Genomic DNA, 107,873 nt, shown 5'->3' with positions numbered 1-107,873 from the left:
GTTGCCCAGCCCAGCCATGCCGCCGCCGGGTCCACCCTTGCCGAGCATGCCCAGCATGCCCTTCAGGCCGCCCATCTTGCGCAGCTTCTTCATGGCGGTCTGCATCTCGAGATGCATCTTGAGCAGCTTGTTTACGTCCTGAACCGTGGTGCCGCTGCCCTTGGCGATGCGGATCTTGCGCTTGGCGTTGATCAGCTCGGGCTTGCCGCGCTCCTTCACCGTCATCGACGTGATCATCGCGTCCATGCGCAGCAGGATCTTCTCGTCCATCGCGCCGCCGGCCATCGCCGCCTGGGCCTTCTTCATGCCCGGGATCATGCCGGCCAGCGCGCCCAGCCCGCCCATGTTGCGCATCTGCTGCAACTGGCTGCGCAGGTCGTTCATGTCGAACTGGCCCTTGGCGAGCCGGTTCGCCATGCGCTCGGCGTCTTCCTGCTGGATCGACTCCGCGGCACGCTCCACCAGGCTGACGACGTCGCCCATGCCCAGGATGCGCCCGGCCACCCGCTTGGGATGGAACGGCTCGATCTGGTCCAGCTTCTCGCCCATGCCGGCAAACTTGATCGGCTTGCCGGTGACCGCACGCATCGACAGCGCAGCACCACCGCGCGCATCGCCGTCCATGCGGGTCAGCACCACGCCGGTCAGCGCCACCTGCTCGGAGAAGCTCGACGCGACGTTCACCGCGTCCTGGCCGGTCAGGCTGTCGACGACCAGCAGCGTTTCCTGCGGACGAGCGATGTCGGCGACCGCCTTCATCTCGTCCATCAGCGCCTGATCGACGTGCAGGCGGCCCGCAGTGTCGAGCATCACCACGTCGAAGCCCTGGAGCTTCGCGGATTGCAGCGCACGCCGCCCGATATCCACCGGCTGCTGGCCCGCTACGATCGGCAGCGTCACCACCTCAATCTGGGTGCCAAGCACCGCCAGCTGCTCCTGCGCGGCCGGGCGATTGACGTCCAGCGACGCCATCATGACCTTTTTGCCCTGCTTCTTGAGCAGGCGCGCGATCTTGGCCGTGGTGGTGGTCTTACCCGACCCCTGCAGACCCACCATCATGATGACTGCGGGCGGAGTGACGTCGATCTCCAGCTCGGCGGTATCCGAACCCAGCATGTCGATCAGCCCGTCATGGACGATCTTCACGACCTGCTGGCCCGGCGTCACCGAACGCAGCACGTTCTGGCCGATCGCCTGTTCGGTGATCTTCTCGACAAAGCTGCGGGCCACCGGCAGCGCCACATCGGCTTCCAACAGCGCGACGCGCACTTCGCGCATGGCGGTACGCACATCGGCCTCGGTAAGCGCACCGCGCCCCCGCAACCGGTCGAATACACCGCCAAGCCGATCGCTCAGACTGTCGAACATGGGCCCAACCACTCCAAAAACATCGCCGGACCCGCTAAACGCAAAACACGCCGGCGAACGAAACCTCGTTGGCCGGCGTCACCCCTCGGGGCGTTGATGTCTCGCGTCCCACGGGAACGGTCGGGCGCCGTTTACCCCAGCCAAGTCGATTTTGCAACCAACCGCTTACCGGACGCTGAAGCGCGATCGGGCGCCCTCGCTTAACCCGATCTACACTTCCCGCGTGGAAGAACCGCCGACATCATTCGGGAGGACAGGCCGGCAATGTCGGTGCGCTATGACGAGGACATGCAGGAACCGCCCGCCGCGCCGCGAGGGCACCTGCTGACTGGCGCGATAAGCGTCGCCGCCATTCTCCTCTTTGTAGGCACGGGCAGCTCGGTTCTCTCCCAAACGGTTGAATATTATTTCCACAACGGCAGGCCCGCCGATCAGCAGCTGGTGATCGCGCTGCTGCTCAACGTCGCGCTGATCCTGTTCGGCTGGCGGCGTCACAGCGCGCTCAGCCAGGAAGTGCAGGTCCGCACCGCCGCTGAGGAACGGGCCCAGCAACTCGCCAAGCGCGATCCGCTCACCGGCTTCCTCAATCGCCGCAGCCTGGCCGAAGAAGGCGCGGCGATGTTCGCCCGGGCCGAGCGCCGCCGCCGCGCAATGGCGCTGATCATGCTCGACCTCGATCATTTCAAATCGATCAACGACATGCACGGCCACGCCGTGGGCGACGCGCTGTTGCGCACGGTCGCGCGGGACATGGCCGAAGTTCTCCCGCCGATGTCGCTCACTGCGCGGCTGGGCGGCGACGAGTTCGCGTGCGGCTTCCTGTTCGATCCAGGCGATCCGAGCATGGTCGAGCGGATCGCTGAAAAGCTGGTGAGCCGGATGGCACAGCCCTTCGATGCGGAGGGTTTTCAGCTCCATGTCAGTTGTTCGCTCGGCGTGGCACGCTCCGATTTCGACTGCGCCAGCATCGATGCGCTGATGCGCTCGGCCGACATCGCGATGTACCAGGCCAAAAAGGCGGGGCGGAACCGCTTTGCCTGGTTCGATCAGTCGATGGAGCGCGACCTTCAGGTCCGCAACGAACTCGAATCCGGCCTGCGCCTCGCCATTCCCCGCCAGGAAGTGGTGCCCTATTTCGAGCAGCAGATCGATCTCACCACCGGCCGGCTCCATGGCTTCGAAGTGCTCGCCCGCTGGGAACACCCCACCCGCGGCATGATCAGCCCGGAACAGTTCATCCCGATCGCCGAGGAAACCGGAATGATCGCCGAGCTGTCGCTGTCGATCATGCGCCAGGCGTTCCAGGCGGCGCGCGACTGGGACTCGTCCCTTACTCTGTCGATCAACATCTCGCCCTGGCAGCTGCGCGATGCCTGGCTCGCGCAAAAGGTCATCAAGACGCTGACCGAGACCGGCTTCCCCGCCAACCGCCTCGAAGTCGAGATCACCGAAAGCTCTCTGTTCGACAATCTCCCGCTCGCCCAGTCGATCGTCGGCAGCCTCAAGAACCAGGGCGTGCGCCTCGCCCTGGACGATTTCGGCACGGGCTATTCGTCGCTCGCCCATTTGCGCGCGCTGCCCTTTGATCGCATCAAGATCGACAAGAGCTTCGTGATGTCGCTGAACGAAAGCGCGGACTCCGTCGCGATCGTGAACGCGATCGTGTCGCTTGGCGAAAGCCTCCATTTGCCGATCACCGCTGAGGGCGTAGAGGACGCCGCGATCGAGGAGCGGCTGCGCGCAATGGGCTGTGCCAAGGCGCAGGGCTGGCATTACGGCCGCCCCCTGCCTCAGGCGGGCGTCCGCCGCCTGCTCGCCGAACGCCGCCTGCTTCAGCAGCCGAATTTTCCCGTTGAGCCCGCCGCCGATCCACGCCCGCTCCGTCGCGTCTCCTGATCCCCCGCTGACAGCGCGCGCGACCGATTTCACGTTCGCCGGATGTCGTCCCGCGCTGCGCTTTGCGTGGACTTCCGGCTACCGCGACCCTAGATCGCAGCCACATGCCCACCGCTCAGCCTCGCGTTATCAACATGGGTTGCCGTCTCAACCTGGCGGAGGGTGAATCCATCCGCGCGTTGCTGGCGGATCGCGACACGGTGGTGGTCAACAGCTGCGCCGTCACGAACGAGGCGGTGAAGCAGACGCGCCAGGCGATCCGCCGCGCTCGCCGCGATGCTCCCGACGCCGAACTGATCGTCACCGGCTGCGCGGCCCAGATCGATCCGGCCAGCTTCGCCGCCATGCCCGAAGTGAATCGAGTCATCGGCAATGTCGAAAAGCTCGATGCCGATGCCTGGGCCTCCACCGCGCCAGTCCTGGTCCAGGACATCATGGCCGTCCGCGAAACCGCGCCGCATCTCGCCGCCAGCTTCTCCACCCACGCCCGCGCCTTTGTCGAAGTGCAGAATGGCTGCGACCATCGCTGCACCTTCTGCGCAATCCCGCAAGGGCGCGGCAACAGCCGCTCGGTGCCCGCCGGTGCCATCATCGACCGCGTCGCGTCGCTCGCCGATCATCATGCCGAAGTGGTGCTGACCGGCGTCGATCTCACCAGCTACGGACCCGATCTTCCCGGTGCGCCCACGCTTGGCCGATTGGTCGAACGCATCCTCAATCATGTTCCCCACTTGCAGCGCCTGCGCCTCTCCTCGCTGGACGGCGTGGAGATCGACGACCGCCTGTTCGCGCTCCTCACGCAGGAAGGCCGCGTGATGCCGCACGTCCATCTCTCGCTTCAGGCCGGCGACGACATGGTGCTGAAGCGCATGAAGCGCCGCCATGGCCGCGCCGACAGCGTACGACTGATCGAGCGTTTCAAGCATGCCCGGCCCGACATCGCGATCGGTGCCGACCTCATCGCCGGCTTCCCGACCGAGACCGAGGCGATGTTTGCCAACACCCTCGCGCTTCTGGACGATTGCGACATCGTCCACCCGCACATCTTCCCGTATTCGCCGCGCGCCGGCACCCCTGCCGCGCGCATGCCGCACGTCGCGCCGGACGTGGTGAAGTCCCGCGCCGCCCGCCTGCGCGCCCGGGCGGCCGAGCGCCGTGGCGCCTGGCTGCGAAGCCTGGTCGGCACCACTCAGGCCGTGTTGACCGAACGTCCCGGGGATCGGGGCCATGCGGGCAACTTCGCCGAAGTCCGCATGCCGCCCGGCCCGGTAGGCGCGATCCGGCAGGCCAGGATCACGGGCGTGAGCGACACGGGGCTTGTCGCCAGCCTTTCCGCCGCCGATGGCACAGACATGAAGACAGAGATCCACGCATGAGCACCAATCCTTCCTGGCACGATCGCCTGCTCGGCGGCTTCCGCAAGACCTCGGACCGGCTGCTCGGCAACCTTGCCGGCCTCAGCCTCGCCCGGCTGGATGAGAGCACGCTGGACGAGATCGAGGAAGCGCTGATCGCCTCCGATCTCGGGCCGGAGACCGCCGCCCGCGTGCGCGCGCGCCTGGCCGAGGGGCAGTTCGAGCGGAACATGGAAGAGCTCGGCATCCGCTTGGTGGTTGCCGAGGAAGTCGAGAAGGTGCTGGCAAAGGTCGCCAAGCCGATCGAGATCGAAGCCTTTCCGCGTCCCCAGGTGATATTGGTGATCGGCGTCAACGGGTCGGGCAAGACCACCACCATCGCCAAGATGGCCAACCTGTTCCTGGAACAGGATTACAGCGTCATGGTCGCCGCCGGCGACACTTTCCGCGCCGCTGCCATCGGCCAGCTTCGCACCTGGGCGGACCGCATCGGCGTCCCGATCGTCTCGGGCGCAGAGGGCGGTGACGCCGCCGGCATCGTGTTCGAGGCGGTGAAGCAGGCGACGGAGCGCGGCACCGACATCCTGATCGTCGACACTGCAGGCCGGCTCCAAAACAAGCGGGAGCTGATGGACGAGCTTGCGAAGATCCGCCGCGTGCTCGGCCGTCTCAACCCCGCCTCCCCCCATGACGTGGTGCTGGTGCTCGACGCGACTACGGGCCAGAACGCGCTCAACCAGATTGAAGTGTTTAAGGAAGTGGCCGGCGTCACCGGGCTCGTCATGACCAAGCTCGACGGCACCGCCCGGGGCGGCGTGCTCGTCGCGGCGGCGGAAAAATACGGGCTGCCCATCCATGCCATCGGCGTGGGGGAGAAAGTCGACGATCTACGGCCCTTCAACGCCAGCGAAGTCGCGCGCATCATCTCCGGCGTCGAGGAACTGGTCCGTGGATAAAGTCAGAACGCCGCTTTCGCCGGGTATGCGGATGCTGATCGACCTCGGTCCGCTCGCCGTCTTCTTTCTGGTCAACAGCTATGCGCCGGGATTGCAGATCCAGCGCGTCATCTCCGCCACCGCCGCGTTCATGGTCGCCATGGTCGGTGCCATGGTGCTTTCCTGGTGGAAGGCGAAGCACATCTCGCCGATGCTGTGGATCACCGCGGCGCTGGTGCTGCCCTTTGGCGCGCTGACCATCTACTTCCACGACCAGACCTTTATTCAGATCAAGCCGACGATCGTGTACACGATGTTCGCGGTGATCCTCGGCTATGGCGTGATCGCGCGGAAGCCGCTGCTTCAGATGCTGCTCGAAACGGCTTATCCCGGGCTCTCGGCCAAGGGCTGGCGGCTTCTCACCATCAACTGGGCCGGGTTCTTCGTGGCGATGGCGGTGCTCAACGAAGTGATGCGCCACGTGCTCACCTGGGATCAGTGGGTGACGTTCAAGACCTGGACGGTGATCCCGCTGACATTGGTGTTCGCGATGATCAACATTCCCATGCTGATGCGCCACGGCTTGCAGCTAGAGAAGCCAGAGGACACCCCGATCCCGCCCGAGGGCTGAGCTGGAGAGCTTTGTGACGCGCCTGCTCCGATACGCCGCGCTTGCCCTACTCGCCGGCACCGCGCCCGTGCTGATGGCGGGCGATGCGCCACGCCAGTTCAGCAATCCGCTGCTGGATTCGGGCGCCGATCCCTGGATCGTCCGCGATGGCGACATCTATTACTACATGCACACGCTCGGCGACCGATTGGCGATCCGCGCCACCCGCGATCTCACCCGGCTCAAGGATGCACAGGAGGCCGTGGTCTGGCGCCCTGCCGCCAAGGGGCCGAACGCCCGCTCGATCTGGGCGCCCGAGCTGCACCGCATCGATGGCAAATGGTATCTCTACTACACCGCCGCCGATGCCGATCATGACGACGACGCGCATCGCGGCATCTTCGTGCTGGAGAATGCGAACGCCGATCCGCGCCAGGGGCAATGGACCGACCGTGGCCGGCTGAAGACCGCGCATACCGGCATCGACGGGACGACCTTCACTGATCGCGGCAAGCGATACTTCGTCTATTCGCCCTATGTGGGCAGCGACAGCCCGCTAGCGATCGTCGCCATGTCCAATCCCTGGACGCTGCAAGGGCCAGAGACGATCATCGCCCGCCCCGACCAGCCTTGGGAGCGGCAGGGCGGCCGTCAGATCCTCGAAGGTCCCGAATTCCTTCAGGGTCCAAAGGGTGACCTGTTTCTCAGCTATTCGGGCAGCGCCTGCTGGTCCGACGACTATGCCATCGGCCTTCTGCACGCACGCCCCGGCAGCGATCCGCTCGACGCCGCTGCCTGGACCAAGGCGCCGCAGCCGGTGATCGCCAAATCGCCTGCGGCGGGCGTCTATGCGCCCGGGCACAATGGCTTCTTCACCACGCCTGGCGGCGAACAATGGATCGTCTACCACGCCAATCCCGGCCCGGACATGAAGTGCACCGCCAAGCGCTCGCCGCGCATCCAGCGCGTGACCTTCGCCAGGAATGGCCACCCGGTGTTCGCCGCACCGGCAGGTTCAGCTACGCCGCTCGCCGCCCCGCGCTAAGCGCGCCCCGCCCTGCTCGCAGGGAGGGCCGGAGGTGGGCGCGCGCGTCTGCGCGCCCGAAAACAGAAACGGCCGAGGCAAAGCCCCGGCCGCTCCAAACCTGCCCTGCCGCACGAAGGCAGGGGCCAGGATCAATCTTTTCAGCCCTTGGCGGCTGCGTAGCGCTCGGACACCACGTCCCAGTTCACGACGTTCCACCACGCCTTCAGATAGCCGGGACGGTCGTTGCGATAGGTCACGTAATAAGCGTGCTCCCAGACGTCATTGCCCAGGATCGGCGTGCCCTTTACGGGTGCGACGTCCATCAGCGGGTTGTCCTGGTTCGGGGTGGAGGTGATCTCCAGCTCGCCCGATCCATTGACGATCAGCCATGCCCAGCCCGAACCGAACTGATTGGCGCCGGCCGTGTTGAACTGCTCCTTCAGCGCATCGAACGATCCGAACTTGGCGTCGATCGCCTCGGCCAGGGCGCCGGTCGGCGCGCCGCCCGCGTTCGGACCCATCGTCTTCCAGAAGAAGTCGTGGTTCCAGAAGCCGCCGCCATTGTTGCGCAGCTTGGCCGGGGCGTTCGACATCTGGCCCAGCAGTTGCTCGATGCTCTTGCCTTCCAGGCTCGCATCCTCGCTCACCGCTTCGTTGAGCTTGTTGGTGTAGGCGGCGTGATGCTTGTCGTGGTGGAGCGTCATCGTCTCCTTGTCGATGGTCGGTTCCAGCGCATCATAGGCGTAGGGCAGCGGCGGCAGTTCGAAGGCCATCTGAAGTCTCCTTTCAGGGGTTCACGCGAGCAACGCGATGGAGCGCATATGGCTCCCGCAAACTCGTTTCGCCAGCGTATCTCTCAATGAAATTCCAGCGCGGCTCAACCACTCGCCCCCAGCAGCCCATGCCGCTTCAAAGCGTGGCGCAACTGGTCATAGCTCAGCCCCAGCGCCTCGGCGGTGTTGCGCTGGTTGAAGCGATGCTCGGCAAGCGCGCGGGTAAGCAGCTGCCGCTCGAACCCAGCAACTCGCGACTTGAAGTCGCCCGCCGTGGCGACGGGCTCCGCCTCGCTTTTCCGCGTCGACAAGATAGTGTCCGCCGGCGCCTCAGTGGCCGGCGACACCGTCCTTGGCCGATAGGGGGACGCGAACGGATCGATCTGGATCGCATCCACGGGCCCTTCGCGCCCCCAGCGATACACCGCCCGCTCGGCGACGTTGCGCAACTCGCGGACATTGCCCGGCCAGTCGTGATGCAGCAGCATGTCGAGCGCGTTCGGTCCCCAGCCCGGCCATGCGTCCATACCGATTTCCGCCGCCATCCGCCGTCCGAAAAAGTCGGCAAGCACTTCGATGTCGCCGCGCCGCGCGCGCAACGGCGGCAGCGTCACCACTTCAAAGCACAGCCGGTCGAGAAGGTCGGCGCGGAACGTCCCCTTCTCGACACGCTCGGGCAGATGCTCGTTGGTTGCCGCGACGATGCGTACGTCGACGCGGATCGGCCTGGAGGCGCCAATGCGGGTGATCTCGCCATATTCCACTGCGCGCAGCAACCGGTCCTGCGCCGCCATCGACAGCGTGCCCAGTTCGTCGAGGAACAAGGTGCCGCCATCGGCTTCTTCGAAACGGCCGGCTCGCGATTTGGTCGCACCGGTAAAGGCGCCGGACTCATGGCCGAACAGCTCGGCTTCGATCAGCGTTTCCGGCAACGCGGCGCAGTTCATCACCACCAGCGGCCCGTCCCAGCGCGGACTTAGTCGGTGCAGCCGCTCGGCCACCAACTCCTTGCCGGTCCCGCGCTCGCCGATGACGAGCACCGGGCGATCAAGTGCCGCCGCCCGGCTGGCCAATTCCAGTGCGTCGAGAAAGGCTCCCGACTGACCAATCACCTGCGTTGCCCGCTCCATGACGAAATCTTGGGACAATTTCCCAATTCTTCGCAACCGCTAATTTGCATCTTCAGGCGGATAGCCGCCTAACCCTCCGATTTTCCGCGACTTTGCGGAACTGGCACGCTTCCTGCTGATGAAGTGGCAAGCCCGGCAAACGGGCGAATGAACACTAGGTTCAGGGAACGAGACAATGACCTACCAAGCCACCACCGTCCGCAGCGCCTTCGCCGCCGCCACCATCGCCCTTCTCGCCAGCGTCGTACTGATGGCCGGCGCGGTCGGCCCGGCGATCGCCTAAGGACGACCGTAATCCGCTCGCCAATGCCCCGGCGAGCGGACCCCGCCGGGAGGGTTCTCAAACCCTTCCGGCGGTTACCAAAACAAGGAGTATGTACATGGGTATCTTTTCGCGAACCCGCGACATCATCGCCGCCAACGTCACCGACCTGCTCGACAAGGCTGAAGACCCGGCCAAGATGATCCGCATGATCATCCTCGAAATGGAGGAAACGCTGGTCGAGGTTCGCGCCTCCGCCGCACGCACCATCGCCGACCAGAAGGAAATGCGCCGCCATATCGCCAAGCTGGAAAAGCTTCAGGAAAGCTGGACCGAGAAGGCCGAGCTGGCACTGAGCAAGGGCCGTGAGGACCTCGCCAAGGCCGCCTTGGTCGAAAAGCAGAAGGCAGGCGACATGTGCGGCCAGCTGAGCGCGGAGATCGCGGTGCTCGACGACGCGCTCAAGGCCGCCGAAGAGGACATCAACAAGCTGCAGAACAAGCTGCGCGAGGCCCGCACCCGTCAGAATTCGATCACCGCGCGACTGGAAAGCGCCAACAACCGCTTCCGCCTGCGCGAGATGACCAACGGCGCAAAGATGCAGGATGCTTTCTCCCGCTTCGACGTGCTCGAACGCCGGGTCGACATGGCCGAAGGCCGCGCCGATGCCGCGGGCCTGGGCGGCCAGCCCAAGACGCTGGACGAAGAGATTGCCGAGCTGCGTTCGTCGGAAAAGGTCGACGCCGAACTCGAAGCGCTCAAGGCGCGGATGAACCGGGGAGCCTGATCCATGGAAGACGTCTTCCTGCCCATCGTCATCGTGGGGATGCTCTTCATCGGGCTCCCCTGGGTGATCATGCACTACATCACCAAGTGGAAGCAGTCGGCCACGATCACCGGCGAGGACGAGAAGCTGCTCGACGAGCTCTTCTACACCGCCAAGCAGCTTGAGGAGCGCCTGCTCACCGTCGAACGCATCATCGCCGCCGACAATCCCGACTTCCGGCCGCTCTCCGCCCAACGCGATGCGAGCCCCTACGACATCTCGAGGAGGAACTGAAAATGTCCGCTCGTACCAAATTCTATCTCGACAAGCAGAACAGCAAATGGCTGGGCGTGTGTTCGGGCCTGGCGGAATATACCGGCATCGATGCCATCTGGCTCCGCGTCGGCTTCGTGATGCTCAGCTTCGCGATCTTCCCGATGAACATCGTCGCCTATGTGCTGATTGCCTGGATGGCGCCGAACAAGCCGGCCGGACTCTATCAGGGGCCCGAAGAAGCGAAGTTCTGGCAGGGCGTGCGCTCGAACCCGAGCCGCTCCACCGCCGAGGTCCGCTCCAAGTTCCGCGACATCGATCGCCGTCTGGCCGACATCGAAATGTTCTACACCAGCCGCAACACGCGCCTGGCGGACGAGATCGACAGCCTGCGCTGAGCCAATCGCCGGGGCGTCGTAACAGGGAGGAATAATCATGAGCTGGAGTGGACCAGGCTTCGTCATCGCCATCATCGCGATCTCGACCTTTGGCGTGGTGCTCAACAACTGGATCCGTGCCCGCCACGGCTACCCGGTGGAGAGCGATTGGAACGGGGTCAGCCACAAGGGCGACCCCGATGCCGAGCGGAAGATCGAACTGCTCTCGAGCGAGAATGGCCGCCTTACCGGCCAGATCAGCCGCCTCGAAGAGCGGATCGCGGTCCTCGAACGGATCGCCACGGATCCCGCCGAGCGGACCGCCCGCGAAATCGACGCACTGCGCTGAAGCCTCAAGATCGAAAGAAGCCACATGTTGCACGATGACCTAATCCCGCGCCTCTTCTGGATCATTTCCGGAGGCATCGTACTCGGCGGGTTCGGGATTGTTGGCTGGGTGCTCACCACCTGGCTGCGAATCAAGAATGGCTATCCGCTTAACGGCGCCTGGGGCCAGGCTATCTACCCCAAGGAGAACGACCAGGCGATGGAGCGGATCAAGCTGCTCAGCCAGGAGAACGCCCAGCTTCGCGCGGAACTCGGCTCGATCAAGGACCGCCTGGCCAATGTCGAACGCATCGTCACCGACAGCGCCGTGAGCCTCGACCGCGAGATCGAACAACTCCGCAAGACCAACTGAAAGGAAGCATTCGATGATCAGCCCCATCCTCGTCCCGATCCTCGGCATCAGCTGTGGGCTGCTCGCCATCTTCGGCGGCGTGTTCGTCCGCCCCTGGTTCAAGCTCAAGGAGCGCCAGATGGAACTCGAATCACAGATGGTCGCCGAAAAGGCCGCGCAATACGCCGCCCAGACCGAACGGCTCGAACAACGGGTTCGCGTTCTGGAACGCATCGTCACCGACCGCGGCATCGCTGTCGCCGATGAAATCGAGCGGCTGCGCGACGCGCCGCTCAACTAAGGACAAGCCACCATGATGATTGCCGTTTTCGCAGTGCTCACCGCACTGTGCGGGGGCGCTGTTGCCCTCGCCGAAGCCCGGGACCGCCCCGTTCGCCGCGCAATGCGCTTGGCGCGCGACCAGCAACAGGCCAAATGAAGCGGCTTGCACCAGACAGGGAGTATAGGGATGAACCCGTTCGAAATGGTAGTCGCGATCATCATCGTGGTCACCATCGGCAGCGTGATCAAGGCGCGGCACGGGATCGCGAAGGACCGGCACGGCAACGAGGTTTTCCACCGCCCCGATCCGGCGCTGGCGGCCGAGACCGCCCGGCTCCGTGACGAGATCCGTACGCTCAAGGACCGCGTGCAGGTGCTCGAACGCGTCATCACCGACAACGAGACCAGCAGCACCCGGCTCGACCGCGAGATCGAGGCGCTGCGTACCAAGAACAACGCCTGACTAGGGAGGCATGACGTGCCCCACGATCCCGAACTCTACATCACCTGTGCCGTATCGGGCCTCGCCGGCCTGGCCATGGTCACCGCCGCCGGGCTTTCGGGCTGGCGCGGTTGGCTGACGCTGAAGCAGCAGGAACTCGGCCGCGGCGCCCAGCCGCTCGACGCAGCCCCTGCCCAGCCCTCCGCTGGCGCTCGCATCGAAATGGCGGACCTCAAGGAACGCATCCGCAAGCTCGAGGCGATCGCCGCCGGCGTGGACCTCTGACTGCACCCGCTTGGCAAGGGTCCGGAGCCGTATCGCCGCTCGGCCAGTAATTTCCGGATCCCGCCTCGGCGGGGATGACGGCACGAAGCGAGGGCCGCTATAGCGCCGGCATGACCAGCCTCGCCGATCTTCAAGACGAATATGAATTCCTCGACGCGGACGACCGCTATCGCCTGCTGATCGATCTGGGCCGCGCACTGGAGCCGATGCCCGATCCGCTCAAGACGGACGCCACCCTTGTCCGCGGCTGTTCGGCATCGGTCTGGGTTTACCCGATGCGGCGCGAGGACGGCGCGCTCCATTTCCTCGCCGATTCGAACGCGGCGATCACCAAGGGGATCATCGCGCTCGTGCTGCTCGCCGTGCAGGATCGCGCACCAGGCGACATCCTGTCGACCGACATCGAAGCCGCGCTCGCCCCCTTCGATCTACGCAGCCAGCTCAGCTCGAACCGGACCCAGGGCATTCCCAACATGATCGCCCTGATCCGCGAAACCGCCACGCGCTACGCCGACTGATTGGGGCGACGACGAGTCATTCTCCCCCTTCGTCACCCTGGGCCCTGAGCCGGGGTGTCGGTTGCGGGCGCTGGTGGAGAAAGCGGGATTCTGGCTCGAGTCCGGGATGACGAAGGGGCCGCGCTAGGCCCCAAGCCCCAGATCCGTCGCCACCGCGTCCAGATCTGCGCCCTCAGGCACCAGCAGCCATTCGCGGCTCTGCGCGCCTTTCACCACCGTAACCGCCCCACGCGGGCACACGCCCAGGCACCTCACCTCGACGATGCCGGCTTCGGCGCGCCGGCCCTTCTTTAAATGCAGATGTTTGCGCAACGCCTTGCCGAGCGGCGTCTTGCCCTTGGGCCCGAACCCGCCGTCCAGCTTCTTGGAGCATTTGGCGCAGACCAGGATGGCATCCGACCAGTTCGAGCGAAGCGTCTTCAATCCGGCTTCCAAATCCGGCGCTCCTCGGCGGTCTTCAGCACTTCATAGGCCGCCTGGATCGCCTGGAACCGCTTTGCGGCCTCGGCGTCGTTCGGCTTCACGTCGGGATGATTGGACTTGGCCAGCCGCCGCCAGGCCATGCGGACCGCCTCGAACTCGGCGTCCACTTCCAGGCCGAGGACCTCGAGCGCCCGCATCTCGTCGCGCGAGCGGCTGCCGTCGCCGGGCCCAGCCCAGCCATTATGCCGCGATTCGGTGTAGCCGCTCGCGTCGCGCCGTTCATCGGCTTCGCGCCGGGCGGCTTCCTCCGCATCCAACCCTTCGAAATAATTCCAGTTGCGATTGTACTCTGCGGCGTGCGTCTCGCAGAAATACCAGCGCTCGGGATTGTTGGGCGACTTGGGCGCAGGCCGGTCGCCGGGTGCCTCGCAGCCATGCCGGTCGCACAGGCGCACCTTCACAGCCTCGCGTTCGGCACCATAAGGGCGCCAGCGCGGAAAGCCCCAGTCACTGGATCGGGTATGTCTTGCCATAGGTTTGAGGCAGATAGGAGCGCGAGCCCTGAAAGGCTAGGCGCCTCTCCTTCCGGACGGGAAGCTCCAGAAAGAAAAGCCAGAGGGTCTATAAGCCGGGTTCTGTCCACCCCCGAAGGGGCTGTGCGACCATTCCTCTAGGCGACGGATCGCTCCGCCGCTCCAGCAACCAACCCGGACGACGCGCCGGAACGAGGCGCATGTGCCGTCCCTATTCGGTCTTGCTCCCGGTGGGGTTTACCATGCCGCTTCCGTTACCGGTCGCGCGGTGCGCTTTTGCCGCACCCTTTCACCCTTACCCTTACCGTCTCCGGCAGTGGGCGGTCTGCTCTCTGTGGCACTTTCCCTGGGGTCGCCCCCGCCGGGCGTTACCCGGCACCGTTGTTCCGTGGAGCCCGGACTTTCCTCGGTGACACCTTGCGGTGCCAACGCGGCCGCCCAACCCTCTGACCGGAGCGCTGATAGCGGGAAGCACGAAGGATGGAAGCCTAAACCGCCACTCCGCGAAACAACGGCGTCATGCATTGCGTCCGGTCGGGGGCGCGTGGTCGCCACCAGCCGGCTGGGTATCCAGCATCTCGTGCATCTCCGAGACCGCCACGCCCCATGCCTGAACCTCGACCAAAGTCTCGACCGATAAAGGTCCGGTTGCCAATGCCGTTCGGCGATGATCCGAACTGACTTGTACGACGGCGTCCGCGCCGTTTACGCGCGCCGTCCGGTGCAGTGCAGCGGTGGCTTCGGCCACCGTGGGCGCGTTCACCGACGCGATATTGTGGTCGGACTCCCCCTTCACCACACCAGTAAGGCGCACGCGAACAGGGCCAAGGGTTACCGGCCGCCGCAGCCCTCCATTGTCCAACATGTCATTCTCCGCTTCCCTCAAACCTGGAGCGTGACAGCGATGGTACAGGCAGGACAATGCCGGAAGATGATTAAGGGGCGCGAAACCTTCTTCCCGAACGCTCAGTCGTCGCCTTGCGGCTTGGGCAACAGCAGCGCCAGCAACAGGCAGCGGCATTCCATGTCGATCTCGCCGTCGATCATCTCGGGGCGAAAGCGTCGCTGAAATGCGGTCACCGCCGCCGTGGCATCGCTCACATCATAGCCGAACCGCTCGAGCGCCAGCATGAACCCTGCGTCCGGCCAGCCCGGATCGACCAGATTCTTCGTCGGGCGCGGCAATGCCAGGCGCAATCGGGCCAGCGCATGCCAGTTGAACAGCTCGCCCGGGTCCTGTTTGCGGGCAGGGGCGATATCCGAATGGCCAACGACATTGCCGCGGGTGATCTGGTGTCGATCCTTTATGTCGGCAACCAGCGGGATGAGCGAGCTCATCTGCGCGTCGGTGAACGGGCGATAGCCGAATTCATGGCCCGGGTTGACGATCTCGATGCCGATTGAGGCCGAATTCACATCCTTGATCCCGCGCCAGTGCGATCGCCCGGCGTGCCAGGCGCGCTTGTCCTCGTCGACCATGCGCAGGATCGATCCGTCCTCCTCCACCAGATAATGGGCGGACACCTTGGCTTCGGGATCGCGCAGACGCGCGACTGCCGCAGCACCACTCTCCATGCCGGTATAGTGCAGCACGATCATCGTGACCGGCAGCAAACGCGCGTCGAAATTGGGCGACGGCGCCTCGTCGATGGGAAGACCGCTAAGCATGGCGCGATGGTAGAGCCGCCACGGGGCACGCCGCAAGCAAGGATCAGCGGGCAGTCGTCAAGGTGGGCGTCGCCCCATCCGCCGCGGCATAGAAGCCGCGGAACTGTTCGCTCGGGTTGAAATGCTCGGTAAGGTCGATCACCGTTTCCCCGGCGCCGAGCACCAGCAGGCCGCCCGGACGCACCGCGCTGGAGAGGATGTCGAACACCTGGCGCCGTACCGTCGGCGAGAAATACAGCATGACATTGCGGCACAGGATCAAGTCGAACCGGCCAGCGGGTGCGCAATCGCTTGTCAGATTGTGCTGGCGAAACTGGACGCGTCGCACCAATTCGGGCTTGGCGACCCAATCGCCTCCGATGCTCTCGAACCACGTCACCATGCGGCGGACTGGCAGTCCGCGCTGGATCTCGAACTGCGAATAACGTCCGGCGCGCGCGCGGTTCAGCGCGGCAGGCGATATGTCCGTCGCGACGATTTCCGGAGCAAGCGCGTCCTGCATCATGCCTTTCTCGGTCAGCAGCATAGCCAGGCTCAGCGGCTCCTGGCCCGTCGAGCACCCTGCCGACCATATCCGCACCCGGCGCTCTGGATTGGCTGCCTGGATCGCCCGTATCGCCTCCGAAACCGTGTCGAGGACCATCGCGTCACGGAAGAAGCTGGTCTCCTGGTTGAGCAGTGCGTCGACAACCTGGTCGCCCAGCTCACCGGTGCGCGATGCGCTCAACTGCGCCACCAGTTCGTCGAGCGTCTTTAATCCGCGCACCCGCAAGAGCGGCTTGAGCGCCGTCTCGATCCGCCAGGCCCGGTTGGCCGCTATCTGCTGTCCGGCACGTTGTTCGAGCAGCGCGGCGATCATGTTCATCGCGCTCGATGAACCGCTGGCGGAGGGAGTCAGCGTCGCTCTCATGCGCAATGCTCCCCGCGTGCGATCAATCGCCCGATTTCCTCGGGCGGCAACACTGCTGTGGCAAGCCCAGCCTTTGCGACGGCTCCGGGCATGCCCCACACCACCGACGTTTCACGATCCTGGACGAATATCCGGCTGCCGCTCTGGCTGAGCAGCTTCGCACCTTCGGATCCGTCGCGGCCCATGCCACTCAGGACCACGCCCAGCGCCCGCGCGCCGAACACCTCGGCTACCGTCTCGAACATCGGGTCGACCGAGGGCATGCAGCCACTGGGCGCCCTCTCGTTGGTCAGCCGGATCGCCACGCCGTCTCCCACGCGCGTCACGCGCATATGGGCATCGCCCGGCGCGATGACGATCCGCCCCGGGCGGACGCGCATCCGGTCCGTCGCCACATCGCAGGGGCGACCGCCAAGCACCGCCAGCTGCGCGGCGAAATAGCTCATGAACGATATCGGGAGGTGTTGGGTCACCAGGATGGGCACGCGGAAATCCTGCGGAATGCCACGCAAGAGCTGGCCGAGCGCATGAATGCCGCCAGTGGAAGCGCCGATCGCCACAATGTCGAAGCCGGCTGGCGTCGGCAATGGTCCGAAGCTGCGGCCGCCATGCGGGGCGAGATCGGCCTGTCCGCCCAGCAACCGAGTCAGCCGCTCGCTCAGCACTTCGGCAAAGCGCCCGCCGAACGCGCCGATACCCGGCTTCACCAGCGTGTCGGCAGCACCCAGCGCCAGCGCCTGCACCGAAGCTGCAGCGCCCTCGTCGGCGGAAGACGACACGATCAGCACCTTGGCGCTGCCACCTGCCTGTAGCATGTCGGGCAGCGCGGTCAGTCCGTCGATGCCGGGCATTTCTATGTCGAGCAGGATCACGTCGACGCGGTTCGCCTTGAGGAAATCCAGCGCGGCCGGAACATTGCTCAGCGCTGCGGCGACTTCGAACCGTCCGGTGCCCGCCACCATGCGGCCCAGCACCGAACGCGCCACCAGCGAATCGTCGACGATCAGCACCTGGGCAGGCCCCAGGGAACCGCCCGGCTTCTGCCCCTTGGCCAGGCGGGGACTGAACGCCACCTCAGGCTCGCTTCGGCCGGATCAGGCGACGCCGACGATCTGAAGCTTGCTTTCCAGCGTCTCGCGATCGAACGGCTTCATCACATATTCGTCGGCACCCGCTTCGATGGCGGCGCGGATATAGGCCATGCCGTTCTCGGTGGTGCAGAACACCACCTTGGGCCGCTGCGCGATGTCGGAGTCCTTGAGCGCGCGCAGAAAATCCATGCCGCTCATCACCGGCATGTTCCAGTCGAGCAGGATCACGTCGGGCGGCGTATCGAGGCACGCATCCAGCGCCTCGCGGCCGTCGCCGGCCTCGCGCACCTCGAAGTTCAGCGTCTCGAGGATGTGCCGCGCGACCTTGCGTATAACCTTGGAGTCATCGACGACGAGACAAGTCTTCATGTTTCCCTGTTCCCCGGTTTACAGGTGTATCATCTAATCATAGCGGCAGTGGCCGGGTAAGCGCCGGTTGCGCCGCAAAAAACTTCAGTGCGTGCTCGCCTGGCCGGGCACCAGCGCGGCAAGGTCGATCGCCAGGATCGGCTCCCCGTCGCGCTCGACGATGCCCCGGCCCGCAGCGCGCCACGCCGCGTCCAGCGCCACGCCGCCGCCAAGTGGCCGCAGCTCGAACGGCGCGACATCGTCCAGCTGGTCGACCAGCAGCGCGTAATGATGCCCCTCCACCTGCGTGATGACCGCCCGGCTTCCCGAGGATCGTTCCGCATGGCCCAGCGCCGACTGGGTATCGACCACCGTCACCACGCGGCTGCGCAGCGCCGCCAGCCCACGGACATGGCGCGACGCGCGCGGCACCGCAGTCACTTCGCCGATGTCCACCACCGATTCCACTTGGTCGGAATCGATCGCGACGACCCGCCCGGCGATATGGGCGATCAGGTACAGGTTCGACATCAGTTAAGCCTTCCGCCCGCCATGCGGGCCTCCATCGCGCAGAGCAGGCCGGCACGGTCGTACCGATAGACACTGTCGTCATTCGCTCCAGACGCCGCGCGGCGCCGGCGCAGCCGCACCAGCGGCGCCTTGGCTGTTTCTGCCGGCGCCCCCTCTTCGGGCGTCAATACCACCGCCGGCGCTTCGCCAGGCGCCAGCGCCGTGACGACGCGGTAGCCCGCCGTCTCCAGCAACGGCCGCACGAACGAGGTCATCCATCCGTCGCTATCCCCCGCGATCAGGCACAAGGGCGCGTCCGCCCCGTCATTCCCGCCACGATCGGCATGCTCGTCGAACACCCAGAGGATATCGAGCAGCTCGATCTGCTCGCCCTCGACCAGCGCCAGGCCCGCTACCGGCCCGGGCTCGCGTGCCGGCACCATGTCTTCAGGCAACAGGATGATATCCAGCGCCTCGTCGATGGCGTAGCTCACTTCGTTGTCGCCATCCTTGAGCCGCAGCACGCTCAGCCGCTCGCGGCCATCCAGTGCGCCTTGTGCGGCAAGCGGCAGTATTCGCCCGTCGATGGTCACCCGGAACCGGCCCGCGGCATAGCGCACCGCCATTCCGTCGACCTGCTCCACGCGGTCCACCGCCGCCAGCGGCACCGCGCGCCGGGCGCCGTCCAGGTCGACGAACAACAGCGCCGGCAATCCGCTCGGCTCCACCGCCTGCGCTTCTTCCTCGAACGCCTCGACGGCCTCGCGGCTGAAATCCAGTCCGGCGACGTGCGCCATGCCCGCGCAATCCAGCATCAGCATCGGCAGCCCGCTGTCGGGCAGCGTCTGCCCGGCATACACCCCGGTCGACATCACCGCGGGCGAGGCGGGCTTCACCACCAGTTCCTCATTGTCCAGCACCGTGTCGACGGCCAGCGCATAGCTGCCATCGCTCACGCTCACGATCGCCAGCATCCGCCCGCCATCGCTCTGCCCCTGCTCGATGCCCAGCAACCCGGAAAGATCGACCAGCGGCATCCGTCGGTCGCGCACGGTGGCAATGCGCGTGCTGCCCAGCGTGTCGATGCGGATCGCGTCGCTCCGCTCGGTCACGATCTCCTCGATCGCCTGGCGTGAGATCGCGAAGCGCTGGCTGCCCACGCCCACGACGATGGCCGAGATGATCGACAGCGTCAGTGGCACATGGATGGTGATGCGCAGCCCCTTGCCGGCAACGCTGTCCAGTTCGATGCGGCCGCCGATCTGCTCGATGGCCGCACGCACCACGTCCATGCCGACGCCGCGCCCCGATACCTCGGTGACTTCGTCCTTGCTCGACAGTCCCGGCTCGAAGATCAGCCCCAGCTTGGCGCGGTCGGACACGCGCCGCAGCTGCTGCTCGTCGCGTCCGCTCGCCACCAGCTTGGCAATCAGCTTTTCGGTGTCGATGCCCCGCCCGTCATCGGCGATCTCGACGATGATCTGGTTGCCCGATTGGCGCGCCGAGACGCTCAGCCGCCCGTTCTCGCGCTTGCCCGCGGCACGGCGCTGCTGCGGCGCCTCGATGCCGTGGTCGATCGAGTTGCGGATGATGTGGACCAGCGGGTCGCGCATCACTTCGATCATCTCGCGGTCGAGTTCGACGTCCGACCCGTCGATGTGCAGCATCACTGACTTGCTCAGCCCGGCCGCAGTGTCGCGCACCATGCGCGGCAGCGCGGAGAACAGCGCGTCGATCTTCTGCATGCGGGTGCGCGTGACCGTGTCCCGCATCTCGCCGACGGTCATCGACAGCCGCTCCAGCGCGGCCTCGATCGCGGGATCGATGTCACCGTTGCGCAGCCGGCGCGCGAGCTCGTTGCGCGCCAGCACCATGTCGGACATGCCCGACATCATCCGGTCGAGCAGGTCGACGTTCAGCCGTACACTACGCGCCGCGCTGCGCTGGGCAGCCGGACCGCTCGCCTGCGCCACTTCCTGCGTGCCCTCGGCAAGCGCCGCGATCAGCAATTCGTCGCCATTGGCCTCCAGGCTTGCGCCCGATTCGATCGCCTCGACCAGTTCGCCGATCCGGTCCACCACCGACAGCACGGCGTTCACCAGCGCGCGGTCGGGCGCGCGGTCACCTGCGCGGACCTGCGCCAGCACATCTTCGGCGGCATGGCTCAGCCGCCCCAGCCGCGGCAGGTCTAGAAAGCCGCAGCTCCCCTTCACCGTGTGGACGAAGCGGAAGATCGCATCCAACCGGGCGCTATCCTCCGGATGCGCCTCCCAGGCGACGATCTCACCCGACAACGCCTCCAGCGTTTCGCGCGTTTCGGCAATGAATTCCTGAAGCAGGTCGTCCATGGGGCCCCGGTGGCAAATTTGCACCGGCCCTCATGCGGGCTCGAGGGTTAATTCCGCGTTATCCGCGCGCCCGCTGTGATGCCTGGCCAAATGCGGGCCACCCGCGCTACTCGGTGCCGCCCGCCTTGATAAGCGGCCGCTGCTCGCCACAAGCCGGGCAGTTCGCCGGAACCCGTGTGAAGTCATTGGTCAGGCCAAGCACCGAAGTCACCTGGGACACGGCAGAGGTTGAGCTGCGCACCTCAACAGCTATGCAACTATCGCACAATGCATTGGGCTTTCGCCCCTCGATATAGTCGAAGATACGTTTGGCTAACATGCCAAAGCGGTATCATGCCTGGTCCACGCCGCGCGTCTATCTATGTTTATTCTTTCACGCGTCGCGCCATCGCTTCAGATCATGAACGCGGCGCCAATATCTCCAACAGCCTCGGGCGTGCGCCCTCGACCGGCTCCAGGTGCGGATAGCGATGTCCGCCCGTGTAGCGGATGTCGGCCTCGCGCTCCTGCTTGCCGGCACGAACGCGCAGCGACAGCCCCTCGCCACTCGCTGCTGCCGCAACCGCCCGCTTCAGCGCTTCGGCGGAATAGGCGTCTCCATTGACTGCCAGCAGCGTGGTGCCCGTGGTCAGTCCGGCGTCGAACGCCGGACCTTCCCACAACACTTCCTGCACATTGCCAGTCTCACTGGCGATCAGGCCCAGTGAGAACATCAGGTTCACGTTCTCGGCGACTTTCTCCGTGTTCGCCCAATAGGCGCTCGGGGCGCTGCGATAGGTCAGGCGGAATCCGCCGCGCTCGATGCCCGCAAGCGGCGCGCCCTCATGCTTGCCTTCAATCTTGTCCAGGAAGAACGCGCGCCAATCGAAGGGCGCCAGATCGTTCAAGCACGTGATGACTTCCTCGAAGTCATAGGTGTTGGTGGTCCAATCCCCCGCCTCTCCCGTTCCGAAGAAACGCTGCGCGAAATCGTCCAGCGAGCGTGCCTCGCCGGAAAGTTCGCGGATCCGCGTATCCACGTCCAGCCACACCAGCGACCCTTCGGCATAATAATCTTCGCTGCGCTGCCAACTCGCCCAGGGCAGCGCGGCGCGCGCGGCGATGATCGGGTCACGGGTCGTATCGCTCATCGGCCGCCACCGGCTTCCCGCACGAACCTCCTGCGTGGCGGCGGTCAGCGCGATGGCCTGCATCGCCTGTTCCGCCGTCCACAATCCGGACCGCGCGCAAAGCACTCGGTCCCAATATTGGGTCTGCCCTTCATACACCCACATCAGGCTGTTGCGGATCGGCTGGTCGAAACTGGGCGTCCAGGAATCGGCACCGCGGCGATATTTGCCGTTCCAGCTGTGCACGAATTCGTGCGGCACGGTGTCGCGCCGGGAAAAGGTCGCGTCCCAGTCGCTGAAATAGTTCTTCACCGTCACGGCCTCGCACGACCGGTGATGCTCCACGCCGATGCTGCCGATCTCTTCGCTGAGCGCGAGCAACACTTCATAGCGATCGAAGTGGCGGGTACCGAACAGCGCGTCGGTCTGCGCGATCAGCGCGCGGTGGGGCGCGATCTTGTCCGGCGTTACCGCCAGCAATTCGGGGCTGTCCGCGACGATGTTCAGGTGCACCTCGGCGCGCTCGTCCAGGGCGAGGCGTTGGAAATACCGGCCGGCGAACACCGGGGAGTCCACCAGGACGTCGAGCGGCACCGTTTCGAACGTGATCGTCGCCGCCTCCCGTGCGGCCTCCTTCAGCGCACAAGCCGCCTGCCATTCGTCCGGCAGGGTCAGCGTGGCTTCCACTGCGATCTGCCGCGCGAAATATCCCGCCGGATACAGCAGCACGGCGTTCCATTGCAGGCTCAACAGCGTGGGGCCGACGACCACGCGGCCCTGCGCCGGATCGGTGGGAGACAGGAACTGGAACTCGGCCTCGATCTCCCGCACGCCTTCAGGAACATCGACATAGAATGCATGCACCTGCGTCGGATGCCGCTTCCAGGCGAGATCGCGCCCCGCGCCCTGGATCTTCAGGCCGGCGAACAATTCGATCGGCGCCTGTGGCGCATGGTAGCCGGGCAGCCACTCGGGAAACAGCAACACCAGCTGTCCTGGCTGCTCGATTGGAATGATCTCGCGTACCTTGAAGATGCGGCGCAGCACATCGCGCGCATCGACATGCAGGCGAATGGTCCCGGGAAATGCCCGGTCTTCCGGAACTGGCGGCTCGGCGGGCTGCGATGCCGGCATGGGAGTGTGTCCTACTCCATCCTTCACGAGATTTGCCGTGCCACCTCGGCAAGCAGGATGCGCGCGACCGCCGATCCGCGCTCGTCGCGAATGTCCAGGCTGCCGTGCAACGCACAGGGCGCGCGGCGCACCTGCTTGTGGATCAGCGACCGGGCGGCGCGCTGAGCCTCGGCAAGTGCTGACCGGAGGTCGGGGAAATCACGTCCACTCCCCTGCATCAACTGAGTGGAGCGCGCGGTTTGCAGGTGAAAGGAATAGCTAGGCATATCAGACGAATGCCGCTGATAGCTTATAGTTGCCGATCTCGATTTAGATCAACACGGTTTCACGATCCGGCAGAAATCGGCTTGTCGACCGCACGCTCCCTGCGGCGCGCGCCGCTATCGGTTCGCACCGGCGGGACGGATCAGCTGACGCGGAAACTCGCGCCGAACAGCAGCACGTCGGACTCCGGAGGGCTCACTTGCAGCACGCCCTCGCCTTGCGTCACCAGCGCATGGGCAAGGTAGGCCGCGGCGGCGCGCGGCGTGATCGGCAGATCGGCACTGCCGCCGGCGAGCGCTGAGCGCAGTTCGGGATCGAGCACGATGCGCGGGCCGTCCGCGCGCACCACGATTTCCATATGGTCGTCGGCAATCTCGGCGCCGATATCCAGCTGCCCGCCGCGGATCAGCGCGTCGCCGCCGATCAGTGCCAGGTTCAGCAGCACCTTGATGGCGTGCTTGGGCAGCACCGGATCTTCGATCATCCAACCGATCTTGACGCGGTGATTGTCGCCGAACAGCCCTTCGATAGCCGCATGCGCCTCGCGCGTGTCGACGGTCTCGCCAAAGCCGCCCGCGGCGCCGAACGCCAGGCGAAAGAATTTCAGCTTGTTGGCCGACGCTTTCGCGCTTTCGCTGAGCAGTTCCAGGCAGCGCGCGCGCATCTCCGGATCATGCTCGTCGGCGAGCAGTTCCAGGCCGTTGTTGAGCGCGCCGACCGGGCTCAGCAGGTCGTGGCACAGCCTTGAGCAAAGCAGGCTGGCGAAATCGGTTGCGCTGATATTCAAAGGATTTCGGCTCCGGCTGTCCCCAGCGGCTTCTTTGGCCCAGCGAGGCCCAAGCTGCAAGCAGCGCGCACTGGGGACGCCATGGTCATGTTATACCGCGCGGCGGCCGGTGAAGAGCTGGATCAGGCCGACGATCAGCGCGACCACCAGCAGGATGTGGATCAGGCCGCTGGTGACGTGGAAAGCCAGAAAGCCCAGTGCCCAGAGCACGAGCAGGATGATCGCGAGAGTCCAAAGCATGGTAAAGCGCTCCATGTAGGGAAAGGAGCAATGCTAACGTGTTGCGGCTGCGGAACGTTCCAGCGGTTGCGGGGCGGTTCAGCCGATTTCGATGCCCACTTCCGCGAAGCGCCCGTGCAGTCCCGATGTGCCGGCGCGCCACAGCCGGAACTCGCCGCCCAGGATCAGCCACAGCTTGCCGTCGGGCGCCGCCATCGCCGCATCGGTTCGCGACGGTGTCGGATCGCCGCTCGGGTGCGAATGCCAATATCCAGCGAGTGGCTGGCCCCCTGCCCGCTCCGCGCGGATCGCCGCGAACAGCGCTGCCGGATCGATCTCGAACCGGCGCTCGGGCTCGGCCGCGACGTTGCGCGCGGGCGTCCAGCCAAGTATCGCGTCGGCGTCGCCGAACAGCAGCCCGCACCCTTCCTCAGGCGCAACGATCGCGGATTCCCGCCGGATTGCCTCCAGCACCGTTCTTGAAATCCAACACCGCATTACCATCTTGTTTACACAATGAACCGGGGGGTTTCCATCATCGAGGCGCGCATTTCAGAGGGCGCGCATGGCTGGCGGCTCGACCGCGCACTTGCCGAGGCGGTGCCGATCCTGTCGCGTGAACGGCTGAAGGTGCTGATCTCCTCGGGCGCGGTGACCGGCCCCGACGGCCTCGCCCGCGATCCGGCGCGCAAGGCTGCGGCAGGCGCGCTGTTCAGCGTTGCGGTGCCTGAGCCTGAGCCTGCGCACAACGAAGCGCAGGACATCGCCTTGAACGTGGTGTTCGAGGACGAACATCTCATCGTCATCGACAAGCAGGCCGGGCTGGTCGTCCACCCCGCCGCCGGCAATCTCGACGGTACGTTGGTCAACGCCCTGCTCCACCACTGTGCCGGGCAATTGTCGGGCATCGGCGGCGTCGCGCGGCCGGGCATTGTCCACCGCATCGACAAGGATACGTCGGGGCTGATGGTGGCGGCGAAGACCGACCGGGCGCATGAAGGTCTCGCGCGCCAGTTCAAGGTCCACTCGATCGACCGCCGCTACAAGGCCATCGTTGCGGGGCGTCCGTCAACTTCGGGCGGAACCGTCCACGCCAACCTCGCCCGCTCGTCGACAAACCGCAAGAAGATGGCCGTCGTCCCCTCGGGGCAAGGCAAGCACGCCACCACCCATTGGCGGCACCTTCACCAACTTCGGGAAGCAGCTCTGGTCGAATGCCGACTTGAGACCGGAAGAACCCATCAAGTGCGTGTGCACATGACTTCGATCGGCCATCCGCTGCTCGGCGATCCGGTTTATGGAAGCACCCGAACCGCGCATCGCGGCGTTCTGGCAACACTCGGTTTCCAGCGTCAGGCCTTGCACGCGGCGCTTCTGGGGTTCATCCACCCGGTGAAAAGCCACGCTTTGGCGTTCGAAAGCGAAATGCCTGCTGACATGCAGGAACTGTTCAACAAACTCATCGTATGAGTTTCTGGACCACCAGCTTTGAAAGCTGTTGGTCTGATTGAAGGGAGAATGTGATCATGGCTAGCGGCAGCAACGTCCCAGCGACGATCCCCGCTCTCGGCGGTGAGGCGAGCCTCAATCGCTACCTGGCCGAGATCAAGAAATTTCCGATCCTGAGCCCCGAAAAGGAGTACATGCTCGCCAAGCGCTTCCAGGAGCATGGCGACACCGACGCGGCGGCACAGTTGGTCACTTCGCACCTGCGGCTCGTGGCGAAGATCGCGATGGGCTATCGCGGCTATGGCCTGCCCGTGTCCGAGCTGATCTCGGAAGGCAATATCGGTCTGATGCAGGGCGTGAAGAAGTTCGAGCCCGATCGGGGCTTCCGCCTTGCCACCTATGCGATGTGGTGGATCCGCGCTTCGATCCAGGAATTCATCCTGCGCTCCTGGTCGCTCGTGAAGATGGGCACCACCGCCGCGCAGAAGAAGCTGTTCTTCAACCTACGCCGGATGAAGGCCAAGCTCGATGCGTTCGAGGATGGCGATCTCAGCCCCGAGCACCTTGCCAAGATCGCCACCGATCTGGGGGTGACCGAGGAAGAGGTCACGTCGATGAACCGCCGCATGGCAATGGGTGGCGACACGTCGCTCAACGTGCCGATGCGGGAGGACAGCGAAGGGCAGTGGCAGGATTGGCTTCAGGACGAGGGTCAGCTTCAGGACGAAGCGGTTGCCGAGGCGCAGGAAGCCGATGTCCGCCACACCATGCTTCAGGAAGCGCTCGACGATCTCAACGAACGCGAAAAGCACATCCTGACCGAGCGACGTCTCACCGACGACCCCAAAACACTCGAGGAATTGAGCCAGGTGTATGGCGTGTCGCGCGAACGTGTTCGCCAGATCGAGGTTCGCGCCTTCGAGAAGCTGCAAAAGGCGATGATGCGGCTCGCTGGTGAGAAGCGTCTGCTCGTCGCACACTGATCGCTTCACGGTCTTTGTGGACAGGTCTTGGCGGCCTGAATAAGGGTGCCCCTCGGTCTCAGCCGGGGGGCATTTTTATGTGGCGTTGGATCAAGATACCCAAGGCTGTTGCACTGCTGACATTCCTTTTGCCGTGGATGAGCGTCTCCTGCTCCAGCAACCGATTGGTGTCGGCGACCGGCTTCGGGCTGACCTTCGGCAGGTTCACTTCCGATCTTCCAAGCAGCAGGGTGCCCACGACGAGCGACTGGAATCTGTGGCTGGTGATCGCGCTGGCCATGGTCGCGGTCGGCCTGCTGGTGGTGTTCCTCCGCCGAAGCAAGATCACCGCCGCGCTGTCACTCGGTAGCAGTGCCGCCGCTCTGGCGTTTATCTGGCTGGGCACCTCGCGCTATTCCAAGGCGGCGTTGCTGGAGCAGGCGTCCAGGGGCCGAGGCGGTGAGGCCAGTGGCCTGGAACACACCGCGGCGGCGATGATCAGCGTGAACTGGCATTATGGTCTATGGCTGGCGGTCGGCGCGCTGATCGCGGCAGCGGCCATGGCGGCGCTGGTGTTCAGCGGCAAGGACGTCGAACTGGCCGGCCCCCCGCGCTAGACGAGCATATCGGACACGGCGAGATCGCGCCTGCGCCTTGTAGGATCTGCCCCGATGCGGCAAGCGTCCGGCATGACTGACCGGCGAAGCGACGCGAACAAAGGTGCAAGCACATCGCGCAAGGGTGCGAAGCGCCAAAAGACGCGTCGGCCCCTGCTTTTCCGCGTCGCCAAGATGCTGGCCATGCTGGCGCTGATCTTCCTGTTGGGCTCGCTGCTGCTGGTCGCGCTGTTCCGCTTCGTCAATCCGCCGATCACCCTGACGATGCTCGGCGATGTCGTCCAAGGCCACCGGGTCAACAAACGCTGGATGCCGATCGAACAGATCGACCGGACCATGCCGCGCGCAGTGATCGCTGCGGAGGATGCCCGCTTCTGCCAGCATCAGGGCTTCGACTTCGCTGCGATCCAGGCAGCCTATCGCCGCAACCAGAATGGCGGGCGGATCCGTGGAGGATCGACGATCAGCCAGCAGACGGCGAAGAACGTCTTCCTATGGCAGGGCGGTGGCTATGCCCGAAAGGGACTGGAAGCGTGGTTTACCTTCCTCATCGAGAACCTCTGGGGCAAGCGCCGGATCATGGAGGTGTATCTTAATGTCGCGGAAACGGGCATCGGAACCTATGGCGTGAATGCCGGCTCGCTGCGCTATTTCAAGCACGATGCTTCACGAATGAGTGCGCGCGAAGCCGCACAGATCGCCGCCGTACTGCCGCTCCCCAAGAAGCGCGCCGGCATTGCCCCCCGCGGTTATACCCGCCGCTACGGCAATGCCATCACCGCAAGGATCGGGGTCGTCCGCAATGACGGACTGGATGCCTGCGTGCGATGAGAGAAGCCCGCCGCAGCCGATAACGGGGACGGCGGGCTGATCATCAGTTCGGCTTGGTGGCGTCCTTGGCCGCGTCGCCGACATCCTTAGCGGCATCGCTGACGCTTTCGGCAGCACCGGTGATCGCATCGGTCTTCACCGCTTCACGGTTGTTCTGGTTGATCAGGTACAGCGCCCCGACCACCACCAGGATCAACACCGCGAGCCCGATCAGCAGACCTGCGCCGCTGCCGCGACGCTCGACCACCACGGTGCCGCCGGTGTTGGTTTCCGTTACCCGCTCCGCAGTGACGCCGTCGGTACGCTCAACGATACGATCAACCATGAACTTTCTCCTCTGTAACCTTGCAGGCGTGAACTGAGGAAAGAGGAGGATGGTTCCTGATGCAGATCAGAACGGCAGCTTGAAGCCCGGCGGCAGTGGAAGGCCGCTGGTCATCTTGCTCATCGCTTCATGTGACTGCGCGTCGGCCTTTGCACGTGCATCGTTGAAGGCTGCGGCAAGCAGATCCTCCAGCATGCCCTTCTCCGACGGGTTGAGCAGCGAATCATCAATGTGGATGCCGATGATGCGGCCCTTTGCCGATGCTCGAACCTTGACCAAGCCGCCGCCGGACGCACCTTCGACTTCGATCGTGTCCAGGTTCTCCTGCGCCTTGCTAAGCTCGGCCTGGACGTTTTGCGCCATGGCCATGATGTCTTCTAGGCTCTTCATCCGTAGGTACTCCGTTGATTGCTCCAGCCGACAAGCTCGGCTTCGGGAAAGGCTTCACGCGCAGCCCGGACCAGTGGCGAGTTCAGCACGGCATTGCGCTCGGCTTCCTCGTTCGCGGCCTGCTCTTCGCGCAGCGTCAAGGCAGTCACGCCTTCAACGCAGCGCAGCCGCCAATTGGTACCGGTCGTATCGCGCAACGCCGCACCAAGCTCCTTCAAGAAGTCGATCGGCAACGATCGCGCCGCGCCGAACTCGACGTCGGGACCGTCGAACTTCGACGGGCGCAGATAATCGCGCACTTGCTGCGCCAGCTGATAGCGCTTGTTCGCTTCAAGATGCGCGGCAAGCGCGGCCATGCTCGCCGGGAGAGCCGGGTCGGGGGCACTTGGCTGCGGGGCTACGGGCGCGGGCGCCGTGATCGCACCGGCAGCGATCTGCCGCGCGAGTTCGCCGGGATCAGGCATCTGCGAGGCATGGATCACGCGCAGGAGCGCCATTTCGCACGCTTCGATGGGCAGCGCCGCCTTGGCCACTTCGTCATGGCCACGCAGAAGCAATTGCCACAGGCGGTGCAAAGCCGGGAACGACAGGGCCCCGGCCCAGTCGTGCAGCGACCCCAGTTCCTCCGCTGACTGCGCCGCGGCGGGCGTGCTGTTGAGCTTGGCAAGCGTAACGCCGTGCACCGTCTCCAGCAGCGTCTTCAGCACCGCCTGCGGGTCGACGCCCAGATCATATTGGCCACGTAGCGCAGCCAATGCGCCGCGCGCGTCTCCTTCGAGCAGCAACCCGAACAATGCTCGCATCGCACCACGGTCGGAGAGGCCCAGCATCTGGCGCACCGCGTCGGTGCGTACGCCCTCCCCCTCCAGCCCCGCATGGGCGATCGCCTGGTCGAGGATCGACAACCCGTCACGCGCTGAACCCTCCGCCGCGCGCGCGATCAACGCCAGCGCTTCAGGCTCGGCCTCGACCTGCTCGGCGGCAACCACGCGCGAGAAGTGCTCGGCAAGCGTTTCGGCGGGGATGCGGCGCAAGTCGAAGCGTTGGCAACGCGACAGCACCGTGACCGGCACTTTGTTCACTTCGGTCGTCGCGAACAGGAACTTCACATGCGCGGGGGGCTCTTCGAGCGTCTTCAACAGGCCGTTGAACGCGGCCTTTGAAAGCATGTGCACTTCGTCGATGATGTAGATCTTGTAGCGCGCCGACACCGCCGAATATCGAGATGCCTCGATGATCTCGCGGATATCGTCGATGCCGGTGTGCGAGGCGGCGTCCATTTCGATCACGTCGATATGGCGGCCCTCGGCGATGGCGCGGCAGGGTTCGCACATGCCGCACGGGTCGATCGTCGGCCCACCTTGGCCGTCCGACCCGACGCAGTTCAGCCCCTTGGCGATCAGCCGCGCGGTTGAGGTCTTGCCGACCCCGCGGACGCCGGTCAGCAGGAACGCATGCGCCAGCCGGCCGCGCTTGATCGCATTGCCCAGAGTCTGGACCATCGCGTCCTGGCCGATGAGCTGGCTGAAGGTCTGCGGCCGGTATTTGCGCGCAAGAACGCGGTACGCCTCCTGGCGAGGCTGAGGCGGTTCGTCGAGGCCAAGAAGGGATTCGGACATTGCGGCCTATGTAGGCGTGGCAGTCCGGTTTGTCGAAGCATCAGCGCAGATGCAGCGATCAGACTGCGCATCCAATCGAGGCCGAATTAAAGGCGCTGAGGTGGGAGCCGGAACGACCCGGGACGAAATCGTTGCGGCTGCTTCCTTCCGGACCTGACCGGGTTGGCGACGGTACCGTCCGCCCGACTCCCGCGGCGCATATGGGCGAAGCTGGCGCGCCAGGCAAGGGGCTTCAGCGGCCCTGCATGTCGCGGTGGGCGCCCGGCATCTTGACGGTGAGGCCGTCCAACCCTGCGTTCAGCACGATTTGACAGGCAAGCCGACTAGTGCGGGCCGCGCCCATAGCTAGATCAAGCATGTCCTCCTCCTCTTCGCTGGCGGGAGCGAGGCGGGCGAAATCCTTAGGTGCGACGATCACGTGGCAGGTCGAACACGCCATCTGTCCTTCGCAGGTTCCCTCCAGCGGCTGTCCGGTATTCTGCGCCACGTCCAGCAGACGGTCGCCCTCGGCTGCCTGGGCGGTCTGGGTCCGACCGCCATCGGCGCTGACGAAATGAATCTGGATCATGCGGCGATCCGCTGCGCCCGAGCGGCGGCATCGATACGGGACAAAGCGGCCTCCAGTTCCTCGGCTGTGGTGTAGCGGCCGAAGCCCAAACGAATGCTGGAACGCGCCTCCGCATCCGAGAAGCCGATTCCCCGGAGCACATGGCTGGTGCGCCCCGATCCACTCGCGCAGGCAGACCCTGCGGAAAAGGCGATGTCCCGCAGGTCGGACATCAGGCGGGCGACATCCACGCCGGCCAGGCGCAGATTGAGGTTCCCCCGATAGCGCTGGTCCATGGCGCCGTTCAGCGTCCAGCCGGCCATCTGCTCGCGTGCAGCAGCAAACAACGCTTCGACATGCGCCCGGTCTGCATCCTGTCGGTCTGCAGCCGCCTTGGCCGCGGCGCCGAAGCCCGCACACAGCGCCGGCGAGAGCGTGCCTGATCGGCCTGCCGCTTCCTGGCCGCCGCCGTGCATCAGCGGCTCCAACGTCACGCCGTGACGCATCCACAGCGCGCCGACCCCCTTGGGGCCATGCACCTTGTGCGCCGAGATCGCGACAAGGTCGCAGGTGGCGGGAACCGCGACGCGGCCATAACCCTGGACGGCGTCGCACAGCATCAGCGCGCCAGCAGCATGCGCCAGGTAGGCTAACTCGGCGATCGGCTGAACGACGCCGATCTCGTTGTTCACCAGCATTGCGGCGACCAGCCCGGTTCCGGGTAGGATCGCGGCGCGGGCGGCGTCTAGGTCCACCAGGCCGTCGGGCTTCACCGGAAGCACGGTGACTTCCCGGCCACGGCGCGCCTCGGCGGCGACAGTGTCGAGCACGGCAGCATGTTCGGTCGCCAGCGTGACGATCGGGCCCATGCTACCTTTGATCGCCCAATTGAGCGCTTCGGTGGCGCCGCTGGTGAAGCTGAGTGTACCCTCGGCGGGCAACAGCGCCGCCACTTGCTGACGCGCGACCTCGATAGCGGCTCTCGCAGCACGGCCGGGTGCATGCGGCGAATGGGGGTTGGCGTGGCTCTTCTCCAGCCATGGAAGCATGGCGTGCAAAGCCTCGGGTGCCAGCGGCGTCGTCGCCTGGTAATCGAGATAGATCATGCGGCGCGCGCCCCCGCTTCGGCGGCGATTCCGCTCCACAGGTCGGCAAAGCGGTCCACCTCGATCGCATCGGTGGAGCGGCCAAAGCTTACTCGGATCACTTCGCGCAGCTCGGGCTCGGACCAGCCCATCGCGCTCAGCACATGGCTGGGGCGCATGCTCCCCGACGAGCAGGCGCTGCCAGCGGACACTGCGATTCCAGCCAAGTCGAAGCGGATCAACTGGGCGGCGGCGGAAACGCCGGGCATCCGATAGGCGCCGATCAGCGGGCTACGGGGACTTTTCGCCCCCACGATCTCGCCACCTTTCGAGAGAATCCGGTCTTCGAGCTGCCGCCGCAGGCCCGTAAGATGGGCAAGGTCTTCAGGAACCTCAAGCGCGGCGGCATAGCCGAGTGCTCCGGGCAAGTTTTCGGTGCCGGAACGATATCCCTTTTCTTGACCCCCGCTCGGCATCAGTGCCGCGAAGTCGCGCACCAGCAGCGCGCCAATACCCGGCGGCCCGCCGCGCTTGTGCGCCGAAACCGCGACCAGATCGGCGTGACGCAACACCGCGGCATCGGCGCGGGCCGGCATCTGCGCGGCGTCGACGAGCAGGAGCCCGCCGGCTTCGTGGACGATATGCGCCACGGCCTCGATCGGTTGGCGCACGCCGGTCTCGCTATTCGCCCACTGGATGCAAACAAGCGTTCTCCCGTCCCGGGCCAAAGCCGCGCGTAGCGCGTCCAGGCGGAGCAGACCGCCGGCATCGACCGGAAGCACGCCCGCCCCTTCAGAACAGCGCAGCACAGCATCATGCTCGACGGCGGTGATCAGGCGGCGCTCGGCAACCGATCGGGCGAGCGCCAGGTGGAGCGCCTCGCTGGCGCCGCTGGTGAGCACCAGTTCATGCGCCCAGCCATAGGCGGCGGCGATCCGGGAACGTGCACCCTCCAACTGGGCACGCGCTGCCCGGCCTGCCGCATGGGGGGAGGACGGGTTCGCCCAGGCCGCCATGCCGTCCTGTACGGCGGCGATCGCCTCCTGCAGCATCGGCGTGGTCGCGGCATGATCCAGATAGATGCGGTCGGACAAGTCTCGTTCCATTTGCGAAAAGGGGCGCGGCGCTTATATAGCGCGCAAATTCCCGCGCTCCACAGCGCGTCTCCAGATCAGAAGGGTCCTGCGTTGCCCGAAGTCATATTCCCCGGCCCTGAAGGTCGCCTCGAAGGCCGTTTCGCTCCTGCCCCGCGTCCGCGTGCGCCTGTGGCGATGATCCTCCACCCTCATCCCAATGCCGGCGGCACGATGAACAACCGCATCGTGCAGGAGCTGTACAAGACGTTTCAGCGCCGCGGCTTCGCGACACTTCGCTTCAATTTCCGCGGGGTAGGCAAGAGCCAGGGCACCTTCGATAACGGCATCGGCGAATTGTCGGATGCGGCAAGCGCGCTCGACTGGGTGCAGAGCTTCCATCCCGAAGCCCAGACGACCTGGGTCGCCGGCTTCGGCTTCGGCGCGTGGATCGGCATGCAGCTGCTGATGCGGCGGCCTGAGATTCGCGGCTTCATCTCGATCGCGCCGCCGGCCAACATGTTCGACTTCACCTTCCTTGCCCCCTGCCCGTCCTCAGGCATCATCATCCAGGGCGAGAATGACGAAGTCGTAACGCCCGGCGCGGTGCAGAAGCTGGTCGACAAGCTGCGTACCCAGAAGCACATCACCATCCATCACGACACCATCCCAGCCGCGAACCATTTCTTCGAACATGAGATGCCGCAGTTGATGGGCTCGGTGGACAAGTATCTCGACATGCGGCTCGACCCGAACTCGCCAATCAAGTGACGCGGCTGCGCCTCCCCTTTTAAGGGGAGGCTAGACCGACCAGATCAGCAGATTCCCCAGCAGCACCAGCGCGGCGACCAGCATCAGCACGCCGCGCTGGCGATCATTTCGTAGCGTGCGGATACCGCCCCATACCAAAGCGAACATGGCGATCACGGCGGCGCTCAGCAGCAACGGGTTCAGTTGCGGGTCCAGCATCAGATCAACCACCGCCACCAGATGAATACCCCAGCCACTACTGCGACGCATGCGAACAAGGTGATGAAACGCAGATCGCGCCGATAAATGGCGAACAGCAGTGCGTAGAGGAAATAGCCGAGCCCGCGCGTAAGCACGCTCATCACATTGGCCAGCACGGCGCCCATCGGAGTTGCTTTCATGGCCTGTCCCCTAGCACAGCCGCATAGGCTTCGGGATCGGCATTGCCCCCCGACAGGATCACCAGCAAGCCGGGCTGGACCTCGACCTTTCCCGCAAGCAGCGCGGCAAGTCCCACCGCTCCGCCGGGCTCCAACACGATCCGCAGCTTGGCCGCTGCCCAGCGCTGGGCATGGCGTATCTCGGCCTCACTGACGGCGATGCCCACGGCGCCGCGCCGGGCGAGAACATCGAAGGTCAGCGCCGAGACCAGCTTGGTCTGCAAGGCGTCGCAGGCAGTGTCCGGCGCGCTCTCGCCCACAGGTACGATGCGCCCCAGTTCCAAGCTCCGACCCATGTCGTCCCAGCCTTCAGGCTCGACCACCGTCACACTCGCATCCGACAGCGCCAGCGCGATCCCCGCAGCCAGGCCGCCGCCGCCACAGGGCACAACGACCCGCGTGGGCGCCGGTAACTTAGCGTCGCGCATCTGGCCGGCCGCTTCGACGCCAGCACTTCCCTGCCCTTCGATCACCCACGGATCGTCGAAACTCGGCACCAAGGTGGCGCCCCGCGCACTGGCAAGCTGCGCCGCGATCTCCTCACGGCTCTCGGTCACGCGGTCATAGCGGACAATTTCGGCGCCCAACGCCAGCGTCGCCTCAAGCTTCACCTTGGGCGCATCGGCCGGCATGACGATGATCGCTGGCATGTTCAGCTTCCACGCGGCCCAGGCGACGCCCTGCGCGTGATTGCCCGACGAGAACGCCACGACGCCGCTTCGCCGCGTATCTGCGTCGACAGCGGTAAGCCGATGCCACGCGCCACGGATCTTGAACGCGCCGGTCGGCTGCAGCGATTCGGCCTTAAACGCGACCGGCACTCCTTTGATTTTTTCAACAATAAGAGGTGTTTGTGGTAGGATAGCGGTTACTTTGGCGGCGGCGTCTCGCACCCCCGCCGACGTAGGCTGTCGCAAAATCGTCACATCTCACCCCCGCCGTACAAATCCGTATCTCGAATCACTTTACATGGGGGGACCTCGCCCCTAAATGCCGCCTTCCGCTGCCCCATGGGACTTCCAACCGCAAGGCAGCTGTTTCGTCAATGTTTGCCGCAAGGCATTTGGAGGTCCCTTGAATTGCACCAGCATCCTCGCGCGCTGGGGTTAGCGCCCCTCTCGACCGCCCGTTCCGCCATCCCCGGCGCGGGCATCGACATCGCCAAGCGACGTCCGGTTGATCCGGTCACGATCGTTCGTCCCCACGCTGCGGCGCGGGCTGCCCGCTTCTTTGTCGAGAAGTTTCCGGGTCGCTCAATGTACGCGGTGAAGGCGAATCCATCGCCCGATCTCCTCGGCATCCTTTGGGCCAACGGCATCACCCACTACGACACCGCCTCGATTGCCGAGGTGCGTCTCGTCAAGGCGACGCTGCCGGACGCGACCTGCTGCTTTATGCACCCGGTCAAGTCGGAAGAGGCGATCGCCGAAGCCTATTTCCAGCACGACGTGCGGACCTTCTCGCTCGACAGCCTGGAAGAGCTCGACAAGATCGTGCGCGCCACCGAAGGTGCGACCGACCTGACGCTGTGCGTGCGCCTGCGCGTCTCGTCCGAATATGCCAAGCTTAGCCTGGGTTCGAAGTTCGGCGTGAGCCACACCGAGGCCAAGGAGCTGCTCGTCGCGACCCGCCAGGTCGCCGATGCGCTCGGCATCTGCTTCCACGTTGGCAGCCAGACCATGTCGCCGGATGCCTATGCCAATGCGATGGAGCGCGTCCGCGCGGCGATTGTCGACGCGGCGGTTACCGTCGATGTGATCGATGTCGGCGGCGGCTTCCCCTCGGCATATCCGGGCATGACGCCGCCGCCGCTGGAGCGTTTCTTCGAAACGATCCACCGCGCGTTCGAGAGCCTGCCGATCAGCTATTCGGCCGAGCTCTGGGCAGAGCCGGGCCGTTCGCTTTGTGCGGAATATTCGTCGGTCGTGGTGCGTGTCGAGCGCCGCCGCGGCAACGAACTGTACATCAACGACGGCGCCTATGGCACGCTGTTCGATGCCGCACATATCGGCTGGAAGTATCCGGTGCAGCTGCTGCGCGAGCCGGATTCCGACGCGCGCGACATGGATTTCAGCTTCTGGGGTCCGACCTGCGACGATCTCGATTTCATGCAGGGTCCGTTCCCGCTTCCGGCGGACACGAGCACCGGCGATTATTTTGAGATCGGCATGCTCGGAGCCTATGGTGCGGCGATGCGTACCGCCTTCAACGGCTTCGGCTCGGGCGAGACGGTGGTCGCAGGCGACGAGCCGATGCTGTCGGTGTATCGCGAGCAGGACGATATGCAGGAACGCCGCTCGACGAACGTCGTAAAGCTGTAACGTCAAAGGCTTACACTATATAGGTTTCCTCCTCCCGCTTCGGCGGGAGGAGGTGCTACGGGTTTCCGCGTCCCCATATAACGACGGCGGGTTCTGGATAGCCAAAGGGCAACCATGACCGATACCCTCACCAAGACCGCCGCGGCAAATGCGCCGATCAACGACACCCGCAAGCAGGAACTGCTTTCGAAGGAAGTGAAGCACGTCGACATCAAGTCGTTCGACGCGCGCCCGATCATCGATGCGATGTCGGACATGAGCTTCACCAGCCGCGACCTGGGCCGCGCCACCGGCATCTACAACCAGATGCTCGCCGATCCCGACTGCACCGTCTGCCTGGTGATCGCCGGATCGACATCGGCGGGCGGCTGCATGGACCTTTATGCCGAGCTGGTGCGCAACAACATGGTCGACTGCATCGTCGCCACGGGCGCAACCATTGTCGACATGGATTTCTTCGAAGGGCTTGGCCACAAGCACTATCAGGCGCTTGAGATCCCCGATGACGACACGCTGCGCTCGCTCTACATCGATCGCATCTACGATACCTATATCGACGAGGAAGCGCTCCAGAACGTCGACCACACGATCTTCGAGATCGCCGAGTCGCTCGAGCCTAAGGCGTACAGCTCGCGCGCGTTCATTCGCGAGATGGGCAAGTACCTCGTGGAGCATGGCAAGAAGGAGAACAGCCTCGTCAAGCTCGCTTATGAACATGACGTGCCGATCTTCTGCCCCGCGTTCGTCGACAGCTCGGCGGGCTTCGGTCTCGTCAAGCACCAGGTCGACGCGGCCAAGGAAGGCCGTCCGTACCTGATGATCGACGCGGTCGCGGACTTCCGCGAGCTGACCCAGATCAAGATCGAAGCCGGCACCACCGGCCTCCTCATGATCGGCGGTGGCGTGCCGAAGAACTTCATCCAGGACACGGTGGTGTGCGCCGAGATCCTCGGCCACGACGATGTCGCCGTGCACAAGTATGCAGTGCAGATCACTGTTGCTGACGTGCGCGACGGCGCCTGCTCGTCTTCGACGCTGCAGGAGGCCGCGAGCTGGGGCAAGGTTAACACCGGGATCGAGCAGATGGTGTTCGCCGAAGCCGGTTCGGTCATGCCGCTGCTGGCGTCGGACGCCTATCACCGTGGTCACTGGAAGAACCGCGCCAAGCGCGGCTGGGCGAAGCTCTTCAAGTAAGCGCCTCTTCCATAAGGGACGCGGAAACGGCGGCGGGAGCGATCCTGCCGCCGTTTTCATTGCTCCTGCGAAGGGGCAGCGGGTTAAAGACGGGGCATGATCCCTGGAGAAACGAATGACGGTGTCGGCGAAAGCATGGAACGGGGAGCAGGTGCGGACCTGGCTCGCGCGGAGACTCGCCGCGTCGAAGCTCGACCAGGCGGCAGCCGACCGGCGCGGCTACGAAGCGCAGGATGACTATGACAAGGCGGCCGCGGAGGAATGGGCGTGCCGCGCGCTCACCGTGGCGGATTGCAGCGACGACCAGGCAGCATTCGCCAGGCGGATCAAAGAGCTGATCGCGCAGGAGGATTATCCAGTCACCGGCATCTATGACGATGTCCGGTTCGAACGCCATGTCCGCGGCCATCTGCGGAAGGTGGCGAAGATGACCAAGGCGAATGAGGGGTTCGAAAAGACCCTTCGCTATCAATGACCCCGCAGTGGGAAACCGATCCTGGCGGGCGGGTCAGCAGCCATCCGGAGACGACAACCCATCATAGCTTTTGGGGAGCGGCAGGCGAAGCTCCGTGAACAAGGCCATATGGGCGTTGCAGTAGCGGCGCTTGGAGTGAAGCTGCTTCGCCTGGACGAAATGGTACGGCGTGCCGATACCGTCCTCATTGGCCACCAGGGCATAGATGGTGATCGTCGTCGCCGCCGGATCGGGCACCGCCTCTTCTATTTTGCGGTCCGCCACCAGGGCGAAGGTGGTCGACTTGCCCGCATGTTTGCCCCGCGCGAAGCGCACTGCGCGGATGGCGTCTTCGCCGGTATGCGGCTGATCGGTGATGAAGTCCTTGTCCCCGATCGTGGCGATCGACCCGCCGACGCGCACCATGAAGATGTCATAGGCCCAGGCATTGCCATTCTCCCGCCAGTCCAGCGAAATGCTCCCGTTCTGCCCGTCACCTGCAATATCCTGCACCGGGTTCACGCCTGCCTGGAGGCGGATCGGCGTCAGGTCATAAGACACAGGTTCCGCCAGGATAGCCGCGGCGAACAAGGCGAGCATGCGAACGATCATGCGTGGCTCTTACGCCACCTCCAGCTGGTGCCGCCAGATGCTGGCGTTTCTGCTCGCCGCCTCCGGTCGTGCGAGCGCGGTTGCGCCGCAACCTCGCCGCGCCTTGCCCAGCCCGGTGCTTGGCGGCACAGTGATCTTAAAGTTCAGGAGAAAGCCTCGTGCTTAAGGTCTATGGCGATTCGATCTCCGGCAATTGCCTGAAGGTCAAATGGACCGCGGAGTATCTCGGGCTCGACTATGAATGGATCGAAACCGGGGTTCTCGACGGTGCGACCCGCTCTCCCGAGTTCCTAGCCATCAACCCGGCGGGTCAGGTGCCCGCGGTGATCCTTGCCGACGGCCGGACCCTGGCGCAATCCAACGCAATCATCTTGTATCTGGCCGACGGATCCTCCCTGATTCCCGATACGCCCTATGATCGCGCCAGGATGCTCGAATGGCTGTTTTGGGAGCAGTATAGTCACGAACCCTATGTCGCGGTCGCCCGGTTCCAGGTCAGATATCTTGGCAAGCCGGTTGCCGAGCTGGACCCGAAACTGGTCGACCGGGCACGCTCCGCGCTCCAACGGCTCGACAGGGCTGTCACGGGCTCCGACTTCCTGGTCGGAAGCCAAGTCACTCTGGCCGACCTTTCTCTGGTGGCGTATACGCGTATGGCGGACGAGGGCGGGCTCGATCTGGCCGCCTTTCCCGCGCTGGAACGCTGGATCGCGCGAGTGGAAACCGCCCTCGACATCGCCGATCGCGCGCCGATCCAAACCGGCAGCGCATATCCAACAGCCGCCTGAGCCTGACGCAGCAGCACGGTCGAGGATCGGAAGCGGTTACTGCCCCTCGCGCGCCTTGCGGGCGAACTCGTTGATCATCTCCAGCGCGGCATCGAACCGCCCTTCCCGCTCGGCGAAGCGCAGCCCTTGTACCCGCTCGACCAGAATCTCCGAAGGAGTCGGCTCCTGGGCGAACAGCGCCATCACTTCGTCGATGAACTCGCCGAGCGGCATGTAGCCTGGACGATTTTCCTGCCCCGGGGTCAGCTCGGTCTGAACGCCTGGGGGTGCTAGCTCGATCACTTCCACCTTGCCGTTCAGCGCGTCGCGGAGCGCCACGGTATAGGAATGGATCGCCGCCTTGGTCGCCGAATAGGTCGGCGTAGCCACCAGCGGCACGAAGGCCAGGCCGGACGTGACGGTGACGACCGCCGCATTCTGCGCCGCGACCAGGTGATCGATCAGCGCATTGGTCAGACGGATCGGCCCGAGAAGGTTGGTGGTGATCGTCGCCTCCGCATCAGCAAGGTCGCGCCGGGTATCGAGCACCTCGAACCGCATGATGCCTGCATTGTGGATCACGACGTTCAGATCAGGATGCTCGGCCAGCACGCCCCGGGCGAAATCCTCCACGCCCTCGGCGCTTTCGACATCGAGCTGCATCGCGTGGATGTCGTCTCGGCCCGCTGAAGCGTTTTCCAGCGCCTCCAGTCGCCGGCCGGCGATGATCACCTTGTTGCCCGCATCATGGAAGCGGTGCGCAAGCGCTTCGCCGATGCCGCTGCCACCGCCGGTGATCAGGATAGTATTGCCGCTGCGCTTCATCTGCCGTCTCCTGTGTGCAGGTTGATGGCAGCGGATATATTCCGCTACGATCGTCCGGTAAGAAGGCACCGGAAAGATTTATACGCACCTGCGGGAGAGTGATGTGACGGCGCAGTTGCCCACCAAGCCATGGCCGGACACCGATCCGCACGTGGACGCGCTGGTTACCGACGTGATCGGCCGGGTCGCTGACAAATGGACGATGCTGATCCTTGAGGTGCTGGCCGATCATGGCGAGCAGCGCTTCACGCGCATCGGCAAGCTGGTGCCCGGCATCAGCCAAAAGATGCTCACCCAAACGTTGCGCCAGATGGAGCGCGACGGGCTCGTGCAGCGTACCGTGCACCCCGTGATCCCACCGCGCGTCGAATACCGGCTGACCGAACTCGGCTACAGCCTCGGGGCGGCATTTTGCGGTGTTTGGACCTGGGCCGAACATAATCTGACGCGGATCGAGGCGGCACGCGCCGCCTTCGACACGCGCCAGCAGAACGACCGATAAAGGGGAAAGAGGATGGAGATCGACCGCCGGAGCCTGATCGGCGTTGCAGCGACCCTGCCGCTTGCAACCATGGCCACCGCGCAGCAGGCGGCTCCACCGCCAGTCGTCTGGCCGCCTGCGGAACACTTCCCACTCTGGCCGAACACCCCGCCCGGTGCGCCCTCCCGGCTTCCTACGCCGAGCAGCGAACGCAATGGCTATCAGGGCGCCGAGCTGTGGCTACGCGGCATCGACCGGCCCTATGTCGCGGTATACCGACCGAAAAAGCCCGATGGCCGCGCGGTGCTGTCGATCCCCGGCGGCGGCTATGGCTTTCTGTCGGTCAGCAACGAAGGCATCGATGTAGCCGCCGCGCTGAACCCACAGGGGATCACCGTCTTCGTGCTCGCCTATCGCCTCCCCCGTGAAGGCTGGAGAAACCATGCCGACGTGCCGCTGCAGGACGCGCAGCGAGCGATGCGGCTGATCCGAGCCAATGCCGCGAAGTACCGGATCGATCCCGCCAGGCTCGGCCTGCTCGGCTTTTCCGCGGGTGGGCATCTCGGCGCGATGCTGGCGGTGGGCCACGCCGACCGTGTCTATGCGCCGGTGGACGCAGCCGACACCCAGCCGGCGCGGCCCGCTTATGCCGGGCTGGTCTATCCCGTGGTATCCTTCGCCACTGCCGGCTTGAACAGCCGGTCGAGCGGCATGCTGCTCGGTGATAATCGCGACCCCGGCCTGCTCGCGCGCTACACCCCGCTCAACCGCATAACTGCCGACACACCCCCGATCTGGCTGCTCCACGCCATGGATGATGCGACGGTGCCGGTGGCGCAGAGCCTCGCGATGGTTGAGGCTTGCCAGCGCGTCCGGGTGCCGGTGGAAGCCCATCTGCTGGAGCGCGGCGGGCACGGCTTCGGCGCGCTGCATCTGCCGGCCCAGGCGCCGGGACGATCCTGGCCCGAGATCTTGGGCCGCTGGACGGCCACGCGATGAACGCGGATATCCTAAAGCCGGTGGTGGCGCTCGCCGCCTGGACGCTGGTGATGCTGGTCTGGGCGGTCGCCACGCGGCTGCCGGCGATGCGCGCGGCCGGGATCCGGATGCGGACGCTTGTCGGCACAACCGGGGCACATGCCGATCGTGGCCTGCCCGCCACGGTGCAGTGGAAGGCGCACAACTACAACCACCTGACCGAGCAGCCCACGGTGTTCTACGCCGTCGCGCTCGTGCTGGCGGTCAGCGGCCAGGGCAACGGCGTGAATGCCTGGATCGCCTGGGCCTATGTTGCCCTGCGAATCGCGCACAGCCTGTGGCAAGCGACGGTGAACCGCGTCCGCGTGCGTTTTTGGCTGTTCGGCCTTTCCACTCTGACCCTGATAGCGCTGACGCTGCACGCCGCGATGGCGGTGTTCCGCTGATCAGCCGAACAGCCGCATCAGGCTGCGCTCGAGCATCAACAACTGCCACAGCGTACGGCCATGCTCCGCCCTGCCCGCCTTGTGGTCGGCCGCGAGCTTCTCGATGGTCGCGGGTTCGAACCAACCGGTGCCGGCAAGCACCGGCGAGCGCGCCAGCCCCGCCGCTTGCTCGGCCAGCGCGGTGCGAAACCATGCGCTGACCGGCGTCACGAACCCCATCTTGGGCCGGTACAGGATGTCCTTGGGCAGCCAGGGCTCCAGGGCCTTCTTCATCAGCCACTTGCCCTGCCCCGCCCGGATGCGCAGCGACGGCGGCAGCGTGGCGGCGAACTCCACCAGCCGATGGTCGAGCAACGGCTCGCGCGCCTCCAGGCCCACCGCCATGCTGGTGCGGTCGACCTTGGTCAGGATGTCGCCGGGCAGCCAATGACGCATATCGGCATATTGCGCGCGATCGAGTCCATCGCGCGCCGGCGCTTGGCGCATCGCGTCAAGGTAGCGCCGCTCCGCGCTGTGCCCGGCCAGCAGGTGCTTGGCCGCGCTGGTATAGAGCGCGTCGCGTAGCGCTGGGGTGGTCACTCCCACTGCCTTGGCATAAGCGAACTCGCCCCCTTCGGCGAGCGCGAGCAAGGTGGTCTTGGCGCGCAGCGGCCGCGGTGCCCAGTCGGCTTTGGGATAAACCTGCCCCAGCCGGCCGAAAAGATTGGCGCGCAGCCCCTGCGGCAGCAGCGCGCGCACCCGCTCTTCGGCGGCGAAGAACCTGTAGCGGCGATAGCCGGCAAACGCCTCGTCCGCACCGTCCCCCGACAGCGCTACGGTGACGCTCTCGCGCGCTAATTGCGCCACGCGGTAGGTGGGCAGCGCCGAAGCGTCGGCAAAGGGTTCGTCGAACGCCGCCACCAGCGTATCGATCAGCACGAAATCGTCGGCGGCCACGGTGCGGCTACGGTGCGCGGTGGCGAAGCGGTCCGCCACCGCCTGGGCATACGCCCGCTCGTCATGATCCGCTTCGGCGAAACCGATCGTCGCGGTCTTCACCGCGGTCTTGCTCGCCTCGGCCATCAGCGCGACCACCGCGCTCGAATCCACGCCGCCGGACAGAAAGGCGCCAAGCGGCACATCGGCGATCATCCGCGAGCGCACGGCAGCGCGCATATGCTCGATCAGTTCGGCTTCCAGGTCCTTGACCTTGCCGGCAGTGCGCCGTGAGAAATCGATGTCCCACCACCGCACCGGCTCCGGCACCGGCTTGCCGCGCTGGAGCAGCAGGAAATGCCCGGCGGCAAGCTTGCGCACCCCCGCCACGATCGATGCGTCATCGGGCACATAGCCGAGCCCCAGATAATCCTCGACGGCCCGGAAGTCCGGCAGCCGCCGCAGCAGCGGATGCGCGAGCAGCCCCTTCAGCTCGGAGGCGAACGCCACCGCTCCGTCCGACAGCTGGGCAAAATGGAGCGGCTTCACGCCGAAACGGTCGCGCGCCAGGAACAGGCTCTGCCGCCGCACGTCATACAGCGCGAAGGCGAACATGCCGTTGAGCTTGGGCAGCATCGCCGGTCCCCAGGCGCGCCAGCCGTGCAGCAACACCTCGGTATCGCTGTCGGTCACAAAGCGCGCGCCCTTCGCTTCCAACTCTGCGCGCACTTCGCGAAAATTATAGATTTCGCCGTTGAACACGGTGACCAGATCGGCTTCAGGAGTCACCATCGGCTGCGCGCCGCACGCCAAGTCGATGATAGCCAGCCGGCGGTGCCCCAGCCCTACGCCGGGCGCAGTCCACACGCCCGATCCATCCGGCCCACGATGCGCCAGCGCGTCGGTCATGCCCATGATCCGGGCGGGATCGACCGGCTTGGCCAGGGCGGGGTAATATAGCCCCGCGATGCCGCACATCAGCGCGCGCCGGCGAGTTCGTCGGCCAACGCTTCCACGGGTCCGAGCGCTTGGAGAAAGTCCTGGATAACCGCGCCTGCATCGCCATTCCGCCCCTGCTCGGCCGAAATCAGCACCGCGCTCGCCGTCTCATCGCGCCCCAGCAACTTGGTCTTCAACGTCTCGATCTTCACGCGGTTGTCGCTCCCGGTCAGCGTGCCGCCGACCCGGTACCAACTAACCGTCTGGCGTTCCACCCGTTCGGGGTCGACCATGCGGATCGCGTGTCCGTCGGCCACGGGCGCGATATCCGCCACTCGCACCCAGCGGTCATTCTCGCGGATCGCGCCGATGCCAAAGCCGACCAGCTCCTTGCCCTCGGCCTGCCCGGCATAGAGCGCCACCGCCACGTCGACGGCGCGCCCCGCCCGATCGACATAGCGCGCCTGGAGGAAGCGATCGGCCTCCGGAAAGTTGGGCGACCATTCCGAAGTCGGCCCCTGCCGCTGCCAGCCGGCGATCTGCGGCAGCTCCATCGCGGCACCAAGCGGCGTCGCCCGCGCGGCGATGGCACCGGCCCAGCCGAAGAATAGCCCGGCGATGAGCACCGCCATGATAGCCGCGATCTGCGCGTCGATGCGCCCAGGCACCTGCGCCTGAAGCGCCGCAGGGTCGAACCAGGGTCCATCGGGATCGCGGTCGAACCACCGCCACCCGATCGCCAGCACCGTCCCCATCACAAAGGCGAAGAAGAACCAGCCATAGACGATGTGGTCCATGCCCGTCGCCTGCTCGACCGAGGTCCACCAGGCGACATAGATCGTTCCGAACGCGCGCAGCCCGTTGGCGATCACCGGCACCACCAGCGCCAGCGCCATGAAGGCGATCCGCCGCCGCCACGAACGATAGCAAACATTGGCGACCAGCACGCCATAGGCGATCATCGCGATCAGGAACTTGGCGCCCGAACACGCCTCGGCGACTTCGAAATAGCCGTTGGAGGTGGTGATCAGCACCCCGTCCACGCTCGCCGGCACCCCGAACAGATGCAACAGCGGCATCACCATGCCGATCGTCAGCTGCTGCAGCGGCGGCTCGAAAAACTCGCCGAACGGCACCAGGAAGAACATGTAGCAAAGTGGAAACAGCAGCGCCCGGGCGACGTTCGCCCCCAATACGCCGATGGCCGCGCCTTGCAGCATCACCACCAGGCCAAGGTGCCGGAACAGCGCCACGCCCGCCGCATCGCCGATCAGCCAGCACAAGCCGCCGCCCAGCACCAGCACGAGTCCCGGCCACCAGCCCTCGGGGCGCACCAGCGCCAGTTCGCGCCGCCGCTGCCACACCAGCCAGCCGACCACCGGCGCCACGAACAGGCAGTGGCCAAAGGTCGTGTTGGTCCAATAGATCGTTGCAAGGTCGGCCGTGTCACGGTGGAACAGCACCAGCAGCGCCGCCCAGGCACCCGTCAGCACCATTGCCGCGCGCATCCAGTTGTCGTGAAAGCGGATCGCGGGCGGCCGGAACTGACGCAGCGGCATGTGGATGGTCATGCCGCGCGCTCCTGCACCGGCGTGTCGAACAGCGGCGCCATGACCCGGTCCAACGCGCGCATCGCCGCGGGCCAGCCATAGCGCGCGGTAACTTGCTGCCGCGCGCTACTTCCCAGCGTGGTCGCTCGCGCCCGATCGGCCAGAAGCTGCACGATCGCCGCTGCCATTCCCGTGGCATGCGCGGCGACCGCGATAGTACCGCAATGATCGATGCCTTCTGCGGCTTGTGCGGACGCAACCACCGGCCGCGCCATCGCCATCCCTTCCAGCACCTTGTTCTGGATCCCGCGCGCCAACAGCAACGGCGCCACGACGACCGCAGCCTCGGCAAGCCAGCCGCGCGTATCGGCTACCGCTCCCGTTACGCGCACTCCCGGCGACCGGCCGAGTGCCTGCACCGCTTGAGTCGGATTGCGCCCGACGATCACGAACTCCGCGTCAGCCCGCGCCTCCCGGATGCGCGGCAAGACCGCTTGGGCGAACCAGGTCACGCCTTCGATATTGGGCCGGTAATCCATTTGGCCGGTGAACACGATCGAGACCGGGCCAAGTCCGGGCCGTTCGAACGGCGCGTCGGGCGCGAAGCCCGCAGTGTCGATGCCGTTCTCCACCACCTCGACCCGTGCGGCGCCCGTGTCCCGCTTGAACAACGCTGCTTCCGCGGCGCTGACGAACAGGCTGGCATGCGCGCGCGCAGCAACCTGCGCCTCGAAGGTCCTCAACAGCCGTGCCTCGCGCGCCAGCATCCACTGCATCGGGCCACGTCCGGCCTGGGCATAGCCAGCGAACTTGGCCGAATCCATGTCGACAAAGTCCATGATCAGCGGCGGGCCGCCATCCGGCACATGCTGTGCCATTTGTCCGGAAAAGACGAACACTGCGCCGATCGGCTCGCGCTTGATCACGCCCCGCACCGCGTCGCGCATCCGGCCATTGTCGAACGCGCACAGCGAAACCGGCCTGCCCGACAGTATTGCCTGCGCAGCCGCCACGGCATGCGGTTTCGCGCGGCGCACCACCGTCTGGCTGGCCGCAAAGCGGCCAAGCGCCGCGTCGTGCCCCAGATCATCCGGCCCTTCCGCAAAAGTCACCAGATGCACGCGGTGCCGCTCGGCAAGATGCTTCAACAGGTGGAAGCTGCGGATCTTGTCGCCACGATCGGGAGGATAGGGCACGCGGTGCGCCAGGAACAATATGTCGGCCATCACCCCAGCCCCTTGGCGATCCAGGGTCCCACGCGATTGGCCGCCCACAGGGGCATGCGTTTCCACGTGCGCACTTGCAGGCTGTACTTCGGGTCGAGCGGGTTGACGCTGCGCGGCGTGGATCCATCGGTGGTGCGCTTGAAATAGGTAAGCGGCACCGGCTCAAAGCCCCAATTCTTCTTGAACGCCGCCGCCCCCGTTCCCGCCTTGGACCGCCCAAAGTCGAACCGGTCGCATCCTCGGGCGCGAGCATGCCCCATCAGCGCAAAGTACATCCGGTCATTGGCGCGTAGACCGCGCGCCGCGGCGGTTCCGCCGCCCCAATAGGGATAGACCGTGCCGTTCCAATACAGGCTCAGCACGCTGGCCACGGCAACGCCCTGATGCCGCACGATCAATATATCGGCCGCCTCGCCGAACCGCGCCATCACTTCCGTGAACAGCCGTTTCGGGAAAACCGGCGTACCCAGATTGCGCACCGACTCCGCATAAATGGCGTAGTGCGCGCGGGCATGCTCGGCACCCCGGCCGGTCATCACCTCCAGCTGGTTGCCAAGCGCGCGGCGCACCTCCGCCCGCTGCTTGCGGGGGATCGCCAGCAACTCGGCGTCATCATCAACCGCGATCGGGCGCACAAAGCCCAGATAGGTCTCCGCGTCTTCCTGCCACTCCCCGCCCGGGCGCACACCGCCGCGCAGCTCCACGGTGGTACAATGCAGCCGCCGCGCCAGTGCCATCGCCCCGTCCGCAAGCTGCCGGGCGACGCCCGGTGCCGCTGCCAGCACGCCGCCGCCGACGCCGAACCCAGCCGAAGCCAGTGCCCGTCCGAAGAACGGCGAATGCAGTTCGGTTAGTGGCAGCACCCCGGCGAATGCACCGTTCGCCCGCTCGGCCACCAGATAATGGCTGCGCTGCCCACAACCGTGCGCCACTGCCATGCTCCAATGCGGTAGATGGAACGGCGTCGCCTCGGCCTGCGTCTGCACCCAGGCCTCTATCCGCGCGCGCTCGGCCGGGTCGCGCAGATCGGCGGTGCGCAGCGCCAACGCGCTCGGGAGGATCGGAACGTTCATGCCAGCCGCGCCGCCTCTTGCGCCGCGATCCGGTCCATCCGCCCCCAGCGATGCGTCGCGATCAGCCGCTCCAGCTTGCCATGCATCGCGCCCAGGCGCGAATAATGCCGGATCTTGGACTTGAGCGGTGCTGCCCGCACGCGCGGCTGCGCAGGGTCGATTTCCCAGGGGTGAAAATAGAAGATCGCCGGCGCTTGTTCCGCGTTGGCGGCGCGGATCGCGCGCGCGGTCACGCCGCTCGGCAACAGGCGGAAGAACCCGCCGCCAGTCGTCACCTCGCGTCCCCACACTCGGGCGATGGTGATTGGCATCTCGATCAGTTCGGCGCCCGGTACTGGGCGATAAGTCCGTCGCGGCGCGTCGGGCACGCCATAATGGTCGTGTTGGATCGGGGCGACGCTTGATGAATAATGATAGCCGGCTTCGGCCAGCACCGCATGCGCCCAGGGCACTCGGGCGTCGATAGAGAAGCTCGGCGCACGATAGCCAGTCACGGCCACGCCACCGGCATCCTCCAGCGCCGCCTTGGCTTGCGCCAGATCAGCCCGGAACGCATCCGCATCCATGGTGAACACCCGCGCATGATCCCAGCCATGGCTGGCGACCTCGTGCCCGGCTTCAACGACCCGCCGGATCAGCGCCGGGTGGCGATGCGCGACCCAGCCCAGCGTGAAGAACGTGCCTGTCACCCGGGCGGCCGCAAACAGGTCCAGCACACGGTCGGTATTCGCTTCCACGCGCGTGTCGAGATCGTCCCAACCGGCACGGTCGATCACCGTCTCGAACGCGCCGACCTGGAACCAGTCCTCGACATCCACGGTCAGCGCGTTGGTGACCATCGGCGTCAGGCGGCAGTGCCGTGCAGCGACGCGATATCGGGACGGCTCGGCGTCGCGCCGGTTTCCACCCAGTCGACCAGCAGCGTCAGCACCCGGCGCAGCGCCGCGTCCTGCTGTTGCAACTGCTGCTCCAGCTCGCCGATGCGCCGGTTTAGCGCCGCGTCGCCGATTCGGCGCTCAAGGCGCTCCGGTATCGTCGCCGCAGAAGGCGCAGGCTCGGGCGTTGCCCGCGGCAGATCGACCGCGACCGGTTTGGCCTCGCGCTCGGGGAAGCGCTCCTCGAACGCCCTAGTCGGCACTGCGCGCAACGGCGCGGTGTCGCTGTCCAGGTCCGCGATCACCGCCGCCACGTCATGGCCGCTGAAGGTGTCGATCCGCTCGATCGCACCGAACAGCATCACGCGGCTCGCCAGCTGATTCAGCCGGCGCGGAACGCCGCCCGACCAGCGGTGCATCGACGAGATCGCGTCGTTGGTGAAGCGCGGCTTGCCCCGCCAGCCGACGCACGACAGGCGGTGGATCAAATACGGCTCGACCTCATCGGTGTCGATCGGCGCCAGATGATGCATCGCGATCACGCGCTGGCGCAGCTGCTCGAGGCGCTGATCGGACAGCGTCTGCCGGAATTCGGGCTGGCCCATCAGGAATATTTGCAACAGCGGGTAACCGCCGGCCTGGAAGTTGGAGAGCATGCGCAGCTCCTCCAGGCTGTCGATCGGCAGCGCCTGCGCCTCATCGACGATCAGCAGCGTGCGCCGTCCCGAACGCGCGACGGTATGCAATCCGCGCTCGATCGCCGACAGCATCTCGGCCTTGCTCATGCCGACACTGTCGATGTCGAGGCCTGCGCACACCATCCGCAGAAGATCGTCGGCCGCAATCTGAGTCGACACCAGCTTGAGCACATTCAGCCGCTCGCGGTCGATCTCCGCCAGCAAATGCCCCATCAGCGTGGTCTTGCCCGTGCCCGGTTCGCCGGTGATGACCACAAAGCCCTCACCCTGGCTCAGGCCATAGCCGAGATACGCCATCGCCTTGCGGTGCGTAGCCGTGTCGAACCAGAAATCGGGATCCGGCGTCAGCTGGAACGGCCGCCCGCTCAGTCCATAATGATCGTCGTACATCATGCTTTCCCGACTTTTAGAAACCGTAGCGCAGGCCAAGCAACGCCTGCGCCGAAGCGCTGGAGTCACCGTCCCGCTCGAAACCGAACATGCCGAGCGATGCGGTCGCCCCAAGCCGTCCGAACTGATGGGTATAGGCCACGTTCGCGCCCCAGCCGAGGACACCGTCCTCACCCAGACTGCTGTTATAATAGCTGGCGAGCAGGCTGCCGCTCAGCTGGCCATTGGCACCGACATCGCTCGATCCGAACAGCTGCGCATAGAAGCTTTCGTCGAACGATCCGGCGATAAGCGCACTGCCACCTTCGGACGGCGCCAGGAACGAGCGCCGCGAATAGCCGCCGCCCAGGCCCAGCGTCTTGCCGCCACGGTTGCGCACCGCCACCGCGGTGATCCCGCGCGAGCGGAACGCCGACGTCACCGACGACGCGAACACGTTGTTCAGGCATCCGCCTGCAGCAGCCCCCGTGGTGCCATAGATGCAGCCGCTGAATTCGTTGCCGAATGGATCGGTGGTCGTGTTGAAGCTGGTCGGCAGCCGCGACAAGGTGCCGTTCAGCTGCTGACCAAAGGTCTGCACCGAGTCGTACACGCCCACCTGGATGCCGCTGCCGGCGGCCATCTCATAGCTGAACGACCCGGTGAAGCTGTCCGAGTCATAGCGCCGCCCATAGCGTGCTTCCAGGAAGGTCCGGCGGCTGGGGCGCCAGATCACGCCCGCGTCCCAGAACACCCCGTCCAGGTCATAGGCGATGCGCCGCGGCGAAGCTGGATCGGTCACGAACCGCCCGGCATTGTCGCGCACCGGCTGCCCGGCCGCATTGCGCAGCGCGTCGCGCTGGCTCACTTCGATCTGTTCGTAGCCGACGCCGGCGGTCAGCGCGACCGACGGCGCCACCGGCACCACCACGTCGCCGCGGCCATATTTGCCTTCGAACCGCTGGTCGAGCTGCCCGGCATCCTCGCGGGTGTACGACCCGCTCACCGTCACGCCGACCGGCAAGACCGTGCCCGCCTTCACGCCGACGCTGGCGGTCGCGACATGCACCTTGGAATCGTCATACAGGTCCAGCGGCGTAGCGCCCGCTGCGACGCCGGTGCCGTTCGGCGCCTCCACCTTGGTATAGCCGAAGCGGTACGCCGCGTTGGCGAACGCCGGCCCGATATGCGTCGCGACGCTGGGCCCAACATAGCCGGAAAAGACCTGGCTGACGTTGCGGATATTGCCCTGCTGCGTGTTGAGAGCGTCGCCGCGCACATCGGCGCGGGTGCGCGTGGCAATGGCGCCGCCCTCTATCGTGACGCCCGGCGCCACCACCACATTCGCGCGCGCCAGGCCGCTATGCATGTCGTCGTCGGCCAGATCCTTGTCATAGGCGAAGCGGCGCTCATACTGATAGCTCACCTGCACCTCGACTCGGCGCGTCTGCACCGATGCGTCGAACCCTACGCCCAGCGTCGAATAAGTCAGCACGTCGCCGCCATCGCCCAAATCGGCGGCAAGCACCTGGCTCGCCTCGATATAGGGCGAGATCTGCGCGCGCTGCGCCCATGCGGGGTGCGCCGCCGCACTCGCGGCCAGCGCCACCAGGATCAGCTGCCGGCTCATTCCACCGCCTCCCCATAATAGCTGCCGAACCGCCGTCCACCCGGCTGGAACGACACCGAATTGAGCACCAGCTGAATATGCTCGCAGGCGTCGAGCGTGTTCACCGCCTCGCGCAGGTCGCTCTCGGTGGTTTCGTCGGCACGCACCACCAGCATCGCCTGGCCGACATGGAAGGCCAGCACCGAAGCCGGCGATGCCGCCAGCGCCGGCGGCGAATCGAAAATCACGATGCGGCGCGGATTGGCCGAGGCGAGCCCATCCAGGATCGCCCGCGCCCGGTCGCTCGCCAGCAGCTCGGTATCGTTGTTGCTCAGCGCACCCGCTGGCAGCACCGACAGCTGCGGCACGTCGGTCGTGAGGATGCAGCTTTCCACATCCGCCACGGCCCCGCTCAGCGCGTCGAGCAGCCCCGGTCCACTCGCCAGTCCCAAGCGCTCCAGCACATCGGGCTTGGCGAAGTCGGCATCGACCAGCAGGATCTCCATATCCTTCTCGGCCGCCATCGACAGCGCCAGGTTGATCGCACAGAAGGTCTTGCCTTCATTCGGTCGCGCCGAACATACCAGGACCATCCGCGCCCGGTCACCCGCTTCCGCCGTGCCCTTTGCAGCGACGGCCCGCGCGGTGGTGAGCAACTGGCGCTTCACCATCCGGAATTCCTCGGCCAGCGGCGTGATCGCCGCCCCCGGCACGATCATGCCATGCTCGCGCAGCAGCGCGCGGTCGATCGCCGACGCCCCGGCTTGGGGGATGTCGGGTGCCAGCAAGGCAGCATCGAGCTCGAGCGCGTCACTCGCCGCTTCCGGCGCCGCCACCGCCACAACCTCAGCCGCCGGCACAAATTCAGGCACTAGCGTCGGCTCAGGCACGGGCGGCGCAAAAGCATCGTCGCTCAAGAACGGCGACACATGGGCCGGCTCCGGCGCGACCGCCGCAGCCACAGGCTCCGCTAGAGCCACAGGCTCCACCGCGCGCACGTCAGGCGTCGCCCGCGCGGCAGGGTGCAACGGCGGCAGCGGCGGCATGCCCGCATAGTCGAACCGTCCCGCAGCGCGTTCCAGCAGCGATCCGCGAAGCCGACGAGGGGTATGATCGTTCATGCTCAGGCCCCCATGCCGCGCTGGATGAATTCGACGCTGAGCAGCCCGACAAACGCCACCAGCAGCGCCGCGAACCCGCCGGCGAACAGCCGCAGCTTGCGGCGGCGCATCTCGATCTGGGCAGCCGTCAGCACTTCCCCGATCGATCCGATCACCGGCATGCCGCTCGCCTTTTCCAGCCGCGACGCCGTCGGGAAGGTCGTCTGGAGCTTGGCCAGCGCGAACGCCGCCGCCACGCCCGCGCCAACCCCGACGAACAGCACCGCGGCAAGCAGCAATGGCCGATTGGGCTTGGCCGGTGCGCGCGGCTGGGTTGGCGGATCGACGACGTTGAACTTCACGGCGTCGCTGATGTTCTGCGCCTGCGCAGAAATCTTCACTTGCTCGCGGTTGGCCAGCAGCTTCTCATACTGGTCTTTCAGCACCTGATATTCGCGTTCGATCTCGCCTTGTTCGGCGGCGACGCCAGGGTCCTGCTGCATCTTCGACTGAAGTTGGGCCAAGTCGCCTTCGATCTGATTCCGGCGCTCGTTAAGCGCCGCCACGGTCGACGCCTTGTCGGCCTGCATCGACTTGAGCCCCAGATAATAAGGGTTCGACGATCCCGCCGCGCCGCTTCGCGCCATCGGCTCTCCGCGCGCCGCGGCCTGCGCCGCCGCAAGCTGGCTGTTCAGCGCCACCACATCGGGATGCTGGTCGGTCCACCCCTTGGCGCGCGCGTCGGCCAACTGCCCCTGGATCGTCAGCAGCCGCGCCCGCGCCGGGCCGGTCACCGTCTCGCCGGCGGCGCCGGGCAGGTTGGCGGGCGTACCCGCCATCTGGCCATTCACCGCGCTCAGGCTGCTCTGCGCCGCCGCCAGGTCCGCTTGGATCTGCGCCAGCTGCGTGCGCGCCGCGCTCACGCGCTCCTGCAACGATCCGGTGCCCGGCAGCGCGCCCAGATAGCGCGACTGGAAGTCCGCCCGCTTCGCCTCGGCATCCTGCAATTGCTTCTGCCGCTCGTTGAGCTGCGCGTCGAGGAACTGGAGCGACTGGCTGGACTGGTCACGATTGTCGGCAAGGTTGTCCTCGACGAAAATGTCGATCAACTTCTGGGCGATCTGCTTGGCCAGCGCCCCGCTCGACGCCGTGACCGTGATTTCGAACAGATTGTCCTGCTGTGCGGTCAGCTTGATCGCCTGCTGCAATCCGGCAACCCGGTCGGCGATGTCACGCTCGTTCGACACAGTGCGCGACAGGTCGGTGCTGCGCACGACCTTGTCCAGATTGACGGCCGAGGTCAGCGTCTGGCGAACCCGGTCGATATCCTTTTGCTGCTGCGCGGCGGTCACGCCATCGGTTGGCAGGATCTGACGCATCTGCACGAAGATTCGCGCCCGCGACTCATAACTGTTGGGCATCTGCGATACGACGAGCCAGCCGAGCAGGCACACGCCCCAGGCAATGCCCAGCGCAATCCATCGGCGCATCCACACCGCATGCAGCGCCGCGCGCAGTTCGTCGTACAGGCTGCCCATGGTTAGAACATGCTCTGCGGGATGATCAGCACGTCGCCGGGCTCCAGCTTGACGTTCGCCGACACGTCGCCATTCTTCAGCAGGTCGCCCAGCCGCACACGATACTCGCGCTGCTTGCCAGTTTGTCGGTCATGGCGCACCAGCCGCGATCGGTTGCCCGACGCGAACTCGGAAAGTCCGCCGACGGCGATCATCGCGTCCAGCGCGGTCATATTGGCCCGGTACGGGATTGATGCCGGCTTCTCGGTAGCGCCGACGACGCGGATCTGCTGGCTATAGGTGCCGGAGAAATTCTCCACGATCACCGATACGATCGGGTCCTTGATGAACTCGCCCAGCGCGATCTTCATGTCGTCGGCCAGCATTGCCGGGGTCTTGCCCACTGCCGGCATGTCGCTGATCAGCGGCGTGGTGATGCGGCCATCGGGGCGCACTTGCACCTTCGCGCTTAACTCCGGATTGCGCCACACGAACACGTTCAGCTGGTCGAGGGGACCGATCACATATTCGTCGCTCGGCACTTCGCGAGTCGCGACAAAGGTCGCCGGCGGCAGCTCGGGTCCGCTGCCCGCTGCGCAACTCGACAGCACGGTCCCGATGACGCCAAGCGCCGCTGAAACCCTGCCCAACCGATACAACGCCATTGTCCGAGCTCCCTTCCATGCGGCTCGATCGCGGCCATTATGTCGGCCGCATTTCCGCGTGGATCAGCTCTGGCTATGCGCTCGATAGGTAAAAATACTGTTAGGTGTGCGGGATGCCGGCCAGCACTTCCCGAACCGGCGCATGTCCCAGAAACGCCGCCGGGCTCGCGGACGCGCCATAGGCGCCCGAAGCGAAGATCGCGATGACGTCACCCACCTCCGCGCGCGGCAACGCCACCTTGTCCGCCAGCCGGTCGAGCGGCGTACACAGCGGCCCTACCACGCTGACGATTTCTTCCGCCCCGTCCTGCATACGATGGGCCACCGCGACGGGATAATTGCGCCGCACGACCATGCCGAAATTGCCGGTCGCGGCCAGATGTTGGTGCAAGCCGCCGTCCACCACCAGGAACGTCTCGCCCTGGCTCTCCTTTCGGTCGATCACCCGCGTCAGATAGACGCCGGCCTCCCCGACCAGATAGCGGCCAAGCTCGACGGCGAACTGCGTGCCCGCAAAGGTCGCGGCGGCCTGCGCCAGCGCCGCGCCCACCGCCGCCACATCGACCGGCGTGTCACCCGCGAAGTAAGGAATTCCGAAACCGCCGCCCACGTTGACCAACGGCGGCACCGCGCCAGCCTCGTCGCTCAGCCGCCGCGCAAGCGCGATCGTCGCCGCCTGCGTCTCGATGATCGCAGCGGTGTCCAGCGACTGCGACCCAGCGAAGATATGGAACCCGCGCCAGTCCGCGCCCGCCGCGATCAGCCGCTTCACCAGCGTCGGCACGCGCGCCGCGTCGATGCCGAACGGCGAAGCCCGCCCGCCCATTCGCATGCCCGATCCGCGCAATTCGAAATCCGGATTGACTCGCACCGCCAGCTTAGGCGTGGCGCCAAGCCGCTCGCCCATCGCCAGCGCGCGCTCCGCTTCGCCCTCGGACTCGAGGTTCAGTGTCGCGCCGGCGGTGATCGCCGCTTCCAGTTCGAAGTCGCGCTTGCCGGGACCCGCAAAGCTGACCGCCTCGGCCGGCTTGTGCCCCAACGCGCGCGCCAGTTCCCCGGCCGACGCCACGTCCAGCCCATCGACCAGCGGCGCAATCCCGGCGAGCAGCGCCGGCAGCGGGTTGGCCTTGATCGCATAATGCAGCGCGACTTGGCTGGGCAGCGCTGCCCGCAATCCCGCGATCCGCGCCGCCACCACGCCGAAGTCATAGACATAGGCCGGGGTCACCTCGTCCAGCCACGGCAGCGCGGAAAAATGACGAAACTCCGGCGGGATCGGGCCAAAAGCCTTGGAGTTCATAACCCGCCTCTCTCCGTTCGGCCTGAGCTTGTCGCATGCCCGTCGGTTTCTTGCCCCTCGCCCGCAGTACCGGCCAGAGACACTTTCAAGGCAGCCCGATCCACTTTGCCGTTCGCGTTCCTCGGCAACGCCTCGCGCCATTCATATCGCGCCGGCTGCATGAAGCTCGGCAGCTCGCGCCGCAGTCGGGCACGTAGCGCGTCCTCGCTCGCGCCGTCGCCGCGCGCTACCACGACGATAGCGTGTCCCAGCCGCTCGTCGGCAATCCCGATCGCAACCGCCTCGTTGGTCTCGCCACCCGAGAGCACCGCTTCTTCCACTTCGGTCGGGCTGATGCGGTTACCCGCCGACTTGATCATCTCGTCGTCACGGCCGACGAAGCGCAGCAGCCCGTCTTCGCCCTTGACCACCGTGTCGCCCGACCACACTGCCATGCCGCTGCTCCGCGCGAAAGCCGGAGCCTGCCGAAAACGCTGCGCCGTTCGTTCGGCGTCTTGCCAATAGCCCTTCGCCACCAACGGGCCGGCATGGACCAGTTCGCCTGGCTCACCCGCAACTGCTTGGCTGCCGTCCGGCCGCACCACCAGGATCTCGGCAAAGGGGATCGCTCCCCCGATCGAATCCGGGTTCGCATCGACCAGATCGGGGTCGAGATACGTCGAACGAAAGGCCTCGGTCAGTCCGTACATCGGGTATAGATCGGCCTGCGGAAATCGTTCGCGCAGCCCGCGCACCATGCGCGGCGTCAGCGCGCCACCGGAATTGGTTATCCGGCGAAGCTTGGACGCAATCTCAACAGGCCACTCCGCCTCCAGCAGTTGCACCCACAAGGGCGGGACCCCGGCCAGTGTGGTGACGCCGTACCGCTCGACTGCCTTCACCACATCGCGCGCGGTCAGATAATCGAGCGGAGCGACCCGCCCACCCGCTGCCCAGGTCGAGAATAGCTGATTCTGCCCATAATCGAAGCTGAGCGGCAGCACCGCCAGCATGCTGTCCTCAGATTCGATCTTAAGGTAGTGCGCTACGCTGATGGCGCCGAGCCACAAATTGGCATGACTTAGCATCACACCCTTGGGCCGCCCGGTAGAACCAGAGGTGTAGAGGATTGCCGCCAGTGTTTCGGGGTCGGCGTCCGACGGCGGCAGCATGCCCGTGCCCGCGAGTTCACCCTCCACCAGAACCCGGCAGTCGGGCGGCAGATCACCAGCCTCGAGCGCCTCCAACCGCGCTGGCTGAGTCACCAGCGCCCGCGCGCCGCTATCGGCCAGGATATGTGCCACCTGCCCACGCTTCAGCACCGGGTTGACCGGAACATGCACCAGCCCCGCTCGCGCCGCCGCCAGCGGCATCACGCACGCCGCGCGGGTCTTGGGCAGCCACGTCGCCACCCGCTCACCGGCGCCCAGCCCAAGCTGCGACAGCGCGTGCGCCGTGCGCCCGACCTGTGCCTCCAACCAGGCATAATCGAGCGTGCCCGCGCGGTCCTGCAATGCCACGGCACCGGGCGCGCCACGTGCCGGCAGATGGTCGATCGGGCGGGGAACGGGATCCAGGGCGATCATCCCGCCACCCTTAGCCTTGGCAGCGCACCCGCCAACCCTTAGGGCAGCGAAAAATAGCACGCAGGGGAATGGCATTGCAGCGTGAAGGGTTTGCCGAGGTCGAAAAGGCAGTGCGCGGAGTCCTGCGCGATGTGCTGGGGCTCAGCGAGGCGCGGGTCGCTGCGTTCGACGAAAGCACACCGCTGTTCGGCGCCCTGCCCGAACTCGATTCACTTGCGGTCGCCGGCGTGCTTACCGAACTTGAGGATCGGTTAGCCATCCTGATCGAGGATGACGAAGTCGATGGCGACATGCTCGAAAGCTTCGGCGCCCTGACGCGCTTCGCCGCGGACAAGGCGCTGCGTTGATCGACTGGTACGACTGGTCCGGTGGCCGCGAAGCGATGCTTCGCTTCGGCCCCGCCACTGGCCCGGTCGTCCTCGTCGCGCTTCCCTTGTTCGAGGAAGCCAACCGCACCCGCACCTTCGCGGCCGCCCTTATGCGGCTGTTGGCGGGACGCGGCATCGCCTCTGCTCTGCCCGACCTTCCTGGCACCGGCGAAAGCCTGACTCAGATCGAAGAAACCACGCTTTCGGAAATGCGTGCCGCGATGGGGGCGGCGGTCGATCATCTCGGTGCCCGGCGAGTCCATGCCTGCGGCATTCGCAGCGGCGCGCTGCTCGACCCGCACGCCTTCGTCCGTGCGCGCTGGCACTTCTCCCCGGTCGAGGGCGAAGTCCTGATGACCGAACTGCTCCGCATCGCCCAGGCGGGCAAGTCCAGCCCGGCGAGCGACGACGCCCCCATGCTGGTCGGCGGCAACCTCCTGACCGCCGCCATGGTTGCCGAACTCAAGGCCGCTACCACCGACGCCGATCCCGGCCCGCTCCGCATCGTCCGCCTCGACAGCGATCCACGTCCCGCCGACCGCAAGGTCCCGGGCGTCCCCTTGTGGCGCCGCGCCGAACCCGGCCATGATCCAGCACTCGCCGCATTGCTCGCCGACGACATCGCTGCCTGGGTGCGCGCATGCGAAGGCTGATCGCCTTTCGCTGCAATGGCGCCACGCTGGTGGGCACGCTCGACGAGGCGCCAGGCCGCACCGGCCTGCTGATCGTCTCGGGCGGCAACGAACTGCGCATGGGCGCGCATCGCGGCATGGCCCGCCTCGCCCAGCGCTCGGCCGAGGCCGGGCACCCCGTGTTCCGCTTTGACCGCCGCGGCATCGGCGACTCGGAAGGTGAAAATGACGGCTTCGAAAGCAGCTGCCCCGACATCGCCCACGCCGCCGCTGCCTTCCGCAGGGCCGCGAAGCTCGACCGCCTGGTCGCCTTCGGCAATTGCGACGCCGCCACCGCACTCATCCTCTTCCACGACCGCGCCGCCATCGACGCGCTGGTCCTCGCCAATCCGTGGCTGGTCGAGCCGCGACAGGACGACCTTCCCGCACCCGCCGCTATCCGCGCGCACTACGCCGCCCGGCTGAAGAATCCGCGAGAATGGCTACGCCTGCTTAGAGGTGGCGTGGATCTCGCCAAGCTGTTGAGGGGCTTGCGAGCATCTGCTCCGATACAATCAGAGGATGATGGCTTAGCTGCCCGCGCGTCCCGCGCCCTGCGCACGGCTGTGCCGGCGCGCTTCCTGATCGCCAGCCGCGATCACACCGCTATCGCTTTCCTCCACGACTATCGCAGCAGCCGCTTCGACGCAGTACGTGGCCGCACTCCGATCGAACAGCGCGACACCGCCAGCCACAGCTTCGCCGGCGAAGGCGACAAGGACTGGCTATTCACTCAGCTCCTCGCCGCGCTCCAGCCCGGCTAGCGCCTCACTCCGCCGCTTCGGCGATCTGCTCGAAATCCGCTTCGGCCAGGAAGCGCTCGGCGTCCAGCGCCGCCATACAGCCGGTACCGGCCGCGGTGATCGCCTGGCGGTAATGCTTGTCCATCACGTCGCCGCACGCGAACACGCCGGGCACGCTGGTCCGGGTCGTGCCCTTTTCGACGGTGATATAGCCGTCATCGTCCAGCGCGATGTGCCCGCGGAACAGCTCGGTCGCCGGATGATGCCCGATCGCCACGAAGCCGCCATCGACCTCCAGCGTCGACAACTCGCCCGTCACCGTGTCCTTCAGCTCGATGCCGACCAACCCCTCAGGCATGCCGCCGCCGATGAAGCGCTCCACCTTCTTGTTCCACAGCGTGCTGATGCGGTCATTCGCGTGGAGCCGCTGCTGGAGGATCTTCTCGGCGCGCAGCGAATCGCGGCGGTGGATCAGCGTCACGTCATGGCTGTGGTTGGTCAGGTACAGCGCTTCCTCGACCGCGGTGTTGCCGCCGCCGATCACCGCCACCTTCTTGCCGCGGAAGAAGAAGCCGTCGCACGTCGCGCACGCGCTCACGCCCTTGCCCTTCAACAGCTCCTCGCTGTCCAGCCCCAGCCAGCGCGCCTGCGCACCAGTGGCGATCACCAGCACATCGCCCAGATAGATCGTGCCGCTGTCGCCCACCATGCGGAACGGCCGCTGGGACACGTCGACCTCGACGATCGTGTCCCACAGCATCTGCGCGCCGACATGCTCGGCCTGGGCCTGCATCTCCTGCATCAGCCACGGCCCCTGGATCACTTCGCGGAAGCCGGGGTAGTTCTCCACGTCGGTCGTGGTCATCAGCTGCCCGCCCGGCTGGATGCCCTGCACCACGATCGGCGCCAGCCCTGCGCGCGCGCCATAAATGGCGGCGGATAGCCCGGCGGGGCCCGAACCCAGGATCAGCATGCGCGTGGAGTGAGTGGCGGTCATCGTTTCTTCCGGAAAATGGTCTGGCGCCGCATCTACAGGGCGACACGTCCCGGACGCAACATGGGGGCTTGCCGCGCCCGCACAATGCTGTGGGCAAGCAGCATCGCTCGGCCCGCGCAAAGCCCAGCTTCGCCGCACTGCGGGAACGCTCTCGCGCGCGGCCCGTTCGCGCTCGGGAACCGGGAGCCGGCGATGCAAGACCTTGTTGCCCATCTACCCGACTGGCTGCAGCCGCTCGCCGTCATGCTCGTCTCGGTGATCGCCGCGCTGCTGCTGCACAAAACCGCAATGGTGGTCCTGCGCCGCGCCGCGCGCCGCATTCCCCTGCTCCGCTCGGCGGAGGTGGTGAAGCATCTCTGCCGCCCCTTGCGCTGGCTGTTCGTCGCCTTCGCCCTTGCAGCAAGCCAGCCGGCGCTGGGCCTCGACGCACACGGCACCGCCATCTGGCGGCAGGTCACCGGGCTGCTCTTCCCGGCATTGCTCGGCTGGCTGCTGATCGCGCTGATGACGATCAGCCTCGGCGTCATCACCTACCGCACGGACGTCTCCGTTGCCGACAATCTCGCCGCGCGCCGCCGCCGCACCCGCGCGGGCATTCTCCACCGCATCCTGGTGTTGCTCATCCTGCTCGCCACCTTCTGCCTGATGCTGATGAGCATTCCGGCGGTGCGCAGCATCGGCGTCACTCTGATCGCCTCGGCGGGCCTTGCTGGCCTCGCGGTCGGCGCCGCCGCCCAGCCCGCGCTCAAGAACCTGATCGCCGGCATCCAGATGGCCTTTACCGAGCCGATCCGCCTCGACGACGTCGTCATCCTGGACGGCGAATGGGGCCGCATCGAAGAGATCCGCCTGACCTTCGTGGTGGTAAAGATCTGGGACGAGCGCCGCCTGGTCGTCCCCGTCACTCGCTTTCTCGAAGGCAGTTTCGAGAACTGGACCCGCCAAACCAGCGAACTGCTCGGCACCGCGTTCCTCCGCGTCGATCCCACCGCCGACGTCCCGCGCCTGCGTGCCAGGCTCCAGGACGTGGTCCGCACCAACCCGAACTGGGATGGCCGTGTCGTCGGCCTCCAGGTGACCGAACTCGCGGCTGACCATATGGAGCTTCGCGCACTGGTGAGCGCGTCGGACGCCACCCGCGCCTTCGATTTGCGCTGCGACGTCCGCGAAGCGCTGATGGCCTTTATTCGCGACGAAATGCCCGAAGCGCTGGCGCGCCGCCGCAACGTCTTGGAAGCATCGCCTCACCCGCTATCGGACTAACCATCGTCATCCGGGCCTTGAGCCGGGATCCCGCTTCTTCTGCTCTAAAGGAGCCCGGGTGATGACGATAGGAACATCCACCCTACCCCTTGGGCGCAAACCCATGCGCCCGCCGGACGCGCAGCCCGATGAACAGCATCGTCGGCCAGAATACCGTGTTGAGCACATCGCTCAGCGTATCGGGCATCACCGCGCCGTGGACGAAATAGTCCATCACTTCGTTGGCCAACTCTGCCACGTACACGAACGATAGCGGCACCAGTGTCGCCAATGAGCGCCGGGTAACGATCCGCGCCAGGAACAGCACCGCCATGCCGGCATGGATATGCAGCACCGTGTCCGGTGCGCCGGTCCCGTCCCCGATCCACTGGATCAACTCGCCGTACAGCTTTGCGGGGTTCATGCTGCTTCCACCAAGGTCCTTGCTTCGCACCCTGCTGCAAGGTGCGGCATAACGCGAAAGCCACCAGTACAATCGTTGAAATGGTAGCGGAGGAGGGACTTGAACCCCCGACCCCAGGATTATGATTCCCGTGCTCTAACCAACTGAGCTACTCCGCCCCGCATGGCGCATTCGCTTATTGCGAAGGGCGCCGATCCAAGGTCCGCCGTGCAGCGGAGGGCGCCACATAGGCAGCGTATTCTTCGCGGTCAAGCGAACATGTGCCGCGAATGGGGTTCCCAGGGCCCGCCCCGATACCACCAGCTCGCCAGCCCGACGATCGTCAGCGGCTTGGGCGCGAAACCGGCGCGCAATCCCTCGAGCAACTGCTTGGTCTGCGGTCGGGCAACCTTGTTCTGCACCGTGACATGCGCCCGCCATCCCGCACGATCCTGCGGCACCAGCATCGGCGCGAAGGCATCGGCCAGATCGGCTCGGATGTCGGCAAGGTCATCCGATTCGATGCGGAACGCGACGCCCCCGCCTAGGTCGAGCACGCCGGCGATCTGGGCCACCGGCCGCGCTGCGCCGCGCGTAGCGGCACTCAGGCGCTGCTTCAGCTCGGGCGCAAGTTCGGGGGCCAGATGGTGGAACAGGGTGCAATGCGCGGGCACCACGTTGCGCTCGGGCGGAAAATGCGCCCGCCGCAGTCCGTCCAGCCAGGCGAAGTCCTCCGCCCCGAACAGCGCCGTCACGATGATCGGCGCGTTGCCCGGGGCCGCCTCGGCCATCAAATCTCGACCTGGCTGCCCAGCTCGACGACGCGGTTGGTCGGCAGGCGGAAGAACTCCATCGCGCTTTCCGCATTGCGCAGCATCCACGCGAACAGCTTCTCGCGCCAGATCATCATGCCGGGACGGGCCGAGGGCAGCAGCGTCTGGCGCGCCAGGAAGAAGCTGGTGTCCATCATCTTGAACTCCGCTCCGCACGCGCTGACCTGTTTGAGCGCCGCGGGCACATCGGCATCCTGCATGAAGCCGTACTTCATGATCATGCGGTGGAAGCCTTTGCCCAGATCCTCGATCTTCATCCGGCGATCATCGTCGACATAGGGTTCGTCGGCGATCTTGACCGTCAACAGGATGACGCGCTCATGCAGCACCTTGTTGTGCTTGAGGTTGTGCAGCAGCGCGTGCGGCACGCCATCGGGCGTTGACGTCATGAACACCGCCGTCCCCTGCACTCGCGTGGCAGTGTTGGCGGCCGATTCGATGAAGATCTTGATCGGCATCGCGCTTTCGCGCAGCCGCGCGATCATCAACTGCCGGCCCTTCGCCCAGGTGGTCAGCAGCGTGAAGGCGACCAGCCCGACCAACAGCGGAAACCAGCCGCCATCGGGGATCTTGGTCACATTCGATAGGAAATACGCTCCGTCGAAGACCAGGAACAGCGCTGTCAACGCCACCGCGACCGGCAGCGGCCAGTTCCACACCCGCCGCACCAGCACCGCCAGCATGCACGTCGTAATGAACATCGTACCGGTGACGGCGATGCCATAGGCGGCCGCCAGATTCGACGACTCGCCGAACATCAGGATCAGCACCAGCACCATGACCATCAGCGCCCAGTTCACGGCCGGCAGATAGATCTGCCCGAGCGCCGAAGCCGAGGTGTGATTGATCCGCAGCCGCGGCATCAGCCCAAGCTGGACCGCCTGCTGGCACACCGAGAACGCGCCGGTGATCACCGCCTGGCTGGCGATGATCGTCGCCAGCGTCGCCAGGATGACCAGCGGCAATCGCCAGCCTTCGCTCGCCAGCATGAAGAACGGATTCTCCGCCGCCGAGGGATTGCGCAGCATCAGCGCGCCTTGGCCCAAATAGTTGATCATCAGCGCCGGAAAGATCAGCCACACCCAAGCAACCTGGATCGGTTTGCGGCCGAAATGTCCCATATCGGCGTACAGCGCCTCGGCGCCGGTCAGCGCCAGCACTACCGAGCCCAGTGCAAGGAAAGCCAGCTTGGGATCGAGCACGAAGAAGTGGATGGCCCAGCTGGGATCGAAAGCCTTGAGAACGTCGGGCCGCTCGATGATGCTGAGCGTTCCCAGCACCGCGAGCGTGATGAAATAGACCAGCATCACCGGGCCGAAGAACTTGCCGATCGTGTCGGTGCCCCGCGCCTGGATGACGAACAGGCCGATCAGGATCGCCATCGCGATGGGCAGGACGAACGGCGCGAAGCCCTCCTGAACCACCGCTAGGCCTTCGACCGCGGACAGGACGGAGATCGCTGGAGTGATCATGCAATCCCCGAAAAACAGCGCGGTTGCCAGCACGCCCAGCATCACCAGGCTGCGGCTCCATCGCCCGGGGCCTGCACCGGTCCTGCGCTGGATCAGCGCCAGCAGCGCAAGGCTGCCGCCCTCGCCCTTGTTGTCGGCGCGCATCGTGAGGAAGATATATTTGCCGGTGACGATGATCAGCAGCGACCAGAAGATCAGGCTGACCACACCATAAATATGGGCCAGATCGACGGCCAGCTTGTGGTGCCCGACAAACGTCTCCTTCATCGCGTAGAGCGGAGAGGTGCCGATGTCGCCATACACCACACCAACTGCGCCCAACGCGAGGCCGGAGAGGCTGCCTTTCGGGTGATGCCCATGCCCGCCCTCGTCCACAAGAGACGTGGCGTCGGCCGCCGGGCCGGTTCCGCCGTTGGTCACAGCGATTGCCGGGCGGAAATGTAGATGAAGTGCCTAGTCATACGACCTTTGGATACTCGACTGGCTTCGGATCGCAGGCCGTTAGCACTTGCAACATGCGCTCGCAACGGGACCGGTCGGGGGCTGGATAGCCCATGGCTCCGCCAAGACGCGCGGCAGGTGCAAGCGGCTCCCCACTCACCGCGAGCCCGCGAACAGGGCGTCCGCCTCCCCACGTGTGGCGACCGATCGAAGCACGAAACTGGAATTGATGGTTACCACCCCCGGCAACCGCCCCAGATGCTCGCGGTGCAGCCGCTCATAATCGTCCAGGTCGCGTGCCAGGATCTTTAGCCGGTAATCCTGCCGCCCCGAAACCAGTGCGCATTCGACCACGCCGTCAATCTCGGCGACGGCGCGCTCGAATTTGGCAAGGTCCTCTTCGATCTGGGTACCAAGCGTGATGTCCACCAGCGCGGTGATGCGGAAACCCAGCCGCCGATGCCCCAGCCGCGCGCCATAGCCGGTCACGTGCCCGGACGATTCGAGCGCCTGGATGCGGCGCGTACAAGCGGACTGCGAAAGACCCACCTGAGTCGCGATCTGGCTTACCGAGGCCCGCGCATCGGATGCCAGCAGCTTTAATATCGCACCGTCAATCCTGTCGATCATGCATGATCCTGCTGTCGCGGGCCCTTCCTGCGCTGAAATCATGTATGAACGAACAACAGCGCTGCCAAGATTGCAGAGATTTGCCGCGCCGCTTTGGCGTAAATTCGCAGCAATAAAATCTCAGGAGAGCTTGCCATGCGCATCGGTGTGCCCAAGGAAATCAAGAACCACGAATATCGCGTCGGCCTGACCCCCGCCTCGGTCGCCGAACTGGTTGCCGCCGGCCACGAGGTGCTGGTCGAGACCAAGGCTGGCACCGGCATCGACTTCGCCGATGAGGCCTATACCAGGGTTGGCGCCACCATCGCGCCCGACGCCGCTGCGGTGTTCGCGGGCTCGGACATGATCGTGAAGGTCAAAGAGCCGCAGGCGCAGGAAATCGCCCTGCTCGAGTCGCGCCACACGCTCTTCACCTATCTCCACCTCGCCGCCGACAAGCCGCAGACCGAGGGCCTGATCCGCTCGGGCGCGACCTGCATCGCCTACGAGACGGTGACGTCGAACTCCGGCGCGCTGCCGCTCCTGAAGCCGATGTCCGAAGTCGCCGGCCGCATGTCGATCCAGGTCGGCGCACATTATCTGGAAAAGGAACAGGGCGGCCGTGGCGAACTGCTCGGCGGTGTCCCCGGCGTCGCGCCGTGCAAGGTGGCGATCCTTGGTGGCGGTGTCGCGGGCATCAACGCCGCGCAGATGGCGGTCGGCCAGCGCGCCGACGTCACTATCTACGACATCAATAACGAGCGCCTGGCTGAGCTCGACATGCATTTCGGCAGCCAGATCAAGACGGCGTACGCGTCCAAGGCTGCGATCGCCGAAGCCGTCAGCCGCTCGCAGCTGGTGATCGGTGCGGTGCTGGTGCCCGGCGCCGCCGCGCCCAAGCTCGTCACGCGCGACATGCTGAAGACCATGATGCGCGGCTCGGTGTTGGTCGACATCGCCATCGACCAGGGCGGCTGTTTCGAGACCAGCCACGCCACCACCCACGACGATCCGGTCTACGAAGTCGACAACGTCATCCACTATTGCGTCGCGAACATGCCCGGCGCGGTCGCACGCACCTCGGCCTTCGCGCTCAACAACGCGACTCTACCCTTTGTGCTGAAGATCGCGAACCTGGGCGCCGGCGCCGCAATGCGGGCCGACAAGCATTTAGCCAATGGTCTCAACGTCTCAGCCGGCAAGGTCCGTCACCAGGCCGTCGCCGAAGCCCTCGATCTCCCTTTCGAGGCCTGGGCGGCCGTCTAAGCCTAAGTCATTGTAGTGGTTGAAGTAACGGGCCGGAGCCGACGCTCTGGCCTGTTCGTTTCCGCGTCGACAAGATAGTGGAACGAACAAGGAACGCCGCACGTTCTTCTAGCAACACAGCCAAGAGGAACCGGCATGAGCAACCCGAAAACCGACCCCACCTCCAACGCCGTCAAGGATCCCGACGACTGGGTCACCGGCGAAGAAGCCATGACCGGCGCTCAAGCGAGCTACCTCAAGACGCTGAGCGAAGAAGCGCATGAGGACTTCCCCGACGACCTCACCAAAGCCGACGCGTCAAAGAAGATCGACGAGCTCCAGGAAAAGACCGGCCGCGGCCAATAAATCCCGCAGGGTCAGCGCTGCGGCGCTGACCCACCCTGCTGCGCTTCCAGAAACCGGTCGAGCAGAAACAATCGCGTGAGCAGTTCACCGCGATAGCTCGCATCTTTCGGCGTCAGGGCCACCGCCTTTGCCCAATACGGCCGCGCCTCCACCAGCTTGCCTTCGCGGATGTGCGCCAGCCCATAGAAAAAGGGCGGGCCAGGATGCTTGGGCGCCAGCGTCATCGCCCGATCGAACGCGAAGCGCGATGCCGGAGAAATCTGGTTTCCATCATTCTGCGCCAGCACCACGCCAGCCCAGGTCCACAGCCCCGCATTTTCCGGCGCCTTGCGTACCGCACCGATCATCACCTTTGCGGCAGCTTGCGAGGAGCCGGAACGCTCCATCGCGTCGGACGCCATGAAATATGCCGCGTCGAAGTTGAAGCGCCCGAAAAAGACTTCGCGCAGGGCAATCAGTTCGGGGTCGATGCTCCCCTGCTGCTTGGCGGCCTTCACCGAATGGCCGGCAAGCCCAGGCGCACCCTGCCACGCGTACCCCGCAGCACCCAGCATCACTGCCGTGGCGGGGATCGCCCATAGCCTCCGTGGGAAGCGACGCAGCCAGAGAAGCAGGCCGGCTGCAATCACCAGCCCCAGGAACAACAGCCAACCCATCAGCGCCTCGGCTTCGCAAAAGCGCGCCGGGCAAGCAGCGCACCGAACCCTAGAAGCACAAGCGGCGCAAGCCACAGCGGCGCGGTCGACCAACTGAGCGGCGGGTCATAGCTGACATAGTCGCCATAGCGCTGCACCATCCACCGGCGGATCTGCGCAGGTTGCTCGCCCGCCTTGATCCGTTGACGGACCAGCGCGCGCATGTCGCCTGCCATCTCCGCGTCGCTGTCGGCGATCGACTGACCCTGGCATACCACGCAACGCAGCGTCTCCATCAACGCCTTGGCACGCGCCTCCTGCACTGGGTCGCGCAGCTGGGTATACGCCAACGCCGACGGCGGCAGCTTGGAGTCCGCGCTGGCCGGTACTGCCGCGACCAGTACGAGCAGAGTGGCAAGCCGTCTCACTTCGCCTTTTCCAGCTGCGCCAGCAACTCGGGGATATGCTCTTCGCGAACGTCGCCGATATGCTGGTAGGTGATCCTGCCATGCGCATCGATCACGAAGGTTTCCGGCACACCGGACGAACCAAGCGCCAATTGCGCGGTGCTCGCTTTGTCATCTCCGATCCGCGCATAAGGGTCGCCATACTGCTGCAGAAACGCCTGCACACCATCGTGCGTATCTCGGATCGCGACAGCGTCGATCTCCACCCCTGCCTTGCGCAGCTTCATGAGCTGCGGCGCTTCTGCAATGCATGGTATGCACCAGCTGGCGAAGATGTTGAGCAAGCGCGGTTTGCCCCTGCCGAAATCGGCGGTGGCGATACCCGGTTTGTCGGACGTTATCGGCGGCAGGTTCAGCTGCGGCAAAGGCTTGCCAACCATTGCCGAATGGACCAGCCGGTCGCCCGGCTTGAGCAGCCCGCTGGCGACCACAGCGAAGACGATCGCGAATAACGCCAATGGCGTCCAGATCAGTAGGCGCCTCACGCGTACGTCTCCGCATCGGCTTGGCGGCGCTCGCGGCGAACCCTTCCGATCAGTGCCAGCAGTCCGCCCAGCGCGATGAGCCCGCCGCCCAGCCAGATCAGCGTCACGAACGGCTTCCACCAAAGCCGCAGCTGCCAGCGTCCTTGATCATCTCCTTGGCCGAGCACAGTGTAGAGTTGTCCGTCCACCATCGTGCGGATCGCGGCTTCGTTGGTGTTGGTCGGCGGGGTGCTGAAGAAGCGCTGTTGTGGGAACAGATCGAACGGCCTGCCGTCGCCACGCCGCACGCTGAGCCTGGCCTCCAGGCCGGACCAGTTCGGGCCGATGGTCGGCCGCACGTCGGCGAGGATGACGCGGTAGGGGCCGACGGTCACATCGTCCCCTACCTTTATCGCAGCGAGCCGCTCCAACGTGAAGGCGCTGTCCGCAGCCATGCCCGCCAGGCTGACTGCCATGCCGAGATGCGCGGCCACCATGCCCCAGATATGCAGCGGCGTCCGGAGCAGCTTACGCCGACCCAGCGGCAACACGCTCGCCACCGCAAGCCCTGCGGCAAAAGTCAGCCCGAGCACCGTCAACAAATGTGTCGCTCCGGTCATGACGAACATAACCGCAAAGGTGACGCCTGCCGCAGATGCGGGCCAAAGAAGTTTCCCCAGCAGCACATTGAGGTCATCACGACGCCAACGCAGCAGCGGCCCGACCGCAGTGGCGATCACAAGCACCAGCGCAACCGGCGCGATTGCCTTGTTGAAGAACGGCGCGCCGATCGAAAGCTGTACGCCCGCCGCCTGGGCCGCCAGCGGATATAGCGTGCCGATGAACACCACGCCCAGGATTACCGATAGCAGCAGATTATTGAGCACCAGCGCGCCTTCACGGCTCACCAGCTGAAAGGTCGAACCCTGCGTGACGGTTCCGGCGCGCGCGCCGAACAACGCCAGCGCGCCGCCGATATAAAGCCCGAGTAACCCCAGGATGAACGTGCCACGGGTAGGGTCCACGGCGAAGGCGTGGACACTGACCAGAATGCCAGAGCGAACCAGGAAGGTGCCGATCATCGACATGGAAAACGCGACCACCGCCAGCATCAACGTCCATGCGCGCAGACCATCGCGCGTAGCCAGCACCGTCACCGAGTGCAGCAGCGCAGTCGCCGCGAGCCACGGCATCAGCGATGCGTTCTCCACTGGGTCCCAGAACCACCAGCCGCCCCAGCCGAGCTCATAATAGGCCCAATAGCTGCCCGCGGTGATGCCGATTGTCAGGAAGATCCAGGCGGCCAGAACCCAAGGTCGCATCGCCTTTGCAAAGGCGGGCCCCACATCGCGCATCACCAGCGCACCGACCGCGAAGCTGAACGCAACCGACAGCCCAACATAGCCCAGGTACAACGTTGGCGGGTGAAAGGCGAGGCCGGGGTCCTGGAGCAGCGGGTTCAGGCCCTGCCCCTCCGTCACCGCGGGGTTCAGCCGCACAAACGGATTGGAGGCGAAGGCCAGAAACGCATAGAAGCCGAGCCCGATCGCCGCCTGGGCGCCAAGCGTCGCCGCCAAGGTGCCACTCGCCAACCGCCGCTCGAACAAGGCGACGCCCGCACCGGACATGGCCAGGATCGTGACCCAGAGCAGCATCGAGCCTTCATGATTGCCCCAGGCGCCGGCGACCTTGTACATCAACGGCTTCATGGAGTGGCTGTTCTCCGCCACCAGCACCACACTCATGTCCGACCGTATGAACAGGACGATCAGCAGCAGGAATGACAGCAGGGCCAGCAATCCTTGAACCAACGTGGTCAGCCGCAACGCGCGCATGAGCTCGACACCCGCGATCGCCGCCCGCTCTCCCGTCACCCGCGACGCTTTGGCCGCACCCCAAGCGAGCAGGACTTGCACCACGGCAAAGGCGGCGGCGAGCCACAGCGCCGCCAATCCAAGTTCAGCAATCATTGCTCGATGCTTTCGGACTTGTGCATCTTGCCCGCGACCTGGGGCGGCATGTAGCGTTCGTCATGCTTGGCCAGCAGGTTATCGGCGGCGAAGCTCCCGTCGCGGTTAAATCGGCCTTCCGCAACCACGCCCGAACCTTCTCGAAACAGGTCCGGGGTCACGCCCCGAAAGGTGACCGGTACCCGCGCTTTGCCGTCCGTGACGGCGAACTTTACCGACACGCCGTCCGCCTGACGCCGGAGCGACCCGGCTTCGACCATGCCTCCCAACCGCACCGCACGATCTAACGGCGGCGCGGCTGCAGCGACATCGCCTGGCGCATAGAAAAATGCCGCCTCGTCCTTGAGCGCCGACAGCGCGAGCAGCGCCGCGCCGGCGATCGCAGCAAGCGCAAGCAAGCCAAGCACGAGCCGTTGATGCTTTGCTCTCACCCGCGCTGCCTCAATGCCTCGGCGGCACGTTCGGCGCGGCGCATCGCGGCCCAACTTGCAAGCGCCAGTCCGCCAGCGCCAGCAGCCGTCACGGCATATGCGGCGACTACAAAAGCCCAGTGATTCATCACGCCGCCATCCGCTTCAGCCGAGCTTCCACTTTCTGTGCCGCCAGCGACGCCCGCATCCGCATCAATACGATGCCTGCGAACAGCAGCGTAAACCCGCTCATCGTGAAGAACAGCGGCCACAGCATCGAGCCGTCGATGGTGGAGCTCGTCAGGCCTATGCTCTGTCCCTGATGCAACGTGTTCCACCAAATGACCGAATAGCGGATAATCGGCAGCAGCACCGATCCGGCTACGCCGAACAGTGCGGGCACCCGACCGTCGCCGCCGCGCTCCGCGTCGGCTCGGGCCAGTGCGATGTAGGCGACGTAGATAAAGAACAGCAGCAACATGCTGGTCAGCCGCCCGTCCCACTCCCACCAAGTGCCCCAGGTTGGGCGACCCCAGATCGAACCGGTGGCAAGGCAGGTCGCAGCGAACACCGCTCCCACCGGTGCCATCGCGCGTGCAGCCAGGTTCGCCAAAGGGTGCCGCCAAATCAGGTACCCCAGGCTCGCGAGCGCCAGTCCGCTCCATCCCCCCATTCCCAGCCATGCGGCTGGCACATGGATGTAGAGGATCCGAACTGTCTCTTTTTGCAAATAATCCGCAGGCGTCTGGGTCAGCCCGGCCCATGCGCCGAACAGCGTCAGCGCCGCGCCCAGCCAGAACAGGATGGGCGTCAGCGGACGGGCGATCTTGAGGAATCGCGCAGGGTTGGCGAGTGCATGGAGTGCGGGCACGTCGCTGCGATAGCCGGGTTCCCGCGCCGAATCCATGGTCTATGCCAGCCCGGGAAGCCGGTCAGTCGCCGCAACCGCCTTGAACGTCATGCCGCAGCGGGATCAGTGCGCCGCGCTCCGATGTCGGCAGGCGAGTGCGCCACCGAAGTGCGGCGTGATGCGCGAAGTGCATCACCAAAAAGCCCGCCGATCCTAGGACCAGCGGGCTTTGTATATGGTGGGCGCGGCAAGGATTGAACTTGCGACCCCACCCGTGTGAAGGGTGTGCTCTACCACTGAGCTACGCGCCCCATGCCCTGGCGGGCGAATGGGAAGCGGGCCTTTAGAACCTGAGGATTACCCTGTCCAGCCCCCGACCCGCATTGTTTTTAAGGGTCAGATGTTCACCGAGTCCTTCAGGCCCTTGCCGGCCTTGAACTTTGGCTGATTCGACGCCTTGATCGTCATCTCCTCGCCCGTACGCGGGTTGCGCCCAGTGGAAGCCTTACGCTTGCTCACCGAGAAGGTACCGAAACCGACCAGACGAACCTCATCGCCCTTCTTCAGGGCGGCGTTGATGGACTCGAACACTGCTTCAACTGCCTTGTTGGCCTCACCCTTACCCAGGCCGGAGATGTCGGCGACCTGAGCGATCAGCTCCTGCTTGTTCATATTGACGGGATCCCCTGAGAAGTGCGTCCTAGGACGTTTGAATTGAATCGCGGCGGCAAGCCGGTGCCTCAGTCAGCACGCGACCGCCGCCGCTGTCAAAACCTTTCCGCCGCAGCTGCAGCGAAAAGTTACGCTGCCTCAATGATGAACGGCGTCTCCGACGGGAGCAACCCCAACCGGGGGTTGCGCCGCCAGTTCATCTGCATCGGTCCAGTCGATCGCCGTCAGGGGCGCGGTAAGCGCCAGGCGTAGCACTTCATCGACATGGGCGACTGGGATGATCTCCAGCCCCTCGCGGATATTCGCCGGGATTTCAGCCAAATCCTTCTCGTTCTCGATTGGGATCAGCACGGTCTTGATGCCGCCGCGCATAGCCGCCAGCAGCTTTTCCTTCAGACCACCAATCGGCAGAACGCGGCCACGCAGCGTCACTTCGCCAGTCATCGCGATGTCCTTGCGCACAGCGACACCTGTCAGCGTCGATACGATCGACGTCACCAAACCGATACCGGCGGAGGGACCATCCTTGGGCACGGCACCTTCGGGCAAATGGACGTGGATGTCCTTGCGCCCGAACAGGCTCGGCTTGATCCCATAGCTTGGGCTGCGCGCCTTGACGAAGCTGAACGCGGCCTCGACCGATTCCTTCATCACGTCGCCCAGCTTGCCGGTCGTCTTGATAGCGCCCTTGCCCGGCACGGTGACGCTTTCGATCGTCAGCAACTCGCCGCCCACTTCGGTCCAGGCTAGGCCAGTGACCGCGCCGATCTGGTGCTCCTCCTCGCCGACGCCGAACCGGTACTTCCGCACCCCGGCATATTCGTGGAGATTGTCCGGCGTGATCGTGACGCTGGTCTCCTTGCCCTCCAGGATTTTCCGGAGTGCCTTCCGATTAAGCTTCGCGATCTCGCGTTCGAGCGTACGCACGCCCGCTTCGCGAGTGTAATAGCGGATCAGATCGCGCAGGCCCTCGTTGGTGAGCGTGAACTCACCAGGCTTCAGCCCGTGCGCGTCGATCTGCTTCTCGACCAGATGCCGCTCGGCAATCTCGACCTTCTCGTCCTCGGTATAGCCCTCGAGCCGGATGATCTCCATGCGGTCGAGCAGTGGCTGTGGCAGGTCCAGCGAGTTCGCCGTGCACACGAACATCACGTCCGAAAGATCGATGTCGATCTCCAGATAATGGTCGTTGAACTTGTTGTTCTGCTCTGGATCGAGAACCTCGAGCAGCGCCGACGCCGGATCACCGCGAAAATCCTGGCCCAGCTTGTCGATCTCGTCGAGCAGGAACAACGGGTTCGACGCACCGGCCTTGCGGAGATTGGTCACGATCTTGCCCGGCAGCGAGCCGATATAGGTGCGCCGGTGGCCGCGAATCTCGGCCTCGTCGCGCACGCCGCCCAGCGACTGCCGGATGAACTCGCGCCCTGTCGCCTTGGCGATGCTCTTGCCAAGCGATGTCTTGCCGACGCCGGGAGGGCCGACCAGGCAGAGGATGGGTCCCTTCAGCTTGTTGGTGCGCGCCTGCACCGCGAGATACTCGACGATCCGGTCCTTGACCTTCTCCAGCGCATAATGGTCCTGGTCGAGCACGCCCTGCGCCTCGCCGATGTCCTTCTTCAGCTTGGACTTCTTGCCCCAGGGCAGGCCCAGCAGCACGTCGAGATAGTTGCGGACCACCGTCGCCTCGGCCGACATCGGCGCCATCGTCTTGAGCTTCTTGAGCTCCGACGTCGCCTTCGTGCGCGCTTCCTTAGACAGCTTCAGCGTGGCGATCTTCTGAGTCAGCTCGGCGACTTCATCGCCCTCGCCTTCCTCGCCCTCGTTGCCCAGCTCGCGCTGGATCGCCTTCAACTGCTCGTTGAGATAATATTCGCGCTGGGTCTTTTCCATCTGCCGCTTCACGCGGCTGCGGATCTTCTTCTCGACCTGCAGCACGCCCAGCTCGCCCTCCATGAAGGCGAAGACCATCTCCAGCCGCTTGGCAGGATCGCGCTCGACCAGCAGCGACTGCTTCTCGGCGACCTTCACTGCGATGTTCGCGGCCACCGCATCGGCGAGGCGCGACGCATCCTCGATTTCGCTCAGCTGCACCGCGGTCTCGGCAGGCAGCTTGCGGTTGAGCTTGGCATAATTCTCGAACTGCTCGACAACCGAGCGCATCAGCGCCTTCAGATCGGGGCTGAGCGGCTCTGGCGTGGCACCCTCGACCTTTGCTCCAAGCTCCTCACTCGCGGTTTCAAGCGCCGTGCCGGTTTCCTCGACCGCGCTCACCGTCGCCGTCAGGAACGGGCCGCTCTCGTCCACCGTTTCCAGCGTCCCGCGCTCTTTGCCCGCGACCAGAACGCGCACGGTTCCATCGGGCAGCTTCAACAGCTGGAGCACTTCGGCAGAAACGCCGGTGTCATACAAATCCTCGCGGCTCGGGTCGTCCTGAGCCGGGTCCAGCTGCGCCACGAGGAAAATTTCCTTGTCGTCTGCCATCGCTGCTTCCAGCGCCGCCACCGACTTGTCCCGGCCGACGAACAGCGGCACGATCATGTGCGGGAAGACGACGATGTCGCGAAGCGGCAGGACGGGGTAAGACTGCTTCATGAATACTCCTGGGCCCGAGCGGCCCTCATTCTTCACTATATATGGTGCCTCGGCCAGCGGCATCAATCATTGTGCATTGATTGGCTGTGGATGTGCACTCGTTCGCGCCAGCACCGCCCTTTTGCGCCGATCCCCCTTGGAGGCTTCCATCATTACACGCCTGCTGCTCGCCCCTTCGCTCCTCACGCTCGCCGCGCCTGCCGCCGCGCAGCACATCCGGCCCGGAGAGCCGCCAATTACTGCAACCACGCAAACCTCTGGCGGGCCCATTGAAGTTGAGCGCGGCGCGCTGCATCTGGAGCATGTCGATCTGGCGATCGAGGTGCATCCGGACACCCAGAGACTGCGAGGCGTCGGCACGCTTACGCTGCGCACATCGATCCCACAGAAACGCTTGTTGATCGATCTGGACAAGAACCTGCCGGTCAGCGCAATCAGCATCGATGGGGAGGCATTGCAGCCGACCGCCTGGTCCAATCCCGAAGGGAGGCTGGCGATCACGTTGCCGCGGCCGCTAACGGCTGGCGCGAAGGCGGTGGTGCGTATCGTGTATGGCGGGACGCCACATGTTGCGGTCAGGGCGCCCTGGGACGACGGCATCGTCTGGGCCAAGACGCCGCTCGACAAGAAGCCTTGGGTGGCGACCACCGCGGAAGGCTATGGCTGCGACCTGTTCTGGCCTTGCCTGGATTTCCCCAGAGGCGAGCCGGACAAGGCCGATATCCACATCACCGTTCCAGCGGGCTTGTCCGCACCGTCTAACGGCCTGCTGCAACAGGTTGAAACCCTGCCCGATGGCCGCACAACTTGGCATTGGAAGGCGCGCAGCCCGAACCCTTATTCCATCGCGCTAAACGTCGCGCCGTACAAGGAAGTGAGCGCGCCCTATCGCAGCCGCTTCGGCGGCACCATTCCGATGTCCTATTGGTACCTGCCCGGCCGCGAGCTCAAGGCGCAGGCGCTGTTTGCCGAATTCGCGCCTACCTTGGACTTTTTCGAAAATGTGCTCGGTCCCTACCCCTGGTTCGATGAAAAAGTGGGCGTGGTGGAAACGCCGCATCTCGGCATGGAACACCAGACGATCAACGCTTATGGCAACAATTACAAGAAAACGCCCGCTGGCTTTGATGAGATTTTCCAGCACGAACTCGCGCACGAATGGTTCGGCAACCAGATGTCCGCGGGAAATTGGGACGATTACTGGCTGCATGAAGGCTATGCCCAATATTTCCAGCCGCTTTACGGCCGCTGGCGCGAGGGCGAGGCGCGTTACGCCGCGATGATGGACGATTTCCGCAACCAGATCATGAACCTGGCGCCGATTGTCTCGGGCAGGATCATGACCGAGGAGGAAGTCTACGAGACTGAGAAGGGAGGTCCGGGCAGCGACATCTATGTGAAGGGTGCCTGGGTGCTCCACACGCTGCGCAACCTGATCGGCGACAATGACTTCTGGGAAGTTACCCGGCGCTTGGTTTATGGCCGAGCCGACCCCAAGCCCGGCGATTTCAATCCGCGCTTCGCCAGCACGTCCGAATATGTCGCCATCGTCGATCAGGTCACCGGCAAGGATCTTGGCTGGTTCTTCGACGTCTATCTCCGCCAAGCCGCGCTACCTGACTTGGTTCAGACCCGCGCCGGGGCGCAGTTGACGCTCCGCTGGCAGACCCCCGCCGGCAAGCCCTTCCCGCTGCCGGTGGAGGTGGAGGTCGACGGCAAGATCCAAACCGTGGCGATGCCCGGCGGCACCGCTACACTCACCGTCCCGGCCGGAGCCCATGTCGTGCTCGATCCCGCGTCGCGTGTCCTCAAGCGGTCGGCGGCGGTCGAGGCCCTCCAAGCCTATGCACAAGCCCGCAGCCAATGAGTTTCCGCCTCGCTCCCGCGCTGCTCACCGCAGCACTGCTGCTCCCGGGTGCCGCCGGCGCACAGACGCTGTACCAAGGCACCGTCGGCACCTCGCCCATTGTCCTCCAACTCGAGAAGGACGGAGAGGAGGCGTTCGGCCGGTATTTTTACCGCCGCACGCGCTTCGACAGCGATCTCAGCGGCGAGCGTGAGGGCGAAGATTTCAAGCTGGAGTCGCGGCTGACCGGGGATCGGCTGGTGCTGAAGCGCCAGGGCCGACGGCTCGCCGGCACCCTTACCACCAGCAAGGGCCGAACCCTGCCAGTCTCGCTCCAGGTCGCCACACCGCCTCCGCCGCCCGCCGGCGCGCCGAAGGACCTGGATGGCTATGCCCGCATGCAGCTCGCGGGACTCCGCTTCACGATGGGCGAGTCGGTACGGATCGGGACCCGCAGGATACGCTGGTATCAAGAGCCCGTATCGGGCACCCGCCTCTTCCGCCTGGAAGACGGCTACCCGACCGACCCGCTGCGCAAGATCAACGCAGCGTTGAGCGAGACGCAGTGGCGGCATGTCCAGAGCTGGTTCGATTGCCCCGGCTTTGGTGGCGGTGCCGGCATCGATACCGATGACGCCAGCACACCCTATCTCGACGATCGCTTCGTCAGCTATGCATGGCAGTCTGCCTGGAGCTGCTCCGGCGCGGCGCATCCGGACTTCGGCACGAGCGGCGTCACCTATGACGCGCGGACCGGAGCGATGCTCAAGCTCGAAGACCTTCTGCGGTTCGGCACTGCCGCGCCGCCTGCCGAAGAGTCCGACATCTGGTACAGCTATCGCGGCAAACAGTTCGCCCCCGGACTGGTCGCGCTCCTGAAGCGCTATCATCCTGACGAGATGGCGGACAAGGGCGCGGACCCGGAGGATGGCGACTGCAACTATGCCGATCCCGACGTGTGGGATTTTCCGTCCTGGTACCTGACCGCCGACGGTCTGTTCGTCGGTGCTTATTTCGCCCGGGTGGAGCGTGCCTGCGACGCACCCGATTGGGCGATTATCCCCTGGAAGGCATTGAACGGGCCCGCGGCACGACCATAAAAAAGGGCGCGGATCTCAAGACCCGCGCCCCTCTGATATCCGGCGGCTTCCGCTTACGCGGCGCTGCCGGCCTTTTCCTTCTTGGCGTAGATGCGCACCGGCTCCTTGGTGCCTGCGACCACATCCTTGTCGACCATCACTTCGTCGACTCCGTCCATGCTGGGCAAGTCGAACATCGTATCGAGCAGGATGCCCTCCAGGATCGAGCGAAGCCCGCGCGCACCGGTCTTGCGCTCGATCGCCTTCTTCGAGATCGCGACCAGCGCATCGTCGTTGAAGCCGAGCTTGACCTCCTCCATGTCGAACAGCTTCTGATACTGCTTGACCAGCGCGTTCTTCGGCTCGGTCAGGATCTTCATCAGCGCGTCGGTGTCGAGGTCCTCGAGCGTCGCGATCACCGGCAGACGGCCGACGAACTCGGGGATCAGGCCGAACTTTAGCAGATCCTCGGGCTCGACATTCTTCAGCGTCTCGCCCGTCTTGCGCTCGTCGGGGCCGGCTACATGCGCACCGAAACCGATCGACTTGCCCTGCAGACGGTCGCCGATGATCTTTTCCAGGCCAGCGAACGCGCCGCCACAGATGAACAGGATGTTGGTCGTGTCCACCTGCAGGAACTCCTGCTGCGGATGCTTGCGGCCACCCTGCGGCGGAACGCTCGCCGTGGTGCCTTCCATCAGCTTGAGCAGTGCCTGCTGCACGCCCTCACCCGAAACGTCGCGCGTGATCGACGGGTTCTCGGCCTTGCGGCTGATCTTGTCGATCTCGTCGATATAGACGATGCCGCGCTGCGCCCGTTCGACGTTGTAGTCCGACGCCTGGAGCAGCTTCAGGATGATGTTCTCCACATCCTCGCCGACATAGCCGGCTTCAGTGAGCGTGGTGGCGTCGGCCATCGTGAACGGCACGTCCAGAATGCGCGCCAGCGTCTGGGCGAGCAGCGTCTTGCCGCAGCCGGTCGGCCCGACGAGCAGGATGTTGCTCTTCGACAGCTCGACGTCTGCACCCTTCTGGCCATGGTTCAGGCGCTTGTAATGGTTGTGCACCGCCACCGACAGCACGCGCTTGGCGCGCTTCTGGCCGATCACGTAATCGTCCAGGACGTCGCAGATCTCCTGCGGGGTCGGCACGCCGCCATCCTTCTTCGACACCAGCGCGGACTTGGTTTCCTCGCGAATGATGTCGTTGCACAGCTCGACGCACTCGTCGCAGATGAACACGGTCGGGCCGGCGATGAGCTTACGGACTTCGTGCTGCGACTTGCCACAGAACGAGCAGTAAAGCGTGCTCTTGGAGTCGCCGCCGCTGAGCTTGGTCATTCAATCCATCCTTCACGCGCCGGACGTGGTAACAGGGCCCCGCATCCTACATGCGGAACATCCTCCGGCAATCCATAATCGGCCCGCAGCCTTGCGGTTCCGTGCCGTCCTCGCTTCACCCACGAGGACGGCAATATCCTGCAATCCTTACGAAGTCGTCGTTTCGTCGGTGGCTCCCGGACGCTTCTCATACACCTCGTCGACCAAGCCGAATGCCTTGGCTTCGTCGGCCTCCAGGAAGGTGTCGCGGTCCATCGCGCGCTCGATCTCTTCCAACGGCTTGCCCGTATACTTGGCATACAGGTCGTTCATGCGCCGGCGGATTCGGAGAATCTCCTTAGCCTGGATCTCGATGTCCGACGCCATGCCCTGTGCGCCACCCGAAGGCTGGTGCACCATGATGCGGGCGTTCGTCAGCGCCACGCGCAGGCCCGGCTCGCCGGCAGCCAGCAGGAAAGACCCCATTGACGCTGCCTGGCCGATGCACACAGTGCCGACGCGCGGACGGATATACTGCATCGTGTCATGGATTGCCATGCCAGCCGTCACCACGCCGCCCGGCGAGTTGATGTACATCCAAATGTCCTTCTTCGGGTTCTCGGACTCGAGGAAAAGCAGCTGGGCAGTGATCAGCGAGGCCATCTGGTCCTCGACGCCGCCGGTCACGAACACGATGCGCTCACGCAGCAGGCGCGAGAAGATGTCGAAGCTGCGCTCGCCGCGGCTCGACTGTTCGATAACAATAGGAACAAGGCCACCGGTGACGGGGTCGATGGTCATCTGACCAGAAAGCGGATGCATGTGGGGAAGTCTCATTCTGTCGTTTTGCCCGGAACCATACATCGGCGCTCCCGCAAAGCCGCGCAAGGGGGCTAGTCGGCAAAAGGCCCGCAGCTCCTGCTGAGCCGCCGATAAGCGGGCGCGAAGCCCGCCCAGCGCTAACGCGACGGCAGGAAGGGACCCGGCTGAGCCAGATAGGCCAGCCGCCGCATCTCCCGCCGGCCGCGCACGACGGTGTCGAGGATCAGTCCCGCGAACAGGTTGAGAAATGCCAGGATCATCAGCCCGGTCACCAGGATCGCCGTCGGAAGGCGCGGCACCAGCCCAGTTTGCAGATACGTCACGACTAGCGGCACGGCGAGGATCACCGCGCCGAGCGCGAACAGCGCCGCGGCCCAGCCGAAGAAGAATATCGGTCTTTCGTAGCGGTACAGCGTCCCGATCATCCGCAGGATGCGAAGTCCGTCACGATAGGTGCTGAGTTTGGACGCCGACCCTTCGGGCCGCGCGAAGTAGCGAGTCTCGACCTCTCCAACCGGCATCTTGAGCTCCAGCGCATGCACGCTGATCTCGGTCTCGATCTCGAACCCCTCCGACAGAACGGGAAAGCTCTTCACGAACCGGCGGGAGAATATACGATAGCCCGAAAAGATGTCGGTGAAGCTGCGTCCGAACAGCCCGGCCAAAATCCCGGTCATCGCCCGATTGCCGAGCACGTGCCCGCGCCGGTACGCCTCCGCCGCTTCATGCACGCGGGTGCCGACGATCATGTCCAGCCCTTCGCGCACCAGCCGGTCGACCATCGCCGGCGCGACGCTGGCGTCATAGGTCGCGTCCCCATCCGCCATGACATAGATGTCGGCATCCACATCGGCGAACATGCGCCGGACGACATTGCCCTTGCCCTGCATCCGCTCGCTGCGGACCACCGCCCCAGCCGCACGCGCGACTTCAATGGTGCGGTCGCGGCTGTTGTTGTCATAGACATAGATGCCGGCACCCGGCAGCGCGGCGCGGAACGCCGCCACAGTCTGTCCGATCGCAGCTTCCTCGTTGTAGCAGGGCAGCAACACCGCCACGCGAAGCGTTTCGACCATAAAAATCCCCCTGAACGCTACGCCAGTGCCGTTCCTTCCTCAGCGCCGGGCAAAAGAAAAGCCCACTCTTCTCACCAAAGAGCGGGCCTTCCTCAGAATATCAGCATCCCGGCCTCAAGCCGGGATAGCAATGCTGCCTCAGCCCTCAGCTTTCTTCTTGGCAGGTGCCTTCTTCGGCTTGGCCGCAGCCTCTTCGCCCTCGGCCGCTTCGGCCTTCTTGGCCGAGGACTTCTTGGCCGCAGCCTTTTTCACCGGCTCGGCTTGGGCCGGTTCGTCCCCCGGTGCGGCGGGCTCGACATCGGCCAGCTCGGCCTTCTTGGCCTTGCTCTTCTTGGCGGGAGCCTCGGCAGGGGCACCTTCGGCGGTCGAAGCCGCTTCGGCGGGCTCGCCGGCCTCTGCCTGCTTCGCCTTCTTCTTGGCGGGCCTGTGGTCATGATCATGGTCGTGATCATGCACATGCGTGCCCGAGGCGAAGCCGTCGTCGCTCTCGATCGCGGCTTCCAGCTCCTCGCGGGTCACCTCGCGGTCGCTGATCTCAGCCTTGTCGAACAGGAAGTCGACAACCTTGTCCTCGAACAACGGCGCGCGCAGCTGAGCGGCGGCCATCGGCTCCTGCTGGACATATTGCATGAAGCGCTGACGGTCCTGCGGGCTATACTGCTGGGCAGCCTGCTGGATCAGGCGGCTCATTTCCTGCTGGCTCACTTCGACACCGTTGGCGGTGCCGATTTCGGAGAGCAGCAGGCCCAGGCGAACGCGGCGCTCGGCGATCTTACGGTAATCTTCGCGCTCATTCTCCAGCTCGGCCTTGGCCGCTGCCGGATCGGCCTCATGCTCGGTCTCGTGCTGCAGCTGGTGCCAAATCTGGTCGAACTCGGCTTCGACCATCGACGGCGGAACCGGGAAGTCGTGGCCAGCGGCAAGCTGGTCGAGCAGCTTGCGCTTCATATAGGTGCGCGTCAGGCCATTGAGCTGCTGCTCGATCTGCCCCTTCAGCAGGCCGGTGAGCTGCTCCAGGTCCTGCAGGCCCAGCTGCTTGGCGAAATCGTCGTCGATCTTGGTCTCGCCGGCGGTCTGCACCTTGGTGATCTTGAGTTCGAACGTGGCGGGCTTGCCGGCCAGGTCCTTGGAACCATAGTCCTCCGGGAAGGTGACTTCGATGGTCTTCTCGTCGCCAACCTTCACGCCGACCAGCTGGTCTTCGAAACCGGGGATGAGACGGCCCGAGCCGATCTCGACGGCCATGTCGGTGCCGGTACCGCCTTCAAAGGCAACGCCATCGGCGGTCTTGCCGACGAAATCCATGGTCACCTGGTCGCCCTGCGCGGCCCCATGGCCTTCCTCGGCGTCGTTCCAGCCCTTCTGGTTGCTGGCCAGCTGCTCGAGCTGCTCGGTCACTGCCTCGTCGGCAACGGGCACGGTCAGCCGCTCGAGCTTCAGACCGTCGATCGAAGGCGCGGGCACATCAGGGAGCACTTCGAGCTCGACCTTGATTTCCGCGTCCTTGCCGGGGGCGTAGTCGCCTTCCAGGCTCACCGAAGGCTGCATGGCCGGGCGGATCTTGTTGTCCGAGATCAGCTTCTGAATGCCTTCCTGGATCGCGTTGTTGAGCGCGTCCTGGGCCATCGCTTCGCCGTGCATCTTGCGCACCAGGTTCACGGGCACCTTGCCGGGACGGAAGCCGGGCATGCGCACCTGCGGCGCGACTCGCTTCACTTCGGCATCGACCTTCGAATCGATATCGCCTGCGGTGATGGTCAGCGTGTAGGCGCGCTTCAGGCCCTCGTTCAACGTCTCGACAGTCTGCATTCTCTCGGGCTTCCAAACAGTGAAAGGATTGGGCAGCGTCCAACGCTGAAGGTGAGCGGCGGTGCCTGGTGCGGGCGAAGGGACTCGAACCCCCACACCTTTCGATACCAGAACCTAAATCTGGCGCGTCTACCAGTTCCGCCACGCCCGCAGGGGCACCGCCGGTCGGTGGGCTCTATAGCAGGCATGGGGTGCGGGGCAAGCCGCGAAGCAACTTGGAGCCGCCACGCTGCGTTGGGTGCGCGAAGGAGAGCTTGTGATGCCCGTAGAACCTCCCATCCCGCAACCCAGCGCACCGCCTGCGGAAACGCCGGGAGAGCCAAGTCCCGGACGCCCGACGCCTGCGCCGCCCGAGACCCCGGTCCAGCCGGGAACCGAACCCAGCGAGCCCGGGCGCCCGAGCACGCCGCCTCCCGAGATCAGTCCGCCGACCCCCAACATCGATGTGCCATCGCCCCAACCCGGCGGCGATCCCGGCATCACCCCCGGCCAGCCCATGGCCTGAACCAGGAGAATATTCATGTCCGACGACAAGCTCGAAGGCGAACTGCGCGGTCCCATCTCCGACGCGCCCGAGGATCCCCGCTCCGATATCGAACAGGCCGTCCAGTCGCGGTCGGATGAAGTGGACGCGAACGGCGCCGGCAAGAGCGGCATCGGCGCAGGCCCTGGCGAAGACGACGGGGTTAGCGGCACCGCTGGCGAAGTGAAGAACCAGGACCGCATGCAACAATGATCGTCGCCGGCTTCTTCCGGTGGCGGCGTGGCCGCCGCGGGAAGAAGTCCGGCATGACGTATCCGGAAGCAACATGGATCAGTTGCGCTCCTTGCGCCGTTCGGCAAAGCGAGAACTGTCCCTGAACCACCCGGAAAAGCGCATATGATCGACAAGCACCTGCTGAAGCTCCGTGCGCGCGATGACATCAGCGCAGACGAAGAGGCCGCAATCCGTTCCGCCTTGGGCGAAACGATCATGCTTCCCGCAGACCACACCTTCATATCGCCTGGCACGCTTCTCGAACATTCCACCCTGGTGCTCGATGGAATCGTCTGCCGCTACAAGGACCTGAGCAACGGCCAGCGTCAGATCACCGAATTGCATGTCGCCGGGGACTTCGCCGATCTGCACAGCTTCACGCTGCAATATCTCGATCACAGCGTCATGACGCTGACCCCGTGCCGGATCGTGCGCATGCCGCACAAGGCATTGACTGCGATCACCGAGCAATATCCGCATCTGACACGCGTCTATTGGTTCAGCACCAACCTCGATGCCGCCATTCACCGCGAATGGGAGCTTTCGCTGGGCCGCCGCAGTGCCATCCAGCGGATCGCACATCTATTTTGCGAAATGCAGTTGCGCCTGTCCATCGTCGGCCTCGCCAGCGAGCGTCACTTCGATTTGCCCGTGACGCAGGCGGTGCTGGCCGAGTGCCTCGGGCTGACGCCGGTGCATGTGAACCGCGTCCTGAAGGAACTGCGCGAAACCGGCCTTCTCGAATTCCGCAGCGGTCGCGTCACCATTCTCGATCTGCGTGCTCTGCGCAACATGGCCGATTTCGATCCCACCTATCTTTATCTCGAACGCAAGCGGCCACGCTGATCCTCAAGGCGTTAGCCGGCGCGCCCTCAGGATCTTTACGGGCACCGCAGGGACTTCGCCCTTGAAGCTTCCGGCCAGCGTCTTGGCCGGTGCAACCGCTCCGTCCAGGATCTTAACGACAACGTCCATCCCTTCGGTCACCCGCGCGAAAGCGGCGTAGCCAAGCTTGTCGCCCGACCGTGCCGGATCGGCATCGAACGAGGCTTGGTCGCCCACGCTGATGGTGAATTCCCCCCGCGCCGTGCCGGGCGCGAGGCGCGGCATCGACAACGTCCCGTCCAGATGCTTCAATCCCGTTTGACTGGTCGGCTCATGCTTGATCGCGGGGAACATCCTCGCCGGCGCATTCTGCACCCCGAACTGCACGAAGCCGAAGCGATCCTGCACTTTGACCGTGCGGTAGAAGCTGATGCCGTCCAGTCGCTTGGCATCGACATAGCGCAAGAAATTGCGCGCGCTCACCGGCGCCTCGTCCGCATAAACTTCGATCACGACGCGACCGGCGCTGGTCTCCATCACCACGCGCGGATTGGCGGGCGCCGGGGTCTGCGCAACAGCCGGCGCGGCAAGAGCTAGACAAAGCAGCGACAGGATCAAACGGCGCATATACCCTCGGCAACGATGGAGGCGTCATCCTAATGCGGCGCCATTCACATGCAAACGGCTCTTGGCGTATGAATCAGCACCGCAGTCCGCATACTCGCCAGCTAAAGTCGAGCCAGTACCTAGTCCCTTGATACACAAACATAGTCAAACCGTGCGACATCCAAGACGACGCGAGGCGTTCACTTGGGGTTCACGGAACAGCCCGCTCTCGCCGCCCGTTCCCCGGCACAGCTTTTCTGGCAACCGGAGTGATGCGAATGAAGATCATTGCTGCACTGGCAATCGCCAGCACCGCCCTTGCCGTCGCCGCCCCTGCTGCCGCGCATGATCGGGCCAAGCGCATCAGCGCCGTCTATGACGACAGCAATCCCCATTATCTCGATTACAAAACCGACATCAGCGAAGCCAAGCGCGAACTGCGCAAGGACCTCGCCCGAGCGGATGACGCGGGCGACCGCATGGACGCCTGGCATGAATATCGCCGCGAGATCGCGGACGCACGCTATGACTTCCAAAAGGAAATGGCGGAACGCGGCGTGGTGGTCAGCCGCCGCGGCCTCGTCAGCGTCGGCGAGTAAACAAGACAGGGCGAGGCCGCCGCTCACTAGCGGCGGCCTCGCGGCGCGTTAGCCGGCCAGCGCCTTCTTCAGCAGTTCATTTACTACTGCGGGATTGGCCTTGCCGCCCATCGCCTTCATGGTCTGTCCAACAAAGAAGCCGAACAACGCTTCCTTGCCGCCGCGATACTGTTCCAGCTGGTTGGGGTTCTTCGCCAGCACCTCGGCGATGACTGTCTCGATCGCACCGGTGTCGCTGGTCTGCTTCAACCCGCGCTCCTCGACGATCTTGCCGGGTGCGTCGCCGGTCTCGAGCATGATCTCGAACACCTGCTTGCCAAGGCTCCCCGACAATGTCCCATCGCCCACCAGCGCCAGCAGCTCGGCGCCCTGTTCCGGGCTCACCGGGCTCTCGTCTATGCCCTTGCCCAGCCGGTTGAGCGCGCCGAACAGGTCGGAGATCAGCCAGTTCGCCGCGGCCCGCGCCACTTCCTGCTCGCCCTTCTTCTGCACTCGCGCGCTCTCGGCCAACAGCGCCTCGAACCAGCGCGCGGTATCCGCATCCGCGGTCAGCACCGCGGCGTTGTACGCGCTCAGCCCCAGGTCGCTCTCATAGCGCCGCCGCTTAGCGTCAGGCAGTTCGGGCAGGCTCGCCTGGCAAGCGTCCAGGAACGCGTCGTCCAGCACCAGCGGCAACAGGTCGGGATCGGGGAAGTAGCGGTAATCATGCGCGTCTTCCTTCGACCGCATGGACCGCGTCTCGCCACGATCCGGATCGAACAGCCGAGTCTCCTGGACGATGCGTCCACCGCTCTCCAGCACTTCGACCTGGCGCCGCGCCTCGAACTCGATCGCCTGCATCACGAAGCGCACTGAATTGACGTTCTTGGTCTCGGTCCGCGTGCCGAGTTCGTCGCCCACCTTGCGCACGCTGACGTTCACGTCGGCGCGCATCGATCCCTGGTCCATGTTGCCGTCGCACGACCCGACATAGCGCAGCACCGAACGCAGCTTGGACAGATACGCCCCGGCTTCCGCCGGCGAACGCATGTCAGGCCGCGACACGATCTCCATCAGCGCCACGCCCGACCGGTTGAGATCGACGTAGGAGCGCGTCGGATGCTGGTCGTGCATCAGCTTGCCGGCATCCTGCTCGACATGGATGCGTTCGATGCCGATCGTCTTGGTAAAGGCTTCGGGGTCCTTCTCGTCCAGGCTGATCTCCAGTGTCCCCTCGCCCACCAGCGGGTGATAAAGCTGGCTGATCTGATAGCCCTGCGGCAGATCGGCGTAGAAATAGTTCTTGCGGTCGAAGCGCGACCATTTGTTGATCACCGCGCCCAGCGCCATGCCCGTGCGCACCGCCTGGCGGATGCATTCCTTGTTGGGCACCGGCAGCATGCCCGGCATCGCCGCATCGACCAGGCTCACCTGACTGTTCGGCTCCGCCCCGAACGCCGTCGCAGCGCCCGAGAACAGCTTGGCGTTCGAAGTCACCTGCGCGTGCACTTCAAGGCCGATAACGACCTCCCACTCGCCGGTGTCGCCCTGGATGCGGTATGTGGATTCAGTCATCAACCGACCTTCTTAGTCCGACGCGGACCATTGTTTCGCTTATGCCGAGAACGCCTACCGGCGTTCGCCTCGCGCTTTGCTTTGTCCGCCCAGCGATCAAAAGCGCTTCGGATGGGGTGTAGGTAAACTCGCCAATCGCTTGAAGGACAAGATCGACCAGCAAACTCATCTTACCACCATGCCTCCGGGCGCGCCGTGAAGCCCGCCCGTTCCTCGATCGCCAGACTCGCGTTCAGCACGCCCTGCTCGTCCAGCGGCTTGCCGATGATCTGGAGCCCCAGGGGCAACCCGCTCTTGTCCAGCCCGCCCGGCACGCTCATCGCGGGCAAGCCCGCCAGGCTCGACGGTACCGTGAACACATCGTTCAAGTACATCGCCAGCGGATCGGCTGACTTTTCGCCCAGCGCGAACGCGGCGCTCGGCGCGGTCGGGGTCAGCAGCAGGTCGCACACCGTCCACGCATTCTCGAAGTCCTGTGCGATCAGCGTCCGCACCTTTTGAGCCTGCGTGTAGTATGCGTCATAGAAGCCCGCCGACAGCACATAGGTGCCGATCAGGATGCGCCGCTTCACTTCGTCGCCGAAGCCCGCAGCCCGCGTCGCCGCGTACATATCCTGCAGGTTCGCACCCTCGGGCAGCGCGCGCTGGCCGTAGCGCACGCCATCATAGCGCGCGAGGTTCGAAGAGGCCTCGGCCGGCGCGATGATGTAATAGGCCGGCAGCGCGTATTTGGTGTGCGGCAGCGAAACCTCGACGATCTCCGCTCCGGCATCCTTCATCCACGCAATGCCCTGCTGCCACAGCGCCTCGATCTCCTCGGGCATGCCTTCGACGCGGTATTCCTTGGGGATGCCGATCCGCTTGCCCTTCAGGTCGCCCGAAAGCCCCGCTTCCCACTTGGGGACAGCCAGGTCGAGCGACGTCGAATCCTTGGGATCGAACCCGGCCATATGCTCGAGCATGATCGCGCAATCACGCACGTCGCGCGCCATCGGCCCCGCCTGATCGAGCGAGGAGGCGAACGCCACCACGCCCCAGCGCGAGCAGCGGCCATAGGTCGGCTTGATCCCGCTGATGCCCACGAATGCCGCCGGCTGGCGGATCGAACCGCCGGTATCGGTGCCCGTCGCGCCCGGTGCGATCCGCGCCGCGACTGCCGACGAACTGCCGCCCGACGAGCCACCCGGAGCAAGCGGCGCATTGCCGCCATCGTTCCGACGCCATGGGGAGATCACGTTGCCGAAATAGCTGGTCTCGTTGGACGAACCCATTGCGAACTGGTCGAGGTTCAGCTTGCCCAGCATCCCCGCGCCCGCATCCCACAACCGCTGCGAAACGGTGGACTCATAGGGTGGGGTGAACCCCTCCAAAATGTGGCTGGCGGCCGTGGTCTGCACGCCCTTGGTGGCGAACAGGTCCTTCATGCCGATCGGCACGCCGGCCAGCGGCTTGGGCGTCTCGCCGGCCGCACGCGCATCGTCGGCAGCCTTGGCGGCCGCGAGCGCATGCTCGGGCGTCTCGACGATGAAGGCGTTGAGCGGCTTGGCCTTGGCCACCGCGTCGTTGAACGCAGTCGCCACTTCGGTGGCCGAGAAGGCACCATCGCGCACGCCGTCACGCAGCTGCGCGACGCCCAGATCGGTGATGTTGCTCATTCGACCACCTTCGGCACCGTGAAGAAGCCATGTTCGCCCTGCGGCGCATTGGCGAGAACCGCCGCCCGCTGGTCGGACTCGGTCACCACGTCCTCGCGCAGGCGCAGGCTGTTGGGGATCACGGCGGTGGTGGGCTCGACATTCGCGGTGTCGACCTCACCCAGCTGCTCGATCCAGCCCAGGATGTTGTTGAGTTCGGGCGCAAGACGCTCGGCATCGGCATCGCTGATCGCGATCCGGGCGAGGCTCGCCACTTTCTTCACGGTTGCAGTGTCTACGGACATGCAGCGCGGCTAGCACCACGCGCGCGGGCCACGCAACGCTAATCGTGGGGTGAAGTCTCGCCCGGCTTGCATCCGCCACAACCATGCAGCACGGCTAAGTGGTTGCAACCTTCACCCTTTATGCTGCATTGCACAATGGAGAACGCGTTTGGCCAGGAAGTTCCTTTATGCAATCGCAATCCTGGTAATGCTCGCGCTGGCTTCCGCCTTTGCGTACCGTTTTTACGGCATTCAGCTGATGCGTCAGTTCATGGTGCCTTCCGGCAGCGCCGTCGCGCTGCCGCCCACCGGGGCGGATGCCTATGCCAAGCCGGACATGTGGATCGCCAGGCCCGACAAGCCCGGCAACCCGGCACTGTGGACGCCCCCCGGCTATCAACCCGCCGCCGATCCCAAGGCAGCGGTGTTCTTCATCCATCCGACTTCGTTCCTCGACACCAAGACCTGGAATGCCCCGCTCGACAATGCCGACGCCAACAATCGAGCGGCACTGTTCCTGCAAGGTCAGGCCAGCGCGTTCAATTCGGTCGGCGCGATCTGGGCTCCGCGCTATCGCCAGGCGACCTTCGGCGCGTTCCTCACCAACAAGGCGGCGGCGCAGCAGGCACTCGACTTCGCCTATCGTGACGTGCTCGCCGCGTTCGAACAGTTCGTGGCGCAGGCCGGCGACCGCCCGATCATCCTCGCAGGGCACAGCCAGGGCGCGCTGCACCTGTCGCGCCTGCTGGTCGACCGCATTGCCGGCCAGCCGATCGCCCGCCGCGTCGCGGCCGCCTATGTCGTCGGCTGGCCCGTCTCGGTTACCGCCGATCTGCCGCGCATGGGCCTGCCCGCCTGCACCGCCGCCGACCAGGCCGGGTGCATCCTGTCGTGGCAAAGCTTCGCCGAACCCGCCGACCCTTCGCTGATCGTCGACACCTTCGATGCAACCGCCGGCTTCACTGGCCAGCCCCGGGCCGGCACGCCGATGGTGTGTACCAACCCATTGACCGGCAGGCCGAGCGACTCGGCGCCCGCTTCCGCCAATCTCGGCACGCTGATCCCGGACCAGAACTTCCAGTCCGCCCGCCTGGTGACCCAGTCGGTCCCCGCCCGCTGCGACGGCCGCGGCTTCCTGATGATTGGCCGCAACGCCCCCGACTTTGGCCAGTATGTCCTGCCCGGCAACAACTACCATGTCTTCGACTACAGCCTGTTCTGGGCCAATATCCGCCAGGACGCCGAACGCCGCCTGAAGGCGTACCAAGGCTAAAATCCTCCCCCACATGGGACCATGCTAAGCATGGTGGAGGGGCCCTCCTGATGGCCTTACGCTTGCCGAAAGCCCCTTCCATCACGCGCTAGCATGCGCAGCCCCCCTCCCCGTGCCGGGGAGGATTTGCTAGCGCCACCCCATGATCACCACCGACGCCGCCGCCTTCCACGCCGCACTCCCCACGGGCGGCCGCCTGCTCGGCCTCGATGTCGGCACCAAGACGATCGGCACGGCACTGTGTGATGCCGGCTGGAGCTTCGCCTCCCCCGCCCACCTGGTCCGCCGCACCAAGTTCACAAAAGACAAGGCCGAACTCGCCACCCTCATCGCCGCCCAGTCGGTGAAGGGCCTCATCATCGGCCTCCCCCTGAACCTTGATGGCACCGACAGCCCGCGCACGCAGTCGACCCGAGCCTTCGCACGCAACCTCGACGACGTGGGACTTCCTATCCTGCTGTGGGACGAACGCTGGTCCACTGTGGCGGTCGAGCGCACGCTGATCGAACAGGATTTCAGCCGCGCCCGCCGTGCCGAGATGGTCGACAACATGGCCGCCGCGCACATCCTTCAGGCGGCGATCGACCGGTTGGTCAACGTCTGAGCATCAACGTTCGAGCGCCGCCATCAAGACCTGCTGAAACCGCGCGGGATTCTCCACCTGCGGCGAATGCCCCAGCCCGTCGAGCCGCATCAGAGTCGCGCCGGGGATCCGCTTCACTGCATCCTCGGCTGCCTGCGGCACCATCCGCACCTTGGCAGGTTCGGGCGCGGTGTTCGCGCGGAAGGCGGTCTTGTCCGTCTGCCCGATGATCAGCGTCGTCGGAACCTTTAGCCGCCCCAGCTCCGCCGCGACCGGCTGCGTCTCGATCATGTCCGAAAGCCGTGCCTGCGCCTCGCGCACCTTGTCGCCACCCGGACCTGCATATTGCCCTGCCAGCATCGTGACCCAGCGATCATAGTCGGCGCGCCACACGCCGTTATAATAGTTCTTCAGCTGGTACGCCTTGATCGACGCGGCGCTGGTCTTCGCCTCTTCCGCACGCAGCTTGCCCAGCTCGGTGTACGGCACGCCTTCTGCCAGCGTATCGTTCAGACCCAGCGGGTTCACCAGCACCAGCCGCTCGACCAGTTCCGGATGCAGCAGCGCGAATCGCACACCCAGCACCCCGCCCGTGGAGTGCCCGACCAGCACCACCTTGCTCACGCCCGCCTGCCTCAGCAGTCCGCGTGTCAAGTCGGCAAGCGCATGAAAGCTGTACTGGTACCCCGCCGGCTTGGACGATTTGCAGAACCCGACCTGATCCGGCGCGATTACTCGATAGCCTTGCGCCGCCATCCCCCGGATCGTCTCGCCCCAGGTCGCCGCGCAGAAATTCTTGCCATGCAGCAGCACCAGCGTCGTACCGTTCGGCGTGGCCGTCGGCGCGACGTCGAGATACGCCATCCGAACCGATTCGCTCTGCGATTGCGTCTCGAACCAGCGCACCGGATACGGATACTCGAACCGCTCAAGATCGGCGCCCAGCGGCACCGTCTGCGCATGCGCCGCTCCGGCTAGCAGCACTGCCGCCACACCCAACCATAGTCGCGTCATTCCGCTTCCTTCAGATACGATCCAGTTGGGCCGCGGCCGATTGAACGCCGATCACGATCACGCTGAACAACAACAGCCCGTCGGCCGTGCTCACTTCCACTCGCAGATCGTGCCCGATCACCCGCTCCGGCTTCACCGTCAGCGCTTCGCCTACATATCGGATCGCATGCAGGCGCGCCTGATCGGCATCCGGCAAGTCGATTGTCTTGGCAGGCTCGACGTCTCCGTCGCGCAGCTGCAACTGGAACACAGGCATATGGACCCTCCGCGTGGTTGCGAACATACGGTGCGACCCGCTTCTGTAAGCTTCGACGCGCCTGCTCGGTTCCCACCTTCTCGTCGCCGATCTGCGCGGAAACCGACCGATCGCTTGCGCGCGCAGCCCTGCCCCGCTACCCGGCGGCTTTAATGCGACCCTCCGATCACAGCCCCGCAGCGCAGCTTCCCGGCCGCGCCGCGTTCCCGCACCGGCACCTGACCGGCATCGCCGGCCTTCAGCCGCACGAGATCACCTTCCTCCTCGACGAGGCGGAACGCTGGGTCGAAGCCAACCGTACTCGCGCCAAGAGCGACAAGCGTCTCGAAGGCCTGACTCAGATCAACGCCTTCTTTGAAAACTCGACACGCACCCTGCTTTCGTTCGAGATTGCCGGCAAGCGGCTGGGCGCCGACGTGGTCAACATGCACGCCGCCCAGTCGAGCGTGAAAAAGGGCGAGACCCTGATCGACACCGCCGTGACGCTCAATGCGATGCGCGCCGACGTGATCGTCATCCGCCATTCCAGTTCCGGCGCGGTCGACCTCATCGCGCAGAAGGTGGATTGCCCGGTACTCAACGCGGGCGATGGCTGGCACGAACATCCGACGCAAGCACTGCTCGATGCGCTCACCATCCGCCGCCGTCGCGGCCGCATCGGCGGGCAGCGCGTGGTGATCTGCGGCGACATCCTCCACAGCCGGGTTGCGCGCTCCAACATGCTCTCGCTCACCGCGCTCGCCGCCGAAGTTCGCGTCGTCGCGCCGCCCACGCTGATGCCTGCCGCGATCGAGCGGATGTACGTCCAGCCCTTCACCGACTTCGACGAAGCCCTGGATGGCGCCGATGTGGTGATGATGCTGCGCGTCCAGAATGAGCGCATGGCCGGGGGTTACATCCCTTCCACCCGCGAATTCCATTTGCGCTACGGCCTCACTCCCGAGCGCCTCGCCCGCGCCAAGCCCGACGCGCTGATCATGCACCCGGGTCCGATGAACCGCGGGGTCGAGATCGATTCGAGCGTCGCCGACCATCCGGAGCGCAGCGCGATCACCGAGCAGGTCGAGATGGGCGTTGCCGTCCGCATGGCGTGCCTCGACGTGCTGACGCGAAGAGCGCGCGGCGTGGAGGGTTGGGCATGAAGACCGTCTTCACCAATGCCCGGCTGGTTTGCCCCGTGGCCGGCGCACGCCCTGGCGACCTGCTGATCGACGGCGAGACAATCGTCGCATCCGGCGCTTTCGAGATTCCCGACGACGTGCAGCGCGTCGATCTCTCCGGCAAGACGCTCGCCCCCGCCCTTGTCGATCTCGGAGTCTTCGCTGTGGATCGCGCGGCGTGCCGCGCTGGCGGGATCGCCCGGGTCGGCCTCATGCCCGACCAATCGCCCGTTCTCGACGATCCCGGCATCGTCCGCCGCGCCGCGCTGTCGGGGAAGCCCGCACTCTGGGTCCACCCGATCGCCGCCGCGACGCAGGGTTTGCAGGGCACCGATCTGGCCGAAATGGCGCTCAACGCCTCGGCCGGCGCCCGCGCGGTCGCCACCGGGCGGCGCTGGATCGCGTCGTCGGGCACCATGCGCAAGGTGCTGGCTTATGCCCGTGATTGCGGCATGACCGTAGTGACGCATGCCGAGGATGGCGGGCTGACCGACGGCATCGCCGCGACCGAGGGTGAGACTGCCACCCGGCTGGGCCTTCCGGCGGCACCCGCCATCGCCGAAGCGCTCGCCATCGCCCGCGACCTGATGCTGGCCGAGGAGACCGGGGCCCGCATCCACATCCGTCAGGTAACCACGGCGGCGGGCTTCGACCTGGTCCGCGCAGCCAAACGCCGCGGCGTCCGCGTCACTTGCGGCATCACGCCCGCACATTTCCTCCTCTCCGACATCGCCGTTAGCGACTTCCGCACCTATGCCCGGCTCTCTCCGCCGTTGCGCGACGAAAGCGATCGCCAGGCTGCGCGCCAAGCGGTGCGCGACGGCACGGTCGACGTGCTTTCCTCCGGCCACGACCCGCGCGGCCCCGAGGAAAAGCGCCTGCCCTTCGCCGATGCCGAGCCCGGGATGTCGGGCGCCGGCACGCTGCTCGCGCTGAGCCTCGGCTTGATGCGCGACGGCGTGCTGCCAATGGAGCGGCTATTCGCGCTGCTCGCCGCGAATCCGGCGCGTATCCTGGGGCTCAACGGCGGCACGCTGGAAGCCGGCAAGCCTGCCGACTTGGTAGTGCTTGATCCCGATTCGCCCTGGCTGATCGACAGCACCCGCATGGCCGCGCGCGCCGGCAACACGCCGTTCGACGGCCTGCCGGTACAGGGCAAGGTGCTCGCCCTATACAAGGGCGGCACGCCGATCACCTGACGCGCCAGCCCTTCCTGTTCACAGGAAGGGGCCAGGCTCAGCGCGACGCGACCTGCGTCCCGCCCTTCACCCAGGCGGCGACCTGGTCGCCGGCCTGTGCGCGCACGAAGCAGTTGCCGCCGCGTGCGCGCACTTGCCCGCACAGCGACGCCGCGTCCTGCCGGGCGAAGCCGCCCACCGACAGCCGGTAGAAATTGCCCGCGCGAGTGGAGACGTTCATCCCCTGCGGCGTCACGCCGGCAAGCGCCGGAACGCGTCGCGCATAGCGAGCCCAGCCATCGCGCGCGACCGCGGCGTTGGGATAGGCGCCCAGCTGCACCACATAATTGCCCGGCCGGCGCGCCACGCGCTCGGCAACCGCCGGCTTCTTCTCCGCCGCCGCTCTGGCGACGCGCACCGGCTTGGCCACGCGCGCAGGTGCCGGGCGCGGCGCGGCGACCGGCTGGACCATCTCGCTGCGGGCACCAAGCACCACCTGGGCGCCGGTGCCGGCAACCTGGACCGGCTCGGGCGCGGCTTCGGCCGGCGCTTCCACCGGCGCAGCCTCCGCAACCGCGGCAGCCGAAGGCATGCCGGGCATGAACTGATCGACCGACGAGGCAGCCGGCGCCGCAGCGGCAACCGCCACATCGGGCTGCTGCGACAGCGCCAACGCCACGGGCTGCCCGGCATCTTCCACCGGGCGGACATTCAGCAGCGCCGCAACCTGATCATAGGCGTTGGTCGGCCGCGCGAACTGCATCCACTCGGCAATGCGCGTTTGAAGCTGGTCCGGCGACATATCCATCGACGCGATCTCGGCCGCTTCCTTCCACCGCCCGGTCAGTGCCATGGCCAGCGCCAGGTTCTGGCGGGTCTTGGCGGTCGCGCTCGCATCGCGCGCCGCCGGCATCAGGATGTCGACGGCGGTGACGGGGTCGCCTGCCAGCGCAAAGGCCAGCCCGCGGTCGCTCGCCGGGATGCGTTCAGCGTTCGCGCTCAGCGTCGCGCGCGCGCCGGCCCAGTCGCCCTGGGCGATCTTGGCGAGCGACAGGTTGAGCGCCACCGCGCCATCCTGCGGGTTCAGCGCACTGGCATCGCCGAGCGCCTGCGCCGCCGACGCGAAGCGCCCGGCGAGCAGATAGGCCTGGCCCAGCAGCGCGCGATACGCGCCGTTCGCCGGATCGTTCGCTACTGCCAGCTCGGCATGGTGCACGGCCTTGTCGCCCTGGCGCTTGGCCAGCGCCTTGCGCGCCGCCTTGGCCTCGGCCGCCGCCTTCTTGGCACTCGGCGCATCGGCGGCGAAGGCGGAGATGCCCAGCCCCTGCGATGCCAGCACCGCAACGGCAGCGCCGCTCAGTGCGAGCGCGGAAAGTCCGAGCTTGATCTTGCGGATGTTCATGGTCCTGTCCTTCACGCCTTGGCGTTTGCCGGTCCGGCCTGACGCGCCAGCGCCTCGACATCGGTCAGCGATTCAAGAAATTGATCGAGTGCCTGGCACACCAGCTGCTGCGCCGACCGCCGCGTCACCGCCGACGCCAAACGGAGCCGCAAGTGGCGCTGCTGGTCGAGCCGCAGCGTAAAGGCTGCCTTGGTCGTTCGGGCCGAAACGTCGCGCGCGATCTGCGCCACGGTCGCGCGCGGCAGCGCGGGCGCCGGCTCGGCGGCCTCGGCAGGCGGCTCGGCCTCGGCGAACTGCTTGCTCAGTACCTCGCGTTGCTGAAGCACCGCGGGCTCGGCCGCCGGCGCTTCATTCAACTTGGGGTACAAGGCGTCATCGCCCATGTCGTTCCAGCCCAGATCCTCCTGGGCCGCCGTCGCGCTCAGTCCGATGAACCCTTGCGGGCGCATCGCCGGGCGTGCCTGTCCCTTGCGCGCGAGCAGGGTGGAGGAAAGCGAGGCCAAGGGCTTGGGATTGGTCATCTTCGCCGCCATGTCAGCTCACCACTCGCCGGCCAAAGCCGCCGACCGGGCGTGCCGCGCCGAAATGCGCCACCGCCGTCGGCGGCGTGAACACGGTGCGGCGAAAATTCTTCTCCAGCCGGTCGCAGACATAGGTCCAAAGCGCCGCCACTTCGGCGGCCGATTTGCCGCGGGGATCGGTTTCCATCACCGTGCGCCCGTCGATCATCGACGCGGCGAAATCGGTGCGGTGGTGCAAGGTGATCGGCGCCACCGTGCCGTGCTGCGACAACGCGATCGCGGCTTCCGAAGTAATGCGTGCATTGGGCGTCGCGCCGTTCACGACGAAAAGCAGCGGCTTGCCCGCGCGTTCGCACAGGTCCACCGTCGCCCCCACGGCGCGCAGGTCGTGCGGGCTCGGGCGCGTCGGGATCACGATCAGCTCGGCGACTTGGATCACGCTCTGGATCGCCATGGTGATGGCCGGCGGGGTGTCGATCACCGCCAGCTTGAAGCCTTGCTGCCGCAACACCTCCAGGTCGGCCGCCAGCCGCGCAACCGTGGTCTGGGCAAATGCCGGCAGCTCGGTTTCGCGTTCGTTCCACCAATCCGACAGCGAACCCTGCGGATCGATGTCGATCATGACCACGGGGCCATGGCCGGCGAGCTGCGCCTGCACCGCCAGGTGCCCGCTCAGCGTCGTCTTGCCCGACCCGCCTTTCTGCGATGCCATCGCCAGAACCCGCATGAACCCCTCGATCCTCTCTGGTACGTCGCGGCGTATCTGCCACGCCGCGCCATAAGATCGGGTTAACGCCCGATCCCGCGCGGCTCCGAAGCCCGCGCATCATGGATAAGGAATTCTTTGCCAAACTCGGGTTAACTGGCATTCTAGGATGATGGGCATCGGCGCGGTTGCCGCGAACGCGGCCGCCCGATGCGTGGGGATTGATGAACGATGAAGTTGTTGCCGATGCTCGTGGCTGCCGCCGGCCTGCTCTTGGCCGTGCCGGCTTTTGCCCAGGACGATGCCGTAAAGGCGGGGGTCGAGGCCTATGAGCGTGGCGATTACCGTGCCGCCGTCGATCGCTGGCGCGGCGCCGCCACCGCCGGCAATGCCGACGCGCAGTTCAACCTGGGCCAGGCTTATAAGCTGGGCCGCGGCGTTCCCGTCGATCTTTCGATGGCCGAACAATGGTATGGCCGCGCCGCGCGTCAGGGCCATGAACAGGCCGAGGCCAATTACGGGCTCGCCTTGTTCGAGAATGGCCGCCGTCCCGAAGCGCTGCCCTGGCTCGAGCGTGCCGTGGCGCGCGGCGACGCCCGCGCGCAATATGTTCTGGGTATCATGCTGTTCAACGGCGACGGCGCGGCCAAGGATTGGGTGCGCGCCTATGCACTGACTGTCCGCGCGTCGCAGGCCGGGCTCGATGCCGCGTCCAAGGCGCTGGCGCAGATGGACAAATATGTGCCGCTCGATGATCGGCAAAAGGGTCAGGCGCTTGCCCGCCGCATGGAACAAGATACCAGCCGCGGCCCGCGCCCGCTTCCCCCGGTCCAGCTTGCAGAGGAAGCAGCGCCCGTGCGCCAGGCGCCGCCGCGCGCCACTGCGCCAAGGCCCATGCCTCCGGCCACTCGGCCCAGCCCCGTCCCGGCGGGCAAGCCGGTGCCATCGCGCCCCGCAGCGGCGCCGCGCGACGGCGGTTGGCGGGTTCAGCTTGGCGCCTTCGGTGATGCCGGCAATGCCCGGCGGCTCTGGGGCAAGGTCGCGGGCCGGTTCGCCGGACGCCAGCCTTATTATGTGAAAACCGGTGCGCTCACCAAATTGCTCGTCGGCCCCTTTGGCTCGCGCGCCGAAGCCGCCGCCGCCTGTGGCCGGGTCAGCCCGTGCGTGCCCGTCGCGCGCTGAACCAAATCGATTGCCTTGGGCCGGCGCTTCTGCGACGCTGCCGGTCCATGCTCCGCTTCATGCTTCCGGCCGCCTGCGCCGCCCTCGCCCTTCTCGCTCCCGGCCTGGCGCAGGCACAGTCGGAGCAAGCATCGTCAGGCGGTGAGCCGCGCCGCGTCCGCCTGGCACTCGGCCCGCAATGGGTGCCCAGCTATCCCGGCTCGGACGAACTGAGGCTGCGGCCGTTGATTGACGTGTCGCAAACGCGCGGTGACCAGCCCTTCGCCTTTGAAGCGGCGGATGAGAACATCGCCATCCCGCTGCTGCGCAGCAACAGCTTCGCCTTCGGCCCCGCCGCGAATATCGAAGGCAGCCGCCGGCGCGACGAAGTCGATGCACCGATCGATGAAGTCGGCACCACCGTTGAGCTGGGCGGCTTCGTGCAGGCCTGGCTCGCGCCCCAGCTGCGCGCGCATGTGGAGGTGCGCCAGGGGGTGAACGGCCATCGCGGCCTGGTGAGCAACCTGAACCTCGATTATGTCGTGCGCGACGGCGACCGCTGGCTCTTTTCGCTCGGGCCGCGCGTCGCCTTGTCGGACGGCAAATATCAGCGCGCCTATTTCAGCGTCGACGCACGCGAGTCCGCCGCGACTGGCCTGCCCCAGTTCCGCCCCGGCGGCGGCGTGCACGCCATGGGCGCCAGCGCCACCGGTCTGTATCAGCTTACCGAACGCTGGGGCGTCTACGGCTATGTGAAGTACGACCGCCTCGTCGACGACGCCGCGAACTCGCCGATCACCCGCGCCTATGGCTCGCGCAACCAGCTCTCCGGCGGTGTCTCGCTCAGCTTCACTTTCAACCGCTAACCGCGACTGGGCGCGGCCGAAAACCTGTGGTGCCGCCGACACGCGGAAGCGTGGGAGTAAGAAGGTAGAGGTTCGCGCAGAGGCGCACAGATTAAGAACAGCGGCACCCTCCGGAAGACAATCAAGCCGGCCGGCACGCTGAACGGTAGACGATGTTCCTGCCGCTGACGCGGCGACTGCCCCCTCTGCGCCTCTGCGCGAACCCCTATCTTCTTCTCCGCGCCTTCGCGCCTTCGCGTGAACCGGCTTATCGCCGCCGGGATAAGCCGTTAGGCACACACCCCATGGCCCTTTCCCTCGAACTGATCGCCGCCCTCGCTGCGGTCGCCTTTGTCGCTGGCTTCATCGATGCGCTCGCCGGCGGCGGCGGATTGCTGACGCTGCCCGCGCTGCTCGCCGCCGGCATTCCGCCGGTGTCGGCCATCGCCACGAACAAGCTTCAGAGCAGCTGCGGCACCGGCGGCGCATTCCTCGCCTTCGCGCGCAAGGGCCATGTCGACTTCCGCCGCTTCCGCGTTCCCGCATTGTGCGTGTTCCTCGGCTCGGCGCTCGGCGCCTATGTGCTCCAGTCGATCGACTCTTCGTTCCTTTCCGCACTGATGCCGCTGCTGCTCGTGGCCATGGCGCTCTACTTCCTCCTCGCGCCGCGCATGGGCGAGGAAGACCGACATGCCCGTCTCGGCAAGGTGGCATTGCTGCTCCTGCTCGCGGCGATCGGCTTCTATGACGGCTTTTTCGGGCCGGGCACCGGCTCCTTCTTCACCACCGCCCTGGTGGCGCTCGCCGGGCTGGGGCTGGTCCGCGCCATCGCGCATGCCAAATTCCTCAACTTCGCCAGCAACATCGCAGGGCTGCTGGTGCTGATCGTCAGCGGCAAGGTGTTGTGGGTGCTCGGCCTTGCCATGGCGGTCGCCTCCGTCGCCGGCAATCAACTCGGCGCGCACTCGGCGATGCGCTTCGGCGGGCGCGGCGTGCGGCCGCTGCTGGTCGTGATGTCGCTGGCGCTCACCGCCAAGCTGCTCGCCAGCCCGACCAACCCGCTGCGGGTCTGGCTCGGCTACTGAGCGCCGCCTGATCCGAGCATGCCGATACCCACGGCGACGGCTACGCCGCTCAGCACCGTCGCCACGATCATCAGCAACCCGTCGCGCACCAGCAGCGCCAGCCCGAACGCCGCGATCGCCGCCATCGGCGCGGTCGTGGCGAACGGCAGCAACTCCAGCGGCGGCACGGTGCAGGCCAGTAGGATGCACGCTGCCGCCGCCACGCGCACGAACGGCCCCTTGGTGAGCGCGGGCAAGCGCCCGTGGAACCAGCGGTCCATGAATTTCGCCACACCGCGCAGCTTGGCCGTCGCCTTGCAGACCTTCTCGCTCGACAGCGACCGGTTCGCCAGGAACCCGGGCAGCCACAGATGCTTGCGCCCGAAAAGGATTTGTACCGCAACCAGGATGATGATTGCCGCCAGCACCGTCGGCAATCCGGGAATGCCACCCACCGGCGAGATGTCGATCAAGGGCAGGATCAGGAGGAACGGCGCATGGCCGCGATTTCCCAGCGCCTCCACCACATCGCCCAGCGATACCTGGTCGTCCTCGCCGGCAAGGTCGTTCAGCCGGTCGAGAATATCGCCTACGCTCTGGGGATCCTCTGCCATGCCAGCCTGAACAGGCACGGTTGCGAAACGGTTCCGCGCGGGGTCAAAGCCCTCCGGTAAGCGCCGCTTTAACCATATCTTCAAGGCAGTGCATGCAGGGCGTCGCCGATGGACCCGACACCCTGACGGGAGGGGTCGACTTGCACGGCCGGACCCATGAAGCAGATCACGCGCACGCCCTTCGCATTGCCGCTCATCCTCGCGCTCGCCGCCTGTGGCGGCGGTGGTTCCTCGAATGGCAACACCGGAACGGTGGTCGCGCCGCCGTCGACCATCGGCACTCTGCCGCCCACACCCGCCCCCGTGCCAACGCCCGCGCCGACGCCCGCGCCGGCGGAGATCAAGCCGGCGCCGAGCGCGGGTGCGTTGCGCTTCCCGCCCGCGCGCCGCGCGGCTGCCGCCGTCGGGATGTCGCTGCCGATCGGGCGGTGCATGAACGTCGAATATGACAACTCTTCGCGCAAGGCCGCCGACAGCGACTATGCCTGGTTCCGCCGCAGCGGGTTCGACACCATCCGCCTGCCGGTCCGCTTCGCCGCGCACACCGCCAAGACCGCGCCCTATACCATCGACCCCGCCTATCTCGCGGCCGTGCGACGCGCGGCCGATGCGGCGGTGGCGGCCGACCTCAACCTGATCATCGACTTGCATCACTATGTCGAATTCTTCGCCGATCCCGTCGGTGAGCGTCCCCGCTTCCTGGCGATCTGGCACCAGCTTGCCGACGCGTTCAAGGACATCCACCAGCGTGTCTTTTTCGAGCTGCTCAACGAGCCGCAGCCGCCGGTAAACAACGCCGAACTCACCGCACTCTACAACGAAGTCATCCCGCTCATCCGCAAGACCAATCCAACCGCGCGATCATCGTCGACACCGAAAAGGGCAGCACGTCCTACAATCAGCAAGGCTTCCAGATGCCGGCCGATCCCTATGTGGTGCCCACCGTCCACACCTACGAACCGAACAGCTTCACCTTCCAGTATGATCCGTATTACAGCAAGGGCCCGGTGCCGACCGGCACCAGCTTCGGCAGCGACGCCGACTTCGCCGTGCTCGCCCGTCAACGTGATCGTATCGCCACCTTTATGCGCGAAACCGGCACCGTGCCGTTCGTCGGGGAATTCGGCGCCTATCAGGATATCCCGCTGGCACAGCGCATCAACTATCTCGACGCCGCCACCAGCAGCTTCGCCTCGCTCGGCATCGGCTCGTGCGTGTGGGCCTATACCAGCGGCTTCACCCTGAGGGACGACGCCGGGTGGCTGCCTGGCATTGTCGGATCGCTCGCCAAGCCGCTGGACTGAACCGCCCACGCAGCGAACGGCTTGCCGTATCGCTCCAGCCGCCCTACCCATCCGGTAATACCATTATGATACCGGAGGAACTGGGATGAAGCGGCACATGGGCAAACTCGGCACTTGTTCTTCGCTGATGGTCGTCGCGGCAGGCCTGATGGCTGCCCCCGCCATCGCCCAGCCGGCCACGCTGCCCGCGCTGTTCCCCCAGCCTGTCTCGGTGGCGCTCGGTCGCGGTACGATCACGCTGGGCAGGTCCGTGGTGCTCGTCGCCGCCCCCGGCACCGATCCGGAAACCACCGCCCTGGTGCGCGGCATCCTGAGCGAGGCGGGGGTTGAGACGATCACGACCGCGCGCAGCCTCCCGTCATCGTTCGACCGCCCGCACATCCTGCTGGGCACCGCCGGCACCGCGCTGGTTCGCGACGCGCTCGCCCGCACCCGCACCACCGCGGACGGCAATGCCGAAGGCTACACCATCGCCGCGCTGGCCAGCGGCACCGGCGGTCTCATCACCCTTGCCGGCCATGACGCCGACGGCCTGTTCCACGCCGCGCAGACCTTTCGCCAGCTCGCCGGGCGCACCACCATCCCCGCGCTCACCATCCAGGATCACCCCGCCATGCCGATCCGCGGCACGATCGAGGGGTTCTACGGCAAGCCTTGGACGATGGCCGACCGCACCAAGCATCTCGACTTTCTCGCCACGGTGAAGGCGAACACCTATGTCTACAGCCCCAAGGACGATCCCTATGCCCGCGATCGCTGGCGTGAGGCCTATCCCGCCGCGACGCTGAGCGCGCTCGGCACGCTCGCCGCCACCGCGCGGCGCAACCATGTCAACTTCGTCTACGCGATCTCGCCCGGGCCCAGCGTGTGCTTCTCCGACCCCGCCGACGCCCAGGCGCTCCAGCGCAAGTTCGACGCGCTGCGCGGCATCGGCGTCCACAGCTTCTACGTCGCGCTCGACGACATCGAATACACCAAGTGGAACTGCGAGGCGGACAAGGCCAAGTTCGGCCCGTCGGGCGCGGAAGCAGCCGGCATCGCCCAGGCACAGCTGCTGAACACGGTCCAGGTCAGCCTTCTCGCCCGCGATCCCCAGTCGCGCCCGCTGATCATGGTCCCCACCGAATATTACGATGCCAAGGAAACCCCCTACAAGGCGGCGCTGCGCAAGCATCTCGATCCGCGCGTGGTGGTGCAGTGGACCGGCACGGATGTGGTCCCGCCGGCCATCTCGGTCCCCGACGCGAAGCAGGCGACCAAGGCGTTCGGCCGCAAGACGCTGCTCTGGGACAATTATCCGGTGAACGATTTCGCCCAGACCACCGGCCGCTTGCTCATGGCGCCCTATGCCCGGCGCGAAGCCGGTCTCGCCGGCGAGCTGAGCGGCATCCTGTCCAATCCGATGAACCAGGAAGCGCCCAGCCGCGTCGCGGTCACCGGCGTGGTCGCCTTCGCCTGGAACGACAAGGGCTATGATGCGCAGCGCACCTGGCACGCCAGCGCCCGCGATCTGGCCGGCGGCGATCCACGCGCGACCGCCGCGCTGCTCACCTTCTTCGACACCCAGCACATGGCGCCGACCTTTGGCAGCCAGCCGTGGCAGGAACAGGCGCCCAAGCTCAAGGCCGTGCTCGACCGCGTGCGCGAAGCGCTTGCCGATGGCGACGCCACCGCCCGTCACCAGGCGCTGACCGATCTGACCCGCACCGCCGATGAGATCGCCAACGCCCCGGACATCATCCGCTCGGGCACGGTCGACCCCGCCTTTGCCGAACAGTCGCGCCCCTGGCTCGACGCGATGGCCATCTGGGGCCGCGCGCTGCAATTGACCGCCGCCGGCCTGGCCGCAGCGGATGCCGGCAGCCCCGCCGCCACGCGCTACTTCGCCGATGCCAAGCGCCTCGCCGCGGAAGCCGCCGCCGTCCAGTCGATCCCCGGCGCCACCCGCTTCGATGGCCCGATCAAGGTCGCCGACGGCGTCCTCGACCGTTTCATCGCCGACGCTCCAACGCTGATCGCGATCGATACCGCCAGCAACCGCTGAGCCGACCTATAGCCCCCTCCCAACAGCGGAGGGGACTATGGGGTGATCGGAGTTCGCCGCAAAGAAGCCTAACGCCTGCGCCACTCCCTCGAAAAGAAGCCGGCGGCGAAAACAATCGCGGCCAAGATACTCCAGATGCCCGGAGCCTTTCCTGTCAAAAGGAAGATCACGCCAACGCTAGCCAAATAGCAGAGTATCGCTCCACCAATGTCCCACCAGCGCTCGCGGCTCAACTGCTCACCCCCGGATTGCGCAATGCAGCCAGATTAAGTTAAGCTATCGCGTGGGGACAGGAAAGGGAGAATCACGATGCGTGCTTTGATAGCTACGGTGTTGATGATCGCAGGCAGTTCCAGCGCAGCTGCACAAGGTCGCAATAATGTGTCCGCCTTTCCAGGCTCCGCCGCCACAAACTTGGAAGCGCAAAATCGCGCCAATATGAACACTGGCGGCCGCGTGGAAGACTGCCTCGTCCGGAAGGCCACCGGCAAGCGTGAATGCCGCACACGTGCCGAATGGCGGAAGATCGCCGCAGCGATGTCGGAACAACAGCAGCGCCAGTAGAGATACCGGTCCCAGCGGCGCGGCCTTTCTATATAGTTGGTATGAAGATCTCGGCCTTCTCGCTCCTCTCGCTCACATCCGCTGTGCAGCCCCGCACTCGCGAAGCGGATAAGGCCGCATCCGAGCCTGCCACGCCGCTGTCCAAGAAGGAGGAGATCGCCGCCCGCAAGCTGCAGGAGGCAAAGAACGCCGTGGCGACGCTGGCAGCGGTGAAAAACCAGAGCCGCGACGCGCAAAAGGCCGTCGCCGCTAAAAAGGTGAAGGACTTGAGGGCGCGGCTACAGGCGCTCAAGCTGATCTTCGCACATGATCCGAAGAAGTTGGCCAGGGTCGCAGCGCAGATCGCCCGCGAGCTTGCGGGCGCCGTGAAGGCCTATGTGGGTGCCGGTGGTGCTGCGGCAGAGCTTGGCGGCAGCGACGCGGGCGCCGATTCGTCGAGCGCGACGGTGCCGGCCGGCGCAAAGGGCGCTGAAGGCGAAGCGCTTGAAATGGGGAGCCCGCCAGTTTCTGCCGATAGGTCGCAAGCGGACAAGGCGGATGATGAGCCCAACACCCATGCACCGGGCTTGGGAAGCACTGGGAACGGTAAACGCGATACGGACCAGGCTCGCGGTCGGGCCGACGCAGAATTCGCCGCCGATGCTCGCGCACTCGCCCGCGAACTTAAGGCCGCGCTACGTCGGAGGGAAGGCAATCCTCGCGATGAGGACGATCGGCGCTCAGCGAAGGAAGCGCTGGCCTCGGTGGACCAAGCGATGGGCGCACTGCCGATGGTCAACGTTGAGGTTGCTCTATAGCAGCGAAGAGGCTGGGCTATGGGACCGATCAAGATGGACGACTGAGTGGTTGCCGCGGTCCCGGATTGCTCACCTGAGCGACTGCAAGCGGGCGCAGGCCGACAGGCTGCTTTCAGGGTCCGCTTTGCCGGTGGAGGACGGCTGAGACTGGGTGGAATGCGGAATGGCGGCTTTTGAACGGCGAGTGAGCGAAAGCAGACGTTCGCTTACGGCCACCTTTTAAACAGGTATTGTCGACCTGCGCTAACGGCTACCTATTGCGGCGTTTGCAGCCGCTGATGCGAGTATTGGCCAGACCCTCCGCAAGCTGCGCAGGAAGGCGTAGAGCCAAGGCTGCTATTTTGTAATCGCGCTCTCGATCTGTTTCCGCTGTTGAACGGCGCTGGCGGCTCCATGCGTGCGGTACAAGGCACGAAGGAAGGAGCGATCATTTGCGGTCAATTCGGTTGGGAGCAAGCCCCCTGCATCTCTTGCCTGAAAGATCGACATGATCGTATCCAGTCGAAAGCGGGCGTCCATGCGAGGGTTCGCCAGAGCAACCATGGTAAGATAGTCCGCAATTTGCCCCCATTTAACGCCTCGCATCATGCTGGCATCTACAATCGCCAGCAACAATATGGCGTTCTCCTGGCTGTTTTCCCGCAAACGTGACCCCGAGTATACTTGGCCGAGGCTTCCGCCGCCCGCGCCCCCAGTGCGGCTCGCGTTAAGCCATCGGATGGGCCGCGACTGTAGCAGTTCTCCACGGAGTGGGGCCAGTTCACTAATCCCACTGCTGGTGTCTTGAAACAGCTTCGTATAGCGCCTGAGGAACTGTCGCGTGAACTCATCAGCGTCGTTAGTCACTACAATCACGATGTTCGCCGAGCAGCTCTGGCCTGCCACAGGCACCCCGAACTCGCGCGATCGAGATCGGATGCGCTCGGTGAGATAACGAGCCTGTTCCGAGTTCAGGCCAAGCGTTATCGGGCAAGCCATCGTATTCCAGCGCGAAATCTGATGCCCACGATTAACTTTCGTAAGTTGCTCGACAAACGTCGCGACCGCGTCCTTAGTGCGACCTTCGATGATTACGTCCGCCTTCGATGAGGGGTCACGCGGCGTACTCTCTCTTTCAGTTTGATCGGGCGATCTCTTGATAGACGGAGGATTGATCGTAGCGTCCGCTGATGGCGCTTGCTGCACGATGGTTTTGGTGAAACCGGGCGTAGCGCTGACGAAGGTCAAGGCACACGACACGCCCGCAAGACCGAAATACCTATGCGTCGTGGCAAGGTAAGTAGCGCTTTCAGCGCAAGGATACGAATTGGCATAGCATCTCTCTCGCAGTCGATCGGACTAAGATTGCGCATACTCGTGAGCACCCTCGGTCTTTGCAATACTGCATCGATAGATAGGCCAGAGCAGTTCACCGGAAATCCTCGCCGCAGGAGCGTGACGCGCAGGTGGATCAGCGACTATCCACGCCTCTGCGTCCGTGCCCCGGCACTGAACGAATGGCCGCTGCGAGGCACAACCGCGAACGCCGCTTTCGACAACTATTGGGGCGCTAGCCGCCCGTCCGCTTTCGGGGTCCGCTTTGCCGATCAGGAACGGCTGAGATTGGTGGGGAGCGGAACGGCAGCTTCTCTATCGCGGCCCGAGTCAACAGGCGAAGGCCACTCTTCGCTGCCGCAAGGGCACCGGTGTGGCGGATTGGAAGGCGACAATACAACACTGGTTTCTGCCGGGCTTGAGATAGCCACACGGGGTTCGTGCTTCTCTCCGGGGTCGGCACGTAGCCGCCCCATGATGGGGTAAGACAAAGTAGCGTGGATCAATCTTTTGGACGCCCT

At 65.5% G+C, this 107,873-nt stretch carries 120 protein-coding genes, 3 tRNA genes, 2 other RNA genes and 1 pseudogene (1 of these 126 running past the window's edge); 50 read left to right on the top strand and 76 right to left on the bottom strand.

Annotated features, from left to right (window positions below; translation table 11 throughout):
* Nucleotides 1–1,368, bottom strand: the 5' portion of a protein-coding gene (gene ffh, locus FHT02_RS00625) for a signal recognition particle protein (RefSeq protein ID WP_184083202.1). It extends 120 nt beyond the left edge of the window; only the first 1,368 of its 1,488 coding nucleotides appear in the window; its start codon is at nt 1,366–1,368; its stop codon lies off the left edge, out of view.
* A 264-nt stretch (nt 1,369–1,632) separates the two neighbouring features.
* Between ffh and FHT02_RS00620 the strand changes: the two genes are divergently transcribed.
* From FHT02_RS00620 to FHT02_RS00600, 5 genes are all read left to right on the top strand, one after another.
* Nucleotides 1,633–3,264 (top strand): putative bifunctional diguanylate cyclase/phosphodiesterase, encoded by a 1,632-nt coding sequence (locus FHT02_RS00620; protein WP_246352117.1) that lies wholly within the window; start codon nt 1,633–1,635, stop codon nt 3,262–3,264.
* Between the two features lie 104 nt (nt 3,265–3,368).
* Complete coding sequence (gene mtaB / locus FHT02_RS00615; RefSeq protein ID WP_184083200.1) at nt 3,369–4,640, top strand: tRNA (N(6)-L-threonylcarbamoyladenosine(37)-C(2))-methylthiotransferase MtaB; 1,272 nt, start codon at nt 3,369–3,371, stop codon at nt 4,638–4,640.
* Nucleotides 4,637–5,575 carry a signal recognition particle-docking protein FtsY gene (ftsY, locus tag FHT02_RS00610; RefSeq protein ID WP_184083198.1) on the top strand — a complete coding sequence of 313 codons (939 nt, stop codon included), beginning with the start codon at nt 4,637–4,639 and terminating at the stop codon, nt 5,573–5,575. The genes mtaB and ftsY overlap by 4 nt, the downstream gene beginning before the upstream one ends.
* Nucleotides 5,568–6,185 (top strand): septation protein IspZ, encoded by a 618-nt coding sequence (gene ispZ, locus FHT02_RS00605; protein WP_343056786.1) that lies wholly within the window; start codon nt 5,568–5,570, stop codon nt 6,183–6,185. Before ftsY ends, ispZ begins: the two co-directional genes overlap by 8 nt.
* A gap of 73 nt (nt 6,186–6,258) precedes the next feature.
* Nucleotides 6,259–7,209 carry a glycoside hydrolase family 43 protein gene (locus FHT02_RS00600; protein ID WP_184084179.1) on the top strand — a complete coding sequence of 317 codons (951 nt, stop codon included), beginning with the start codon at nt 6,259–6,261 and terminating at the stop codon, nt 7,207–7,209.
* A 140-nt stretch (nt 7,210–7,349) separates the two neighbouring features.
* On the opposite strand, the gene FHT02_RS00595 is transcribed toward FHT02_RS00600, so the two are convergent.
* Both FHT02_RS00595 and pspF read right to left on the bottom strand, forming a co-directional pair.
* A complete protein-coding gene (locus FHT02_RS00595; protein WP_184083196.1) occupies nt 7,350–7,964 on the bottom strand; it encodes a superoxide dismutase in 615 nt (204 codons plus the stop codon).
* Between the two features lie 104 nt (nt 7,965–8,068).
* A complete protein-coding gene (pspF, locus tag FHT02_RS00590; RefSeq protein ID WP_184083194.1) occupies nt 8,069–9,094 on the bottom strand; it encodes a phage shock protein operon transcriptional activator in 1,026 nt (341 codons plus the stop codon).
* A gap of 380 nt (nt 9,095–9,474) precedes the next feature.
* Between pspF and pspA the strand changes: the two genes are divergently transcribed.
* The 10 genes from pspA to FHT02_RS00545 all read left to right on the top strand — a co-directional run bounded on the left by pspA (nt 9,475) and on the right by FHT02_RS00545 (nt 12,978).
* Nucleotides 9,475–10,143 carry a phage shock protein PspA gene (gene pspA, locus FHT02_RS00585; RefSeq protein WP_184083192.1) on the top strand — a complete coding sequence of 223 codons (669 nt, stop codon included), beginning with the start codon at nt 9,475–9,477 and terminating at the stop codon, nt 10,141–10,143.
* 3 nt (nt 10,144–10,146) lie between these two features.
* Entirely contained in the window at nt 10,147–10,416 is a 270-nt protein-coding gene (gene pspB / locus FHT02_RS00580; protein ID WP_184083190.1) for an envelope stress response membrane protein PspB, read from the top strand.
* Nucleotides 10,417–10,418: 2 nt separating this feature from the next.
* A complete protein-coding gene (gene pspC / locus FHT02_RS00575; protein ID WP_184083188.1) occupies nt 10,419–10,793 on the top strand; it encodes an envelope stress response membrane protein PspC in 375 nt (124 codons plus the stop codon).
* Between the two features lie 37 nt (nt 10,794–10,830).
* Nucleotides 10,831–11,121: a hypothetical protein gene (locus FHT02_RS00570; protein WP_184083186.1), complete on the top strand. Its 291-nt coding sequence runs from the start codon at nt 10,831–10,833 to the stop codon at nt 11,119–11,121.
* A 24-nt stretch (nt 11,122–11,145) separates the two neighbouring features.
* Nucleotides 11,146–11,472 carry a hypothetical protein gene (locus FHT02_RS00565; RefSeq protein ID WP_184083184.1) on the top strand — a complete coding sequence of 109 codons (327 nt, stop codon included), beginning with the start codon at nt 11,146–11,148 and terminating at the stop codon, nt 11,470–11,472.
* A gap of 13 nt (nt 11,473–11,485) precedes the next feature.
* Nucleotides 11,486–11,752, top strand: a complete 267-nt coding sequence (locus FHT02_RS00560; RefSeq protein ID WP_184083182.1) for a hypothetical protein — start codon at nt 11,486–11,488, stop codon at nt 11,750–11,752.
* Between the two features lie 12 nt (nt 11,753–11,764).
* On the top strand, nt 11,765–11,890 hold the full coding sequence (locus tag FHT02_RS21830; RefSeq protein WP_281392996.1) for a hypothetical protein: 126 nt from the start codon (nt 11,765–11,767) through the stop codon (nt 11,888–11,890).
* Nucleotides 11,891–11,920: 30 nt separating this feature from the next.
* Entirely contained in the window at nt 11,921–12,196 is a 276-nt protein-coding gene (locus FHT02_RS00555; protein WP_184083180.1) for a hypothetical protein, read from the top strand.
* A 75-nt stretch (nt 12,197–12,271) separates the two neighbouring features.
* The gene (locus FHT02_RS00550) at nt 12,272–12,460 is read left to right on the top strand and encodes a hypothetical protein (protein ID WP_184084177.1); all 189 of its coding nucleotides are present in this window, start codon (nt 12,272–12,274) and stop codon (nt 12,458–12,460) included.
* Between the two features lie 110 nt (nt 12,461–12,570).
* The gene (locus FHT02_RS00545) at nt 12,571–12,978 is read left to right on the top strand and encodes a SufE family protein (RefSeq protein WP_184084175.1); all 408 of its coding nucleotides are present in this window, start codon (nt 12,571–12,573) and stop codon (nt 12,976–12,978) included.
* A gap of 123 nt (nt 12,979–13,101) precedes the next feature.
* On the opposite strand, the gene FHT02_RS00540 is transcribed toward FHT02_RS00545, so the two are convergent.
* The 15 genes from FHT02_RS00540 to FHT02_RS00470 all read right to left on the bottom strand — a co-directional run bounded on the left by FHT02_RS00540 (nt 13,102) and on the right by FHT02_RS00470 (nt 24,796).
* Nucleotides 13,102–13,401, bottom strand: coding sequence for a thioredoxin domain-containing protein (locus FHT02_RS00540; protein WP_184083178.1), 300 nt, complete (start codon nt 13,399–13,401; stop codon nt 13,102–13,104).
* The gene (locus FHT02_RS00535) at nt 13,398–13,934 is read right to left on the bottom strand and encodes a J domain-containing protein (RefSeq protein WP_184083176.1); all 537 of its coding nucleotides are present in this window, start codon (nt 13,932–13,934) and stop codon (nt 13,398–13,400) included. Before FHT02_RS00535 ends, FHT02_RS00540 begins: the two co-directional genes overlap by 4 nt.
* Nucleotides 13,935–14,009: 75 nt before the next feature.
* An RNA gene (gene rnpB, locus FHT02_RS00530) (RNase P RNA component class A) lies at nt 14,010–14,384 on the bottom strand.
* 67 nt (nt 14,385–14,451) lie between these two features.
* A complete protein-coding gene (locus tag FHT02_RS00525; protein ID WP_184083174.1) occupies nt 14,452–14,799 on the bottom strand; it encodes a hypothetical protein in 348 nt (115 codons plus the stop codon).
* Between the two features lie 101 nt (nt 14,800–14,900).
* A complete protein-coding gene (locus FHT02_RS00520) occupies nt 14,901–15,602 on the bottom strand; it encodes an N-acetylmuramoyl-L-alanine amidase (RefSeq protein WP_184083172.1) in 702 nt (233 codons plus the stop codon).
* Between the two features lie 43 nt (nt 15,603–15,645).
* Nucleotides 15,646–16,512 carry a CheR family methyltransferase gene (locus FHT02_RS00515; RefSeq protein WP_246352116.1) on the bottom strand — a complete coding sequence of 289 codons (867 nt, stop codon included), beginning with the start codon at nt 16,510–16,512 and terminating at the stop codon, nt 15,646–15,648.
* Entirely contained in the window at nt 16,509–17,522 is a 1,014-nt protein-coding gene (locus tag FHT02_RS00510; protein WP_184084171.1) for a chemotaxis protein CheB, read from the bottom strand. Before FHT02_RS00510 ends, FHT02_RS00515 begins: the two co-directional genes overlap by 4 nt.
* Before the next feature lie 84 nt (nt 17,523–17,606).
* The gene (locus tag FHT02_RS00505) at nt 17,607–17,972 is read right to left on the bottom strand and encodes a response regulator (protein WP_184083170.1); all 366 of its coding nucleotides are present in this window, start codon (nt 17,970–17,972) and stop codon (nt 17,607–17,609) included.
* Between the two features lie 84 nt (nt 17,973–18,056).
* Nucleotides 18,057–18,482 (bottom strand): chemotaxis protein CheW, encoded by a 426-nt coding sequence (locus FHT02_RS00500; protein WP_184083168.1) that lies wholly within the window; start codon nt 18,480–18,482, stop codon nt 18,057–18,059.
* Complete coding sequence (locus FHT02_RS00495; RefSeq protein ID WP_184083166.1) at nt 18,482–20,809, bottom strand: chemotaxis protein CheA; 2,328 nt, start codon at nt 20,807–20,809, stop codon at nt 18,482–18,484. Before FHT02_RS00495 ends, FHT02_RS00500 begins: the two co-directional genes overlap by 1 nt.
* A gap of 398 nt (nt 20,810–21,207) precedes the next feature.
* A complete protein-coding gene (locus FHT02_RS00490) occupies nt 21,208–23,052 on the bottom strand; it encodes a M61 family metallopeptidase (protein ID WP_184083164.1) in 1,845 nt (614 codons plus the stop codon).
* 23 nt (nt 23,053–23,075) lie between these two features.
* Nucleotides 23,076–23,318, bottom strand: coding sequence for a DUF6894 family protein (locus FHT02_RS00485; RefSeq protein WP_246352115.1), 243 nt, complete (start codon nt 23,316–23,318; stop codon nt 23,076–23,078).
* 140 nt (nt 23,319–23,458) lie between these two features.
* On the bottom strand, nt 23,459–24,103 hold the full coding sequence (locus FHT02_RS00480) for a histidine phosphotransferase family protein (protein ID WP_184083162.1): 645 nt from the start codon (nt 24,101–24,103) through the stop codon (nt 23,459–23,461).
* A gap of 90 nt (nt 24,104–24,193) precedes the next feature.
* Entirely contained in the window at nt 24,194–24,343 is a 150-nt protein-coding gene (locus FHT02_RS00475) for a lmo0937 family membrane protein (RefSeq protein WP_184083160.1), read from the bottom strand.
* Between the two features lie 78 nt (nt 24,344–24,421).
* Entirely contained in the window at nt 24,422–24,796 is a 375-nt protein-coding gene (locus FHT02_RS00470; RefSeq protein WP_343056785.1) for a M67 family metallopeptidase, read from the bottom strand.
* Nucleotides 24,797–24,838: 42 nt separating this feature from the next.
* Between FHT02_RS00470 and FHT02_RS00465 the strand changes: the two genes are divergently transcribed.
* Together FHT02_RS00465 and rpoH are read left to right on the top strand one after the other, a co-directional pair.
* Entirely contained in the window at nt 24,839–25,792 is a 954-nt protein-coding gene (locus tag FHT02_RS00465) for an RluA family pseudouridine synthase (protein WP_184083156.1), read from the top strand.
* A 56-nt stretch (nt 25,793–25,848) separates the two neighbouring features.
* Nucleotides 25,849–26,754 carry an RNA polymerase sigma factor RpoH gene (gene rpoH, locus FHT02_RS00460; protein ID WP_184083154.1) on the top strand — a complete coding sequence of 302 codons (906 nt, stop codon included), beginning with the start codon at nt 25,849–25,851 and terminating at the stop codon, nt 26,752–26,754.
* A gap of 58 nt (nt 26,755–26,812) precedes the next feature.
* On the opposite strand, the gene FHT02_RS00455 is transcribed toward rpoH, so the two are convergent.
* The gene (locus FHT02_RS00455; RefSeq protein WP_221239232.1) at nt 26,813–26,992 is read right to left on the bottom strand and encodes a hypothetical protein; all 180 of its coding nucleotides are present in this window, start codon (nt 26,990–26,992) and stop codon (nt 26,813–26,815) included.
* Here FHT02_RS00455 and FHT02_RS00450 point away from each other — a divergent pair.
* Together FHT02_RS00450 and mtgA are read left to right on the top strand one after the other, a co-directional pair.
* Nucleotides 26,985–27,350, top strand: coding sequence for a hypothetical protein (locus FHT02_RS00450; RefSeq protein WP_184083150.1), 366 nt, complete (start codon nt 26,985–26,987; stop codon nt 27,348–27,350). The two genes, FHT02_RS00455 and FHT02_RS00450, sit on opposite strands and share 8 nt — an antisense overlap.
* A gap of 72 nt (nt 27,351–27,422) precedes the next feature.
* Nucleotides 27,423–28,181: a monofunctional biosynthetic peptidoglycan transglycosylase gene (gene mtgA, locus FHT02_RS00445; RefSeq protein WP_184083148.1), complete on the top strand. Its 759-nt coding sequence runs from the start codon at nt 27,423–27,425 to the stop codon at nt 28,179–28,181.
* Nucleotides 28,182–28,224: 43 nt separating this feature from the next.
* Here mtgA and FHT02_RS00440 read toward each other — a convergent pair whose 3' ends face one another.
* The 7 genes from FHT02_RS00440 to FHT02_RS00410 all read right to left on the bottom strand — a co-directional run bounded on the left by FHT02_RS00440 (nt 28,225) and on the right by FHT02_RS00410 (nt 33,241).
* Nucleotides 28,225–28,506 (bottom strand): hypothetical protein, encoded by a 282-nt coding sequence (locus FHT02_RS00440; RefSeq protein WP_184083146.1) that lies wholly within the window; start codon nt 28,504–28,506, stop codon nt 28,225–28,227.
* Nucleotides 28,507–28,572: 66 nt separating this feature from the next.
* Nucleotides 28,573–28,896, bottom strand: coding sequence for a YbaB/EbfC family nucleoid-associated protein (locus tag FHT02_RS00435; RefSeq protein ID WP_184083144.1), 324 nt, complete (start codon nt 28,894–28,896; stop codon nt 28,573–28,575).
* Complete coding sequence (locus FHT02_RS00430) at nt 28,893–30,515, bottom strand: DNA polymerase III subunit gamma/tau (protein ID WP_184083142.1); 1,623 nt, start codon at nt 30,513–30,515, stop codon at nt 28,893–28,895. The genes FHT02_RS00435 and FHT02_RS00430 overlap by 4 nt, the downstream gene beginning before the upstream one ends.
* 96 nt (nt 30,516–30,611) lie before the next feature.
* Nucleotides 30,612–30,709, bottom strand: an RNA gene (ffs, locus tag FHT02_RS00425) — signal recognition particle sRNA small type.
* Nucleotides 30,710–30,747: 38 nt separating this feature from the next.
* Nucleotides 30,748–31,083: a 2Fe-2S iron-sulfur cluster-binding protein gene (locus tag FHT02_RS00420; RefSeq protein ID WP_184083140.1), complete on the bottom strand. Its 336-nt coding sequence runs from the start codon at nt 31,081–31,083 to the stop codon at nt 30,748–30,750.
* A complete protein-coding gene (locus tag FHT02_RS00415; RefSeq protein ID WP_184083138.1) occupies nt 31,080–32,168 on the bottom strand; it encodes a cysteine desulfurase family protein in 1,089 nt (362 codons plus the stop codon). Before FHT02_RS00415 ends, FHT02_RS00420 begins: the two co-directional genes overlap by 4 nt.
* Nucleotides 32,165–33,241 (bottom strand): cysteine desulfurase family protein, encoded by a 1,077-nt coding sequence (locus FHT02_RS00410; protein WP_246352114.1) that lies wholly within the window; start codon nt 33,239–33,241, stop codon nt 32,165–32,167. The genes FHT02_RS00415 and FHT02_RS00410 overlap by 4 nt, the downstream gene beginning before the upstream one ends.
* Before the next feature lie 93 nt (nt 33,242–33,334).
* Here FHT02_RS00410 and FHT02_RS00405 point away from each other — a divergent pair, with 93 nt between their 5' ends.
* Nucleotides 33,335–33,991, top strand: a complete 657-nt coding sequence (locus tag FHT02_RS00405) for an alpha/beta hydrolase (RefSeq protein WP_184083134.1) — start codon at nt 33,335–33,337, stop codon at nt 33,989–33,991.
* Nucleotides 33,992–34,021: 30 nt separating this feature from the next.
* Here the strand turns inward: FHT02_RS00405 and FHT02_RS00400 are convergent, their stop codons facing one another.
* From FHT02_RS00400 to FHT02_RS00390, 3 genes are read right to left on the bottom strand one after another with little or no spacing between them, the layout of a single operon-like run.
* On the bottom strand, nt 34,022–34,207 hold the full coding sequence (locus FHT02_RS00400; protein ID WP_221239291.1) for a hypothetical protein: 186 nt from the start codon (nt 34,205–34,207) through the stop codon (nt 34,022–34,024).
* On the bottom strand, nt 34,189–34,371 hold the full coding sequence (locus tag FHT02_RS00395; RefSeq protein WP_184083132.1) for a hypothetical protein: 183 nt from the start codon (nt 34,369–34,371) through the stop codon (nt 34,189–34,191). Before FHT02_RS00395 ends, FHT02_RS00400 begins: the two co-directional genes overlap by 19 nt.
* Nucleotides 34,368–35,303, bottom strand: a complete 936-nt coding sequence (locus FHT02_RS00390) for a threonine ammonia-lyase (RefSeq protein ID WP_425506405.1) — start codon at nt 35,301–35,303, stop codon at nt 34,368–34,370. The genes FHT02_RS00395 and FHT02_RS00390 overlap by 4 nt, the downstream gene beginning before the upstream one ends.
* A 186-nt stretch (nt 35,304–35,489) precedes the next feature.
* On the opposite strand from FHT02_RS00390, the gene FHT02_RS00385 reads away from it, so the two are divergent.
* From FHT02_RS00385 to FHT02_RS00375, 3 genes are all read left to right on the top strand, one after another.
* Nucleotides 35,490–36,731 (top strand): type III PLP-dependent enzyme, encoded by a 1,242-nt coding sequence (locus FHT02_RS00385; RefSeq protein ID WP_184083128.1) that lies wholly within the window; start codon nt 35,490–35,492, stop codon nt 36,729–36,731.
* 114 nt (nt 36,732–36,845) lie between these two features.
* Entirely contained in the window at nt 36,846–37,925 is a 1,080-nt protein-coding gene (locus FHT02_RS00380; RefSeq protein ID WP_184083126.1) for a 1,9-bis(guanidino)-5-aza-nonane synthase, read from the top strand.
* Between the two features lie 115 nt (nt 37,926–38,040).
* Nucleotides 38,041–38,400: a hypothetical protein gene (locus tag FHT02_RS00375; RefSeq protein WP_184083124.1), complete on the top strand. Its 360-nt coding sequence runs from the start codon at nt 38,041–38,043 to the stop codon at nt 38,398–38,400.
* Nucleotides 38,401–38,433: 33 nt separating this feature from the next.
* Here the strand turns inward: FHT02_RS00375 and FHT02_RS00370 are convergent, their stop codons facing one another.
* On the bottom strand, nt 38,434–38,991 hold the full coding sequence (locus FHT02_RS00370; RefSeq protein ID WP_184083123.1) for a hypothetical protein: 558 nt from the start codon (nt 38,989–38,991) through the stop codon (nt 38,434–38,436).
* Between the two features lie 158 nt (nt 38,992–39,149).
* Here FHT02_RS00370 and FHT02_RS22000 point away from each other — a divergent pair, with 158 nt between their 5' ends.
* Nucleotides 39,150–39,779 carry a glutathione S-transferase N-terminal domain-containing protein gene (locus FHT02_RS22000; protein ID WP_184083121.1) on the top strand — a complete coding sequence of 210 codons (630 nt, stop codon included), beginning with the start codon at nt 39,150–39,152 and terminating at the stop codon, nt 39,777–39,779.
* Nucleotides 39,780–39,815: 36 nt separating this feature from the next.
* Here the strand turns inward: FHT02_RS22000 and FHT02_RS00360 are convergent, their stop codons facing one another.
* A complete protein-coding gene (locus FHT02_RS00360) occupies nt 39,816–40,583 on the bottom strand; it encodes an SDR family oxidoreductase (RefSeq protein ID WP_184083119.1) in 768 nt (255 codons plus the stop codon).
* 103 nt (nt 40,584–40,686) lie between these two features.
* On the opposite strand from FHT02_RS00360, the gene FHT02_RS00355 reads away from it, so the two are divergent.
* The 3 genes from FHT02_RS00355 to FHT02_RS00345 are packed head-to-tail and all read left to right on the top strand — an operon-like array spanning nt 40,687 to nt 42,488.
* Complete coding sequence (locus tag FHT02_RS00355) at nt 40,687–41,085, top strand: winged helix-turn-helix transcriptional regulator (RefSeq protein ID WP_343056784.1); 399 nt, start codon at nt 40,687–40,689, stop codon at nt 41,083–41,085.
* A gap of 12 nt (nt 41,086–41,097) precedes the next feature.
* Nucleotides 41,098–42,063, top strand: coding sequence for an alpha/beta hydrolase (locus tag FHT02_RS00350; RefSeq protein WP_184083117.1), 966 nt, complete (start codon nt 41,098–41,100; stop codon nt 42,061–42,063).
* Entirely contained in the window at nt 42,060–42,488 is a 429-nt protein-coding gene (locus tag FHT02_RS00345) for an MAPEG family protein (RefSeq protein ID WP_184083115.1), read from the top strand. Before FHT02_RS00350 ends, FHT02_RS00345 begins: the two co-directional genes overlap by 4 nt.
* Here FHT02_RS00345 and FHT02_RS00340 read toward each other — a convergent pair whose 3' ends face one another.
* From FHT02_RS00340 to FHT02_RS00285, 12 genes are all read right to left on the bottom strand, one after another.
* Nucleotides 42,489–44,381, bottom strand: coding sequence for an XrtA/PEP-CTERM system amidotransferase (locus tag FHT02_RS00340; protein ID WP_184083107.1), 1,893 nt, complete (start codon nt 44,379–44,381; stop codon nt 42,489–42,491). It abuts the gene before it with no gap.
* Nucleotides 44,381–45,913 carry an exosortase A gene (gene xrtA / locus FHT02_RS00335; protein ID WP_246352113.1) on the bottom strand — a complete coding sequence of 511 codons (1,533 nt, stop codon included), beginning with the start codon at nt 45,911–45,913 and terminating at the stop codon, nt 44,381–44,383. Before xrtA ends, FHT02_RS00340 begins: the two co-directional genes overlap by 1 nt.
* Nucleotides 45,910–47,118 (bottom strand): TIGR03087 family PEP-CTERM/XrtA system glycosyltransferase, encoded by a 1,209-nt coding sequence (locus FHT02_RS00330; RefSeq protein ID WP_184083105.1) that lies wholly within the window; start codon nt 47,116–47,118, stop codon nt 45,910–45,912. The genes xrtA and FHT02_RS00330 overlap by 4 nt, the downstream gene beginning before the upstream one ends.
* Nucleotides 47,118–48,191 carry a FemAB family XrtA/PEP-CTERM system-associated protein gene (locus FHT02_RS00325; RefSeq protein WP_184083103.1) on the bottom strand — a complete coding sequence of 358 codons (1,074 nt, stop codon included), beginning with the start codon at nt 48,189–48,191 and terminating at the stop codon, nt 47,118–47,120. Before FHT02_RS00325 ends, FHT02_RS00330 begins: the two co-directional genes overlap by 1 nt.
* Entirely contained in the window at nt 48,188–49,030 is an 843-nt protein-coding gene (locus FHT02_RS00320; protein ID WP_184083101.1) for an XrtA system polysaccharide deacetylase, read from the bottom strand. The genes FHT02_RS00325 and FHT02_RS00320 overlap by 4 nt, the downstream gene beginning before the upstream one ends.
* A gap of 5 nt (nt 49,031–49,035) precedes the next feature.
* Nucleotides 49,036–50,154: an AAA family ATPase gene (locus FHT02_RS00315; protein WP_184084164.1), complete on the bottom strand. Its 1,119-nt coding sequence runs from the start codon at nt 50,152–50,154 to the stop codon at nt 49,036–49,038.
* A gap of 16 nt (nt 50,155–50,170) precedes the next feature.
* Nucleotides 50,171–51,763 (bottom strand): hypothetical protein, encoded by a 1,593-nt coding sequence (locus FHT02_RS00310; RefSeq protein ID WP_184083100.1) that lies wholly within the window; start codon nt 51,761–51,763, stop codon nt 50,171–50,173.
* Complete coding sequence (locus tag FHT02_RS00305) at nt 51,760–52,863, bottom strand: AAA family ATPase (RefSeq protein WP_184083097.1); 1,104 nt, start codon at nt 52,861–52,863, stop codon at nt 51,760–51,762. The genes FHT02_RS00310 and FHT02_RS00305 overlap by 4 nt, the downstream gene beginning before the upstream one ends.
* Before the next feature lie 2 nt (nt 52,864–52,865).
* Nucleotides 52,866–54,380 (bottom strand): XrtA system polysaccharide chain length determinant, encoded by a 1,515-nt coding sequence (locus tag FHT02_RS00300; RefSeq protein ID WP_184083095.1) that lies wholly within the window; start codon nt 54,378–54,380, stop codon nt 52,866–52,868.
* 2 nt (nt 54,381–54,382) lie between these two features.
* Entirely contained in the window at nt 54,383–55,024 is a 642-nt protein-coding gene (locus tag FHT02_RS00295; RefSeq protein WP_184083093.1) for an XrtA/PEP-CTERM system exopolysaccharide export protein, read from the bottom strand.
* Between the two features lie 100 nt (nt 55,025–55,124).
* On the bottom strand, nt 55,125–56,324 hold the full coding sequence (locus FHT02_RS00290; protein WP_184083091.1) for a pyridoxal-dependent decarboxylase, exosortase A system-associated: 1,200 nt from the start codon (nt 56,322–56,324) through the stop codon (nt 55,125–55,127).
* Complete coding sequence (locus FHT02_RS00285) at nt 56,321–57,889, bottom strand: acyl-CoA ligase (AMP-forming), exosortase A system-associated (protein WP_184083089.1); 1,569 nt, start codon at nt 57,887–57,889, stop codon at nt 56,321–56,323. The genes FHT02_RS00290 and FHT02_RS00285 overlap by 4 nt, the downstream gene beginning before the upstream one ends.
* Nucleotides 57,890–57,957: 68 nt before the next feature.
* Here FHT02_RS00285 and FHT02_RS00280 point away from each other — a divergent pair, with 68 nt between their 5' ends.
* The 3 genes from FHT02_RS00280 to FHT02_RS00270 are packed head-to-tail and all read left to right on the top strand — an operon-like array spanning nt 57,958 to nt 59,692.
* The gene (locus FHT02_RS00280) at nt 57,958–58,236 is read left to right on the top strand and encodes a phosphopantetheine-binding protein (RefSeq protein ID WP_184083087.1); all 279 of its coding nucleotides are present in this window, start codon (nt 57,958–57,960) and stop codon (nt 58,234–58,236) included.
* A complete protein-coding gene (locus tag FHT02_RS00275; protein ID WP_246352112.1) occupies nt 58,233–58,910 on the top strand; it encodes an alpha/beta hydrolase family protein in 678 nt (225 codons plus the stop codon). Before FHT02_RS00280 ends, FHT02_RS00275 begins: the two co-directional genes overlap by 4 nt.
* Complete coding sequence (locus tag FHT02_RS00270; protein WP_184083085.1) at nt 58,898–59,692, top strand: hydrolase 1, exosortase A system-associated; 795 nt, start codon at nt 58,898–58,900, stop codon at nt 59,690–59,692. The genes FHT02_RS00275 and FHT02_RS00270 overlap by 13 nt, the downstream gene beginning before the upstream one ends.
* Before the next feature lie 4 nt (nt 59,693–59,696).
* Here FHT02_RS00270 and trxB read toward each other — a convergent pair whose 3' ends face one another.
* Nucleotides 59,697–60,668, bottom strand: a complete 972-nt coding sequence (gene trxB / locus FHT02_RS00265) for a thioredoxin-disulfide reductase (RefSeq protein ID WP_184083082.1) — start codon at nt 60,666–60,668, stop codon at nt 59,697–59,699.
* Nucleotides 60,669–60,860: 192 nt separating this feature from the next.
* Here trxB and FHT02_RS00260 point away from each other — a divergent pair, with 192 nt between their 5' ends.
* A complete protein-coding gene (locus FHT02_RS00260) occupies nt 60,861–61,931 on the top strand; it encodes a mechanosensitive ion channel family protein (RefSeq protein ID WP_184083080.1) in 1,071 nt (356 codons plus the stop codon).
* An 82-nt stretch (nt 61,932–62,013) separates the two neighbouring features.
* Here FHT02_RS00260 and FHT02_RS00255 read toward each other — a convergent pair whose 3' ends face one another.
* From FHT02_RS00255 to FHT02_RS00235, 5 genes are all read right to left on the bottom strand, one after another.
* Nucleotides 62,014–62,334: a hypothetical protein gene (locus tag FHT02_RS00255; protein WP_184083078.1), complete on the bottom strand. Its 321-nt coding sequence runs from the start codon at nt 62,332–62,334 to the stop codon at nt 62,014–62,016.
* Nucleotides 62,335–62,415: 81 nt separating this feature from the next.
* Nucleotides 62,416–62,492 (bottom strand) — tRNA-Met (locus tag FHT02_RS00250).
* 90 nt (nt 62,493–62,582) lie between these two features.
* Entirely contained in the window at nt 62,583–63,104 is a 522-nt protein-coding gene (locus tag FHT02_RS00245; RefSeq protein ID WP_184083076.1) for a 2'-5' RNA ligase family protein, read from the bottom strand.
* Nucleotides 63,104–65,038, bottom strand: a complete 1,935-nt coding sequence (locus FHT02_RS00240) for a potassium transporter Kup (RefSeq protein WP_184083074.1) — start codon at nt 65,036–65,038, stop codon at nt 63,104–63,106. The genes FHT02_RS00245 and FHT02_RS00240 overlap by 1 nt, the downstream gene beginning before the upstream one ends.
* A 177-nt stretch (nt 65,039–65,215) precedes the next feature.
* The gene (locus FHT02_RS00235) at nt 65,216–65,689 is read right to left on the bottom strand and encodes an Lrp/AsnC family transcriptional regulator (protein WP_184083072.1); all 474 of its coding nucleotides are present in this window, start codon (nt 65,687–65,689) and stop codon (nt 65,216–65,218) included.
* Nucleotides 65,690–65,824: 135 nt separating this feature from the next.
* On the opposite strand from FHT02_RS00235, the gene ald reads away from it, so the two are divergent.
* Both ald and FHT02_RS00225 read left to right on the top strand, forming a co-directional pair.
* Nucleotides 65,825–66,934 carry an alanine dehydrogenase gene (gene ald, locus FHT02_RS00230; RefSeq protein ID WP_184083070.1) on the top strand — a complete coding sequence of 370 codons (1,110 nt, stop codon included), beginning with the start codon at nt 65,825–65,827 and terminating at the stop codon, nt 66,932–66,934.
* Nucleotides 66,935–67,069: 135 nt separating this feature from the next.
* Nucleotides 67,070–67,279 carry a DUF3072 domain-containing protein gene (locus FHT02_RS00225; RefSeq protein ID WP_184083068.1) on the top strand — a complete coding sequence of 70 codons (210 nt, stop codon included), beginning with the start codon at nt 67,070–67,072 and terminating at the stop codon, nt 67,277–67,279.
* Between the two features lie 11 nt (nt 67,280–67,290).
* On the opposite strand, the gene FHT02_RS00220 is transcribed toward FHT02_RS00225, so the two are convergent.
* The 10 genes from FHT02_RS00220 to lon all read right to left on the bottom strand — a co-directional run bounded on the left by FHT02_RS00220 (nt 67,291) and on the right by lon (nt 75,342).
* The gene (locus FHT02_RS00220; RefSeq protein WP_184083066.1) at nt 67,291–67,935 is read right to left on the bottom strand and encodes a tetratricopeptide repeat protein; all 645 of its coding nucleotides are present in this window, start codon (nt 67,933–67,935) and stop codon (nt 67,291–67,293) included.
* Nucleotides 67,935–68,342: a cytochrome c-type biogenesis protein CcmH gene (locus tag FHT02_RS00215; RefSeq protein ID WP_184083064.1), complete on the bottom strand. Its 408-nt coding sequence runs from the start codon at nt 68,340–68,342 to the stop codon at nt 67,935–67,937. Before FHT02_RS00215 ends, FHT02_RS00220 begins: the two co-directional genes overlap by 1 nt.
* Complete coding sequence (locus FHT02_RS00210; RefSeq protein ID WP_184083062.1) at nt 68,339–68,866, bottom strand: redoxin family protein; 528 nt, start codon at nt 68,864–68,866, stop codon at nt 68,339–68,341. Before FHT02_RS00210 ends, FHT02_RS00215 begins: the two co-directional genes overlap by 4 nt.
* Nucleotides 68,863–70,815 (bottom strand): heme lyase CcmF/NrfE family subunit, encoded by a 1,953-nt coding sequence (locus FHT02_RS00205; protein ID WP_184083060.1) that lies wholly within the window; start codon nt 70,813–70,815, stop codon nt 68,863–68,865. Before FHT02_RS00205 ends, FHT02_RS00210 begins: the two co-directional genes overlap by 4 nt.
* On the bottom strand, nt 70,812–71,246 hold the full coding sequence (gene ccmE / locus FHT02_RS00200) for a cytochrome c maturation protein CcmE (RefSeq protein WP_184083057.1): 435 nt from the start codon (nt 71,244–71,246) through the stop codon (nt 70,812–70,814). The genes FHT02_RS00205 and ccmE overlap by 4 nt, the downstream gene beginning before the upstream one ends.
* Nucleotides 71,243–71,374: a heme exporter protein CcmD gene (gene ccmD / locus FHT02_RS00195; RefSeq protein ID WP_184083055.1), complete on the bottom strand. Its 132-nt coding sequence runs from the start codon at nt 71,372–71,374 to the stop codon at nt 71,243–71,245. Before ccmD ends, ccmE begins: the two co-directional genes overlap by 4 nt.
* A complete protein-coding gene (gene ccmC / locus FHT02_RS00190; protein WP_184083053.1) occupies nt 71,374–72,132 on the bottom strand; it encodes a heme ABC transporter permease CcmC in 759 nt (252 codons plus the stop codon). Before ccmC ends, ccmD begins: the two co-directional genes overlap by 1 nt.
* Nucleotides 72,133–72,311: 179 nt before the next feature.
* Nucleotides 72,312–72,386: transfer RNA gene (locus tag FHT02_RS00185), tRNA-Val, on the bottom strand.
* 85 nt (nt 72,387–72,471) lie between these two features.
* Nucleotides 72,472–72,747 (bottom strand): HU family DNA-binding protein, encoded by a 276-nt coding sequence (locus tag FHT02_RS00180; RefSeq protein WP_184083051.1) that lies wholly within the window; start codon nt 72,745–72,747, stop codon nt 72,472–72,474.
* Nucleotides 72,748–72,885: 138 nt separating this feature from the next.
* Entirely contained in the window at nt 72,886–75,342 is a 2,457-nt protein-coding gene (lon, locus tag FHT02_RS00175) for an endopeptidase La (RefSeq protein ID WP_184083049.1), read from the bottom strand.
* Between the two features lie 136 nt (nt 75,343–75,478).
* Between lon and FHT02_RS00170 the strand changes: the two genes are divergently transcribed.
* A complete protein-coding gene (locus FHT02_RS00170) occupies nt 75,479–77,209 on the top strand; it encodes a M1 family metallopeptidase (protein ID WP_425506397.1) in 1,731 nt (576 codons plus the stop codon).
* Entirely contained in the window at nt 77,206–78,288 is a 1,083-nt protein-coding gene (locus tag FHT02_RS00165) for a hypothetical protein (protein ID WP_184083045.1), read from the top strand. Before FHT02_RS00170 ends, FHT02_RS00165 begins: the two co-directional genes overlap by 4 nt.
* Nucleotides 78,289–78,341: 53 nt before the next feature.
* On the opposite strand, the gene clpX is transcribed toward FHT02_RS00165, so the two are convergent.
* The 5 genes from clpX to FHT02_RS00140 all read right to left on the bottom strand — a co-directional run bounded on the left by clpX (nt 78,342) and on the right by FHT02_RS00140 (nt 83,444).
* Nucleotides 78,342–79,607: an ATP-dependent Clp protease ATP-binding subunit ClpX gene (gene clpX, locus FHT02_RS00160; protein ID WP_184083043.1), complete on the bottom strand. Its 1,266-nt coding sequence runs from the start codon at nt 79,605–79,607 to the stop codon at nt 78,342–78,344.
* 147 nt (nt 79,608–79,754) lie between these two features.
* Nucleotides 79,755–80,387 carry an ATP-dependent Clp protease proteolytic subunit gene (locus FHT02_RS00155; protein WP_221239230.1) on the bottom strand — a complete coding sequence of 211 codons (633 nt, stop codon included), beginning with the start codon at nt 80,385–80,387 and terminating at the stop codon, nt 79,755–79,757.
* A 158-nt stretch (nt 80,388–80,545) separates the two neighbouring features.
* A complete protein-coding gene (locus FHT02_RS00150; RefSeq protein WP_184083039.1) occupies nt 80,546–81,484 on the bottom strand; it encodes a glycosyltransferase family 2 protein in 939 nt (312 codons plus the stop codon).
* A 138-nt stretch (nt 81,485–81,622) separates the two neighbouring features.
* The gene (gene tig, locus FHT02_RS00145; protein WP_184083037.1) at nt 81,623–83,293 is read right to left on the bottom strand and encodes a trigger factor; all 1,671 of its coding nucleotides are present in this window, start codon (nt 83,291–83,293) and stop codon (nt 81,623–81,625) included.
* A gap of 66 nt (nt 83,294–83,359) precedes the next feature.
* Nucleotides 83,360–83,444, bottom strand: a tRNA-Leu gene (locus FHT02_RS00140).
* A 108-nt stretch (nt 83,445–83,552) separates the two neighbouring features.
* Between FHT02_RS00140 and FHT02_RS21815 the strand changes: the two genes are divergently transcribed.
* The 3 genes from FHT02_RS21815 (at nt 83,553) to FHT02_RS00125 (ending at nt 84,896) form a co-directional block, all read left to right on the top strand.
* Nucleotides 83,553–83,798, top strand: coding sequence for a hypothetical protein (locus FHT02_RS21815; protein ID WP_184083035.1), 246 nt, complete (start codon nt 83,553–83,555; stop codon nt 83,796–83,798).
* 15 nt (nt 83,799–83,813) lie between these two features.
* Nucleotides 83,814–84,029 carry a hypothetical protein gene (locus tag FHT02_RS00130; RefSeq protein WP_184083033.1) on the top strand — a complete coding sequence of 72 codons (216 nt, stop codon included), beginning with the start codon at nt 83,814–83,816 and terminating at the stop codon, nt 84,027–84,029.
* Between the two features lie 144 nt (nt 84,030–84,173).
* Nucleotides 84,174–84,896, top strand: a complete 723-nt coding sequence (locus FHT02_RS00125) for a Crp/Fnr family transcriptional regulator (RefSeq protein WP_184083031.1) — start codon at nt 84,174–84,176, stop codon at nt 84,894–84,896.
* A gap of 3 nt (nt 84,897–84,899) precedes the next feature.
* On the opposite strand, the gene FHT02_RS00120 is transcribed toward FHT02_RS00125, so the two are convergent.
* Nucleotides 84,900–85,502: a peptidylprolyl isomerase gene (locus tag FHT02_RS00120; protein ID WP_184083029.1), complete on the bottom strand. Its 603-nt coding sequence runs from the start codon at nt 85,500–85,502 to the stop codon at nt 84,900–84,902.
* Between the two features lie 257 nt (nt 85,503–85,759).
* Here FHT02_RS00120 and FHT02_RS00115 point away from each other — a divergent pair, with 257 nt between their 5' ends.
* On the top strand, nt 85,760–86,080 hold the full coding sequence (locus tag FHT02_RS00115; protein ID WP_184083027.1) for a hypothetical protein: 321 nt from the start codon (nt 85,760–85,762) through the stop codon (nt 86,078–86,080).
* 48 nt (nt 86,081–86,128) lie between these two features.
* Here the strand turns inward: FHT02_RS00115 and gatB are convergent, their stop codons facing one another.
* The 3 genes from gatB to gatC all read right to left on the bottom strand — a co-directional run bounded on the left by gatB (nt 86,129) and on the right by gatC (nt 89,573).
* A complete protein-coding gene (gatB, locus tag FHT02_RS00110) occupies nt 86,129–87,634 on the bottom strand; it encodes an Asp-tRNA(Asn)/Glu-tRNA(Gln) amidotransferase subunit GatB (RefSeq protein WP_184083025.1) in 1,506 nt (501 codons plus the stop codon).
* Between the two features lie 170 nt (nt 87,635–87,804).
* A complete protein-coding gene (gatA, locus tag FHT02_RS00105; protein WP_184083023.1) occupies nt 87,805–89,289 on the bottom strand; it encodes an Asp-tRNA(Asn)/Glu-tRNA(Gln) amidotransferase subunit GatA in 1,485 nt (494 codons plus the stop codon).
* Nucleotides 89,286–89,573: an Asp-tRNA(Asn)/Glu-tRNA(Gln) amidotransferase subunit GatC gene (gatC, locus tag FHT02_RS00100; RefSeq protein ID WP_184083021.1), complete on the bottom strand. Its 288-nt coding sequence runs from the start codon at nt 89,571–89,573 to the stop codon at nt 89,286–89,288. Before gatC ends, gatA begins: the two co-directional genes overlap by 4 nt.
* 148 nt (nt 89,574–89,721) lie before the next feature.
* Between gatC and FHT02_RS00095 the strand changes: the two genes are divergently transcribed.
* The gene (locus FHT02_RS00095) at nt 89,722–90,825 is read left to right on the top strand and encodes a DUF3089 domain-containing protein (protein WP_184083019.1); all 1,104 of its coding nucleotides are present in this window, start codon (nt 89,722–89,724) and stop codon (nt 90,823–90,825) included.
* A 142-nt stretch (nt 90,826–90,967) separates the two neighbouring features.
* Nucleotides 90,968–91,429 carry a Holliday junction resolvase RuvX gene (gene ruvX, locus FHT02_RS00090; protein ID WP_184083017.1) on the top strand — a complete coding sequence of 154 codons (462 nt, stop codon included), beginning with the start codon at nt 90,968–90,970 and terminating at the stop codon, nt 91,427–91,429.
* A gap of 3 nt (nt 91,430–91,432) precedes the next feature.
* Here ruvX and FHT02_RS00085 read toward each other — a convergent pair whose 3' ends face one another.
* Together FHT02_RS00085 and FHT02_RS00080 are read right to left on the bottom strand one after the other, a co-directional pair.
* Complete coding sequence (locus FHT02_RS00085; protein WP_184083015.1) at nt 91,433–92,422, bottom strand: alpha/beta fold hydrolase; 990 nt, start codon at nt 92,420–92,422, stop codon at nt 91,433–91,435.
* Nucleotides 92,423–92,432: 10 nt separating this feature from the next.
* A complete protein-coding gene (locus FHT02_RS00080) occupies nt 92,433–92,678 on the bottom strand; it encodes a DUF6894 family protein (RefSeq protein WP_184083013.1) in 246 nt (81 codons plus the stop codon).
* Nucleotides 92,679–92,830: 152 nt separating this feature from the next.
* Here FHT02_RS00080 and FHT02_RS00075 point away from each other — a divergent pair, with 152 nt between their 5' ends.
* Both FHT02_RS00075 and FHT02_RS00070 read left to right on the top strand, forming a co-directional pair.
* On the top strand, nt 92,831–93,820 hold the full coding sequence (locus tag FHT02_RS00075; protein WP_184083011.1) for an aspartate carbamoyltransferase catalytic subunit: 990 nt from the start codon (nt 92,831–92,833) through the stop codon (nt 93,818–93,820).
* Entirely contained in the window at nt 93,817–95,037 is a 1,221-nt protein-coding gene (locus FHT02_RS00070) for a dihydroorotase (protein ID WP_184083010.1), read from the top strand. Before FHT02_RS00075 ends, FHT02_RS00070 begins: the two co-directional genes overlap by 4 nt.
* Before the next feature lie 37 nt (nt 95,038–95,074).
* On the opposite strand, the gene FHT02_RS00065 is transcribed toward FHT02_RS00070, so the two are convergent.
* From FHT02_RS00065 to FHT02_RS00055, 3 genes are read right to left on the bottom strand one after another with little or no spacing between them, the layout of a single operon-like run.
* Nucleotides 95,075–96,418: an SPOR domain-containing protein gene (locus tag FHT02_RS00065; protein WP_184083008.1), complete on the bottom strand. Its 1,344-nt coding sequence runs from the start codon at nt 96,416–96,418 to the stop codon at nt 95,075–95,077.
* A gap of 11 nt (nt 96,419–96,429) precedes the next feature.
* The gene (locus tag FHT02_RS00060) at nt 96,430–96,951 is read right to left on the bottom strand and encodes a hypothetical protein (protein ID WP_425506395.1); all 522 of its coding nucleotides are present in this window, start codon (nt 96,949–96,951) and stop codon (nt 96,430–96,432) included.
* 1 nt (nt 96,952) lies between these two features.
* The gene (locus FHT02_RS00055; RefSeq protein ID WP_184083006.1) at nt 96,953–97,666 is read right to left on the bottom strand and encodes a ParA family protein; all 714 of its coding nucleotides are present in this window, start codon (nt 97,664–97,666) and stop codon (nt 96,953–96,955) included.
* A gap of 210 nt (nt 97,667–97,876) precedes the next feature.
* Between FHT02_RS00055 and FHT02_RS00050 the strand changes: the two genes are divergently transcribed.
* From FHT02_RS00050 to FHT02_RS00040, 3 genes are all read left to right on the top strand, one after another.
* Entirely contained in the window at nt 97,877–98,827 is a 951-nt protein-coding gene (locus tag FHT02_RS00050) for an SPOR domain-containing protein (RefSeq protein ID WP_184083004.1), read from the top strand.
* Nucleotides 98,828–98,874: 47 nt separating this feature from the next.
* Entirely contained in the window at nt 98,875–99,672 is a 798-nt protein-coding gene (locus FHT02_RS00045) for a MipA/OmpV family protein (RefSeq protein ID WP_184083002.1), read from the top strand.
* Nucleotides 99,673–99,956: 284 nt separating this feature from the next.
* Nucleotides 99,957–100,736: a TSUP family transporter gene (locus FHT02_RS00040; RefSeq protein WP_184083000.1), complete on the top strand. Its 780-nt coding sequence runs from the start codon at nt 99,957–99,959 to the stop codon at nt 100,734–100,736.
* Here the strand turns inward: FHT02_RS00040 and FHT02_RS00035 are convergent.
* Complete coding sequence (locus tag FHT02_RS00035; protein WP_184082997.1) at nt 100,730–101,329, bottom strand: exopolysaccharide biosynthesis protein; 600 nt, start codon at nt 101,327–101,329, stop codon at nt 100,730–100,732. The two genes, FHT02_RS00040 and FHT02_RS00035, sit on opposite strands and share 7 nt — an antisense overlap.
* An 80-nt stretch (nt 101,330–101,409) precedes the next feature.
* Entirely contained in the window at nt 101,410–101,793 is a 384-nt protein-coding gene (locus tag FHT02_RS00030; protein ID WP_184084267.1) for a hypothetical protein, read from the bottom strand.
* Here FHT02_RS00030 and FHT02_RS00025 point away from each other — a divergent pair.
* From FHT02_RS00025 to FHT02_RS00010, 4 genes and pseudogenes are all read left to right on the top strand, one after another.
* Nucleotides 101,738–102,633: pseudogene (locus FHT02_RS00025) on the top strand (glycoside hydrolase family 5 protein). The gene FHT02_RS00030 and the pseudogene FHT02_RS00025 sit on opposite strands and share 56 nt — an antisense overlap.
* Before the next feature lie 85 nt (nt 102,634–102,718).
* Nucleotides 102,719–104,677: a glycoside hydrolase family 84 protein gene (locus tag FHT02_RS00020; protein WP_184082995.1), complete on the top strand. Its 1,959-nt coding sequence runs from the start codon at nt 102,719–102,721 to the stop codon at nt 104,675–104,677.
* A 333-nt stretch (nt 104,678–105,010) separates the two neighbouring features.
* Entirely contained in the window at nt 105,011–105,241 is a 231-nt protein-coding gene (locus FHT02_RS00015) for a hypothetical protein (protein WP_184082987.1), read from the top strand.
* Between the two features lie 83 nt (nt 105,242–105,324).
* On the top strand, nt 105,325–106,038 hold the full coding sequence (locus FHT02_RS00010) for a hypothetical protein (RefSeq protein ID WP_184082985.1): 714 nt from the start codon (nt 105,325–105,327) through the stop codon (nt 106,036–106,038).
* A 336-nt stretch (nt 106,039–106,374) separates the two neighbouring features.
* On the opposite strand, the gene FHT02_RS00005 is transcribed toward FHT02_RS00010, so the two are convergent.
* Nucleotides 106,375–107,265 (bottom strand): hypothetical protein, encoded by an 891-nt coding sequence (locus FHT02_RS00005; protein ID WP_184082983.1) that lies wholly within the window; start codon nt 107,263–107,265, stop codon nt 106,375–106,377.
* Nucleotides 107,266–107,873 lie beyond the last annotated feature (608 nt).

The organism is Sphingomonas xinjiangensis (assembly GCF_014199255.1).
In the GTDB taxonomy this organism is placed as follows: domain Bacteria; phylum Pseudomonadota; class Alphaproteobacteria; order Sphingomonadales; family Sphingomonadaceae; genus Sphingomonas; species Sphingomonas xinjiangensis.
Note: the sequence above shows the minus strand (reverse complement) of the source record. Positions and strands in the feature narration are given on the sequence as shown.

Bases quoted from the DNA above. Each gene is read 5' to 3' on its own strand.
- FHT02_RS00155 (WP_221239230.1), bottom strand. From the start codon at position 80,387: ATGACCATCGACCCCGTCACCGGTGGCCTTGTTCCTATTGTTATCGAA.
- mtgA (WP_184083148.1), top strand. From the start codon at position 27,423: ATGACTGACCGGCGAAGCGACGCGAACAAAGGTGCAAGCACATCGCGC.
- ccmD (WP_184083055.1), bottom strand. From the start codon at position 71,374: ATGAATCACTGGGCTTTTGTAGTCGCCGCATATGCCGTGACGGCTGCT.
- FHT02_RS00070 (WP_184083010.1), top strand. From the start codon at position 93,817: ATGAAGACCGTCTTCACCAATGCCCGGCTGGTTTGCCCCGTGGCCGGC.
- FHT02_RS00255 (WP_184083078.1), bottom strand. From the start codon at position 62,334: ATGAACCCCGCAAAGCTGTACGGCGAGTTGATCCAGTGGATCGGGGAC.
- FHT02_RS00545 (WP_184084175.1), top strand. From the start codon at position 12,571: ATGACCAGCCTCGCCGATCTTCAAGACGAATATGAATTCCTCGACGCG.
- FHT02_RS00375 (WP_184083124.1), top strand. From the start codon at position 38,041: ATGACGGTGTCGGCGAAAGCATGGAACGGGGAGCAGGTGCGGACCTGG.
- trxB (WP_184083082.1), bottom strand. From the start codon at position 60,668: ATGACCGCCACTCACTCCACGCGCATGCTGATCCTGGGTTCGGGCCCC.
- FHT02_RS00285 (WP_184083089.1), bottom strand. From the start codon at position 57,889: ATGATCGCCCTGGATCCCGTTCCCCGCCCGATCGACCATCTGCCGGCA.
- tig (WP_184083037.1), bottom strand. From the start codon at position 83,293: ATGCAGACTGTCGAGACGTTGAACGAGGGCCTGAAGCGCGCCTACACG.
- FHT02_RS00245 (WP_184083076.1), bottom strand. From the start codon at position 63,104: ATGGCCGAGGCGGCCCCGGGCAACGCGCCGATCATCGTGACGGCGCTG.
- FHT02_RS00505 (WP_184083170.1), bottom strand. From the start codon at position 17,972: ATGAAGACTTGTCTCGTCGTCGATGACTCCAAGGTTATACGCAAGGTC.
- FHT02_RS00565 (WP_184083184.1), top strand. From the start codon at position 11,146: ATGTTGCACGATGACCTAATCCCGCGCCTCTTCTGGATCATTTCCGGA.
- FHT02_RS00340 (WP_184083107.1), bottom strand. From the start codon at position 44,381: ATGTGCGGCATCGCGGGGCTATATTACCCCGCCCTGGCCAAGCCGGTC.
- FHT02_RS00330 (WP_184083105.1), bottom strand. From the start codon at position 47,118: ATGGCCGACATATTGTTCCTGGCGCACCGCGTGCCCTATCCTCCCGAT.
- FHT02_RS00465 (WP_184083156.1), top strand. From the start codon at position 24,839: ATGAACCGGGGGGTTTCCATCATCGAGGCGCGCATTTCAGAGGGCGCG.
- FHT02_RS00370 (WP_184083123.1), bottom strand. From the start codon at position 38,991: ATGATCGTTCGCATGCTCGCCTTGTTCGCCGCGGCTATCCTGGCGGAA.
- FHT02_RS00130 (WP_184083033.1), top strand. From the start codon at position 83,814: ATGTCCGACGACAAGCTCGAAGGCGAACTGCGCGGTCCCATCTCCGAC.
- FHT02_RS00395 (WP_184083132.1), bottom strand. From the start codon at position 34,371: ATGAAAGCAACTCCGATGGGCGCCGTGCTGGCCAATGTGATGAGCGTG.
- FHT02_RS00125 (WP_184083031.1), top strand. From the start codon at position 84,174: ATGATCGACAAGCACCTGCTGAAGCTCCGTGCGCGCGATGACATCAGC.
- FHT02_RS00085 (WP_184083015.1), bottom strand. From the start codon at position 92,422: ATGACGCGACTATGGTTGGGTGTGGCGGCAGTGCTGCTAGCCGGAGCG.
- FHT02_RS00020 (WP_184082995.1), top strand. From the start codon at position 102,719: ATGAAGCGGCACATGGGCAAACTCGGCACTTGTTCTTCGCTGATGGTC.
- ftsY (WP_184083198.1), top strand. From the start codon at position 4,637: ATGAGCACCAATCCTTCCTGGCACGATCGCCTGCTCGGCGGCTTCCGC.
- FHT02_RS00485 (WP_246352115.1), bottom strand. From the start codon at position 23,318: ATGCCTAGCTATTCCTTTCACCTGCAAACCGCGCGCTCCACTCAGTTG.
- FHT02_RS00165 (WP_184083045.1), top strand. From the start codon at position 77,206: ATGAGTTTCCGCCTCGCTCCCGCGCTGCTCACCGCAGCACTGCTGCTC.
- FHT02_RS00345 (WP_184083115.1), top strand. From the start codon at position 42,060: ATGAACGCGGATATCCTAAAGCCGGTGGTGGCGCTCGCCGCCTGGACG.
- pspB (WP_184083190.1), top strand. From the start codon at position 10,147: ATGGAAGACGTCTTCCTGCCCATCGTCATCGTGGGGATGCTCTTCATC.
- FHT02_RS00555 (WP_184083180.1), top strand. From the start codon at position 11,921: ATGAACCCGTTCGAAATGGTAGTCGCGATCATCATCGTGGTCACCATC.
- FHT02_RS00115 (WP_184083027.1), top strand. From the start codon at position 85,760: ATGAAGATCATTGCTGCACTGGCAATCGCCAGCACCGCCCTTGCCGTC.
- clpX (WP_184083043.1), bottom strand. From the start codon at position 79,607: ATGACCAAGCTCAGCGGCGGCGACTCCAAGAGCACGCTTTACTGCTCG.
- FHT02_RS00280 (WP_184083087.1), top strand. From the start codon at position 57,958: ATGGCATTGCAGCGTGAAGGGTTTGCCGAGGTCGAAAAGGCAGTGCGC.
- FHT02_RS00080 (WP_184083013.1), bottom strand. From the start codon at position 92,678: ATGCCTGTGTTCCAGTTGCAGCTGCGCGACGGAGACGTCGAGCCTGCC.
- FHT02_RS00050 (WP_184083004.1), top strand. From the start codon at position 97,877: ATGAAGTTGTTGCCGATGCTCGTGGCTGCCGCCGGCCTGCTCTTGGCC.
- FHT02_RS00560 (WP_184083182.1), top strand. From the start codon at position 11,486: ATGATCAGCCCCATCCTCGTCCCGATCCTCGGCATCAGCTGTGGGCTG.
- FHT02_RS00535 (WP_184083176.1), bottom strand. From the start codon at position 13,934: ATGGCAAGACATACCCGATCCAGTGACTGGGGCTTTCCGCGCTGGCGC.
- FHT02_RS00060 (WP_425506395.1), bottom strand. From the start codon at position 96,951: ATGGCGGCGAAGATGACCAATCCCAAGCCCTTGGCCTCGCTTTCCTCC.
- FHT02_RS00600 (WP_184084179.1), top strand. From the start codon at position 6,259: ATGGCGGGCGATGCGCCACGCCAGTTCAGCAATCCGCTGCTGGATTCG.
- FHT02_RS00420 (WP_184083140.1), bottom strand. From the start codon at position 31,083: ATGATCCAGATTCATTTCGTCAGCGCCGATGGCGGTCGGACCCAGACC.
- FHT02_RS00490 (WP_184083164.1), bottom strand. From the start codon at position 23,052: ATGCCGGCATCGCAGCCCGCCGAGCCGCCAGTTCCGGAAGACCGGGCA.
- rpoH (WP_184083154.1), top strand. From the start codon at position 25,849: ATGGCTAGCGGCAGCAACGTCCCAGCGACGATCCCCGCTCTCGGCGGT.
- gatC (WP_184083021.1), bottom strand. From the start codon at position 89,573: ATGTCCGTAGACACTGCAACCGTGAAGAAAGTGGCGAGCCTCGCCCGG.
- FHT02_RS00320 (WP_184083101.1), bottom strand. From the start codon at position 49,030: ATGGTCACCAACGCGCTGACCGTGGATGTCGAGGACTGGTTCCAGGTC.
- FHT02_RS00380 (WP_184083126.1), top strand. From the start codon at position 36,846: ATGACCGATACCCTCACCAAGACCGCCGCGGCAAATGCGCCGATCAAC.
- FHT02_RS00570 (WP_184083186.1), top strand. From the start codon at position 10,831: ATGAGCTGGAGTGGACCAGGCTTCGTCATCGCCATCATCGCGATCTCG.
- FHT02_RS00315 (WP_184084164.1), bottom strand. From the start codon at position 50,154: ATGTACGACGATCATTATGGACTGAGCGGGCGGCCGTTCCAGCTGACG.
- FHT02_RS00150 (WP_184083039.1), bottom strand. From the start codon at position 81,484: ATGGTCGAAACGCTTCGCGTGGCGGTGTTGCTGCCCTGCTACAACGAG.
- FHT02_RS00360 (WP_184083119.1), bottom strand. From the start codon at position 40,583: ATGAAGCGCAGCGGCAATACTATCCTGATCACCGGCGGTGGCAGCGGC.
- FHT02_RS00415 (WP_184083138.1), bottom strand. From the start codon at position 32,168: ATGATCTATCTCGATTACCAGGCGACGACGCCGCTGGCACCCGAGGCT.
- pspC (WP_184083188.1), top strand. From the start codon at position 10,419: ATGTCCGCTCGTACCAAATTCTATCTCGACAAGCAGAACAGCAAATGG.
- FHT02_RS21830 (WP_281392996.1), top strand. From the start codon at position 11,765: ATGATGATTGCCGTTTTCGCAGTGCTCACCGCACTGTGCGGGGGCGCT.
- gatA (WP_184083023.1), bottom strand. From the start codon at position 89,289: ATGAGCAACATCACCGATCTGGGCGTCGCGCAGCTGCGTGACGGCGTG.
- gatB (WP_184083025.1), bottom strand. From the start codon at position 87,634: ATGACTGAATCCACATACCGCATCCAGGGCGACACCGGCGAGTGGGAG.
- FHT02_RS00235 (WP_184083072.1), bottom strand. From the start codon at position 65,689: ATGATCGACAGGATTGACGGTGCGATATTAAAGCTGCTGGCATCCGAT.
- pspA (WP_184083192.1), top strand. From the start codon at position 9,475: ATGGGTATCTTTTCGCGAACCCGCGACATCATCGCCGCCAACGTCACC.
- FHT02_RS00430 (WP_184083142.1), bottom strand. From the start codon at position 30,515: ATGTCCGAATCCCTTCTTGGCCTCGACGAACCGCCTCAGCCTCGCCAG.
- FHT02_RS00260 (WP_184083080.1), top strand. From the start codon at position 60,861: ATGCAAGACCTTGTTGCCCATCTACCCGACTGGCTGCAGCCGCTCGCC.
- FHT02_RS00595 (WP_184083196.1), bottom strand. From the start codon at position 7,964: ATGGCCTTCGAACTGCCGCCGCTGCCCTACGCCTATGATGCGCTGGAA.
- FHT02_RS00295 (WP_184083093.1), bottom strand. From the start codon at position 55,024: ATGGCGTTGTATCGGTTGGGCAGGGTTTCAGCGGCGCTTGGCGTCATC.
- ald (WP_184083070.1), top strand. From the start codon at position 65,825: ATGCGCATCGGTGTGCCCAAGGAAATCAAGAACCACGAATATCGCGTC.
- lon (WP_184083049.1), bottom strand. From the start codon at position 75,342: ATGAAGCAGTCTTACCCCGTCCTGCCGCTTCGCGACATCGTCGTCTTC.
- FHT02_RS00515 (WP_246352116.1), bottom strand. From the start codon at position 16,512: ATGAGAGCGACGCTGACTCCCTCCGCCAGCGGTTCATCGAGCGCGATG.
- FHT02_RS00525 (WP_184083174.1), bottom strand. From the start codon at position 14,799: ATGTTGGACAATGGAGGGCTGCGGCGGCCGGTAACCCTTGGCCCTGTT.
- xrtA (WP_246352113.1), bottom strand. From the start codon at position 45,913: ATGACCATCCACATGCCGCTGCGTCAGTTCCGGCCGCCCGCGATCCGC.
- FHT02_RS00350 (WP_184083117.1), top strand. From the start codon at position 41,098: ATGGAGATCGACCGCCGGAGCCTGATCGGCGTTGCAGCGACCCTGCCG.
- ccmC (WP_184083053.1), bottom strand. From the start codon at position 72,132: ATGGATTCGGCGCGGGAACCCGGCTATCGCAGCGACGTGCCCGCACTC.
- FHT02_RS00325 (WP_184083103.1), bottom strand. From the start codon at position 48,191: ATGAACGTTCCGATCCTCCCGAGCGCGTTGGCGCTGCGCACCGCCGAT.
- FHT02_RS21815 (WP_184083035.1), top strand. From the start codon at position 83,553: ATGCCCGTAGAACCTCCCATCCCGCAACCCAGCGCACCGCCTGCGGAA.
- FHT02_RS00620 (WP_246352117.1), top strand. From the start codon at position 1,633: ATGTCGGTGCGCTATGACGAGGACATGCAGGAACCGCCCGCCGCGCCG.
- FHT02_RS00305 (WP_184083097.1), bottom strand. From the start codon at position 52,863: ATGAACGATCATACCCCTCGTCGGCTTCGCGGATCGCTGCTGGAACGC.
- FHT02_RS00220 (WP_184083066.1), bottom strand. From the start codon at position 67,935: ATGGGTTGGCTGTTGTTCCTGGGGCTGGTGATTGCAGCCGGCCTGCTT.
- mtaB (WP_184083200.1), top strand. From the start codon at position 3,369: ATGCCCACCGCTCAGCCTCGCGTTATCAACATGGGTTGCCGTCTCAAC.
- FHT02_RS00495 (WP_184083166.1), bottom strand. From the start codon at position 20,809: ATGGACGACCTGCTTCAGGAATTCATTGCCGAAACGCGCGAAACGCTG.
- FHT02_RS00500 (WP_184083168.1), bottom strand. From the start codon at position 18,482: ATGTCGAACCTGTACCTGATCGCCCATATCGCCGGGCGGGTCGTCGCG.
- FHT02_RS00055 (WP_184083006.1), bottom strand. From the start codon at position 97,666: ATGCGGGTTCTGGCGATGGCATCGCAGAAAGGCGGGTCGGGCAAGACG.
- FHT02_RS00120 (WP_184083029.1), bottom strand. From the start codon at position 85,502: ATGCGCCGTTTGATCCTGTCGCTGCTTTGTCTAGCTCTTGCCGCGCCG.
- FHT02_RS00300 (WP_184083095.1), bottom strand. From the start codon at position 54,380: ATGGGCAGCCTGTACGACGAACTGCGCGCGGCGCTGCATGCGGTGTGG.
- FHT02_RS00440 (WP_184083146.1), bottom strand. From the start codon at position 28,506: ATGGTTGATCGTATCGTTGAGCGTACCGACGGCGTCACTGCGGAGCGG.
- pspF (WP_184083194.1), bottom strand. From the start codon at position 9,094: ATGGAGCGGGCAACGCAGGTGATTGGTCAGTCGGGAGCCTTTCTCGAC.
- FHT02_RS00180 (WP_184083051.1), bottom strand. From the start codon at position 72,747: ATGAACAAGCAGGAGCTGATCGCTCAGGTCGCCGACATCTCCGGCCTG.
- FHT02_RS00475 (WP_184083160.1), bottom strand. From the start codon at position 24,343: ATGCTTTGGACTCTCGCGATCATCCTGCTCGTGCTCTGGGCACTGGGC.
- FHT02_RS00205 (WP_184083060.1), bottom strand. From the start codon at position 70,815: ATGATTGCTGAACTTGGATTGGCGGCGCTGTGGCTCGCCGCCGCCTTT.
- FHT02_RS00225 (WP_184083068.1), top strand. From the start codon at position 67,070: ATGAGCAACCCGAAAACCGACCCCACCTCCAACGCCGTCAAGGATCCC.
- FHT02_RS00270 (WP_184083085.1), top strand. From the start codon at position 58,898: ATGCGAAGGCTGATCGCCTTTCGCTGCAATGGCGCCACGCTGGTGGGC.
- FHT02_RS00065 (WP_184083008.1), bottom strand. From the start codon at position 96,418: ATGAACATCCGCAAGATCAAGCTCGGACTTTCCGCGCTCGCACTGAGC.
- ruvX (WP_184083017.1), top strand. From the start codon at position 90,968: ATGATCACCACCGACGCCGCCGCCTTCCACGCCGCACTCCCCACGGGC.
- FHT02_RS00290 (WP_184083091.1), bottom strand. From the start codon at position 56,324: ATGAACTCCAAGGCTTTTGGCCCGATCCCGCCGGAGTTTCGTCATTTT.
- FHT02_RS00435 (WP_184083144.1), bottom strand. From the start codon at position 28,896: ATGAAGAGCCTAGAAGACATCATGGCCATGGCGCAAAACGTCCAGGCC.
- FHT02_RS00520 (WP_184083172.1), bottom strand. From the start codon at position 15,602: ATGCTTAGCGGTCTTCCCATCGACGAGGCGCCGTCGCCCAATTTCGAC.
- FHT02_RS00075 (WP_184083011.1), top strand. From the start codon at position 92,831: ATGCGACCCTCCGATCACAGCCCCGCAGCGCAGCTTCCCGGCCGCGCC.
- FHT02_RS00310 (WP_184083100.1), bottom strand. From the start codon at position 51,763: ATGAGCCGGCAGCTGATCCTGGTGGCGCTGGCCGCGAGTGCGGCGGCG.
- FHT02_RS00040 (WP_184083000.1), top strand. From the start codon at position 99,957: ATGGCCCTTTCCCTCGAACTGATCGCCGCCCTCGCTGCGGTCGCCTTT.
- FHT02_RS00035 (WP_184082997.1), bottom strand. From the start codon at position 101,329: ATGGCAGAGGATCCCCAGAGCGTAGGCGATATTCTCGACCGGCTGAAC.
- FHT02_RS00550 (WP_184084177.1), top strand. From the start codon at position 12,272: ATGGTCACCGCCGCCGGGCTTTCGGGCTGGCGCGGTTGGCTGACGCTG.
- FHT02_RS00045 (WP_184083002.1), top strand. From the start codon at position 98,875: ATGCTCCGCTTCATGCTTCCGGCCGCCTGCGCCGCCCTCGCCCTTCTC.